General features: G+C 31.8%; 107 protein-coding genes and 2 riboswitches (1 of these 109 running past the window's edge). Of the genes, 98 read left to right on the top strand and 9 right to left on the bottom strand.

From position 1 onward, the window contains the following. From glmS (RR409_RS07250) to RR409_RS07175, 16 genes are all read left to right on the top strand, one after another. Positions 1-400, top strand: the 3' portion of a protein-coding gene (gene glmS, locus RR409_RS07250) for a methylaspartate mutase subunit S (protein ID WP_332557072.1). It extends 14 nt beyond the left edge of the window; the window shows 400 of its 414 coding nt (coding positions 15-414); the start codon falls outside the window, past its left edge; its stop codon occupies positions 398-400. Positions 401-420: 20 nt separating this feature from the next. Next, positions 421-1,836, top strand: a complete 1,416-nt coding sequence (gene glmL / locus RR409_RS07245; protein WP_332557071.1) for a methylaspartate mutase accessory protein GlmL — start codon at positions 421-423, stop codon at positions 1,834-1,836. Between the two features lies 1 nt (position 1,837). Then, positions 1,838-3,289 carry a methylaspartate mutase subunit E gene (locus RR409_RS07240; RefSeq protein WP_332557070.1) on the top strand — a complete coding sequence of 484 codons (1,452 nt, stop codon included), beginning with the start codon at positions 1,838-1,840 and terminating at the stop codon, positions 3,287-3,289. Between the two features lie 206 nt (positions 3,290-3,495). After that, positions 3,496-4,737: a methylaspartate ammonia-lyase gene (locus tag RR409_RS07235; RefSeq protein ID WP_332557069.1), complete on the top strand. Its 1,242-nt coding sequence runs from the start codon at positions 3,496-3,498 to the stop codon at positions 4,735-4,737. A gap of 276 nt (positions 4,738-5,013) precedes the next feature. Beyond that, complete coding sequence (locus tag RR409_RS07230) at positions 5,014-5,856, top strand: fumarate hydratase (protein WP_332557068.1); 843 nt, start codon at positions 5,014-5,016, stop codon at positions 5,854-5,856. 145 nt (positions 5,857-6,001) lie between these two features. After that, positions 6,002-6,559 (top strand): Fe-S-containing hydro-lyase, encoded by a 558-nt coding sequence (locus RR409_RS07225; RefSeq protein WP_332557067.1) that lies wholly within the window; start codon positions 6,002-6,004, stop codon positions 6,557-6,559. A gap of 144 nt (positions 6,560-6,703) precedes the next feature. Further along, on the top strand, positions 6,704-6,967 hold the full coding sequence (gene citD, locus RR409_RS07220) for a citrate lyase acyl carrier protein (protein WP_332557066.1): 264 nt from the start codon (positions 6,704-6,706) through the stop codon (positions 6,965-6,967). A 10-nt stretch (positions 6,968-6,977) separates the two neighbouring features. Beyond that, positions 6,978-7,850, top strand: coding sequence for an aldolase/citrate lyase family protein (locus tag RR409_RS07215; protein ID WP_332557065.1), 873 nt, complete (start codon positions 6,978-6,980; stop codon positions 7,848-7,850). A gap of 171 nt (positions 7,851-8,021) precedes the next feature. Then, positions 8,022-9,560 (top strand): citrate lyase subunit alpha, encoded by a 1,539-nt coding sequence (gene citF, locus RR409_RS07210; protein ID WP_332557064.1) that lies wholly within the window; start codon positions 8,022-8,024, stop codon positions 9,558-9,560. 281 nt (positions 9,561-9,841) lie between these two features. Continuing rightward, positions 9,842-10,885: a [citrate (pro-3S)-lyase] ligase gene (gene citC, locus RR409_RS07205; protein ID WP_332557063.1), complete on the top strand. Its 1,044-nt coding sequence runs from the start codon at positions 9,842-9,844 to the stop codon at positions 10,883-10,885. Between the two features lie 2 nt (positions 10,886-10,887). After that, complete coding sequence (gene citX, locus RR409_RS07200; RefSeq protein WP_332557062.1) at positions 10,888-11,550, top strand: citrate lyase holo-[acyl-carrier protein] synthase; 663 nt, start codon at positions 10,888-10,890, stop codon at positions 11,548-11,550. Between the two features lie 179 nt (positions 11,551-11,729). Next, positions 11,730-12,287, top strand: a complete 558-nt coding sequence (locus RR409_RS07195) for a sigma-70 family RNA polymerase sigma factor (RefSeq protein WP_332557061.1) — start codon at positions 11,730-11,732, stop codon at positions 12,285-12,287. 14 nt (positions 12,288-12,301) lie between these two features. After that, positions 12,302-13,273: a DUF4652 domain-containing protein gene (locus RR409_RS07190; RefSeq protein ID WP_332557060.1), complete on the top strand. Its 972-nt coding sequence runs from the start codon at positions 12,302-12,304 to the stop codon at positions 13,271-13,273. A 253-nt stretch (positions 13,274-13,526) separates the two neighbouring features. Then, a complete protein-coding gene (locus RR409_RS07185) occupies positions 13,527-14,807 on the top strand; it encodes a tetratricopeptide repeat protein (RefSeq protein WP_332557059.1) in 1,281 nt (426 codons plus the stop codon). 225 nt (positions 14,808-15,032) lie between these two features. Continuing rightward, the gene (gene trxA, locus RR409_RS07180; RefSeq protein WP_332557058.1) at positions 15,033-15,344 is read left to right on the top strand and encodes a thioredoxin; all 312 of its coding nucleotides are present in this window, start codon (positions 15,033-15,035) and stop codon (positions 15,342-15,344) included. 166 nt (positions 15,345-15,510) lie between these two features. Further along, positions 15,511-16,380: an NAD(P)/FAD-dependent oxidoreductase gene (locus tag RR409_RS07175; RefSeq protein WP_332557057.1), complete on the top strand. Its 870-nt coding sequence runs from the start codon at positions 15,511-15,513 to the stop codon at positions 16,378-16,380. A 163-nt stretch (positions 16,381-16,543) separates the two neighbouring features. Here RR409_RS07175 and RR409_RS07170 read toward each other — a convergent pair whose 3' ends face one another. Both RR409_RS07170 and RR409_RS07165 read right to left on the bottom strand, forming a co-directional pair. After that, entirely contained in the window at positions 16,544-16,672 is a 129-nt protein-coding gene (locus tag RR409_RS07170) for a hypothetical protein (protein ID WP_332557056.1), read from the bottom strand. 96 nt (positions 16,673-16,768) lie between these two features. Further along, positions 16,769-17,776: a hypothetical protein gene (locus RR409_RS07165; protein WP_332557055.1), complete on the bottom strand. Its 1,008-nt coding sequence runs from the start codon at positions 17,774-17,776 to the stop codon at positions 16,769-16,771. Positions 17,777-17,985: 209 nt separating this feature from the next. On the opposite strand from RR409_RS07165, the gene cdaA reads away from it, so the two are divergent. The 19 genes from cdaA to RR409_RS07070 all read left to right on the top strand — a co-directional run bounded on the left by cdaA (position 17,986) and on the right by RR409_RS07070 (position 38,866). Then, positions 17,986-18,834 (top strand): diadenylate cyclase CdaA, encoded by an 849-nt coding sequence (gene cdaA / locus RR409_RS07160; RefSeq protein ID WP_332557054.1) that lies wholly within the window; start codon positions 17,986-17,988, stop codon positions 18,832-18,834. Then, positions 18,804-20,045, top strand: a complete 1,242-nt coding sequence (locus RR409_RS07155) for a CdaR family protein (protein WP_332557053.1) — start codon at positions 18,804-18,806, stop codon at positions 20,043-20,045. The genes cdaA and RR409_RS07155 overlap by 31 nt, the downstream gene beginning before the upstream one ends. Then, positions 20,035-21,636, top strand: a complete 1,602-nt coding sequence (locus tag RR409_RS07150) for an NAD(P)/FAD-dependent oxidoreductase (protein WP_332557052.1) — start codon at positions 20,035-20,037, stop codon at positions 21,634-21,636. The genes RR409_RS07155 and RR409_RS07150 overlap by 11 nt, the downstream gene beginning before the upstream one ends. Before the next feature lie 788 nt (positions 21,637-22,424). Then, positions 22,425-23,513, top strand: coding sequence for a butyrate kinase (buk, locus tag RR409_RS07145; protein WP_332557051.1), 1,089 nt, complete (start codon positions 22,425-22,427; stop codon positions 23,511-23,513). Between the two features lie 202 nt (positions 23,514-23,715). After that, positions 23,716-24,621 carry a phosphate butyryltransferase gene (gene ptb / locus RR409_RS07140; protein ID WP_332557050.1) on the top strand — a complete coding sequence of 302 codons (906 nt, stop codon included), beginning with the start codon at positions 23,716-23,718 and terminating at the stop codon, positions 24,619-24,621. Positions 24,622-24,636: 15 nt separating this feature from the next. Next, positions 24,637-25,707 carry a butyrate kinase gene (buk, locus tag RR409_RS07135; RefSeq protein ID WP_332557049.1) on the top strand — a complete coding sequence of 357 codons (1,071 nt, stop codon included), beginning with the start codon at positions 24,637-24,639 and terminating at the stop codon, positions 25,705-25,707. 79 nt (positions 25,708-25,786) lie between these two features. Next, positions 25,787-26,461 (top strand): P-loop NTPase, encoded by a 675-nt coding sequence (locus tag RR409_RS07130; RefSeq protein WP_332557048.1) that lies wholly within the window; start codon positions 25,787-25,789, stop codon positions 26,459-26,461. Between the two features lie 151 nt (positions 26,462-26,612). Beyond that, on the top strand, positions 26,613-26,825 hold the full coding sequence (locus tag RR409_RS07125; protein WP_332557047.1) for a 4Fe-4S dicluster domain-containing protein: 213 nt from the start codon (positions 26,613-26,615) through the stop codon (positions 26,823-26,825). Positions 26,826-26,838: 13 nt separating this feature from the next. Continuing rightward, on the top strand, positions 26,839-27,909 hold the full coding sequence (locus tag RR409_RS07120; protein ID WP_332557046.1) for a 3-methyl-2-oxobutanoate dehydrogenase subunit VorB: 1,071 nt from the start codon (positions 26,839-26,841) through the stop codon (positions 27,907-27,909). Further along, on the top strand, positions 27,909-28,658 hold the full coding sequence (locus tag RR409_RS07115; protein WP_332557045.1) for a thiamine pyrophosphate-dependent enzyme: 750 nt from the start codon (positions 27,909-27,911) through the stop codon (positions 28,656-28,658). Before RR409_RS07120 ends, RR409_RS07115 begins: the two co-directional genes overlap by 1 nt. A 1-nt stretch (position 28,659) precedes the next feature. Continuing rightward, complete coding sequence (locus tag RR409_RS07110) at positions 28,660-29,190, top strand: 2-oxoacid:acceptor oxidoreductase family protein (RefSeq protein WP_332557044.1); 531 nt, start codon at positions 28,660-28,662, stop codon at positions 29,188-29,190. A gap of 189 nt (positions 29,191-29,379) precedes the next feature. Next, a complete protein-coding gene (locus RR409_RS07105; protein WP_332557043.1) occupies positions 29,380-29,661 on the top strand; it encodes a DUF1294 domain-containing protein in 282 nt (93 codons plus the stop codon). Between the two features lie 684 nt (positions 29,662-30,345). After that, positions 30,346-31,137, top strand: a complete 792-nt coding sequence (locus RR409_RS07100; RefSeq protein WP_332557042.1) for a polymer-forming cytoskeletal protein — start codon at positions 30,346-30,348, stop codon at positions 31,135-31,137. Between the two features lie 137 nt (positions 31,138-31,274). Further along, positions 31,275-31,898 carry a YhbD family protein gene (locus RR409_RS07095; RefSeq protein WP_332557041.1) on the top strand — a complete coding sequence of 208 codons (624 nt, stop codon included), beginning with the start codon at positions 31,275-31,277 and terminating at the stop codon, positions 31,896-31,898. 297 nt (positions 31,899-32,195) lie between these two features. Then, positions 32,196-33,527 carry an MFS transporter gene (locus RR409_RS07090; protein ID WP_332557040.1) on the top strand — a complete coding sequence of 444 codons (1,332 nt, stop codon included), beginning with the start codon at positions 32,196-32,198 and terminating at the stop codon, positions 33,525-33,527. A 100-nt stretch (positions 33,528-33,627) separates the two neighbouring features. Beyond that, complete coding sequence (locus RR409_RS07085; RefSeq protein ID WP_332557039.1) at positions 33,628-33,984, top strand: hypothetical protein; 357 nt, start codon at positions 33,628-33,630, stop codon at positions 33,982-33,984. Between the two features lie 161 nt (positions 33,985-34,145). Continuing rightward, on the top strand, positions 34,146-35,495 hold the full coding sequence (gene glmM / locus RR409_RS07080; RefSeq protein ID WP_332557038.1) for a phosphoglucosamine mutase: 1,350 nt from the start codon (positions 34,146-34,148) through the stop codon (positions 35,493-35,495). 737 nt (positions 35,496-36,232) lie between these two features. Then, the gene (glmS, locus tag RR409_RS07075; RefSeq protein ID WP_332557037.1) at positions 36,233-38,059 is read left to right on the top strand and encodes a glutamine--fructose-6-phosphate transaminase (isomerizing); all 1,827 of its coding nucleotides are present in this window, start codon (positions 36,233-36,235) and stop codon (positions 38,057-38,059) included. A gap of 183 nt (positions 38,060-38,242) precedes the next feature. Further along, positions 38,243-38,866, top strand: a complete 624-nt coding sequence (locus tag RR409_RS07070; RefSeq protein WP_332557036.1) for an HAD family hydrolase — start codon at positions 38,243-38,245, stop codon at positions 38,864-38,866. Positions 38,867-38,994: 128 nt separating this feature from the next. Here RR409_RS07070 and RR409_RS07065 read toward each other — a convergent pair whose 3' ends face one another. Continuing rightward, complete coding sequence (locus RR409_RS07065; protein ID WP_332557035.1) at positions 38,995-40,524, bottom strand: methyl-accepting chemotaxis protein; 1,530 nt, start codon at positions 40,522-40,524, stop codon at positions 38,995-38,997. A 339-nt stretch (positions 40,525-40,863) separates the two neighbouring features. Between RR409_RS07065 and RR409_RS07060 the strand changes: the two genes are divergently transcribed. The 4 genes from RR409_RS07060 (at position 40,864) to RR409_RS07045 (ending at position 46,958) form a co-directional block, all read left to right on the top strand. After that, a complete protein-coding gene (locus RR409_RS07060) occupies positions 40,864-42,009 on the top strand; it encodes a DUF5667 domain-containing protein (protein WP_332557034.1) in 1,146 nt (381 codons plus the stop codon). 852 nt (positions 42,010-42,861) lie between these two features. Continuing rightward, positions 42,862-44,076 (top strand): hypothetical protein, encoded by a 1,215-nt coding sequence (locus tag RR409_RS07055; protein ID WP_332557033.1) that lies wholly within the window; start codon positions 42,862-42,864, stop codon positions 44,074-44,076. 37 nt (positions 44,077-44,113) lie between these two features. Next, positions 44,114-45,550 (top strand): serine hydrolase, encoded by a 1,437-nt coding sequence (locus tag RR409_RS07050; protein ID WP_332557032.1) that lies wholly within the window; start codon positions 44,114-44,116, stop codon positions 45,548-45,550. A gap of 343 nt (positions 45,551-45,893) precedes the next feature. After that, a complete protein-coding gene (locus tag RR409_RS07045) occupies positions 45,894-46,958 on the top strand; it encodes a serine hydrolase domain-containing protein (RefSeq protein ID WP_332557031.1) in 1,065 nt (354 codons plus the stop codon). Positions 46,959-47,014: 56 nt separating this feature from the next. On the opposite strand, the gene RR409_RS07040 is transcribed toward RR409_RS07045, so the two are convergent. Continuing rightward, positions 47,015-47,587: a 5-formyltetrahydrofolate cyclo-ligase gene (locus RR409_RS07040; RefSeq protein WP_332557030.1), complete on the bottom strand. Its 573-nt coding sequence runs from the start codon at positions 47,585-47,587 to the stop codon at positions 47,015-47,017. 698 nt (positions 47,588-48,285) lie between these two features. Here RR409_RS07040 and RR409_RS07035 point away from each other — a divergent pair. The 5 genes from RR409_RS07035 to RR409_RS07015 all read left to right on the top strand — a co-directional run bounded on the left by RR409_RS07035 (position 48,286) and on the right by RR409_RS07015 (position 55,201). Then, positions 48,286-48,471 (top strand): helix-turn-helix domain-containing protein, encoded by a 186-nt coding sequence (locus RR409_RS07035; protein WP_332557029.1) that lies wholly within the window; start codon positions 48,286-48,288, stop codon positions 48,469-48,471. 160 nt (positions 48,472-48,631) lie between these two features. Then, complete coding sequence (locus RR409_RS07030; protein ID WP_332557028.1) at positions 48,632-50,302, top strand: ribonuclease J; 1,671 nt, start codon at positions 48,632-48,634, stop codon at positions 50,300-50,302. Positions 50,303-50,412: 110 nt separating this feature from the next. Beyond that, a riboswitch (Fluoride riboswitch) is annotated at positions 50,413-50,471 on the top strand. A gap of 83 nt (positions 50,472-50,554) precedes the next feature. Continuing rightward, positions 50,555-51,739 carry a cation:proton antiporter gene (locus RR409_RS07025; RefSeq protein ID WP_332557027.1) on the top strand — a complete coding sequence of 395 codons (1,185 nt, stop codon included), beginning with the start codon at positions 50,555-50,557 and terminating at the stop codon, positions 51,737-51,739. Between the two features lie 230 nt (positions 51,740-51,969). Further along, positions 51,970-52,536: a TetR/AcrR family transcriptional regulator gene (locus RR409_RS07020; protein ID WP_332557026.1), complete on the top strand. Its 567-nt coding sequence runs from the start codon at positions 51,970-51,972 to the stop codon at positions 52,534-52,536. Between the two features lie 220 nt (positions 52,537-52,756). Then, positions 52,757-55,201 (top strand): YhgE/Pip domain-containing protein, encoded by a 2,445-nt coding sequence (locus tag RR409_RS07015; RefSeq protein ID WP_332557025.1) that lies wholly within the window; start codon positions 52,757-52,759, stop codon positions 55,199-55,201. 108 nt (positions 55,202-55,309) lie between these two features. Here RR409_RS07015 and RR409_RS07010 read toward each other — a convergent pair whose 3' ends face one another. Next, the gene (locus RR409_RS07010) at positions 55,310-57,601 is read right to left on the bottom strand and encodes an MASE3 domain-containing protein (RefSeq protein WP_332557024.1); all 2,292 of its coding nucleotides are present in this window, start codon (positions 57,599-57,601) and stop codon (positions 55,310-55,312) included. Positions 57,602-57,813: 212 nt separating this feature from the next. After that, a riboswitch (cobalamin riboswitch) is annotated at positions 57,814-57,988 on the top strand. Positions 57,989-58,236: 248 nt separating this feature from the next. Between RR409_RS07010 and RR409_RS07005 the strand changes: the two genes are divergently transcribed. The 37 genes from RR409_RS07005 (at position 58,237) to RR409_RS06825 (ending at position 96,729) form a co-directional block, all read left to right on the top strand. Then, positions 58,237-59,742: a cobyric acid synthase gene (locus tag RR409_RS07005; protein ID WP_332557023.1), complete on the top strand. Its 1,506-nt coding sequence runs from the start codon at positions 58,237-58,239 to the stop codon at positions 59,740-59,742. A 39-nt stretch (positions 59,743-59,781) separates the two neighbouring features. Then, positions 59,782-60,744, top strand: coding sequence for an adenosylcobinamide-phosphate synthase CbiB (cbiB, locus tag RR409_RS07000; protein ID WP_332557022.1), 963 nt, complete (start codon positions 59,782-59,784; stop codon positions 60,742-60,744). 69 nt (positions 60,745-60,813) lie between these two features. Next, on the top strand, positions 60,814-62,055 hold the full coding sequence (locus RR409_RS06995; RefSeq protein WP_332557021.1) for a histidinol-phosphate transaminase: 1,242 nt from the start codon (positions 60,814-60,816) through the stop codon (positions 62,053-62,055). A gap of 23 nt (positions 62,056-62,078) precedes the next feature. After that, complete coding sequence (locus tag RR409_RS06990) at positions 62,079-62,738, top strand: NAD(P)-dependent oxidoreductase (protein WP_332557020.1); 660 nt, start codon at positions 62,079-62,081, stop codon at positions 62,736-62,738. Beyond that, on the top strand, positions 62,707-63,585 hold the full coding sequence (hemC, locus tag RR409_RS06985; RefSeq protein ID WP_332557019.1) for a hydroxymethylbilane synthase: 879 nt from the start codon (positions 62,707-62,709) through the stop codon (positions 63,583-63,585). Before RR409_RS06990 ends, hemC begins: the two co-directional genes overlap by 32 nt. A gap of 108 nt (positions 63,586-63,693) precedes the next feature. Next, entirely contained in the window at positions 63,694-65,163 is a 1,470-nt protein-coding gene (gene cobA, locus RR409_RS06980; protein ID WP_332557018.1) for a uroporphyrinogen-III C-methyltransferase, read from the top strand. Positions 65,164-65,354: 191 nt separating this feature from the next. Continuing rightward, positions 65,355-66,323 (top strand): porphobilinogen synthase, encoded by a 969-nt coding sequence (hemB, locus tag RR409_RS06975; protein ID WP_332557017.1) that lies wholly within the window; start codon positions 65,355-65,357, stop codon positions 66,321-66,323. Positions 66,324-66,334: 11 nt separating this feature from the next. Next, positions 66,335-67,789 (top strand): cobyrinate a,c-diamide synthase, encoded by a 1,455-nt coding sequence (locus tag RR409_RS06970; protein WP_332557016.1) that lies wholly within the window; start codon positions 66,335-66,337, stop codon positions 67,787-67,789. A 38-nt stretch (positions 67,790-67,827) separates the two neighbouring features. After that, entirely contained in the window at positions 67,828-68,454 is a 627-nt protein-coding gene (locus RR409_RS06965; RefSeq protein WP_332557015.1) for a precorrin-8X methylmutase, read from the top strand. Between the two features lie 24 nt (positions 68,455-68,478). Then, positions 68,479-69,624, top strand: a complete 1,146-nt coding sequence (cbiD, locus tag RR409_RS06960) for a cobalt-precorrin-5B (C(1))-methyltransferase CbiD (RefSeq protein ID WP_332557014.1) — start codon at positions 68,479-68,481, stop codon at positions 69,622-69,624. Between the two features lie 49 nt (positions 69,625-69,673). Beyond that, entirely contained in the window at positions 69,674-70,282 is a 609-nt protein-coding gene (gene cbiE, locus RR409_RS06955; RefSeq protein ID WP_332557013.1) for a precorrin-6y C5,15-methyltransferase (decarboxylating) subunit CbiE, read from the top strand. A gap of 4 nt (positions 70,283-70,286) precedes the next feature. Continuing rightward, entirely contained in the window at positions 70,287-70,853 is a 567-nt protein-coding gene (gene cbiT, locus RR409_RS06950) for a precorrin-6Y C5,15-methyltransferase (decarboxylating) subunit CbiT (protein ID WP_332557012.1), read from the top strand. Between the two features lie 207 nt (positions 70,854-71,060). Beyond that, entirely contained in the window at positions 71,061-71,744 is a 684-nt protein-coding gene (locus RR409_RS06945) for a cobalt-factor II C(20)-methyltransferase (RefSeq protein WP_332557011.1), read from the top strand. A 14-nt stretch (positions 71,745-71,758) separates the two neighbouring features. Continuing rightward, the gene (cobM, locus tag RR409_RS06940) at positions 71,759-72,538 is read left to right on the top strand and encodes a precorrin-4 C(11)-methyltransferase (RefSeq protein WP_332557010.1); all 780 of its coding nucleotides are present in this window, start codon (positions 71,759-71,761) and stop codon (positions 72,536-72,538) included. Beyond that, entirely contained in the window at positions 72,519-73,550 is a 1,032-nt protein-coding gene (gene cbiG / locus RR409_RS06935; protein WP_332557009.1) for a cobalt-precorrin 5A hydrolase, read from the top strand. The genes cobM and cbiG overlap by 20 nt, the downstream gene beginning before the upstream one ends. A 72-nt stretch (positions 73,551-73,622) precedes the next feature. After that, positions 73,623-74,339 (top strand): precorrin-3B C(17)-methyltransferase, encoded by a 717-nt coding sequence (cobJ, locus tag RR409_RS06930; protein WP_332557008.1) that lies wholly within the window; start codon positions 73,623-73,625, stop codon positions 74,337-74,339. Continuing rightward, on the top strand, positions 74,336-75,103 hold the full coding sequence (locus RR409_RS06925; RefSeq protein WP_332557007.1) for a cobalt-precorrin-6A reductase: 768 nt from the start codon (positions 74,336-74,338) through the stop codon (positions 75,101-75,103). The genes cobJ and RR409_RS06925 overlap by 4 nt, the downstream gene beginning before the upstream one ends. A gap of 226 nt (positions 75,104-75,329) precedes the next feature. Continuing rightward, positions 75,330-76,121, top strand: coding sequence for a sirohydrochlorin cobaltochelatase (locus tag RR409_RS06920; protein ID WP_332557006.1), 792 nt, complete (start codon positions 75,330-75,332; stop codon positions 76,119-76,121). Positions 76,122-76,148: 27 nt separating this feature from the next. Continuing rightward, on the top strand, positions 76,149-76,871 hold the full coding sequence (locus tag RR409_RS06915) for an energy-coupling factor ABC transporter permease (protein WP_332557005.1): 723 nt from the start codon (positions 76,149-76,151) through the stop codon (positions 76,869-76,871). Beyond that, the gene (locus tag RR409_RS06910; protein WP_332557004.1) at positions 76,868-77,161 is read left to right on the top strand and encodes an energy-coupling factor ABC transporter substrate-binding protein; all 294 of its coding nucleotides are present in this window, start codon (positions 76,868-76,870) and stop codon (positions 77,159-77,161) included. The genes RR409_RS06915 and RR409_RS06910 overlap by 4 nt, the downstream gene beginning before the upstream one ends. Further along, complete coding sequence (gene cbiQ, locus RR409_RS06905; protein WP_332557003.1) at positions 77,124-77,816, top strand: cobalt ECF transporter T component CbiQ; 693 nt, start codon at positions 77,124-77,126, stop codon at positions 77,814-77,816. The genes RR409_RS06910 and cbiQ overlap by 38 nt, the downstream gene beginning before the upstream one ends. 268 nt (positions 77,817-78,084) lie before the next feature. Then, positions 78,085-78,897: a zinc transporter ZupT gene (gene zupT / locus RR409_RS06900; protein WP_332557108.1), complete on the top strand. Its 813-nt coding sequence runs from the start codon at positions 78,085-78,087 to the stop codon at positions 78,895-78,897. Between the two features lie 350 nt (positions 78,898-79,247). After that, complete coding sequence (locus RR409_RS06895) at positions 79,248-79,556, top strand: PTS sugar transporter subunit IIB (RefSeq protein WP_332557002.1); 309 nt, start codon at positions 79,248-79,250, stop codon at positions 79,554-79,556. A 29-nt stretch (positions 79,557-79,585) separates the two neighbouring features. Continuing rightward, a complete protein-coding gene (locus RR409_RS06890; RefSeq protein ID WP_332557001.1) occupies positions 79,586-80,911 on the top strand; it encodes a PTS sugar transporter subunit IIC in 1,326 nt (441 codons plus the stop codon). Between the two features lie 257 nt (positions 80,912-81,168). Next, the gene (locus tag RR409_RS06885) at positions 81,169-82,464 is read left to right on the top strand and encodes a 6-phospho-beta-glucosidase (RefSeq protein ID WP_332557000.1); all 1,296 of its coding nucleotides are present in this window, start codon (positions 81,169-81,171) and stop codon (positions 82,462-82,464) included. 59 nt (positions 82,465-82,523) lie between these two features. Further along, entirely contained in the window at positions 82,524-82,850 is a 327-nt protein-coding gene (locus tag RR409_RS06880) for a PTS lactose/cellobiose transporter subunit IIA (RefSeq protein WP_332556999.1), read from the top strand. A gap of 148 nt (positions 82,851-82,998) precedes the next feature. Beyond that, positions 82,999-83,286: a hypothetical protein gene (locus tag RR409_RS06875; RefSeq protein ID WP_332556998.1), complete on the top strand. Its 288-nt coding sequence runs from the start codon at positions 82,999-83,001 to the stop codon at positions 83,284-83,286. A gap of 80 nt (positions 83,287-83,366) precedes the next feature. After that, positions 83,367-86,177: a sigma 54-interacting transcriptional regulator gene (locus RR409_RS06870; RefSeq protein WP_332556997.1), complete on the top strand. Its 2,811-nt coding sequence runs from the start codon at positions 83,367-83,369 to the stop codon at positions 86,175-86,177. 14 nt (positions 86,178-86,191) lie between these two features. Then, a complete protein-coding gene (locus RR409_RS06865) occupies positions 86,192-87,115 on the top strand; it encodes a BadF/BadG/BcrA/BcrD ATPase family protein (RefSeq protein ID WP_332556996.1) in 924 nt (307 codons plus the stop codon). 83 nt (positions 87,116-87,198) lie between these two features. Beyond that, a complete protein-coding gene (gene anmK, locus RR409_RS06860) occupies positions 87,199-88,359 on the top strand; it encodes an anhydro-N-acetylmuramic acid kinase AnmK (RefSeq protein WP_332556995.1) in 1,161 nt (386 codons plus the stop codon). A 1-nt stretch (position 88,360) separates the two neighbouring features. Then, positions 88,361-89,455, top strand: coding sequence for a MupG family TIM beta-alpha barrel fold protein (locus RR409_RS06855; protein ID WP_332556994.1), 1,095 nt, complete (start codon positions 88,361-88,363; stop codon positions 89,453-89,455). A gap of 111 nt (positions 89,456-89,566) precedes the next feature. Beyond that, positions 89,567-90,478 (top strand): N-acetylmuramic acid 6-phosphate etherase, encoded by a 912-nt coding sequence (gene murQ / locus RR409_RS06850; protein ID WP_332556993.1) that lies wholly within the window; start codon positions 89,567-89,569, stop codon positions 90,476-90,478. After that, complete coding sequence (nagA, locus tag RR409_RS06845; protein WP_332556992.1) at positions 90,475-91,614, top strand: N-acetylglucosamine-6-phosphate deacetylase; 1,140 nt, start codon at positions 90,475-90,477, stop codon at positions 91,612-91,614. The genes murQ and nagA overlap by 4 nt, the downstream gene beginning before the upstream one ends. 247 nt (positions 91,615-91,861) lie before the next feature. Then, the gene (gene nagB / locus RR409_RS06840) at positions 91,862-92,623 is read left to right on the top strand and encodes a glucosamine-6-phosphate deaminase (protein WP_332556991.1); all 762 of its coding nucleotides are present in this window, start codon (positions 91,862-91,864) and stop codon (positions 92,621-92,623) included. A 32-nt stretch (positions 92,624-92,655) separates the two neighbouring features. Then, positions 92,656-94,371, top strand: a complete 1,716-nt coding sequence (ptsP, locus tag RR409_RS06835; RefSeq protein ID WP_332557107.1) for a phosphoenolpyruvate--protein phosphotransferase — start codon at positions 92,656-92,658, stop codon at positions 94,369-94,371. Between the two features lie 160 nt (positions 94,372-94,531). After that, positions 94,532-94,792: an HPr family phosphocarrier protein gene (locus RR409_RS06830; RefSeq protein WP_332556990.1), complete on the top strand. Its 261-nt coding sequence runs from the start codon at positions 94,532-94,534 to the stop codon at positions 94,790-94,792. Positions 94,793-95,037: 245 nt separating this feature from the next. Then, complete coding sequence (locus tag RR409_RS06825) at positions 95,038-96,729, top strand: methyl-accepting chemotaxis protein (protein ID WP_332556989.1); 1,692 nt, start codon at positions 95,038-95,040, stop codon at positions 96,727-96,729. Between the two features lie 156 nt (positions 96,730-96,885). On the opposite strand, the gene RR409_RS06820 is transcribed toward RR409_RS06825, so the two are convergent. Continuing rightward, complete coding sequence (locus RR409_RS06820) at positions 96,886-97,152, bottom strand: late competence development ComFB family protein (RefSeq protein ID WP_332556988.1); 267 nt, start codon at positions 97,150-97,152, stop codon at positions 96,886-96,888. A 518-nt stretch (positions 97,153-97,670) separates the two neighbouring features. Between RR409_RS06820 and RR409_RS06815 the strand changes: the two genes are divergently transcribed. The 3 genes from RR409_RS06815 (at position 97,671) to RR409_RS06805 (ending at position 100,916) form a co-directional block, all read left to right on the top strand. Then, the gene (locus tag RR409_RS06815; RefSeq protein ID WP_332556987.1) at positions 97,671-99,359 is read left to right on the top strand and encodes a methyl-accepting chemotaxis protein; all 1,689 of its coding nucleotides are present in this window, start codon (positions 97,671-97,673) and stop codon (positions 99,357-99,359) included. A gap of 330 nt (positions 99,360-99,689) precedes the next feature. Beyond that, a complete protein-coding gene (locus tag RR409_RS06810) occupies positions 99,690-100,403 on the top strand; it encodes a superoxide dismutase (protein ID WP_332556986.1) in 714 nt (237 codons plus the stop codon). Positions 100,404-100,682: 279 nt separating this feature from the next. Beyond that, on the top strand, positions 100,683-100,916 hold the full coding sequence (locus tag RR409_RS06805; protein ID WP_332556985.1) for a glutaredoxin domain-containing protein: 234 nt from the start codon (positions 100,683-100,685) through the stop codon (positions 100,914-100,916). A 111-nt stretch (positions 100,917-101,027) separates the two neighbouring features. Here the strand turns inward: RR409_RS06805 and RR409_RS06800 are convergent, their stop codons facing one another. Both RR409_RS06800 and RR409_RS06795 read right to left on the bottom strand, forming a co-directional pair. After that, positions 101,028-101,285 (bottom strand): 4Fe-4S binding protein, encoded by a 258-nt coding sequence (locus tag RR409_RS06800; RefSeq protein ID WP_332556984.1) that lies wholly within the window; start codon positions 101,283-101,285, stop codon positions 101,028-101,030. 14 nt (positions 101,286-101,299) lie between these two features. Beyond that, the gene (locus tag RR409_RS06795; RefSeq protein WP_332556983.1) at positions 101,300-102,067 is read right to left on the bottom strand and encodes a SagB/ThcOx family dehydrogenase; all 768 of its coding nucleotides are present in this window, start codon (positions 102,065-102,067) and stop codon (positions 101,300-101,302) included. A gap of 301 nt (positions 102,068-102,368) precedes the next feature. Here RR409_RS06795 and RR409_RS06790 point away from each other — a divergent pair, with 301 nt between their 5' ends. Next, on the top strand, positions 102,369-102,503 hold the full coding sequence (locus tag RR409_RS06790) for a hypothetical protein (protein ID WP_332556982.1): 135 nt from the start codon (positions 102,369-102,371) through the stop codon (positions 102,501-102,503). A 7-nt stretch (positions 102,504-102,510) separates the two neighbouring features. Then, positions 102,511-102,894 (top strand): YkvA family protein, encoded by a 384-nt coding sequence (locus tag RR409_RS06785; RefSeq protein WP_332557106.1) that lies wholly within the window; start codon positions 102,511-102,513, stop codon positions 102,892-102,894. A 41-nt stretch (positions 102,895-102,935) separates the two neighbouring features. On the opposite strand, the gene RR409_RS06780 is transcribed toward RR409_RS06785, so the two are convergent. Continuing rightward, positions 102,936-105,017, bottom strand: coding sequence for a DUF3298 domain-containing protein (locus tag RR409_RS06780; protein ID WP_332556981.1), 2,082 nt, complete (start codon positions 105,015-105,017; stop codon positions 102,936-102,938). Positions 105,018-105,450: 433 nt separating this feature from the next. Between RR409_RS06780 and RR409_RS06775 the strand changes: the two genes are divergently transcribed. The 12 genes from RR409_RS06775 to RR409_RS06720 all read left to right on the top strand — a co-directional run bounded on the left by RR409_RS06775 (position 105,451) and on the right by RR409_RS06720 (position 115,099). Continuing rightward, the gene (locus tag RR409_RS06775; RefSeq protein WP_332556980.1) at positions 105,451-105,582 is read left to right on the top strand and encodes a hypothetical protein; all 132 of its coding nucleotides are present in this window, start codon (positions 105,451-105,453) and stop codon (positions 105,580-105,582) included. Positions 105,583-105,827: 245 nt separating this feature from the next. Then, positions 105,828-106,385 carry a GNAT family protein gene (locus tag RR409_RS06770; protein WP_332556979.1) on the top strand — a complete coding sequence of 186 codons (558 nt, stop codon included), beginning with the start codon at positions 105,828-105,830 and terminating at the stop codon, positions 106,383-106,385. A gap of 13 nt (positions 106,386-106,398) precedes the next feature. Continuing rightward, on the top strand, positions 106,399-106,890 hold the full coding sequence (locus tag RR409_RS06765) for a hypothetical protein (protein WP_332556978.1): 492 nt from the start codon (positions 106,399-106,401) through the stop codon (positions 106,888-106,890). 153 nt (positions 106,891-107,043) lie between these two features. Next, positions 107,044-107,790: a nickel pincer cofactor biosynthesis protein LarB gene (gene larB, locus RR409_RS06760; RefSeq protein ID WP_332556977.1), complete on the top strand. Its 747-nt coding sequence runs from the start codon at positions 107,044-107,046 to the stop codon at positions 107,788-107,790. 16 nt (positions 107,791-107,806) lie between these two features. Then, the gene (locus RR409_RS06755; protein WP_332556976.1) at positions 107,807-108,169 is read left to right on the top strand and encodes a metalloregulator ArsR/SmtB family transcription factor; all 363 of its coding nucleotides are present in this window, start codon (positions 107,807-107,809) and stop codon (positions 108,167-108,169) included. 47 nt (positions 108,170-108,216) lie between these two features. Continuing rightward, complete coding sequence (locus RR409_RS06750; protein ID WP_332556975.1) at positions 108,217-108,891, top strand: uracil-DNA glycosylase; 675 nt, start codon at positions 108,217-108,219, stop codon at positions 108,889-108,891. A gap of 717 nt (positions 108,892-109,608) precedes the next feature. After that, a complete protein-coding gene (locus RR409_RS06745) occupies positions 109,609-110,769 on the top strand; it encodes a peptidoglycan DD-metalloendopeptidase family protein (RefSeq protein ID WP_332556974.1) in 1,161 nt (386 codons plus the stop codon). 296 nt (positions 110,770-111,065) lie between these two features. Beyond that, positions 111,066-111,485 carry a DUF2680 domain-containing protein gene (locus RR409_RS06740; RefSeq protein WP_332556973.1) on the top strand — a complete coding sequence of 140 codons (420 nt, stop codon included), beginning with the start codon at positions 111,066-111,068 and terminating at the stop codon, positions 111,483-111,485. A gap of 75 nt (positions 111,486-111,560) precedes the next feature. Then, positions 111,561-111,794, top strand: coding sequence for an SHOCT domain-containing protein (locus tag RR409_RS06735; RefSeq protein ID WP_332556972.1), 234 nt, complete (start codon positions 111,561-111,563; stop codon positions 111,792-111,794). A gap of 195 nt (positions 111,795-111,989) precedes the next feature. Next, entirely contained in the window at positions 111,990-112,691 is a 702-nt protein-coding gene (locus RR409_RS06730; protein WP_332556971.1) for a response regulator transcription factor, read from the top strand. Next, the gene (locus RR409_RS06725) at positions 112,691-114,091 is read left to right on the top strand and encodes a HAMP domain-containing sensor histidine kinase (RefSeq protein ID WP_332556970.1); all 1,401 of its coding nucleotides are present in this window, start codon (positions 112,691-112,693) and stop codon (positions 114,089-114,091) included. The genes RR409_RS06730 and RR409_RS06725 overlap by 1 nt, the downstream gene beginning before the upstream one ends. 504 nt (positions 114,092-114,595) lie before the next feature. Beyond that, positions 114,596-115,099, top strand: coding sequence for a hypothetical protein (locus tag RR409_RS06720; RefSeq protein WP_332556969.1), 504 nt, complete (start codon positions 114,596-114,598; stop codon positions 115,097-115,099). Positions 115,100-115,343: the final 244 nt, after the last annotated feature.

Here is a 115,343-nt window from a genome sequence, read left to right as displayed (position 1 = left end):
TTTAGTTCTTGGAGTTATTGGTGCGGACTGTCATGCAGTTGGTAACAAAATACTAGACTATGCACTAACTGAAGCAGGATTTAATGTTATCAACATTGGAGTTTTATCTCCACAAGAAGACTTCATAAATGCGGCAGTTGAAACTAATGCAGATGCAATTATTGTTTCTTCACTATATGGACATGGAGAAATAGATTGCAGAGGACTTAGAGAAAAATGTGATGAGGCTGGATTAAAAGGGATAAAGCTATATGTTGGAGGAAATATTGTTGTAGGTAAACAAAATTGGCAAGATGTTAACTCTAGATTCACAGCAATGGGTTTTGATAGAGTTTACCCACCAGGAACTACTTTAGAAACAACAATCCATGATTTAAAAGAGGACTTTGATCTATTATAAAAACAACTGGAGTGATTTAGGTGAATGCTTATTTACTTTTAGACTTTGGTAGTACCTATACAAAACTTACGGCGGTAGATATAGATAATGAAGAAATAATAGCTACTGCAAAAGATATCACAACAATTGAAGAGGATATCATGATAGGTTTCAACAAAGCCTATGAAAACTTAGAAAAACAGTTAGCAGGAAAAGATGTAAACTTTGTTAAGAAGCTTGCTTGTTCTTCAGCAGCTGGTGGACTTAAAATGGTTGCTATTGGGCTCGTTCCTGAACTTACAGCAGAGGCTGCAAAGAGAGCGGCATTGGGTGCTGGGGCTAGGGTGTTAAAGGTTTACAGTTATGAACTTACTAAGGATGAAATAGAAGAAATTAAAAATTCAGATTTAGATATAATACTTTTAGCTGGGGGAACTAATGGGGGAAATAAACAATGTATTTTACATAATGCTAAAATGCTTGTAGACGGAAAGGTCAGACTTCCAATAGTTGTTGCAGGCAATAAAAGTGCCAATGATGAAATAAGAGAAATATTTAAAGAGGCAGGGTTTTACTTTAGTATAACTGAAAATGTAATGCCTCAATTGAACTCACTTAATGTTGAACCAGCTAGAGAAGAAATTAGAAAAGTATTTATGGAAAAAATCACTGATGCTAAAGGACTTTCCAATGCTGAAAGCTTTGTCAATGGAATACTTATGCCAACACCTGCAGCAGTATTAAAAGCTGCAAGAGTACTAGGCGAGGGTAGCGATGAGGAAGAAGGAATTGGAGATTTAGTCATAGTAGATATTGGTGGAGCTACTACAGATGTGCACTCTATAGCAATGGGAGAGCCAACAAAACCTGGAGTAAACATGAAAGGTCTAGAAGAACCTTTTGCGAAAAGAACTGTTGAAGGAGATCTTGGTATGAGATATTCAGCAGTGTCATTATGGGAAGCATCAGGTAGTAGAAAGCTTAGAGCTTACTTAAAGGATAAAGAGAGAAATATAAATTTAGAGGAAAAATGTAGATACAGAAATGAAAATATAAAGATGGTTCCTCAAAATGAAGATGATATTAAGTTTGATGAAGCTATGGCAAAAGTAGCAACAGAACTTTCTTTGGAAAGACATTGTGGAACAATAGAGAGTATATACACTCCTATGGGAGTGGTTTACAACCAAGTTGGAAAAGATCTAATGGAAATTAAGTACATGATTGGTACTGGTGGGGTACTTGTGCATAGTAAAAACCCTGGAGAGATTTTAAGTGCTGGTAACTTCAGCAAGGAAAATCCAGTATCTTTAAGACCACAACATCCAAAATACTTATTAGATAAAACATATATATTATCAGCAATGGGATTATTGGCACAAGATCATCCTGATAAAGCAGTAAGAATAATGAAAAAATATTTAGTAGAAGTGTGTAATCACCAGGAGGTAATTTAAAGTGGAACTTAAAAATAAAAAATGGTCTCAAGATGAGTTTTTCAAGGTAAGAGAAGAAGTTTTAGCACAATGGCCTACAGGTAAAGAAGTTAATTTAGAAGAAGCTATTGAATATAATAAAAATATTCCAGATCATAAGAACTTTGCAAAAAAGTTAGTAGCAGCTAAAGAAGCTGGAATAACACTAGCTCAACCAAGAGCTGGAGTTGCATTAATAGATAAGCATATAGAACTTTTAAACTATCTTCAAGATGAAGGTGGAGCTGACTTGCTTCCATCAACAATAGATAGTTATACAAGACAAAATAGATATGAAGAATGTGAAATTGGTATTCAAGAAAGTATGAAAGAAGGAAGATCACTTCTTAATGGATTCCCAGGAGTTAACCACGGAGTTAAAGGCTGTAGAGAAGTTTTCGAGGCTGTAAACTTACCATTAGAGTCAAGACACGGTACTCCAGATGGAAGATTACTTGCTGAGATTACACATGCATCAGGATGGACTTCAAATGAAGGTGGAGGAATTTCCTATAATATTCCTTATGCTAAGAGTGTTACATTAGAAAAAACAATACTTGATTGGCAGTACTGTGATAGATTAGTTGGATTCTACGAGGAACAAGGAATATCAATAAATAGAGAACCATTTGGACCATTAACTGGTACATTAGTTCCACCAAGTACTTCAAATGCAGTTGCTATTATTGAAGCACTACTTGCAGCAGAGCAAGGTGTTAAAAACATTACTGTAGGATACGGACAATGTGGTAACTTAATACAAGACGTAGCGGCAATAAGAGCATTAGAAGAGCAATGTGATGAATACTTAAAGGCAAATGGGCATATGAATGTTTATTTAACAACTGTATTCCATCAGTGGATGGGTGGATTCCCAGCTGATGAAGCTAAGGCTTTTGGGGTTATTTCGACTGGAGCAGCTGCAGCAGCTCTTGCAGGAGCTACTAAAGTTATAGTAAAAACTCCACATGAAGCAATTGGAATACCAACAAAAGAAGCAAATGCTCAAGGTATCAAAGATACTAAAATGACATTGAACTTATTACAAGGTCAAAAAATGCCGATGTCTGTAGAGTTAAAGCAAGAAATAGATATAATTAAAGCTGAAACAAAATGCATGATAGATAAAATGTATGAAATAGGAAATGGCGATTTAGCAATAGGTACTGTTAAAGGTTTTGCAATGGGAATCATCGATGTACCATTTGCACCAAGCAAATATAATGGTGGAAAAATGATGCCTGCTAGAGATAATAACGGTGCGGTTAGATACTTAAAATTTGGTAATGTTCCATTATCAAATGAACTAAAAGCTTATAACATGAGAAAACTAGAGGAAAGAGGTAAATTTGAAGGTCGTGAGGTAGGATTCCAAATGACTGTAGATGATATCTTTGCTGTAGGAAAAGGAAAGCTTGTAGGAAGACCTGAATAATAATAATTAAATAGCTATATCCGTGGTGCCAAGTTTAAGTTGATTATTAGTCTACCTTAACTTGAACTTGGTTCTAATGGATAAATAACTTATATGAAAAAAATTTAGGCATCTCAGGTAAAATAACAAGTGAAATATACTAGAATGCTGACTAGTTATTTATTGAAGATGTCCTATAAAAATTAAGAAAGTAAGGTGTATTAAAGATGAAAATAGTTGATGTGGTATGTTCAGCTGGAAGAACAGGATTTTACTTTGATGACCAAAGAGCTATAAAAAAAGGTGCAGGTCATGATGGATTTACATATGTAGGAGAACCAGTTACTGAAGGATTCAGCTCAGTAAGACAAGCAGGTGAGTCTATATCAGTAATGTTAATACTTGAAGATGGTCAAGTAGCTCATGGAGATTGTGCAGCAGTTCAGTACTCTGGAGCAGGTGGAAGAGACCCATTATTCCTTGCAGCAGATTTTATACCTGTTATAGAAAATGAAATAGCACCAAAACTAGTAGGAAGAGATTTAGAAAACTTTAAAGCATTAGCTGAAGAATTTGATAAAATGACAGTTAACGGAGAAAGACTTCACACAGCAATAAGATACGGAGTAACTCAAGCTATTCTTGATGCTGTTGCTAAAGCTAAGAAAGTAACTATGGCTGAAGTTGTTAAAGCAGAATATAACACAGGCGTAGAAATAAAGAGAATTCCTATATTCACTCAATCAGGTGATGATAGATACATCAATGCTGATAAAATGATTATAAAAGGTGCTGACGTAATGCCTCATGCACTAATTAACCATGTAGCAGACAAACTAGGTAACGATGGAGAAAAATTAAAAGAATATGTTAAATGGCTAAGTGATAGAGTACTAAAATTAAGAACAAGTGAAGATTATAATCCAGTGTTCCACATAGATGTTTATGGAACAATTGGAGTTGCCTTTAATTATGATATAAAAGCAATGGCTGATTATATTCAAACTTTAGAGGAAGCTGCTAAGCCTTTCAAATTAAGAATTGAAGGACCAATGGATGTTGAGCACAGAGAAAGACAAATGGAAGCCTTAAGAGACTTAAGAGTGGAATTTGAAAGCAGAAATATAAATGTAGAGCTTGTAGCAGATGAATGGTGCAACACATATGAAGATGTTGTTTTATTCGCTGACAATAAAGCTGGACATATGCTTCAAATAAAAACTCCAGACTTAGGTGGAGTAAATAATATAATAGAAGCAATATTATATTGTAAAGAAAAAGGAATAGGCGCTTACTGTGGTGGAACATGTAATGAAACAAATAGATCAGCAGAAATTTGCACTAACATTGCTATGGCTTGCGGAGCAGATCAATGCTTAGCAAAACCAGGAATGGGTGTAGATGAAGGTTACATGATCGTTAATAACGAAATGAATAGAGTAGTTGCATTAGTTAACAGAAGAAAATAATACACCTATGGTGAAATTAAAAGGCGGTTTATTTAAACTGCCTTTTTTAATATGAAGTATCTTAAAAATAACTATTCAATATGTTAGTCTATTTTGTGTTATATTGCTTGAAAAGTTATATGATAGTACAATTTCATAAGTTTTCTAATTCAGATGGTGAACCATATTGAAATCCTATGTAATTAGTAGTATTTTTAATATTAGTACAGCTAATCATATGAATAGTATAGTCTAAAAATAGGTTAAATATAATAAAACCCCTAGGGAGGAATTATAATGAGAGAAATTCAAGTAGAAAAAGTAACTGAAGTGGTAAGACAGCTATGTATTGATTCAAATTATTATTTAGGTGACGATATAAAAAATAAATTAATTGAAGCTAGAGAAAAAGAAGATTGGAATATTGCAAAAGGTATACTAGATCAAATAATAGAAAATGCAAACATAGCAAAAAATGAAGATATGCCAATGTGCCAAGATACTGGAGTAACCTGTGTGTTTTTAGAAATAGGCCAAGATGTTCATTTCACAGGTGGAAGTATTGAGGAAGCAATAAATGAAGGAATAAGAAGAGGATATAATGAAGGGTTCTTAAGAAAATCTGTAGTTAAAGACCCATTAGATAGAATAAACACTAAGGATAATACACCAGGAATGATATATTATGATATAGTTCCAGGTGATAAGGTGAAAATAACTGTAGCACCAAAGGGATTTGGATCAGAAAATATGAGCCAATCAAAGATGCTTAAACCATCAGATGGACTTCAAGGGGTAAAAGACTTTGTTTTAAAGGTTGTTAAAGAAGCAGGTCCTAACCCATGCCCACCAATCATTGTAGGAATAGGAATTGGTGGTACATTTGATAAAGCTGCTACAATAGCTAAAAAGTCTTTAATCAGACCACTTGAAGTAAGAAACTCAAATCCTTTTTATGCGAATCTTGAAGAGGAATTACTAAATGAAATAAACAATTTGGGAATAGGACCACAGGGGTTTGGTGGAAGAACAACTGCCCTTGCAGTAAATATTGAAACCTTCCCAACACATATAGCAGGATTACCAGTGGCAGTAAATATAAACTGTCATGCTACAAGACACGCAGAAGCTGTGCTTTAAGATTATTTAAGTGTACAAATTACTTTATATAATATAGAAACAATAATAGTATTTAATAAGATAATATTTGAGAAGTTTAAGGTTCCTTTAACAAATAAAAACAAAGTCAAATTCTTGATTATTTAATTAAGGGGGTATTAGCAAAATGGAAAAAAGAATAACTACACCACTTACAGCAGAAAAAGTTAAAGATTTAAAAGCTGGAGATAGTGTGCTTTTAAGTGGTACTATATATACTGCAAGAGATGCAGCTCACAAAAGATTGGTGGAACTTTTAGAAAAGGGTGAGGAGTTACCTATAGATGTTACGGATTCAGTAATTTATTACGTAGGACCAACACCAACAAAGCCAGGAATGACTTTTGGTTCAGCAGGTCCAACTACTAGCTATAGAATGGATGCGTACACTCCTCAACTATTAGAAAAAGGCCTAAAGGGAATGGTTGGAAAAGGATTAAGATCACAGGCTGTTATAGAATCAATGAAAGAAAACACAGCTGTTTACTTTGCAGCCATAGGTGGAGCTGCAGCGTTAATTGGAAAGTGTGTTAAAGGTTCAGAATTAGTAGCTTATGAAGATCTAGGATCTGAGGCAATTAGAAGATTACAGGTGGAAGATTTACCACTAGTTGTAGTTATAGATAATGAAGGAAATAATCTTTATGAAATGGGAAAAGAGTCATACTTAAGCAGTAAAAAGTAATATCCTATTAGGATAAAGATGAAATCATTACAAACACCCATATGTGTTAGTATAAAAAGGTGCTAACACATATGAGATGTTGCAACATTGAAGATGTAAATGATTAAATCAATAATAAAAGAGAAGTAATACTGAGGTGATAATATGGAAATCAACAAGATTTCAAAAGCAGGAACAGTGGAATCAAATGACATATATATTGTTATGATGCCAAATACAGAAGGCGGAATAGACCTTGACCTTGAAAGTATTGTTATGAAGCAATTTGGCGATGACATAAGAAAGGTAATTCTCGGCACATTAGAAAATTTAGGAGTAAAAGATGCTATTATAAAGGCGCAAGATAAAGGCGCTCTTGATTATACAATAAAGGCAAGAGTAGAAACTGCTGTAAAGAGAGCACAGTAGGAGGGTTAAAATGAAAAAATTAAGAAGAACAATGCTTTTTATGCCAGGTAATAATCCAGGTATGCTTCAAAATGCAGGTATTTTGGGTGCAGATTCTATAATTCTAGACTTAGAGGATGCTGTAAGTCTTACAGAAAAGGATAGTGCTAGAATATTAGTTAGAGAAGCAATAAAAAATGTAGATTATAGTGGTGTGGAAGTCACAGTTAGGATAAATCCATTAACTACAGAGTTTGCTCGTGAAGATATAGATGTTATAGGAAGAATAAAACCAGATGCATTAATGGTCCCTAAGGCAACTGAGGAAGAACTTATAGAAGTTCATTCTATCCTTGACAAAATAGAGGAAGAAGAAGGTTTTGAAAAAGGCTCTATAAAACTTATACCATTAGTGGAAAGTGCTTATGGAGTTGAAAATGTATATAACATTATTAAAGCGTCTAATAGGGTTACGGCAATACTTTTAGGCGGAGAAGACTTAACTTCTGATTTAGGAATTAAAAGAACTAAAGAAGGAGATGAAATCTTCTATGCTAGAAATAAAATGGCTGTGGCATGTAGAGCTATGAAGGTTGATTCCATTGATACTCCATTTACAGATACGAATGATTTTGAGGGATTAGAAAAAGATACAAGAAAAGCTAAATCTCTTGGGATGACAGGGAAGGCTTCAATAAACCCAAGACAAATAGATACAATTCATTCAGTATATGCACCTACAAAGGAAGAAATAAGACATGCAGAAAGAGTTTTAGATGCTATGGAAGAAGCAGAAAGAGAAGGTAAAGGTGTATTTTCTCTGGATGGTAAGATGGTAGATGCTCCAATCATTAATAGAGCGAAAACTACAATAGAACTTGCTAAAGTTCTTGGGCTTATCTAATAAAACCTTAATTCAATAAGTTATGTGTAGTTCATAATTTTTGAAAAAAGTTTAATAGATGAACCATATTGAATTGAACCTTGGTAGGAGTTAAATTTCCTTACAAAACTTTTAAGTAAAATTAACCTATAAATTATTTTATTAGGTAGAAGGCAAATTTGAGGTGATAATATGAAAAATTTATTAGGAAGAGAGCTTCCTGATTATATAGAAGGCTACGGACAAATAAAGCCCTTTGAAGGAGCTTTTAAAAATGTTGAAAACCAGGGAAAAAAGGCAGTAAAGGTTAATGCGGTAATACCAGCACAGCAAAAGTTATATAACTCTCTTGAAGAAACTTTAGACAAGTTACAGCTTAAGGATGGAATAACAATTTCCTTCCATCATCACTTAAGAAATGGAGACCATGTGCTTAATATGGTGGTAGAAGCAATAGCGAAAAGAGGAGTTAAGGATTTAACTATAGCTATGAGTTCCATATTCCCTATACATTCACCCCTTGTTCAACATATTGAAAATGGAATAGTGACAAAAATAGTTACTAATTATATGTCAGGACCGGTAGCAAAGGCAGTATCAATGGGAAGATTAAAATATCCTGCAATAATGCACACTCATGGGGGAAGGGCAAGAGCTATAGAAAGTGGCGATTTACACATCGATATAGCATTTATTGCAGCGCCAACCTCTGATGAATATGGAAATATAAGTGGACTTTTTGGAAAGTCCGCATGTGGAGCACTAGGTTATGCTGTACCAGATGCAGAATTTGCAGATACAGTAGTAGCAATAACTGATAATTTAGTGCCTTATCCAAATTGTCCTATAGAGATAAATCAAACTTATGTGGATTATGTAGTTAAAGTTGATTCCATAGGAGATCCTCAAGGAATTGTATCAGGAACAACACAGATAACAAAGGACCCAATAGGTCTTAAAATTGCAAAAATGGCTACAGACGTTATGATGGCATCAGGACTTGTAAAAGAGGGAATGTCCTTCCAAACTGGAGCAGGTGGTATATCTTTAGCTGTTGCATCAGAGCTTAGAGAGATAATGAAAAAACAAGGTATAGTTGGAAGTTTTGCATCAGGTGGAATTACTGGATATCTTGTTGATATGTTTAGAGAAGGATTGTTTAGGAACTTGTTTGATGTTCAATGTTTTGATTTAAAAGCTGTGGAATCCTATGCATCATCGCATAAACATATGAGAATGTCAGCTTCAATGTATGGAAATCCACACAATAAGGGAGCCTTAGTTAATAACTTAGACATAGTTATCTTGGGTGCAACTGAAATTGACACAAATTTTAATGTAAATGTAACTACTGCCTCTGATGGAACAATAATGGGAGGCTCTGGTGGACATAGTGATACTGCAGCAGGAGCTAAATTAAGTATTATTGTAACTAAGCTTACAAAAGCAAGGCTTCCAATAATAAAAGATAAGGTTACTACAGTTACTACTCCAGGTGAAAGCATAGATGTTATAGTAACTGAAAGAGGAATAGCTGTTAACCCAAGAAGACAAGATTTAATAGAGCAGTTGAAAGCTAAAAATCTTCCAGTTATGACTATAGAAGAACTTAAAGCTGTAGCAGAAAAAATCACTGGAACTCCAAAAGCCATCGAACTATCAGATGAAATTGTAGCAGTTGTGGAGTATAGGGACGGAACTGTAATTGATGTAATTAAAAAGCCGATATAACATTAAAAATATATATAACAAAAAAGTAGCGGGATTATTACCCTGCTACTTTTTTGTTATATATATTCTAGTAATGAAAATAAATTAAGCAATCATAAAATCTAAATTGCAAAGGTGTAAACTTTATTGGAACATATAAACATAATTAAATAGTTCATTTTATGGGTAATTATAGTGTAAGTAGAACTACTATAACTTTTATTCTTATATGGTATAATATTACTGAGAATAAGTGTTTTCATATTCACTTAATATATCGTAAGGCTGTTAGGAGAATTTATATGTATAACTTAAGCTTAGAAAAGGTTAATTTAAAAAATGAAAAGAATGTAGATGAAGTGAAGAACTTTTTAAAGGAGTTTAATTTAGATTTAGATAGTGATGTTGACTACACTGTAGTACTAAGATCTGAAGATAAAATTAAGGCTACCTGTTCTAAGGCAAAATCTGTTTTTAAATGTTTTGCAATATGCAAAGATTTAAGAGGAGAAGGGGTTACAGCAACATTAATTAACGCACTTAATGATAAACTTTTTGAACAAGGAATTTATCATAGTTTTATTTTCACAAAGCCAGAAAATATTGAATTCTTTCAAGGGGTTAATTATAAAATAGTTGCTACAAGCGAAAAAGTAGCCTTGTTAGAAAATGGAGTTTACAACATAAATAGTTACTTAGATAAATTGGGAGATCAGTATTATATTTTAGATAAAAAAAAGCGAGGGGCAATTGTTGTAAATTGCAATCCCTTAACTCTAGGACATCTTTATTTAATAGAAGAGGCCTCAAGGAATTGTGAGGAGTTACTGGTTTTTGTGGTAGAAGAAAATAAATCCTTATTTCCTTTTGAAATAAGATTTAATTTAGTAAAGGAAGGCACTAAATATCTAAAAAATGTAAAGGTGATCAAAGGTGGAGAGTATATTATTTCATCAGCTACCTTCCCATCTTACTTTTTAAGAAAAAAGGATGACATTTTAGAAGCATATACTTCTTTAGATGCAACTATCTTTGGAAAATATTTTGGAAATAAATTTAATATTAAAAAGAGATTTGTAGGAAATGAACCATACTGCGAAGTTACTAATTCATATAACAAGGCATTAAAAACGGTGCTTCCAGGATATAATATTGAAGTTTGTGAAATAGAGAGGAAAGAAGAACAAGGACTTCCAATTAGTGCTTCAAGGGTAAGAGAATATCTTAAGGAGAATAAAATTGAGGAAGTAAAAAAAATAGTTCCGAAAGTTACCTATGACTTTTTACTTACAGAAGAAGGGCAGGTTATTAGGGAGAAGATTAAAAGTAGCAACTCTCCTCATTAATTATGGATAAGAATAAAATACATACATTTAATGAATCTTATAAAATTAAGAAGTTTAATGGAGTAAAAAAAATTAAGTTCAACAATATAAGTGAAATAAGAGGGTTAATAGTTAATAACATTGATAAGCCATTCTTAAAAAATCAGGATAATGATGAAACAAATTTATTTGTAAAACTGCTAGAAGCAAGAGAAGAAAGGGTAGAAGTTATAAATAAATTAAATCACAAATTTGGGAAAACAATTGTATGTCTTAGAGTAAATTATCCAGGATTGCGTAAGAATAATAGAAAAACTATAATAATTGTAAAGGAATTAGAAAAAAACCTTCAAGGTAGTTTTAAAAATTCACTACTATACAATTTTTATAAAGTAACCTACGAAGGTCCTATTGTTCTATTCGTAGTTAATGAACCTTCGCAGAAGGTAAAAAAGGATACTATCAATATAGAACAAAATCATCCACTAGGACGATTGGTTGATATAGATGTGTATAACGAAAGTGGAGAAGGAATTAGTAGAACAGAGCTTAACCTTCCAAATAGAAAGTGTTTCTTGTGTGAGAAGGAAGCTCATATTTGTGTGAGAAGTAAGGCACATCAAGTAGAGGAAATAAAAAAATATATAAATAAAACATTACAAGAATTTATGAGAAAAGAAAAGTAGATATAAACTTACTATTGATATATCTTTTTAATAAAAGTATGTCAATGATAGCTGTACACTTTTTAGAATAACTATTATTTTATTAATATTTATAAGAATGGGATTCAATATTTATTTAGAATAATAATAAACTTTATAAGGTTTAGAACGTATTAATTATATAAAGAGGGGTATCGACAATGGTGGGAAATAAAAGCGAAATATTGCTAGAAGACATTAGGATAGTTAATAGCATATTAGGCGGCAATGCTGAGGACTTTAATGCCATAGTAAGTAAATATGAATTAATGGTATTAAGATTCGTATATAATATGATAAAACAAAAAGAAGCAGCCGAAGATATTACTCAAGAAGTATTTATAACAATTTATAACAAACTATACATGTATGATAAAAAACATAGTTTTTCCAATTGGATATTACAAATTTCTAAGAATAAATGCATTGATTATATAAGAAAGTATAAAAAAGTTTATGAAAGTAATATAGATGATGCTTATGATATTTCTTCAAAGGAAATGTTGCCACAGGATGTAGCAGAATATAATGAAGTGAAAAAAAATATCGAAGAATACATTAAAACTCTGGAAGATGTGGATAAGCAAGTGTTAATTTTAAGATATTCTGAAAATTTAACTTTTACAGATATCGCAGAAATTCTAGGTCTTACAGAATCTACTGCAAAAAGAAAGTATTATAAAATTAGAGAAAACTTTAGGAATCAATACAAAGATTAAAGGGGTGATAAAAGATGATGAATTGTGATCAATGTAAGAATAGAATGATTGAATATATCGAAGGCAGCTTATCTGAAAGCTTAGATAATGAAATGGAACAGCATATTTCACAGTGCGAAAGCTGTAAGGAATGTTACGAAAAAGAAATTATGGTGGATAAAGCTTTTAGTGATGTGTTTGAAATAGAAGGTATTAAATTTAACAGTACTAAAAGTGCAATAATGAACTCCATTGATAAGGATAAATATAAAAAGCAAGGTAGTAAGCTTATGAAAGAAAAAGGTAGTTATAAAAAGACCGTTGCTATAGCAGCAGTGTTTTTCTTCATAGGAGTCCTAACTCCAGTGGCATTTAGATATTTTGGTGGTAGTAGTAGCAATAAGACTACTGCAATGGAAGCACAAGATTCAGCAGGAGGTTTTGCTAAAAAGGAAGCTCAAATGGAAATCAGTACTGAAAAGGCTGGTGCAAATAGCACTTTACAAGCGCCAACTCAAGGGTTTGGAAGAGAACTAGTAGATAATTATGAAGTTTTAAATGTACCCGTTGATACTAAGTTAGAACTTAATTCTACTTGGCAAATATCCGAGGGGTTTGAAGCAACTATAGAAGGTAAAGGTAAAAATGTCCAAGAAGAAGGCATTGGAACCATTTATGTCAAGAATAAAGAAAGTAATACTATGAATAAGTTTGATATTAAAAATGATAATACTCAAAGATCACCACTAGCTATTAGTTGGTATGATGATAATAACCTTATCGTTGTAAATGGGTTAGGTTATGGTACCTTAATAAATGGGGAAGAAGCTCAATTAATAAATGTAGTAAGTGGTGAGGAACATCTTATTTATAGGGTGCAAAGTCCAAAAGAAAGAATTAAATCAGTAGTAAGAGAAGGAAATCAATTAGTGTTTACAAAGGCAATGTATGATGAAACTATGAATAGCTACAAAGAGCAAGTAGATACAGAAGCCATTACAGAATAAGTATAATCAACTTATTTGAAATGTTAAAATTTAAGGCTACTATAAATGACATATAAAAAAATTAAGTTGATTAAAGAAAATTAAATTAATTTGCATTCAATAGTTTTTAAAGCGAGAGACTTTCTATAGGTATAATAGAAGGTCTCTTTTAATTAAGAGTTATATTAAAACTTGGTGTACTTTATATCTTTTATGCAGAAACTTTGATATATTTAAAAGGTAAAAATTAAAATTCTTATGATATGGTGGTTATATGGAAAAAACAAAGAAGTATTATGCAAAAGCAATGGATTATTATTGCGAGGGAAATATTGAAAAAGCTTTAGAATACTGTGAAAAAAGCTTAGGTATTAAAAAAGATTATTCTCCAGCTTTAAATTTAAAAGGTCTGATTCATTATGTGAAAGGAAATTTAGAACAAGCCCAAATGGATTGGCGAATTAATTATAAATTAAATAATGATGAAATTTCTAAAAAATATTTAGACGATAGTAAAAAGGATAAAGAAACATTAGAACTTTTTGCCCAAGGGTTAAATTATTATAAGGAAATTAAAATTCATCAAGCTCTAGAATGCTTTAAACAATGTGAAAAGTCTCATTTTAATGTGATAAATTTATGGAATTACATGGCATATTGTTATATGAAACTTGGTAAATATGAAAATTGTAAGTATTATATACAAGAGGTATTAAAGTTAGATAAAAGCAATAAACTTGCATTAGGTACAAAAAAATCCCTAATGGATATTGGAATGGCAAAAAGAGAAGTTAATCTAAGGAATATTTATAAGATAGTTCCTATTGCTTTATTATTAGTGTTTTTCATGGTTGTTTATTTTAATAAAGATATGATAAAATCATTAAATGTATTAGATAAATTTTCCAATGTGGGATTTTCATTAAATAATAAAAATAAAGATAGTAATGATGTTGAATTAAATAATAGTGAGAAAGAAAACTCTCCTAAAGCTGAAGAAAAACCTATAAAGGATAATGATGAAAGCAAAATTGAAGATATAATTTTTGACTTCGAAGCTGTAAAGGAAGATTTAGATAATAAAAATTACGAAAAGCTAATAGAATATCTAGAAGTTTATAATAAGGATAATCTTTCATTGAATGAAAAAGCTCTATTAGGAAAAATAGAAGAGGAAATTAAAAATCAAGGTGTTAAATATTTTTATGATAATGCTATGAGTTACATAAAGAGTGATGATTTTTCACAAGGATTGAATTATTTAAATAAAATCTACAAATATAGTGGTGAAAGTTATTTGAGAGAACACATTACATATATCATGGGATTTGCTTATGAAAAAAAGTTTGATGTAGAAAATGCAAATAAATATTATGAGATTTATGTAAATGAATTTAGTGATGGAAGTTATGTTGATGTATCACTATATAATTTAGCTATATTAAATGAAAATATTGATTTAGAAAAATCCAAGAAATATGCCCTTATTTTATCGAGAGATTACTCTGATTCTCAATACAACAACTCTAAAATTAGCAGTATTATGAAAAGGTAGCATATATTAAGTTAATTCTAAAGTATTTTAGTTTTTCTTTTGGAGAGAATAAAATTAAGGATTATATAAATATTCTTATTAGTTACTGAACAATTAGTATTAAGAAATTAATAACTAATACTTTAAACAAAATATTAAAATAATAACAACTTAACCCCTATATAGTTAAACACATTTTTTAGTGCTTGATTATATTTCATATAAATTTTTATTGGAGGGATAGAGATGATAGAACTAAGAGATATTAACTTTAAAAGTGAAATTCCTAATTTTTCTAAACCAGTAGTAGTAGATTTCTGGGCACCATGGTGTGGACCATGTAAGATGGTAGCGCCAATAGTAGAGGAACTTTCTAATGAAATGGAAGAAATTATATTTGCAAAATTAAATGTAGATGATAATCCACTCATTGCTCAAGAGTATAGAGTATCAAGTATACCAACTTTAATGGTATTTAAAAATGGTAACCCAATTGAAACTATTGTAGGATTTAAACCTAAAGAGCAATTAAAAGCAGTATTACAAAAATACGTATAATATCCACCACCACTTAATGCACAATAAAATTTAAGTGGTGGCTTATTTATATAACTTGAAATTTACTGTGGAAAAGTTACTAATGGTTATTTATATTTGTAAAACCAACTATAAATAATTGGAGTGAATAAGATTATAGTTATTTACATTGAGGGTAGGTGATAAAATGGAAGAAAGATATGATGTAGCAATTATAGGAACAGGACCAGCAGGGCTAGAAGCCGCAATTAACTGTAAAATAAGAAATAAGAGTGTAATTATATTTGGTAGTAATGAGTTAAGTACTAAATTATCAAAAGCACCAAAAATTGATAATTACTTAGGATTTCATGGTATCAGCGGAAAAGATTTAAAGAAGATGTTTTTAAGCCATATTCATAGCATGGATATTTCCATTACTGAGGAAAGAATTAATGCAGTTTATGCTATGGGGGATTACTATGCTCTTATGGTTAATGAAAAAATCTATGAAGCCAAAACCTTGATATTAGCTACAGGTATTGAATATACAAAACCTTACAAAGGTGAGGAAGAATTTTTAGGAAGAGGTGTAGGTTACTGTGCTACTTGTGATGCACCGCTTTATAAAGGAAAAGATGTTGTAATTATTGCTCAAAGTGAAAGCGCCGAGGAAGAGGCCAATTATGTAAAGGAAATTTGTAATAAGCTTTATTATATCCCTTTATATAATGGAAACTATGATTTAAATAAGGATATAGAAATTATTAAGGGTAATCCACAAGAAATTAGGAATCAAGGCGATAAAAGAGAGGTTGTGCTTTCAAAGGAAACCTTAGTTGCTGATGGTGTATTCATATTAAGAGAAACAATTTCTCCTAAACAGTTGGTAGCTGGTTTAGAAGTTGAAGAAGGTCACATAAAGGTGAATAGAGATATGGCTACTAATCTAAAAGGATGTTTTGCCGCAGGTGATTGTATAGGAAAACCATATCAATATATAAAAGCTGCAGGAGAAGGTTTAGTTGCTGCTTTAAGTGCAGTTTCTTACATTGATAATATAGGCAAAAATAAATAGAGTTTCCTTATAATTAAAAGCTAAGATAAGGAGTAAACTCATGCCCGATTTGTTTTATAAAATTAATCACTAAAAAAATATTAACATTTTTAATTAAGAAGAGCGTACTTTGTACGCTCTTTTATTTTTCTATATAATTAAGAAAATTTTAATGCAAAGTATTTTAATGCTTAGGCATATAATTATTTACTTGAAGGCATCCTGAATCAAATCTATTTAGAGTATCACTTTCAAGGGATGGAATAGTAATGAAACCAACAATAAGCAACACACCAATTAGCATTTTACTCATAAAACTCATCTCCTCTTTCACTTCATATGGTAACCAATACCTTTAAAATAATACATAAAATTATCTTTTTAAGAAGTGAAATTAGAAGAGGGTATTTTAGTGGAGTTTATCTTTCTTAAATTTTCCATATTCTTTTAAAAAATCTTTGTGGTTAACTTCTACTTCACTAAATAGTTTTTTTGAATTAACATAAAGAGAATCTAAAAAATCTTCCTTTGCAGTACCTTTATTATTATGGACACTCTCAGTTGCTATGGAGTACTTAATATTTTGAAGATAGTTTTCATAGTTTGATATTGTGGCATTAAACATATCATATATTGGAGACGCCTCATTTGGAACTATCATGTCATTTAGCGAAGTAATAACATTATCAATGGTCAATATAGTTTTATCTATATTTGAAATAACTAGCTCATAACTGAGTTCATTTTTCCTAGCTCTCAAAGCATCAGGATAATAATCTGTCTTAGTATTTGTAAAAAGTAAATTAAGCTCGTCAAGCCTTGAGATGAAGTTGCTATATTGATCTACTTTAATTTCTGCTTCTTTTCTTAAGTTGCTAGAAGTTAAGCAGTAATTTATTGTATTCTCAATAGTAAGAGATAACTGTCTTCCAATAGAAAAATCAATCTTTTTTAATGAAAGTAAACTATAGTAATTGTTAGTTGTTTCCTCATAGCTTTTTAAATCTTTAGCAGCTTTCTCTATATCTTTACCAGTTGGATTATTAAGCATAGCTTCTATTTGCTGAAGAATTAAGATATTGCTTTCAATGCCCTTAAGTAAATTGTTATAATTGCTATCATTATCCACGGGAGGATTACTGATTAAATCATTTCTTATAGCGTTCAAGTCTGAGTTGATATTAGTTAATTTTTTTTGAGCTTTATTTTTATCTATTGAATCAGAGGTGGTGAAATCTTTACATTCATCGTTTGTGTCTTGAATCTTAGAAATGGAATTAACCAGATATCTATCATATCCTTTATATCCAGTTTTACTAAAAAAACTATAACTTAATAAAAATAAACCTATTCCCACCGCAAAAAAAGCTAAATACTTTGCAGCAATTTGAAGCTTTTGTAAATTTTCTTTTTCCATGTATACTTTTCCCCCTTTATAATCTAAAGTATATAGTTGTATTTATTTTTTTTATAAGTAAAAAACTTAATTTCTTAATTCTTTATATTATAAATATTAGAGAAATATTCATATTAATTAATTTAGTACGAATATAATTATTAGAATGTATTATAAATAACATTATTAGTGTATAATTATATTAGATATGAGTAAGAGGTGATAGCTGCATGAATGGGCTTAATATAGTACTTAATAGCTTAAAAGGTTTTAGTCTTAATGCACTAGTTGATATTTTAGTGGTATCATATATTTTTTATAAGGGATATAGTTTGATAAAAGAAACTAGAGCAGAACAGTTATTAAAGGGAATTATTTTAATATTTCTCTTAATACCAATAAGCGACTTTTTCAATTTGAATATGCTTCTGTGGATTTTGGAAAAAACTATTACAATCAGTGTAATTTCCATTATAATCATATTCCAACCAGAGATACGAAAGGCATTAGAACATATTGGTAGAACTTCCTTTATGGATAAAATTATTTATGAAGATGAAGAAGTAATGCAGGGTGTAATAAATGAGATTGCGGATGCTGTTGAAGTTCTTTCAGAAGAGAAAACAGGAGCATTAATTGTGATTGAGCAAAAAACTGGACTTAGTGACATAATTAACACTGGGACAAAAATTGATGCGGAAGTGTCCTCGGCACTCTTGCAAAATATATTTGTGGTTAACACGCCACTTCATGATGGAGCCACAATTATAAGAAATGACCGTATTATAGCAGCAGGGTGTTTCTTGCCCTTGACTAATAATGATAAGCTCAATAAACAATTGGGCACTAGGCATAGAGCAGGTATTGGAGTTACTGAAATTACTGATTCTTTAACCATAATTGTTTCGGAGGAAACAGGAGTTATATCCTTAGCAGTAAACGGAAGGTTATTAAGGAACTATGATAAGGAAAAACTAAAAACCATATTGGTAAGAATTATGAAAAGTAGGCAAACCAAGAAAATTTCCTTAAAAGAGAGGGTTAGGGCATGGATAATCAAAAAAGACAAGATATCTTAATAAAAGTCTGCTGTGTTATAGCATCCTTAGCATTATGGGTATATATCCGTACCAGTGAAAACCCTGTTATAAACCAAACTATTAGATATGTGCCTATAACAGTTGTCAATGAAGAGGTTCTTTCGGAAACTGGCCTAACTCTAGTACCAAATCAAGAATTTACAGTTAGTTTAACAATAAAGGGACCAAGTTCAGTAATTGATAACATAGATAAAAATAAGGATTTTAACCTAGAAGCAGATTTAGGTAAATATGCATTAAAATCCGGAGAAAACTGGATTCCCGTAGAAATAAAACAGGCACCAAGTAATGTAACGATTTTAAATCAAGAGGGAGTTTCAACAAAGGTTAACCTAGACTCCTTAGTTTCTAAAGATGTAAGTGTTATTCCTAATATGGTTGGAACCACTGCAGAAGGATTTCATGCCGAGAACCCAACAATTTCATCACAAATTGTAGTAGTTTCAGGTGGGAAAACTTATATAGATAAGGTAGCTAACATAGTAGCGAATATAGATATAACTAATGCTAATGTGGACATAAATAAAACTATACAGTTAAAGGCAGTGGATGCAGAGGGTAAAGAAGTTCAAAATGTAAAGGTTTCTCCAGAATATGCTCAGGTTAATGTTTCTATAAAAAAGGGTAAAGAAGTAGATATTGAAGCAGTAACTACTGGAGGTACAACAACTGGAGCATCTGTAGAATCTATAGAAATAATACCAAGAAAAATAGAAGTGATAGGAAACAATGATATTATAGATCAATTAAATTCAATTTCTACTGAACCTATCGATTTGAGTAAAGTCAGTGGAGATACAACTATAGAAGTTAAACTAAAATTACCACAAGGAGTAACACTTGTTAAACCAGATACCGTTGTAAAAGTGAAGCTTACATTAAAAAAACCTTCCCAAAAGACTTTTAAAATTACAATTAAAACTAAAAATTCAGGAACTGATTTAGCCGCAACCTTAGATAAGACTACAGTTGATGTAGTGCTATCAGCTATGGAAACGGAGTTAAACAAAATTACTGAGACTACTTTGGTTGCTACAGTAGATTTGAATGGCTTAAGTGAAGGTGATCATAATGTTCCATTGGTGATTTCAGGCATACCAGGTAATGTACAAAAGGTATCACAATCTGTTACAGAAGTTAAAGTTTCAATAAAGAAAACTGCGGAGGTAATCAACGATAATGTCAATTAAAGTAAATAATATAGTACTAGATATAGAAGAAGATATAGAAGAGTTAAAGGCAAAGGTTGAAAAGAAGTTAAATATTAAACAAGGGCAAATAAAAAATTTTAAAATAGTTAAAGAGTCTATTGATGCTAGGAAGAAAAATGCAATAAAGATGAACTATTCCGTAGAAGTAGTTTGTGAAAATGAAGGAAAGATAGTATCAAAGGTCAACGATAAGGATGTAAAAATTCAAGAGAAAACTTATAATGCTGAGTTTCAATTTGGAACTAAAAAAATGAACGAGAGACCAATAATTGTGGGTATGGGGCCAGCAGGATTGTTTGCTGGCCTTCTTATGGCTCAAAAGGGATATAAGCCTTTAATTATTGAAAGAGGAGAAGATGTTGATGCAAGAACCGAGAGCATCAATAAATTTTGGAATAGCAGAGAATTAAACGTTGATTCAAATGTGCAATTTGGAGAAGGTGGAGCAGGGACTTTCTCAGATGGTAAATTAACTACAAGAATTAAGGACAATAGATGTGATTATGTGTTAGATGAATTTATAAATGCCGGAGCTCCAGAGGAAATTGCATATATAGGAAAACCACATATTGGCACAGACATACTTAAAGTAGTAGTTAAAAACATTAGAGAAACCATTAAAAGCCTTGGCGGAGAAGTAAGGTTTTCAAGCAAGCTTGAGGATATTATTATTAAGGATAATAAGTTAAAAGAAATTGTGGTTAATGGAGAAAAAATACCTTGTGAAAATTTAATATTATCCATAGGTCATAGTGCTAGGGATACCTATGAAATGTTATTTAAACGTGGAATATTTATGTCACCTAAACCTTTTGCTATTGGTGCAAGAATAGAGCATCTTCAAAACCTTATAGATGAAAATCAATATGGCAGATATGCAACGCATCCAAAACTTAGAGCTGCAGATTATAGATTAAGCTATACCAGTACAAAGTTAGATAGATCTATTTACAGCTTTTGCATGTGTCCAGGTGGTCACGTGGTAGCAGCTGCCTCTGAAGAAAAAACAGTAGTAGTAAATGGAATGAGTTACTATAAAAGAGATGGGGAAAATGCTAACTCAGCTATAGTGGTTTCTGTAGGACCAAAGGATTTCCCTTCTGATCATCCACTAGCGGGAATAGAGTTTCAAAGACATTATGAAAGTCTTGCTTATAAAGTTGGTGGAGAAAATTACAATGCTCCAGCACAATTAGTAGGAGACTTTTTAAAAGATAAAAAATCTACTAAATTTGGAAGCGTAAAGCCTACTTATTCTCCAGACATAACTTTTGGTAATCTGAAACAATGTTTACCAGCTTATGTAATAGAAGCGTTAAAAGAAGCTTTACCTGTATTTGATAATAAGATTAAAGGTTATGCTGATAATAATGCAATACTTACAGGAATAGAAACAAGAACTTCTGCACCTGTAAGAATTGATAGAAATGAAAATCTTCAAAGTATATCAGTTAATGGACTTTATCCTTGTGGTGAAGGTGCAGGATATGCTGGGGGAATAGTATCAGCCGCTGTTGACGGGTTAAAGGTTGCAGAAACTATAATGAAGGAATTTACAGCGCCTAAATAAATCCCATAGATTTTAGATTGCATAAAGTAAGTGTTAGTTATTAGAATAATAGTATCTAGATAATATGAAATACAATGTTTTCAAAAGGCTTTAATAAATTATAAGCAAAATTTAAATATGAAAAGTTTAAAAAGGGATATAGAAAAACCCTATTACGTAAATTATATTAAATATAGAACCTATCTTTATGTGAAGAGGTATGAAAATTAGATTTATTAATTTAATTTCATGCCTTTTTCTGTTGAATATTGTTGACCTTTGCAAAAAAGTTCTAAGAAATTTCATTGAAATATTATTAGGACACTAAAGTTATCTTAAAATAATAGGAAATATTTCTTTAATATACGAATAAATGCCTATAAGTTAAAAATAAAACGTATTTAATTTTTAACTTATTTATAATATCCTTGATATTGATAATGATTATTTGTTAAAATGTACTTGGGGAAAGCTTTAAGCTTATTTTAAGATTAGTAATGTATTATTAGCAGAGAATTTTAGTAGAAAGATTTCTAAGTCTATATTCAATGTTAACGTATTCATAACTTGAAAGTGCATTGGGCATTTAAAAAAATAACTAGTCAGTATGATAATGAATTTAGCCATATCTTATGTCAGAGACATGATGAGTCAGCAGACCTTATTTATAGCATAATTATCAATAGAACCTGTTTGTGCATACAAGTTTACTTGTGCTCATAGGTAAACTTATACTCATAAAACATCTGTGGCATCCTTGACTTGTTATTTAATTTCAGATACCTAATCAAATTTATGGGGGTTTTAAAATGGGGAAAAAAAATTATATATTAGCAATTAATCCAGGTTCTACATCTACAAAGATAGCAATTTATCAGGAAGAAACATGTATCGTAGATAAAAACTTATCTCATAGTGCTGAAGAAGTAAAAAAATATGAACATATATACGATCAAAAAGATATGAGATCAGAAGTGATACTTAACTGGTTAGAAGAAAATAATATAGAACTACAGGATTTAGTAGCAGTAGTTGGTAGAGGTGGACTTTTAAGACCAATGCCAGGCGGTACATATAATGTTAGTGAAAAGATGATAGAAGATCTTAAGGAAGGCTATCAAGGTCAGCATGCTTCAAACTTAGGTGGAATCATAGCTCATGAAATTGCTAAGAAAGCTAAATTGCCTGCATACATAGTTGACCCTGTGGCAGTAGATGAAATTGAAGATGTATCAAGAATATCTGGAATTCCAGATATTACTAGACGCTCGTTAGTTCATGCTTTAAATGTTAAGGCAGTAACTCGAAGAGTTTGTCAAAGAAAAGGCTTAGATCTTAACAATAGTAGCTTTGTAGTAGCTCATATTGGAGGGGGGATTACTGTATCTCCAGTGAAAAATGGAAGGCTATTAGACTGTAATAATGCTAATGAAGATGGTCCATTTTCACCAGAAAGAACTGGAGGGTTACCTGTAGGAGATTTAGTAAAACTTGCTTTCAGTGGGAAATACACCTTGACAGAACTTAAGAATAAGATAACAAGACAAGGCGGACTTGTAGCATACCTAGGCACTAATGATGGTAGAATTGTAGATAAAAGAATAGAAGAAGGGGACAAGGAAGCAGAACTAATATTCAAGGCTATGGCATATCAACTTGCAAAGGAAATTGGAGCAATGGCTACAACTCTTTGTGGGAAGGTAGATGCTATTATCCTAACTGGAGGGCTTGCACACAATAAAAGATTAACAGCATGGATAAGTGAATATGTGAGCTTTATAGCACCAGTGGAACTAGTTCCTGGTGAAGATGAGATGATTGCTCTTGCCCAAGGTGCACTAAGAGTGGTTCAAGGATTAGAAAATGCTAAAGTTTACGAAAATGAAGTTAAAATCTAACTATATTTTGTAAGGTTAAATTTTCACTATATATTTTTATTAGGTACACTTATACATATGAAAGAATATGATGGATAGGTTTAAAGATATTAAGTGGGAGTTATATTATATAAAAAACTTTGGTAGAAGTTAGCTCTACTTTGAAGTTGTAACACAAAAATAACCTTTTAATTATTTAACATAAGTTAAGGGAGGTCTCAAAATGATTAGAACATTTGATGAAGTAATACAAAAAGTAAAATCTCAAAAAATGAAAACTGTTGCAGTAGCAGTAGCTCAAGATGAGCCAGTATTAGAAGCTGTAAGAGATGCAAAGGCTAATGGAATAGCAAATGCAATACTTGTAGGAGATAAAGAAGAAATAGTTAAAATAGCAAACAATATTAAAATGAATATTGATGAGTTTGAAATTATTGATGTTAAAGATATCAATGCTGCGGCATTAGAAGCAGTGAAACTTGTATCCAGCGGAAGAGCTGATATGATGATGAAAGGACTTGTAGATACTGCAACCTTCCTAAGAGCTGTTTTAAATAAAGAAGTAGGATTAAGAACTGGAAAGCAAATGTCTCATATAGCGGTATTTGAGGTGCCAGGTTATGATAGATTATTATTTATAACTGATGCTGCTTTTAATATGTATCCAGAATTAAAGGAAAAAGTTGATATAATCAAAAATGCGGTACAAGTAGCTCATGCTCTAGACATAGAAATGCCAAAGGTTGCACCTATTTGTGCAGTTGAGGTGGTTAACCCAGCAATGCCAGCAACCTTAGATGCAGCAAATCTTTCTAAAATGAGTGAAAGAGGCCAAATAAAAGGTTGTATTATCGATGGACCATTAGCTCTTGATAATGCACTTTCTGAAGAAGCAGCTCATCATAAGAAAATATCAGGGCCAGTGGCTGGAAAAGCTGATATTTTACTAATGGCTAACATTGAAGCAGGTAATGCAATGTATAAATGCTTAACATATACAACAAACTCTAATAGTGGTGGATTACTTGCAGGAGCAGCTGCACCAGTTATAGTAACTTCAAGAGCAGACTCTCCAGAAACAAAAATGAATTCTATTGCACTAGCTGCACTTGTTGCAGAAGCAAAATAATAGGGGGAACATAAGATGGCTTATAGATTATTAATGTTGAATCCAGGTTCAACTTCTACAAAAATTGGTGTTTATGAAGATGAAAAAGAAATATTAATTGAGACTTTAAGACACTCAGCTGAAGAAATTGGTCAATATGCAACTATAGTTGATCAAATTGACTTTAGAAAGAATGTTATTTTAGATGTGTTAAAAGATAAGAATTTTGACATAACAACATTAAGTGCAGTAGTAGGTAGAGGTGGACTCTTAAAACCTATCGAAGGCGGTACTTATGCTGTTAATGATGCTATGCTTGAAGATTTAAGAGTGGGTGTATTAGGACAACACGCTTCAAATATAGGTGGAATAATAGCAAATGAAATAGCAAAAGGATTAGATATTCCAGCATATATTGTTGACCCAGTAGTAGTAGATGAATTAGACGAGATAGCAAGAGTATCAGGTATGCCAGAAATCGAAAGAGTTAGTATATTCCATGCATTAAATCAAAAAGCAGTTGCTAAGAGATATGCAAAGGAAGTTAAGAATGATTATAGTGAATTAAATCTAATAGTTGCTCACCTAGGTGGTGGAATATCTGTTGGAGCTCATAAAGCAGGTAGAGTTGTAGATGTTAACAATGCATTAGATGGAGAAGGTCCATTCTCACCTGAAAGAAGTGGTGGACTTCCAGTTGGAGATTTAGTTAAACTTTGCTTCAGTGGAAAATATAGTGAAGGTGAAATCAAAAAAATGATTACAGGTAAAGGCGGAATAGTTGCATACCTTGGAACAAATGATGCTAAAGCTGTAGATGATAGAGCTGCTGCTGGAGATAAAGAAGCTAAATTAATCTTCGAGGCAATGGGATATCAAGTAGCTAAAGAAATAGGTAAAGCTGCAGCAGTTTTAAGTGGTAAGGTTGATGCAATCATTCTTACTGGTGGAATTGCTTACTCTAAGAATCTTGTAAGCTACATCAAAGAAAGAGTTGAATTCATTTCTCAAGTTGTAGTTTACCCAGGAGAAGATGAAATCTTAGCTCTTGCAGAAGGTGGTTTAAGAGTATTAAGAGGAGAAGAAACTGCTAAAGAATATAAATAAGGCATCCATAGTAAAATAACAAATGAAAAACCTTCATTTGTTATTTTACAAGATGACTAACTAAAAAAGGGTGATATAAATGAGTAGAATTAGGGTTTTTACAGGACATTTCGGAAGTGGTAAAACAGAAATTGCAATAAATTATGCTATAAGCCTAGCAAAGCAAGGAAAGAAAGTAGCAATTGTTGATTTAGACATAGTAAACCCTTATTTCTGCGTTAGAGATCTTAGAAACATGTTAGGAGAATATGGCATTCGTGTGATTTCTTCTAATCCTGATTTTGTAAATGCAGAACTTATGGTAGTTCCAGCAGAAGTAATTGCTGTGTTTAATGATAAGAGCTATGATGTAGTATTTGATGTTGGCGGAGATGGTGCAGGGTCAATAGCCCTTGGACAATACAATAGATTCTTTAAAGAAGAACCATATGACATGTATTTTGTTGTAAACCAAAATAGACCATTTACATCCAATGATAAAGATACAAAAGAGTTTATTCATGAAATAGAAAAAGCATCAAGACTTAAAGCAACACATTTAATTTCAAACACAAATTTATCCTATGAAACAACTTCAGAACACATAATAAAAGGTGATGAAGTAGTTTCAAAGCTTTCCAAAGAACTAAACTTGCCACATGCTTATACAGTTTGCACTGTGGATAAAGTGGAAGAAGTAAAAGAAAAAGTTCATGGAGAAATATTCCCTATAGAAATTTTCATGCTACCACCATGGAGAAAATGGGAAGAGTAGCATTGCAAACTAATGGAATAGTTGCAATTGTTAAATATTTATGACTAGTTTGACACTGAAGGTGTCAACTAGTAAAATAAAGTTGTACGAGCATATACTAGCTTTATAGGTTAACATAAAAATCGCTTCATAGTTTAAGGAGGTAGAAGTTATGTCAAGAGTATTCTTTAGAGAAGAAAGATGTAAAGGTTGCGGTCACTGTATCGTTGTATGCCCTAAAAAAATAATTAGCTTTTCTGAAAAGTTAAATGTAAAGGGTTACCATCCAGCAACAGTAACTGAAGAGAAAATGTCTGAATGTATCGGCTGTGCTTCCTGTGGCAAAATGTGCCCAGATCTTGTAATCACAGTTGAAAAATCATAAGGAGGTTGTACCCATGTCAGAAAAAGTATTAATGAAGGGTAATGAAGCTATTGGTGAGGCTGCCATTAAAGCTGGCTGTCAGTGCTTCTTTGGATATCCAATAACACCACAAACAGAAATTTCAGCATATCTTTCAAGACAAATGCCAAAAATCGGAAGAGTATTTCTTCAAGCTGAAAGTGAAGTTGCAGCTATAAACATGGTTTATGGAGCAGCAGGAACAGGAGTAAGATGTATGACATCTTCAAGTTCTCCAGGAATAAGCTTAAAAGCAGAAGGTATATCTTATATAGCGGGTGCTGAGCTACCTTGTGTAATCGTAAACATAGTTAGAGGAGGCCCGGGATTAGGCGGAATTCAACCTGCACAATCAGATTACTTCCAAGCAACTAAAGGGGGAGCTCATGGTGATTTTAACATGCCTGTTTATGCACCAGCTTCAATACAAGAAATGGTTGACTTAGTTCAAGATGGTTTTGATGTAGCTGATATGTACAGAACTCCTGTTATGATCATGGGAGATGGTATGCTTGGACAAATGATGGAGCCAGTAGAGTTTAAAGAAAGAGCACCTAAAGCTCTTCCAGAAAAAACTTGGGCTGCAAATGGTTTAAGAGGAAGAAAACAGCACAACGTTGTTAACTCTTTATATCTTGCACCAGAAGGATTAGAAAAGCACAATGAGCATCTTCAAGAAAAATATAAAGCTATAAAAGAAAATGAAGTTAAATATGAATTATATAATTGTGATAGAGAAAATGATTTAGTTATGGTAGCTTACGGAACAACATCAAGAATTTGCAAAAATGTTGTTAAGTTAGCTGAAAAAGAAGGTATAAAGCTTGGACTTATAAGACCAATAACATTATGGCCATACCCAGCTGAAGCTTTCGAGAAAACAATAAACAATACTAAGCTTGGATACCTTTCAGTGGAGTTAAGCTGTGGACAAATGGTTGAAGATGTAAGACTTTCTGTTGAAGGAAGAAAACCTGTTCACTTCTTTGGAAGATCTGGTGGAATGGTTCCAAACCCATCTGAGATTTTAGAAAATGTTAAGAAAATTGTAGGAGGTGCTAGATAATGGCTATAGTTTTTGAACCAACTAAAGCAATGTTAGACGTACCTACCCATTACTGCCCAGGATGTACTCATGGAACAATCCACAGATTAGTGGGAGAAGTATTAGAAGAATTAGGAGTTTTAGATAAAGCAATTGGAGTTGCACCAGTTGGATGTTCAGTTTTAGCATATGACTATTTTGCTTGTGACATGTTCCAAGCAGCACACGGAAGAGCGCCAGCAGTAGCAACAGGAATAAAAAGATCAAACCCAGATGCAGTAGTATTCACATACCAAGGAGATGGAGACCTCGCTGCTATAGGAACAGCTGAAATAGTTCATGCTGCAACTAGAGGAGAAAATATGGTTACAATCTTCGTAAACAACTGTATTTACGGAATGACTGGTGGACAAATGGCTCCAACAACACTTCCAGGACAAGTTACAGAAACTTCACCATATGGAAGAGATGTAAAAACACAAGGACATCCAATAAGAGTGTCTGAAATGATAGCTACATTAGATGGAGCTTGCTATGTTGAAAGAGTTTCATCTGACAGTGTTCCTAATGTTGCAAAAACTAAGAAAGCTATAAAGAAAGCTTTCCAAAATGCAATAGATGGAAAAGGTTTCTCTTTAATTGAAGTACTATCAATATGCCCAACAAACTGGGGATTATCACCAAATGAGTCAATGAAATGGTTAAGAGATAACATGATGCCATTCTACACTCTAGGTGTTAAAAAAGATACTACTGAGGAGGTAAAGTAATATGGCATCACAAGAAATAATCTTTGCAGGATTCGGTGGACAAGGAATATTATCCATGGGAAAATTCTTAGCTTATGCTGGAATGGATGCTAATATGAACGTTTCCTGGTTACCATCTTACGGCCCAGAAATGCGTGGAGGAACTGCTAACTGTTCAGTTATACTTACTGATGATCAAGTAGGATCTCCAATAGTAACTATGCCAACATCTGTTGTAGTTATGAATAGACCATCTCTTGATAAGTTTGAAAAAGACTTAGTTAAAGGTGGATTATTGATAATCGATAGCGACCTAGTTGATAGAGAGCCAGTGAGAGAAGATGTTGAAATAATAAAAATACCAGCTCAAACTGAAGCAGCTAATCTAGGAAGCAAGCAAATAGCAAACATGGTTCTTTTGGGAGCATTAGTTGCTAAAACAAACATAGTTTCTATGGATGTTTTACTTCAATCTCTAAGAGATCATGGAAAAGAAAAATTCTTTGAGGTTAACAGAAAAGCCCTAGAAGTAGGAGCTTCATACGTTAAATAGATTTTAAAATAACCCCTCATTTTTGAGGGGTTTAATTTTTTTATAACAGAATTGCAAAAATTTCAAGCGCTAAAGTAGTGCAGAGGTAAGTATAAGAATTCAAATAAACATTAAAAATTAAGTCTTTATACAATAATAGTAATATATTATGATAAGATTAAATAACAATACTATTAAGGGTGGGTGAAAATGGATAAATTTTATGAGATATTAATCTATACTGGATTATTTGTGAATACTTTAGGATTTATTTTAATGTATGTGGATAAAAAAAGGGCTATAAAACATAAATGGAGAATTAGTGAAAATACCCTAATGATAGTTGCCTTTCTTCTTGGGAGCTTAGGAGTATATCTTGGAATGACTGTATTTAGGCATAAGACAAAACATTTAAAATTTAAAGTGTTCGTGCCGGTATTTTTGATAATACATATTTGTTTAATAATTTATTTAAGTTCAATTGTATTTTAATAAATACCAGTTGTATTATGATTAGATGAAAGTTATAAGTGTTATTGTTTAATCTAAAGATAAGAATTTTCTTGTCTTTTTTTTATTGAAGAATAATTCTCAAGCTTAAGTAACATAGTAATTTATAATGGCTATGAAATGTATAAGTGAAATATGAAAATAAATTAATATAGTGAACATTATTAATATTGATATTAATTTAATTTATTTAATTAATAATATTAATTAAGGTAGTTAAGTTTTATATTCACAAACTCAAAAGGATGTAATATAATTATATTAATGGATAAAACCAGATTTAGGAAAGTTGGTATATGGTGCAATTCCAAGGTTTAACAAAAGCTTTTAATTATATTTTGGTTGAGAGGGTCTCATCCTCTTTTAGTGAATTCTCTATTTGAAGAGTAGATTTTAGTGAAGTTAAACATTCTTATAGAAGGTATTGTAGAAAAGTATCTTGTTTATAAGTTCACTTAAGAGAATTAAATTTATATTTATTAGATTAACTGCTATGAATGAAAAGTTTTTAATATGCAGGATAATAAATAAAAGAAAAATAATAATATATATTTACAACGTAACAATGTTATGTTACACTGGTATCATAGTAGTAAAACAATGTTACGTTAAAGTGTAAAATATTTAAAGTAATCTATATAAACATTATATAAATGGAGGGTTATCATGATAAATAACGAGCAAGTTGGTTCATTAAGGATTTCTGGAAGTGGAAGTGTAAATGGTGGTAAATACGACGAGGTATCAATAAGTGGAAGTGGCAAAGTTTTTGGAGACTTGGAGTGCAACACCTTCAAAATAAGTGGTAGTGGGAAAGTAGAGGGAAATATAACTACAAATGATTTTAAGATTAGTGGAAGTGGAACTATTGCTGGATCATTAAACTGTACAGAAGGAAAAATTAGTGGAAGCGGTAAGATAACTTCAGATGTGAAAGCAGATAATTTTAAAATCAGTGGTAGTGGAAAAATTGAAGGAGATTTTAGAGGAAGAGATTTTGGGATATCAGGATCAGGAACTATATTAGGCGGAATTTATGGTGAGAACATTAGGGTATCAGGATCAGCTACAGTGGAGAAAAATATGGAAGGTGAACTGGTAGAAATAAGTGGAAGTTTCAGAGTGGGTGGAATGATTAACGCAGATGAGGTGTATATCCATGTTGGTGGAGACAGCTCAGTTGAGGAAATTGGATCAACGAAAGTTATTGTAAGCGAAAGGCCTATTAACAATAATGGTTTATTGGGATGGCTTACAAAGACCTTTGGAAATAATTATGGATACCTAAAAGTAAAATCTATTGAAGCAGATGAAATTAAATTAGAAAATACCATAGCAGAAGTAGTGAGAGGAGAAAACATTACTATTGGAAATGGCTGTAGAATTAAAGTGGTAGAGTATTCAGGAGAGTTGAAAGTAGAAGATAATGCTGTAATAGAGGAAACAAGAAAGATATAAAATAAATTCAATATAAAACATTGTTATGTTATAAGTTTATCTTTCATAACTAACCTTAATTATACAATGTTTTTAAGTTAAAAATTAATAAACATGATAAATTACATTTAATTTATCACAAGGAGACGTTGCTAGCTATGGATGAAGAATTAATCTCAAAAAAAGATATATTAAGTGTCACTGGAATATCTTATGGACAGCTTTATAGATGGAAAAGAAAAAATTTAATTCCTGAAGAGTGGTTCATTAAAAAATCAAGCTTTACAGGCCAGGAAACATATTTTCCTAAAGATAAAATATTAGATAGGATTAATAAAATTATTTCTTTAAAGGATGATATGCCACTAGATGACCTTGCCAATATGTTTTCTACAAAAATTGATGTGGAAAATGTTAGCGAAGAAGTCCTTATAAGCAATAAAGCAATATCAAGTGAGGCTTTAGATATATATAAAAATTTATATGGTGAGCAGAAGATTTATAGTTTTAAAGCAATACTGTCTATGAGTATTCTTGACAATACCCTAATTAAGGGGGATATAACCATAGATGAAGGAAAGTTAATGGTTGATACTATAATGGATAATTATGAAACTCTTCAAGGAAATCACGGAACAATTATTTTAGCAAGAAAGCTTGGAGTTTCAATGTGTGTTGGCGTAACTAATGAAAGTGAAATCATTATTGATAAGAATGCTAGAATTGTAGTGAAAATTTCTTTAGCAAAATTTATTGAAAAATTAAAGCTTAAGGTTGTGTAAGTAAGTTTCAATAAAAATCATGGAACTTAAATCTCATAAATAAAGAATTAATAGAAATGAAGTAATTCATTCGATAAACAGCATTTTCGAGACTTAAACTCTGCAATTTTCTATAAGTGGTATTAGCTCATCACAGGACGCAGATTGCTGGGACTTTAATAACAGCATTTAAATAACAAAACAAAAGTGGGCTAGAAAATGAGAAATTATAATCATGGGGCATAAAAATATAAATAAAAAGAATAACTTTAAGATAAGTGAATATAAGATTATGTAATTAATAATTTGGGGTGTAGCATGATAGAAAGAGAAAATGATGAAAAAAAATTACAAAAAGAAGCTCAAGGAAATAATATAGAAAATAGTGATTTAAATAAATCAGAGAGATTGTGGAATAAAAACTTTTTCTTACTTTGGCAGGGGCAATTAGTGTCTGTTCTTGGAAATATTGTGTATTCAATTGCCTTAGGCTTTTGGATATTAGATCTAACTGGTTCAACTGCATTAATGGGGAGTTTGATGGCAACATCAATGGTTCCTAACCTTATTTTAACACCTTTTGCTGGGGTACTAGTAGATAAATGGGACAGGAAATGGGTAATTGTAATAACGGATTTTATCAGGGGGGTATTTAATACTCTTATAGGGGTAGCTGCCCTACTCAATTTCATTGAAATATGGATGGTGTTTGGTACAGCTCTTATAAATGGCTTATGTGCAGCTTTCTTTAATCCTGCAATAAGTTCTGTACAACCAGATATAGTACCTAAATCTAAATTACTTAAGGCAAACTCAATTTCCACTATGTCAAGTACAAGTATGCAGATGATAGGAAATGCTATAGGGGGAGGATTATATATTGTCTTTGGAGCAGCCTATATGTTCTTGTTTAATGGGATATCTTTTCTATTTTCAGCATTTACAGAGATATTTATAGTTGTGCCACCAATTGAAAAGAGTGATAAAAAAGTTACCTTTCTAGAAGATTTTAAAGAAGGTTTTAAGTTTACTTGGAATTTCAAAGCTTTAAGAAGAATTACCCTAACAGCATGTTTTATAAATTTTGTTGCTAATGGTGCTTTCTTGTTAGTTTTACCGTACTTTAAATCTATGGAGTTTTTGGGGCCAACAAAATATGGATATGCAATTGCTCTAGAATCTTTAGGGATGGTTGCGGGAAGTTTACTATTATCTGTAGTTACTATACCTTGTAGGAAGAAATTCAATGTATTTATTATTGGTTCCATATTACTTTGCATTTGCCCTATATTGTTCTTATTCTCTAATAATTTTTACATTATTACAGGACTGTTTTTCTTACAGGGGTTAGGAAATGCCATAATTAATACTTTATTATCTGCAACCATGCAGATGATTGTGCCAAGAGAGATGAGAGGAAAGGTTTTTGCATTATTTCAATCCTTGGTTATGGGTTTATCTCCACTTGGAACCTTACTAGGAGGAATTCTAGGAGAAGTATTACCTTTAAAAATCGTTATGGGTGGAGGATTTATAATACTTCTAATTGAAATGATTGGTTTCTGTATGCTTAAAGGCTGCAAAGAAGTTATAAATTATGATAGTGAGAATTCTTCGGTAGAACAACTAATGGCCAATGCATCTATATAAGTCATCTTTGATTTGTTATTGTATTTCAGATACCTAATAGTAATTAATAGAATAATTACCTCATATAATAGAATATAGCACTTTAAAATGGAGGATTCTATTGAAGGAGGAATTAAATAATATATTATCTTCACTAAAAAATGGGAAGATATCTATTGATAAGGCCAATACTATGATTGACAATTTATATAAACCAGTAAAAGGTAGAATGTTATATATAATATTAAATGAGGATGCAAATAAGGAACCAACTAAATTAACAATGCCATTAAAATTTGTGTCCATGATAATTAGGAACTTCGGAAAAATTCCAAATTTAAATATTAAGGGATTAGAGGAATTAGATTCAGAAAAACTCGCAAAGTTGATCTTAATGGCTATTGAACAAAATGCTATAGGCGAGTTGGTAGAACTAAAAAACTCTGAAAATCAGAGTGTTAAAATTTCAATATTGTAGTACAAAACCCGTTCCCACGGGTTTTTTTTATGCAGAAACCCATGAGATTACCAGGTTTTTTATTATTGTGATAATTATCACTTTATATTATAATTAAATTTGTATGAATAATGATAGTAACATAGTTTATATATTGATAAATATGGAAAAGAGGGAATTACATGAGTAGAATATTTGGTACTGATGGTGTTAGAGGAATAGCAAACACAGAGTTAACAGTACAACTTGCATATAGCTTAGGAAGAGCAGGGGCACATGTGCTAACAGAAGGAACACACAGACCTAAGATACTAGTAGGTATGGATACAAGAATTTCAGGAGATATGTTAGAAGCAGCATTAGTTTCTGGAATATTATCAGTGGGAGCAGAAGCAGTGTGTGTTGGCGTAGTTCCAACTCCAGCAGTAGCTTATCTCACAAGAAAATATGGTGCAGATGCAGGTGTAGTTATTTCTGCTTCTCATAATCCAGTAGAATACAATGGAATAAAGTTCTTTAATAAAGATGGATTTAAATTAAGTGATGAATTAGAAGATACAATTCAAGAAGTGATAGAAAGCAATTTTCAAGGTGTACCAACTCCTACAGGAGAAATGGTAGGAAGAAAGTTAGTTGTGGATACTGCTATAGAAGATTATGTAGCCTTTGCAAAATCAACTATTGATGGAGACTTAACTGGACTAAGAATAGCTATAGACTGCGCCAATGGAGCAGCATATAAAACTTCTGAAATAGCGCTAAAGGAACTTGGAGCTGAAGTGTTTGTTATTCATAACAATCCAGATGGAATAAATATAAATAGAAACTGTGGATCTACTCATCCAGAAGATTTAATGAAGTTTGTAGTAGAAAACAAATGTGATTTAGGACTTGCTTTTGATGGAGATGCAGATAGATGTCTTGCTGTTGATGAAAAGGGTAACCTTATCAATGGTGATTTTATGATATGCATTGCTGCTAAGCATTTAAAGGAAATTGGAAAGTTAAATCAGGATATGGTTGTGGTAACTGTCATGAGTAATCTTGGTCTTGATATTGCATTAAAAGAAGAAAATATTAAAACTATCAAAACAAAAGTTGGAGATAGATATGTTCTTGAAGAAATGCAAAAAGGTAACTATAGCATAGGTGGAGAACAATCAGGGCATGTAATATTCTTAGATTTTAACACTACAGGAGATGGTCTTGTTTCAGGGTTACAACTTGCTACAGTAATAAAAAAATCAGGAAAGTCCTTAGGTGAACTTGCAGCTATGATGACAGAACTTCCACAAGTTCTTGTTAATGCTAAAGTTCCAAATGATAAGAAGGATATTCATGTTAAGGATGAAGAAATAGCAGCTGAGATTAGAAAAATGGAAGAGAAGTTAGCTGGATGTGGAAGAGTATTAATCAGACCATCAGGAACTGAGCCACTAGTTAGAGTTATGCTAGAAGGAAAAGTTCAAAGTGAACTTGATGAAATGGCAACATCTCTTGCTAAATTAATAGAAGAAAAAGCTAATAAATAATAAAAATGATAGTATGGAGCCATATTGCTTCTTACTATCATTTTTTTATTTATTGAAAGGTTAAGTGTTTTATCTTCTAAAAATAGAAATTGAAATTTTGTTTTGTTGTTAAACGAAACTGACGTTATTTTTATAAAAATTTCAAAAAAATTACAAGTATCCTTTTATTCTAGAAAATAACATTGACCATTTAGCTTATTCAGAATATAATAAACTGAGGTTAAATTTCATAATTTAAATAAGTTTAACTAAGCGCCAGGACTTATTGTGTATTGTTTTATTAGCAAAGTAGGATAAATATTTTACTTTACTATTATTAAATAAGCCACATAAGTTGACGAGGATGGGGAGTATCGAATCTTCGGCGGGTGCCCCACGGTATCGCACTACCGTTAACGATTGATAAAAGCAGGAAGTGATTTCTGTGACAAAACGATCTGGTGTCAAAACCTTTATTATGTATGAATATAATTCATACCTGGATAAGTTAAGGATTTAACTAATTTTGAGTTAGTATTTTTTGCTATGCTTAATTTTAACCCTAATTTCTTAGTGTGCATTTCCTATTTTTATTTAGGCATAAATAGGTATGTTACTGAAGAGGTTAAAATAAATCATTAAGTTGATTATGTAAAATATCTTCATTGTTTATAAGATATTGGCATTAGGGAAATGCTATACAAAATGTGATTCTTCTTATTCATAAACAAAATTAAATTTTGAAAGGAAGATTTTTTATGTGCGGAATTGTAGGTTATTTTGGAAAGAGAGAAGCTTCATCACTTCTTATTGAGGGATTAAGCAAATTAGAGTACAGAGGGTATGACTCTGCTGGTGTGGCTATTTTAAATGAAGGACATTTAGAGGTTGTTAAGTGTAAAGGCAGACTTGCCAACTTAGAATCAAAGCTTAACCAGTGTCCTGTAGTAGGAAATATCGGTATAGGGCATACAAGATGGGCAACACATGGTGCACCATCAGATGTGAATTCACATCCCCATACAAATGCTAAAGGAACAGTAAGTGTTGTTCACAATGGAATTATTGAAAATTATATTTCTTTAAGAGAATGGTTGATTTCAAAAGGATATGAATTTATTTCTGAAACAGATACAGAAGTAATTCCAAATCTTGTAGATTACTATTATGAGGGAGACCTTTTAAAAGCTGTAATCAAAGCAACTGAAAAAATGGAAGGTAGTTATGCAATTGGGGTTGTTACAACTCACGAAGCTGACAAATTAGTTGCGGTTAGACATGAGAGCCCACTAGTAGTTGGTCTTGGAAAAGACGAAAGCTTCGTTGCTTCAGATATTCCAGCAGTGTTAAATCAAACAAGAGATGTTTATCTTTTAGAAGATAAAGAGTTTGTTGTATTAACAAAAGATGGGGTTAAACTATATAACAATTTAGAAGAAGAAATAAATAAAGATATATTCCATGTAACTTGGGATGCTGATGCTGCTGAAAAGGGTGGATATGAGCATTTCATGATTAAAGAAATTCATGAACAACCAAAAGCAATAAAAGATACAATGACATCAAGAATTATGTTGGGTCAACCAATAAAACTTGATGATATTCATATAACACAAGAACAAATAAAGAATTTAAATAAAATTTATATAGTTGCATGCGGAACAGCTTATCATGCAGGAGTTGTAGGTAAGTACGTTATAGAGAAGCTTGCAAGAATACCAGTAGAAATAGATATAGCTTCAGAGTTTAAATATAGAGATCCAATCATTGATGAAAACACATTAATGATAGTTATAAGCCAATCTGGAGAAACTGCAGACACTATGTCAGCTTTAAGACTTGCAAAATCAAAAGGTGCTAGAGTAATTGCTGTAACAAATGTTGTAGGAAGCTCAGCATCAAGAGAAGCACATGATGTATTATACACTTGGGCAGGTCCAGAAATCGCAGTTGCATCAACAAAAGCTTATGTAACTCAGCTTATAGCAATGTATATTATTGCTCTATTCTTTGCTCAGCACAAAGAAACTCTAACAAATGAAGAGATTGAAAATATAAAAACAGAAATGTTAAAGCTTCCAGAAAAAGCTGAGGAAGTTTTAAAATATAAAGAAACACTACAAAAGTTCACTACAAAAACTTCTAAGCATAAAGACATGTTCTTCTTAGGAAGAGGACTTGACTATGCAGTGGCGATGGAAGGATCTTTAAAGCTTAAAGAGATATCTTATATTCACTCAGAAGCATATGCTGCTGGAGAACTTAAACATGGTCCAATAGCATTAATAGAAGATGGTACCATTGTAATAACAATGGCAACTCAAGAAAGCTTATATGACAAGATGGTAAGCAATATAAAAGAGGTTTCAGCAAGAGGAGCTAAGGTATATGCCTTTGCACAAGAAGGCCACACTGAGATAGAAAAATCAGTGAACTCAGTATCTTATATTCCAAAAGTAATGGACTTATTAGCGCCAGTAATTGCAGTAATTCCACTACAATTATTCTCTTACTATATGGCAATTGAAAAAGGCTGCGATGTAGATAAACCAAGAAATCTTGCAAAATCAGTAACTGTTGAATAATTAAAAAAGTTTTTTAACTTTTTTAATTAGCATAATAGATAAAAATTTAAATAAGTTCAATGAATGCCGCACTTCGACGATGCTATTAAGTATAAGAAGTGCGGTTTATTTTGTATAAAGTAGATTTATAATATATATGATAAATAACATAAATAGTATAGGGGAATAAAAGGAGATAGGTGCATGAATATAGATTCAATTATTTTTGATTTAGATGGAACTCTATGGGATTCAACTGAGGTGATATTAAAAGCTTGGAATAAGGTAATATCAGATAAAGGAGAATTAAGAGATCCAATAACAATTAAAGAATTGCAAGGAACCATGGGGCTTTTAATCAAGGATATTGGTGCAAGATTACTTCCAAACTTGGATGAAGGAACTCAAGAAAAGGTTATGGAACTTTGTTGTAAGGTAGAAAAGGAATTATTACTTAAAGAAGGGGGAGTTCTTTATCCTAAACTAGAAGACACCCTAAGGGAATTATCACAAAAGTATTCTCTATTTATAGTAAGTAATTGTCAGTGTGGATATATAGAAACTTTTTTAGAATATCATAACATGGAAAAATACTTTAAGGATATTGAATGTGCAGGAAGTACTGGTTTAGTTAAGGGAGAAAATATTAAAAAAGTTATAGAGAGAAATAACCTTAAAAATCCAGTTTACGTAGGGGATACCCAGGGAGACTTTGATGGTGCAAGATTAGCAAAGATACCTTTTGTTTATGCAAGCTATGGCTTTGGAAAAGTAACAGAATATGATTATATTATTGAGGAAATATCAGATTTATTAAAAGTCTTCTAAAGTTAACTTAGTCGAGACTTGTATATCTAAGAAATATATGATAATTTTTGTACTTTGTAAATTCTGCTCAATAAAGCTAAAAGTAGTTAAATTTAAAGTTTAACTACTTTTTAATTGCTTTTAATAATTTATTCTTTTGAAATTACAAAAAGTTCATTAGCTATTCTATCAACTTCATTCACTGAAGCTACTACAGTTTGTACTGAAGCAACCTGTTCTTCTACGGAAGAGGCAATTTCATGCATTTGTATAGTTCCTTCCTTAGAAAGTCTATCTATATTTTCCATGATTGTTACAATTGTATTTGAATATTCGTTAATTCTCTTATTAGAATTAGTAATATTATTTAATTTATAGTAAGCTTCTTCATTTATTTCAGCCGTTTCTTTAAACATAGCTCCTGATCTTTTAACCATATGTAAGCCTTTGTCCACTTTATTAATATTACTTTCTGTAGCTTCAATTGCTTTATTTGTATCACTTAATACTTGATCAATAAGCATAGAAATATTCTTCGCTGCTTCAGAGGACTTATCTGCAAGTGTCCGTACTTCCTCCGCAACTACGGCAAAACCTCGCCCCATTTCCCCTGCTCTTGCTGCTTCTATAGCTGCGTTAAGTGCAAGAAGATTTGTTTGACTTGAAATAGAACTAATTACTTGAGATATTTCACTTACTTCAGCAGACCTTTCTCCTAACCTTTTAATTAGTATCCTATTCTCTTCAAACTCTTTTTGAATATTTTTCATTTCTTCCACTGTATTTTCAATTTCTTTTAAGCTGCTAGAAGAGGATTTTATTGCCCTATTTCCTGCTTCATTAACCTTGCTAGTTTCCTCTCCAATATCTTTTAAATCTTTAGAAATATTATTTATAGTTATAGATGCGTTTTCTATATAGGTAATGGTATCTTCAAAGGTTTTAGATGTTTTCCCAGCATTTTCTGCAATTAGCTCATTTGAGTAGCTAGTTTCAGTAGCCATGTGTTTTAAACTGTTAGCCGAGTCATTTAAAGTAGTAGAAACCTCTTTAATTTTATTTAAAATCTTAGTAATCTTATTAAGTAGCTTGGATTGTTCTTCCGCACCTATTAGGCCCAACATAATTTTTCTAGACCTATCAACAATCTTCAAAGTAACAAATACAATTGCTGCGAAGTTCAATAAGTTTGATATTGAAGAAATTATCCATGCTTTTAATACAGTTCTCCCACTAAAAAAACCATCTGCAATCATATCAGCTTGAACATAATAATCCACAGTTAAATAAGACAACATTGAAATAAAAAATGTAAGTTTAACAAGTTTCTTATCAAAATACATTGCGGATAAAATTATGGGAAAAGATAGTACAACGTAAGCATTCCATTTAAAGGGTCTAAATATAGAGGCTATCCCTAAGGTACAGGTAATTATAGCAAAATACTTAAACCAGGGCTTATCGTAATATCCAAATTTACTTACAAAGTAACATAATAAAAATATTATAAATGCAAAAGCTAATGGGAATTTTGCAGTGTCAAATGGGATTGGAAATATTCTAAAATAGATTAATGAAAATACAATGGGAATAATGATTACAGCTGTAATACAGAGAATAAATGCAACTTGTTTATTTACTTCATATTCATTCTTTATTAAATACTCTTTTTTTTCCATGATAATAGCTGCTTTTAAGCAGTTTCCCCCCTTTTTTTATCCTTATTCATATTAATTATACTATATTTTTCAATAATATACATTAATTTACTAAAAAATACATATTTTTCAATGTCATTATCATAATTTAAGCTAATATTTATTTATTACCCTACCAAGTAAATAACATATTTACATTATTTAGAATGTTTTATCATAAATAATGCAATGATAGTTGTAATTGATAAATAAAAGTAATATTCAGATTGATAAAATAACTTTATCTGCCCACCCCAGTTGGGAGTAAGAAAGAAACGTATTACTAATATATAATTTAAAACTTACTAGGGGGGATAATTAATGAAAAAGAACATTATAGCATTATTATTAGCAACTTATTTAACAGGAATAGGTGGTACGGCGTATGCAAGTGATAATGCTACTACAGATGCAAACCAGATAACAAATGAAACCGCAGCAGAAACTGAAACTAACACAGTAGTAGATGAAGTGAAAATTACTGAAACTGATGCAGTAGTAAGCGAAGAGGAAATAAAGGATTCAGCAGGTGTGCTACCTAACTCATCTTTTTATAATTTAGAGCTTGCTATAGAGAAGCTCCAAATTGCAATTACTAAAAGTGAAGAAAAGCTGGCGGCACTTAAGGCTCAATTAGCTACGGAAAGAGTTGCAGAAGCAGCTGTTATGGCAAATGAAGGCGAAGAAGAACTTGCTAGTGAAGCAACTTCTAATTACATGGAAATGTTAGCTTCAGCTGCAGAGCATATAAACAATGCTATTGAAGCAAAGGATGAGGCTGTACAAACTCTTGAATCTCTTAATGAGGCCTACATAAAAAGCGAGGAAATATTAAAGACTATCCTTGAAAAAGCTCCAGAAGAGTCTAAATTAGCTATTGAAAATGCATTAAATGAGCAGGATAAGGCAATTACAGCTGTTAATGTTTTTTATGCGGCAAAGACAGCTTTCTTTGATGCAAAAGAGCAGTTTGAGTTAGCAAAGAAAGATCTTGAAGAGGCAAAGAAAAATGGAGACCCAGAGGCGATTATATTAGCAGAAGAAAAGGTGAAGAGCGCTGAGGCTTTAAAGGATGAACTTGAGGAATTAAAGGACTTTGCTGATTCAGCAAAAGAGGAAGTAAAGAAGCTTGTTAAGCAAGCAGAAAAAAGAATTAAGTTGGGTATGAAGCAGGTTGAAAAGGCAAATCACAAGATAGAAAAGGTAGAAGAGAAAGCTTCTGTGGAAGAAAATAAGATAGAGGAAGCGGAAAAGAAAGTAGAAGAAAAAGCTAAGGAAGAACCTAAAAAGGATGAAGAAAAGGCTAGAGAAGAAGTAAAGAAATCTAAAGAAGAAGTGAAGAAGGCAGAGGAAAAATCTAGAGAAGAGGCTAAAAAGGCAGAAGAAAAGCTAAGAGAAGCTAATAAGAAAGCTGATGAAAAAGCAAAAGAGGAAGCCAAAAAAGCAGAAGAACAAAATAGAGACTAGCATAAATCTCAATGTATTATAAAAAGAGAATGCCCTGAGAAAAGGCAATTAATATAAAGTTAAATATACGTTGTTAAATGTATAAAAGAGCTATCTGAATCTAGAACCGCTTTCTAGGTTCAGATAGCTCAGAAGTGTAAATAGGGTTGATTTACATAAATCTATTTTAATTAATAGATCTGTTGACTTTCAAAGTTGAAGTGAAGATATGATTTTATATTCACGGTAAATAATTAGTAAAAGCTTAATAAAAAACCTCCTTGTGGATGGAAGTGACAATCACCATCTGTAAGGGGGTTTTATGATGTTATCTGACGATAAAAGGAATATAGAAGTATTTGTAAATTAATTGACTTTTATTACTTTAATGGATATAATTTACATATAACACATAGGGGGTACTATAAAATGATGATTACTACTTGCTAATTAATTTCAAAATTGAAATTTAATATTTAAAGAAGTTTTAAACGGCCTAATAAATTGGGTTTATTTGTTGTGCTTCTTTCAAGATTTGCAAGTAGACACTGTCAAACTTATAGAACTAAAATTAAAATCCTTTGTTTTACATTTAGCTTACTAGTATAAATTCATAATACACTTATGTATCTTAGTAATGTGAATTTCTCAATATTGGAATAAGTATGGAGATTTTCCAATTACTGTTATAGAACTCATTGAATTTATTTAGTGTATGTTTATTTTGTTATGTAAAATATTGTAGATATTTTTAGACTGTAATAAGGCTTTGCTTTATTACAGTCTTTTTAGTTTAGGAAAGAAGTAAATATATCATTTAATTAGGGCGGATAACAGCGAAACAATGAAAGATATAAGTAAGGGGGCTAATATATGAAAAATGTAGTAAACAATGAATTAATGGAAGTGCTAAATATAGTTCAAGAGGGTTATATACAAAGAGATTTGAAGGAAATTGATAACTTCATGGGTAAATTATTTGATAAAGATGAAAATGTAATTGTAGTTGGTACAAGTAATGGTGAATGGTGTCTAGGTTATGAGGAAGTTAAAGAAATATTTTTAGGGGATTGGGAGTATTGGGGAGATTTAAGAATTAACACTGATGAAGCCACCATAATTCCACTAGGAAACACAGCTTTAATATACACTACAGCTACTATCAAGTATTCTTTTGCAAGCAACAATGATACTTATGCACGTTATTTAGGATATATTAAAGAATATTTTGATGGAGTTTCTGATACTAGTAAAATGCCTAATAAAGTTAAGTTAACTGAAATCAATTGGAAGCTGTGCCATTTATTAAATAAGTGGGATGGTGAGAAAAGAGATTATTTATGGGATTTACGAATTTCTTTTATCCTCGTGAAAAAGGAATCGAGATGGATTATAAGGCAAATACAATTTTCACTCCCAGTAGTGGGATATTTACCTGATGTACGACTCGAGAATACTGGATATGAAATAGAAAGTTTTAAGGAAGAAGAAATGAAAATCAAGGAGTATTCTATTAACAATGCAGTAGAATACAGAGATGAAATATCAAAAATTCTACAAAATTTTAATAAGGAGTATTTGTGTCCAGATAAGGAAATACACATAGTTGCTAATAAGTATTTCACTGATGCCAATCCATTAATTGTTAACACAGACAAAACTGTTTGTAGTAATGAAGAAGAAATCAAGAAATTAATAAAAAACCATAGAGCATGTTACGATGAGATGATATTAGAACATGAAAATTGTTTAATTAATTCCAATGATGATGTGGTTTGGGTAGTTACCCATGGCATTATGAAGAAAGAAATTTCAGAAAAGGATGCCTTTGAAAATACAGTAGATATAATCAACAATATATTTGAAAGTGATTTAAATGATAAGGATAAGCTTTTTAATATAAGAAGAAGAATTGCTGACACTTTCAAAGAAAATGCTAGAGGTGAAGAATATGTTTGGCCATTTAGGCTTGAAGGAGTACTTATTCGAGAAAATGGGAATTGGGTATTTAAATATCTTCAATTTTCTCTTCCTTTCAATTATATCCTTGAAGGAAAAACTGAAGCAGCTTCTAGGATAGAACAGTAGAATTTTAATATAGAAAGAAATGTAAGGGGAGAAACAAATGAATATAAATAATAAAATAATAGAAAACTTGGATAAAGTTATTAAGGAATTTATGGACAATGAACCAATACCAGGGTTAACAGTAGGGGTAGTTTATAATAAGGAAGTTATTTATACAAAGGGTTTTGGAGTAAAAAATGTTGAAACAAGAGAATCAGTTACAGAAAATTCTCTTTTTCATATGGCCTCAGTGTCAAAAACTTTTGTGGCTACAGGGATAATGCAATTAGTTCAGCAAGGAAAGATTAATTTAGATTCACGTTTGGTGGAATACTTACCGTATTTTCAGCTTAACGATGAGAGATACAAAAAAATTACCATTAGACAATTGCTAAATCATATTTCAGGGATGCCAGATGTAGAAGATTATGAATGGAATAACCCTCAATATGATGAAGGTGCACTAGAAAGATATATTAGAAGTATAAAAGTTGAAACCTTAATGTGGGAACCAGGAGAAAAATTTGCTTATAGTAATATTGCTTTTGAAATATTAGGGGATGTTATTGCAAAGGTTTCAGGGGTATCCTTTGAGGAGTATATGAAGAAGAATATATTAGATATTCTAGATATGAAGGAAAGTAACTTTTATAAGCCATTACTTTCAAAAGAGTTACTTACAACTCCTCATATTCTAGGAATTGAAGGTGGATATGGTCCAAAGGTAAGTGAAGTTTTCCCATATAACCGCTTCCATGGACCAAGTTCTACCCTTTGTTCAAATGTAGTAGAGATGTGCAATTATGCTATTGCAAATTTGAACCATGGGACATTAGGTAATAAGCAGATATTAGAATCAGATAGTTACTTAGAACTTTGGACAGCGCAAGGAAATACAGGATGGGAGGGCTATGCCACAGAAATAGGACTTTCCTGGTTTCTAGGTGGATATAAAGGAAATAAGGTTAGAAGTCACAGTGGTGGGGACACAGGGTATGCAAGCAATTTGATGCTTTTTCCAGAAATCAATGCAGCATTAGTTGTAATGACAAATGCAGATTTTATTTCTCTCAATAACTTATGCTCTGCAATTATGGATATTATCATAGGAGTTGAACCAGAGAAGTTTAAGAAATCTCTTGCACGACATATTGCTAGGACACTGATTTCTAGCGGTTATGATGCTGCTTTAGAAAGTTATAGCTTTATGAAAGAAAAGGATAAGGAAAGCTATATAGCCATTGAGAGAGAGTTTAATTCTACTGCATATGGTTTTTTATGCGAGAAAGCAATAGAAAAAGCAATAGAGATTTTAAAAATAGGACTCCTTGAATTTCCAAAAGCATCAAATCTATATGATAGTTTAGGTGAAATGTATCTAATTAATGAAAACAAGAAGTTAGCCTTAGAAAACTATAAAAAATCAATAGAATTAGATCCAAACAATACAAGAGGGAAGAAGATTGTGGAGGAATTAGAAGGTGAACTAAAGTAAATTTACTAATTATTTAATTTGGAGAGTGTTAATGTGGAGTAAAATTATAATAAAAGTTTCACCATAAAAACCATAGGGAAGCAAGTTTATTCAAGCACTTAGATACAGTTTATAATAAGTGATTTTTACATTGTTTTTTATAGACGTAATATAGGGTAACACTCTGAAACCCGCATAGATACTATATATTCTTATATTGTTTAAAATATAAGAATAAAAGAATAAATATTTTTATATTCTTAAAAAGTTATATTTTAGTGGAGAAATAGCTTGGGAATTGAATCTGAAAGATAAACGAAATCTTAATTTAGCAAATATGTAAGGTTATTGGGGGATATATGTAATGAATATTCAAGAACAGATAGAAGAGATTGTTGAAAGTTATGCAGTGCATAAGGATTTCTCAGGAGCAATATTAGTGAAAAAGGAAGATATTACGTTGTTTAATGGGGCTTATGGTTATGCGCATAAGGGATGGAAAATAAAAAACACAGTATCCACAAGATTTGATACTGCATCTATCACAAAATTATTTACTGTAGTCGGCATACTTCTATTAATTGAAAAAGGACTTTTGAATTTTCAAGATAAAGTTTTAGAAATTTTAGGGATAGAGGATACTACAATTTCAAAGGAAGTTAATATTTATCATTTATTAACTCATACTTCAGGAATTGGAGATGATGCTGATGAGGAAGCAGGAGAGAATTATGAAGATATATGGAAGGTTAAGCCAAACTACTCTATAAGAGAAACTATTGATTTTTTGCCTCAATTTATTCATAAGGAGCCTAACTTTGAGCCAGGAAAAGGATGCAGATATAATAATGTTGCATTTGTTTTGCTGGGACTAGTTATTGAAAAGCTTACAGGACAGAAATATCGTCAGTACATTAAAGAGCAAGTTTTTGAAAAAATAGGAATGGTGAACTCAGACTTTTATAGTATGGATGATATCAATGAAAATGTAGCAGAAGGTTATAGTGCACTTTGCAATGATAAGGATGAAGTTATAGGGTTGAGGAAGAATATATACTCTTATCCACCAGTAGGATCCCCAGATGGAGGAGCTCATACAACTGTAGGTGATTTAGATTTGTTTATCCGTAAACTTTATAAAGGAAGTGTTTTATCAAAGGAACTCACAATGGACTTGTTTTCACCAAAGGAGCTTTATAGAGAGTACGAAAAAGCCACTGTTAAGATGGGATATGGTTTTGAATTTATTTTCAGAAGTGGGGATGATGAAATACTGCTAGTAACAAAGGATGGAGTGAATGCGGGAGTTGCGTGTAAGTTTAATTATTATCCTTCATTTGATACAACAGTTGTAATTCTTGCTAATCAGGACTGTAATGTTTGGGCATTGGCAAGGGAGATTCAAGAATTATTAGTAGGTAAGTTATAGTTATATTATAAAAATCCTTTCAGAGCTGCATTTCTGAAAGGATTTTTTATAATGTTTTAAAATATTATAAAGTCTTTATTAGTAATAATGCCATCGATTTTTATGTCAAATTCATCTGTAGGGACTTTTTCGTATAATTGAAAGTCGTAAGCTATAGCTATCTTTGGTACGGCATTGTTTAGCTTAGCAAGAAACTTATCATAGAAACCTGCACCATAGCCAACTCTTCCCCCTTCCATATCAAATGCAACTCCAGGCATTAAGATGAAATCAATGTCATCGGGAGAAGCTTTTGTGCACCCGTCTATTGGTTCTAAAATTCCAAAGTATCCTTCTTTTAAATCCTCAAAGCCTTTAATGATATGTGTTTCCATACCTTGCTTTTTTGATGGCACTTTTGGTACGCAAATAGTTTTGCCATCTTTTAAGGCTTGCTCTATAAATTTATGAGTATCAACTTCATCTCTGAAAGAAACAAAGGTAAAAATAACAGAGGAATTTTTGTAATAATCACTGTTAATTAGTTTATCTAAAATTATGTTATCCCACTGGTTTTTAGTATCAATAGCGAGTTGTGATCTAAGGGCTAAAACTTCTTCTCTATATTCCTTTTTAGAAAGAGACACCATGAATATCACTCCTTAATAATTAGTTCGCGTTTATTTAAAAATAGATTTGTTACCTTATATACCATTATATATAAAGAATTGATGAAGTTAAAGAGTAATGGTACTCATATAAAGTACACCATTAGGATATATAGTGATATTTTTTTCTCTAATATAGGAGTTTAGGAATACTGCTAGGAATTATATTTTAAAGAGGGATCTTTTGTAATTTTAGGTGATTCCCTATAAATGGATTTGGAATGAAATTTTAGGACATACTAATAAATAATTATATGAGATTATTTGTAGCTTAACACAATTAAATAAAATAAAACATAATTACTTATAATTAAGTATAATTAATTATAGTGTAATTGAATTAAATAAGCACAGGTTAAAATAAATATATTTTATAAAACCCTATTATAATTTAACATATTCATATATAATAGAATATATAATGGACAGTATTAAGCAAAAATTCATATGAGTAAAAGATGTTTGTTATTACAAAATTGACTTTTTAAGGAATAAATAACCTTTAGGTTTTTTGTTTGAATTTTTGCAAGTTAATATATCTTGAAAATTTACTTTATGAAAATAATAGTTATGAAATAGATGAGATAAAGGGAAAATCCTATTTATAGCATTTAGTATTTAAAAATCCTTGGTAAAATTAAATGTAGTTAATAGGTTGGATAGAAGAGGAGCAAAAGGTAATGAATGATAATGAAATTATGACAGTTAGCGAAGTTGCAGAGTATTTTAAAATAAGCGAAGTTACCACTTATAAATTAGTACAAGAGGGGAAAATTCCAGCTTTTAAAATTGGCAGGCACTGGAGAGTAAAGAAAAGTGATTTATCAGAATTTATTGAGAAGTTAAAGCGCGGAGAAAGAATATAAAATTAATAACTTTTAATTATTATAATATAGAAAATCTAGGAGCTATTCCTTTATTAAATAGAGTTAATGACGAGTTTTATTCACACAAGTAAAAAACAAATAGAAAGAAGAGATATAAACATAAAACAAAAGAAATTTATAGAAATTAGGAGGACATATATTGAAAAGCAAGGTTAAAAATAAGATTAAAATTATTCCATTAGGCGGGTTAGGGGAAATTGGTAAGAATATTACAGTAATAGAGTATAAAGAAGAAATTATTGTAATAGATTGCGGGATTTCTTTTCCAGGAGCAGATATGTATGGTGTGGACTTAGTTATTCCTGATGCAACCTATTTGGTGGAAAATAAGGACAAAGTAAAGGGGTTTTTCTTGACCCACGGACATGAAGATCACATAGGGGCATTACCTTATATATTAAAACAAATTAATGTGCCAGTGTATGGAACGTGCTTAACTTTAGGACTAGTTAAGAATAAATTAGAAGAGCACAATATCCTTACAGATTGCGAACTTAATGTTGTTAAACCAGGAAGCGTTATTAAGGTTGGAGATATAAGCGTAGAATTTATAAGAAATAGTCACAGTATAGCAGATTCTTGTTCATTAGCTATACATACCCCTATTGGAAGAATTGTACACACTGGAGATTTTAAAATAGATTACACACCAATTGATGGTGAAATCATGGACTTAGAGCGCTTTGCAAGACTTGGAAAACAAGGAGTTTTATTACTTCTTGCGGATAGTACTAATGTAGAGCGTCCTGGATATACATTATCAGAAAAGGTGATTGGAGAATCTTTAAATAGAATCTTCGATAAGGCAAGTGGAAGAGTAATTGTAGCAACTTTTGCAACGAATATTCATAGATTACAAGAAATCGCAAATTCAGCTATTTCACATGGAAGAAAGATTGCTTTCAGTGGAAGAAGTATGGAGAGAATATCTAAAGTTGCAATGGAGCTTGGATATTTGCATATTCCAGAAGGTGCTATTATTGAAATCGACCAAATTCACAAGTACCCAAGTGAGAAAATTACAGTAATGACTACTGGTAGCCAAGGTGAGCCTATGTCTGCACTAACAAGAATTGCGGCAGGTACACATAGAAGTATTCAAATAACAAAAGGAGATTTAGTAATTATATCCGCATCTCCTATACCAGGAAATGAAAAGTGTATATCAAATGTTATAAATGAATTGTTTAAAAGAGGCGCAGAAGTTATATATGATGCTTTAGAAGAAGTTCACGTTTCAGGCCATGCATGCCAAGAGGAGTTAAAGTTAATTCATACTCTAGTGAAGCCTAAGTATTTTATGCCAGTTCATGGAGAATACAGACACTTAATACAACATGGAATGCTAGCTGAAAGATTAGGAATGGATAAAGCAAATATCTTTATTGGAGAAACTGGGCAAGTATTAGAAATAAACAGCAAAGAAGCAAGAGTGGCAGGAAAAGTTCAAACAGGTTCAATAATGGTAGATGGTCTTGGAGTTGGAGATGTTGGAAATATAGTACTTAGAGATAGAAGATTATTATCTCAAGATGGTATTCTAACTGTGGTTGTTACCATAGAAAAAGCTTCTTATAGCATTGCTGCAGGTCCTGATATTATAACAAGAGGATTCGTTTATGTGAAGGAATCTGATGGTCTTATTTATGAAGCAAGGGATATTGTAAGAAGTGAAGTAGAGAAGTGCTTAGATAATAAGACTATAAATTGGATAGCTATGAAAACATCTATAAGAAATTCTTTAGGTCAGTTTTTATATGCTAAAACAAAAAGACGTCCAATAATTATGCCAATAATTATGGAAGTTTAAGAGCTTAAATGAGTATAGGTAAATAAGAAGTAACTAATTTCAAATTATATAGCTTATACAATGTGAAGTGCTATAGACAACTTCCAGAAAGTTTAGTAAAATTAATTTATAAAGTTAAAGGTGATGGAGTTCACCTGAACCGCATTATGCTAATGACTCCTACAGGCAGTACCATAGGTATACCTGTAGGATTTTTTTGCGTTTAATTACGGGTTAGAAAACATTATGTTTTTATAAGAAAGGAAAAATATTATGGCAACTAGTTTAGGAATTATAGTTATACTTGGCCTATTAGCAAATGTACTTTTTACGAAGATAAAGCTACCAGGACTTTTAGGAATGCTTATTTTAGGAGTGTTTTTAGGACCATATGGTTTTAATTTGTTACAACCAGAAGTTTTAAGTGCCTCAGGAGATTTTAGAAAAATAGCTCTAATAATTATTTTATTAAGAGCAGGTATTGGAATTAGTAGGGAAGATTTAAATAAGGTAGGAAAAACTGCAATTAAGATGAGTTGCATTCCGGGATTAATTGAAGGATTCTTTATTGCCTTTGCAGCTATGAAATTTTTGGGATTCACTTTTATACAAGGCGGAATACTAGGGTTTATCATTGCGGCGGTATCGCCAGCAGTAGTAGTTCCTGCCATGCTTAGTTTTATGGAAAGAAAGCTCGGAACCAATAAGGGTATACCAACCTTGATTTTAGCAGGAGCATCTATAGATGATGTATTTGCTATCACTATATTTAGTACTTTTTTAGGACTATATAGTGGAAATCATGTTAACATAGGAATAAAATTATTAGGAATTCCAGTTTCAATTCTTCTAGGAATTGGAGCAGGAGCTATTATAGGGTTTATTATGGTAAGAGTATTTAAAAAATATCATATTAGAGATACAAAGAAAGTACTGCTTATTATAGGAGCATCAGTTTTATTAACGGCCCTAGAAACTTTATTAAAAAGTAAGATTGAAATTGCAGGGCTTTTAGGAGTTATGACTATTGGATTTATAATTCTTGAAAAGATGCCTCATGTAGGAAAAAGACTTTCTTTAAAGCTTAATAAGATATGGATTTTTGCAGAAATATTGCTTTTTGTATTAGTTGGAGCGGAGGTAAATGTAGGAGTAGCACTTAATGCAGGGGCTATGGGAATTGTGGTTATCTTAATTGGAGTTGTTGGAAGAAGTCTAGGAGTTTTGATTTCTATGATGGGAACAAATTTAAACTGGAAAGAAAGAGTGTTCTGTGTTATTGCTTATATACCTAAGGCTACTGTTCAAGCAGCTATAGGAGCAGTGCCATTATCTTTAGGAGTGGCATCAGGAGAAGTTATTTTAGCTATAGCAGTTCTATCAATTTTAATTACATCACCATTAGGAGCAATTGCTATAAATGCTTCTTCAACAAGATTGCTACAGATGGGAGAATAAACAACATCTTATTGATTATTAAAAAAAATTATACTAAGTAGTATAATAAGCAAAACTATGTTATTATAATCTAAGATTTAGGAAAGATAAACTAAGGCATAATATTTTATGAATAACATTTTATCTTCTAAGGATTAGAATCCTATTTTAAATCTATTTGAGTTATGATTAATTTTTAACATATGATCTAAAGCATTTGAACTGCTTTATTAAGTTTGGGGTGATTAAAAATGAATAAAACAAAAACAGCTATATTTGAAGCTGCAATAAAGTCTTTTTCTAGCCATGGTTATAATGGTACTACCATGGATCAAGTGGCTGAGGTTGCAGGAGTAGCAAAGGGAACACTATATTACCATTTTAAAAGTAAGGAAGAAATCTTTAACTTTATAATTGAAGAAGGACTTGGGGTAATGGTGGAAGAATTAAAAGAACATATTAAGACTGTGGTAAATCCTTTAGAAAAACTTAGAGTAATATGTAAAGCTCAGCTTTTTATATTGTATAGAAATAAGGACTTTTTCAAAGTACTCATGAGCCAGTTATGGGGTCAGGAGATTAGACAAGTAGAGTTAAGAAATAAATTAGGCTTTTTTATAGAGGAAATTAAGGATTTCTTTGAAGAGGCTATGGAACTTGGAGTTGTAAGAAAAGGTAATGCATCCTTTATGTCCTATGCCTTCTTTGGAACTCTATGCTCTGCAGCGGTTTATGAGGTTATAAATATAGATAGTATTGATTTAGATAACGTAGTGGAAGAATTAATCGAATACAGCTTAAGAGGCTTAAAAGCATAGTGAAGGGACTGATCATATAGCATATTTATGCATTATGAGGCAGCCCTTTTTATTTTTTTATTTATCCAGGATTATAAAGTATCGGATATGCTTTGTTTAGGTTAAATCAGTGACTAATGAACTTTCTTATAAGGTTTTAAAAACAATATTGACTTTAAACTTAAAAAGGAGTATAACTAAACTGACCAGTCAGTACAAAAATATAAATGAGGTGAGGAATATGAAATTTGCAAAGATTGCCTGGAAAGATATTTCTAGTATCTTTAAAAACAGGTTCATCAGAGTCTCAGTTGTAGCAATAATAATTGTACCATTGCTTTATAGCTTGCTTTATTTAGCTGCTTTCTGGGATCCTTATGCAAGACTTCAAGAGCTACCTGTAGCCTTTGTAAATCTTGATAAAGGAGGAACTAAAGATGGAGAAGCAGTAAACTATGGAGAAGATATATTAGAAAACCTAAAGGATAATAAAGAGGTGCAATGGCATTTTGTTAAACTTGAGGAAGGAAAAAGTGGACTTGAAAGTGATGGATATTATTCCATGTTTGTAATCCCCGAAGATTTTTCTAGAAAGATTATCAGTGCTAAAGATGGAAAGCCACAACAACCTTCTATTGTTTATTCAGCTAATGAGAAGAAAAATTTTCTCGCAGCACAGATAGGGGGAAGAGTTGAGGATAAACTGAAAGCTGAGATAGTACAAAATGTTAGCGAAGAATATACTAAAGTTACTTTCGATAATTTATACCAATTAAAAGATGGCATGAGAAAAGCGGCAGATGGAAGTAAGGAACTTTCAGATGGAATAAGCACTTTAAATAATAAGGTTCCAGAGATGGCAGATGGAGTGAATCAACTTTATGATGGTTCTACTAAATTGTCAGAGGGGCTTGGGAAGTTAAATAGTAACTCTTCCCAGATGGAAGAGGGAGTAGGTAAGTTATATAGTGGTTCTTCACAGCTTAAGGATGGAATTAATTCATTAAATGAAAACACTCCATCAATGGTTGCAGGAATAAATATCCTTTATGATGGAACTAATAAATTATCAGAGGGATTAAACACTACAGCGGTGGATTCTAATGGAAAACCTTTAGGTCTCACATATGGATTAAAAGGTTTATTACAAGGAATTAAACAAGTAAAGGATAGTGTAGGTGACCTAGGGTATTCTTTACAAAGTTTAAATAACGATGTAAATGTAGGAAGTCCTAATTCTCCTAGCTTAGTTCAAGGAGTAAGTAGCATAAATAAGGGAGTGTCAGGCATTTCTGCGGCACTTAGTGCTTTTAACAACACAGTAAATAATGGTGCAGTGCCATCATCTAATGGGATGTCAACAGATCAGGTTATTGGCGCTTTAACTAAACAGTATAATTCAGCAACAGATGATACTGTAAGAGTACAGGTACTAGCACAAATGGTAGGGGTTTTAAACTCAGCAGTAAATGTGGATAAAGGAGCAACAGAACCGTCACTAAAAACTGCAATGGGTGCTTTAAATAATAGTGTTAATGTAGATTCAGAGGGCAAGCCAAGCTTGAAAACAGCTATTGAAGGGTTAAATGCTGCAGTAAACAATGGCTATAGTGGAAAGCCTAGCTTAATATCTGGAATGGACACATTAGTTTCAGGAACTGATAATTTAGCTAATGGAGCTGGCGAAATAGGTGAAGGAGCATCACAGTTAAAAGGTGGCTTAGAACAGTTGAAAGGAAAAATGCCACAATTAACTGAGGGAACTAATAGTCTTGCTTCTGGTGCAACAGCACTAAATGGTGGATTATCTGAGTTAAAAGTTAAGATGCCAGAACTAGTTTCAGGAGTTAATCAGTTATCAGCGGGCTCAAAGGCATTAAATGTAGGCTTAGGAGAATTAAATAACAAAATACCAGAGCTAAAGGATGGTAGTGAAAAGTTAAGAGATGGTTCTATAGAATTATCAGAAAAGTTAAATGAAGGTGCAGATGAATTAGATAAAAACCTCGTAAACAGTAGCGAGGACATGGCTAAGTTTGTAAGTGAGCCTATTGTCATGAAGGATGATGCGGTGAATGCGGTTAAGGATTATGGTACTGGCTTTACATCTTATTTTATCCCATTATCATTATGGGTGGGAGCTATTATGATGTTTTTTGTAATTTCTTCTAAGGTTGGGGATAGCATGGATGCGGGACCAATTGCTACTGTGCTTGGTAAATATTTATCCTATGGATTTATAGGAACTTTACAAGCTGTGCTTGTGAGTATAGCAGTTTTGGCTCTTGGATTAAAACCACAAAACTTATTGTTATATTTCTTATTTAATATATTGATGTCATTATCTTTTATAGCAATAATACAATGTTTGATTTTCAGCTTAGGTGATGCGGGAAGACTGCTTGCTATAGTTTTATTGATTCTTCAATTAACTTCTTGTGCAGGAACTTTCCCATTAGAACTAGTTCCACAGTTCTTTAAGGTTATAAATCCTTATATGCCATTTACTTACTGCGTATCAGCATTAAGAGAAATAATATCTGGAAATAATTTAAGCTTAATTGGACATGATATATTAATTTTATCGGTAATCTTAGTTGTATTCCTTGGAATTTCTATGTTATTAAAAGAAAGAGGAGAACTATTACAGCTTAGAATGGAAGAGAGAAAAGAAGTAGAAGCATAATATAAAATATTTATAAAGTAAAAGAAGACATGAGTAATCATGACTTCTTTTTTTACTAGGATTTGGATTAATATGAGGTAACTATATAATTAATTTTAAGGTATCTTTCTAATCATCCAGCTCTTCATCAGCAATACAAGGGAGAGTAATTGTAAATGTAGTTCCTTCTCCAAGGATACTTTCTACATCAATTCTTCCTTTATGATCCTTAATAATTTGATAACATACATTTAATCCTAAGCCTGTACCAGTTTTCTTGGTTGTATAGAACATAGTTCCAATTTTCTCAAGTTGTTCCTTTGACATTCCTGTACCGTTATCAGTTATTTTTATATACATTTCATTAGTACCTTCAGAGTATCCCGTTTCTATTTTAAGCTTGCGATTATCAGTCTCATTCATGGCATCCACAGCATTTTTACAAATATTTAATACAACTTGCTTAATTTGAACTTCATCACAAAGTATGTATCTTTCTTCCTTGGAAATATCTAGAGTAACATCTACGCCTTTAGTTAAGGAAGTATTCTCAATAGTATTTGAAACAGTTTCAAATAAATCAAGCATAGATATTTCCTCAAGCAACACCTCTCTAGGCTTGGACAAAAATAGAAACTCGCTTATTATTCTATTCACTTCATCAACATCTTTATTAATTTTATTTGCGTAATCCTTTATTTTTTTATCACATACATTTACTTCAATTAATTGACAACGGCCTTTTATTGTGGTGAGGAAATTTCTTGTTTCGTGTACTATCCCCGCACCCATCTGTCCTAATAGAGCTAATTTTTCTTGTTGCTGGATAGCTAATTGATGTCTTTTTATTTCTGTTACATCAGTATCAACACTAATTCCGCCTATTATTTCACCATCAATATTTTTTATAGGTGCTGAATAGACAATTAAATCTACTTTATTTCCTTTAATGGTCCTTAGGGAAGCTTCACATTCATCATAATGTTTTTCTCCTGACAAGATTTTATTAGGGTTTTCTTTTTTTTCAAACAATAATAGATCATTTAGCTTGTCTATATCCATGCCCAAGAGTTCTGATTTATCTATCTCAAAAATTCTTTCCGCAGCTTTGTTACAAAGAACCACTTTTTTATTTCTATCTATCATAATGATTGCATTATTCACAGCATTTAATATGGTTTCAGTTTGAAGATGAAGATTTTTAATTTCTTGTTCTTCTTTTGCACACTTTAGCAAAGACAGAACCCCATTATTAATTCTATTGTTTTTTATTGATAGTTTCTTATATTCTCCATTTCCTACTCTATAAGTTCGAATAATATTCATGGCATTTTTATCTCCTGATAGAACCCTATCAGAAAGGAGGCTTTCATCATCTTCAAGTCTAGGAAATTTCGCAAGAAACTCTCCTGTTGTAATACCTATTGCATCATTTCTATCACATACAAATATTTCTTCAAACTTTTTATTTAAATAGTTTATCTTACTATTTTCATCATACATGAACACACCTAAAGGTAGAGCGTCGAGAACATCATTTAAGGTCTCAGACAGGTTAGTTACTTCCAAATTTGCTTTTGTTACTTTCTCGTAGGCCACTTCTAATTGCTTATGTTTAGCTTCCAGACTATCATAGGAATAAACGATGGCGCTTATAAAAACACCCTTATACATCAGATAGTAAGATACTATTTTAAAAATATGTACTATAAGCCAAATTAGATCCATTGAGTCCCCAAGTGCTAAAAAAAGTATTTCAGATGATATAAGTATTAATAAAGATAGAAATATATAAGAATAATCTAACTCACTTTTAATTTGAATTTTACTTTTTATCCTTATCAAAGAAGTGATTGCCAAAGCAATAATTACAATCTCCATGGTTATCCTGAAATAATTTGAAACCACAGTAGATGTAATTAGCTTGGTAAAACTGCCATTAATATGTGATATATATACCACTATTAATGATATAGTTATTACAAATAACAATTTTATAAATTTATTAATTTTAATTCTAATGTTTAAAGTAGATAAAAATATCACCAATACTTGCATAAACCTTCCTAATATCCAAAAGAACCAGGATAAATTAATATATGTTGGTCTTAATCCATATAGATTCAAAAAATAGTAGGTATGAAGCACATCAAGAATACCTACTAATAAGAATCCAAAACCTAGCATGCGAACACTTAAAGAGTAACGAGAATAATTATGCCATGCTATGGAAAACATACCCAACGCAAAAAAAGTACAAAACCCTTCTAATATAGTATGATATAAAACTAAATTTTCTTCCCAATTGCCTTTTGTTACAAAAATAAGTATTACCGCTGATATTAATAATAATAGATACCTTTTTGAAAGCCTGCCAATCAGACCTTCAGAAGTTTTTTTGTTTTTTACTGTCATTTCCATTTTTTAGTCCTCCTTTAATACTTTAAATATGGACTAAATATAACATTACTTTACAGAATATTCTATATTATTACAAATTATTACTATAGTTTACTAGGTATTATTACTTAACAAATATTCTTATATAATATTTGTTTTACAAAATATTGGGGGTGTCACTAGATTTTAAGTTGTTGACTTAACCTCTATTTAAAGTTATAATTACCATGAAAAACTAAATAGGACATTTAGGTGCTTTTAAATAAGTGAAAAGGGAATGTGGTTAAATTCCACAGCAGCCCCCGCTACTGTAAATGAGGACGAACCTTAATAAACCACTCGCAAGGGGAAGGTAAGGTGTAGGAAGATTCATAAGCCAGGAGACCTGCCTGAATTTTGGAATAAGCTTTCGGAGGGAAAGAACTATTGTTATTTAAAAGTATAATTTTTTATATTTGTAATAGTAGGTGAACCTTTGGGTTCACCTTTTTCGTTTTATTAAATAATACACAAGTTCATTTTTCTCTGGGCTTTTGATTGGGTATTTAAGTATCATCAAAGGTTACTGTAAAGAAGAAAAATCGTGAATGTACAAAGTAGGACAATTACTCTTCTGAAAGTTAGTTGAAAATAATATGTAAAGTGAGGTTATTGTTATGGCTAAAATCATGGTGCAAGGTACTGCTTCCTCTGTAGGAAAAAGTATTTTAGTTACTGCTCTTTGTAGAATTTTTAAACAGGATGGCTACTCGGTTTGCCCTTATAAATCTCAAAATATGTCCCTTAACTCATACATAACACTAGATGGTAAGGAAATGGGGAGAGCTCAGGTTCTTCAAGCTTATGCTGCAGGACTTGAACCACAGGTGTTTATGAATCCCATTCTTCTTAAACCTACTACGGACAAGAAGTGTCAGATTGTTTTTAATGGAGAAATCTATGGTAATAGTGATGCAAAACAATATCATAACCTAAAAGTTCAATTTAAGGATGAACTAAAAAAACAGTTTCAGGAAATTGAAAATAATTTTGATATTATAGTAATGGAAGGGGCAGGAAGCCCTGCAGAAATAAATTTAAGAGAAAATGACATTGTAAATATGGGGATGGCTGAACTTGTAGATGCGCCGGTTGTTCTTGTGGGAGATATTGATAAGGGGGGAGTATTTGCTTCGTTGGTTGGAACCTTAATGCTTATAAGTGATGATGAAAGAGAAAGAGTAAAAGGAACCATTATAAATAAGTTTAGAGGAGATATAGCCCTTTTAGAGCCAGGTCTTGAAATGCTTGAGGATATTTCAAAAAAGGAATGTCTTGGGGTAGTTCCGCATTTTACCTTAGCCTTGGAAGATGAAGATGGGGCTGTCGATCTTAATAAAGAAATTACAGATAAAATTGATATTGCAGTGATTAAGCTACCACACATATCAAATTTTACTGACTTTGATGCATTAAGCTGTGAGGAAGATGTATCTCTAAGATACATAACTAATGTAAAAGAGTTTAAAAATCCAGATTTACTAATAATACCTGGAACTAAAAACACCTTGGGAGACTTAGAAGCATTAAAGACTTCAGGGCTTTATGAAAGAATTCTAGAGCATAGTAAACATGGAGAAATTCTAGGTATTTGCGGTGGATACCAAATGCTAGGGAAAACCTTAGAAGATCCACTAGGAATAGAGACAGACTTAAAAGTTATGGAAGGTTTAGGACTTTTAGATGTTACAACGGTTTTCGAAGAGAAAAAGGTAACTACAAGGGTGGAAGCTAAGGTATGCAATGAAGAGTTAAATTGTATAAATAATGATAAGGCAATACCTCTTTATGGCTATGAAATCCACCTGGGAAAAACCACAATAGGAGAACATTCTAAGCCATTGTTTATTATTAATAAAAAGAATAATGAAACTGTAGAATACACTGATGGAGCTGTGAATGAAGCTGGAAATGTAATGGGTACTTATATTCATGGAGTTTTTGATGGAGTTAATTTCAGAGAGTTTATTGTAAATAAACTTAGAGATAAAAAAGGTATAGAACCTAAAAAATCAGTGGTGTATGAAAGTTTAAGAGATAAAGAGTTAGATAAACTGGCTGATATTGTTAGAAATTCATTAGATATGAATAAGATATATGAAATAATGAATCTTAAAAAATAGAAATGCATTGAAATAACTTAAATCTATAAGGAGGATAGTATGTTTAACTTTGATATTAAACTAAATATAATTTATGTTGTTATAGCTGCTATTATAGATTTTGTTTTAGGAGACCCTAACTGGCTTCCACATCCAATTATTTATATTGGAAAGTTAATAAGCAAGTTAGAGAGTTTCTTTAGAAATAGATTCAATTCAAATAAAGCACTTAAAATTTCTGGAGGCTTAATTGTAGTAATAGTTGCAATGTTAACTTACTTAATTCCTTATATTATTCTCTTTATTGCTAAGGTTAACATTTATGTTTTCCATGGCATTAATGTATTGATGATTTGGACAACTATTGCAGCAAAATCCTTATATAGTGCAGGGGCAGATGTATATAAGCCACTCATTGCTGGAGATATTGAAGAAGCTAGGCTTAAGTTGTCTTATATTGTGGGAAGAGACACAAAGGACCTAAATGAACATGAAATTATAAGGGCTACAGTGGAAACTGTTAGTGAGAATACTTCCGATGGAATAATTGCACCTTTGCTTTTTGCAATAGTTGGTGGAGCACCCTTGGCTATGCTGTATAAAGGAATTAATACCATGGATTCTATGCTAGGATATATGAATGAAAAGTTTAAATATATAGGGTTTTTCCCAGCGAAAACAGACGATGTATTTAATTTTATCCCTGCAAGAATCACAGGAATGTTAATGTGTTTAGGAGCACCTTTCCTTGGAGGAAATATATTTAAAACCTTTAAGATTATGATAAGAGATAGAAAAAATCATAAGAGTCCTAATTGTGCTTATCCTGAAGCAGCCACTGCTGGAGCATTAAAGGTTCAGCTTGGTGGAACAAATAGATATTTTGGTGAAGTAATGTACAAACCAACTATAGGTGATAATGTGGTGGAGTTAAAAGCAACTCATATTTTTGAAACAGGAAAATTAATGTACATAAGTGAAATTTTATTATTAGTTTTTGCTGCGTTATATATTTTAATATGAGGATATAAGTAAATTACATGAGAAAATTCATGAGTGAGTATCTAACAGGGGAAGTAAGGATGTGAAAGTGTGAAACATGGCGGAGATGTGTATAGCCACGGCATATTAGAGGGGAAGAAAATACTAGATTATAGTTCAAACATTAATCCATTACCAATTTCAAAAGAATTTTCTTCAAGAATTAAAGAAGCTTTAGAAATGGTGATTTTATATCCTGATGTAAAATACAGGACTTTAAAGGATGATATAATACAATACCTTAAAAAAAGTGAAAGCTATTTTCTAAAGTTTGAGGATGAAAGTGAAAATTCAACTGAGCTTTCTGAGGGAAAGTATATACAGGGAAGTTTCTTAGATGAAGAGTATAGTGCACCAAAAATGACTTTAGAAAAGCTTAAACCTACTTCTGAAGTTAGAGAATTAAAGGTAACTAGTGACTATCTAAAGGGGATTACTAGAGAAAATATTCTTGTAGGAAATGGAGCATCAGAGATTTTAGACTTAATAATAAGTAGTTTAAAATCCATAACAATTGTGGTTCCGTCCTTTGTGGAATATGAGGATTTCAGCAAGAAATATAAGGTTAGCATTAACTATTCATATCTTAATCAAGGTATGGAATATGATTACGAGGATATACTTTTAAAGTTAGAAAATACTGAAGCACTTATCATAGGAAATCCTAATAACCCCAATGGATGTATTATTGATGCAGATAAATTTATGCGCATATTAGATATGTGTGAAAAGCTAAATAAATTGGTTATTATAGATGAAGCTTTTATTGAATTTGTACTAGATTATGATAAGAGCATTATCCAATATATAGATAAATACAAATGTATTGTAATTGTAAGGGCAATTACTAAGTTCTTTGGTATGCCAGGAATCAGATTTGGATATGGTATTACTAGGAATGAAAAACTAATGCATTATTTCAGCAATACCCAAAATCCTTGGTCAGTGAATTGCTTTGCAGAGCTTGCAGTTAAATATGCTCTTAAGGATGCGGTGTTCATTGATAAATCAAAAGCTTGGATAAACACTGAGCGGAAGTATATGTACAATATGCTAAGTAATATTAGTTTTATTGAAAAAGTGTACATAAGTTACGGAAATTACTTCCTCTGTAAGTTAAAATATATAAGTAGTGGCAAACTTTATGATCACATGCTTAATCATGGAATACTAATAAGAAATTGCGATAATTATGTAGGGCTAGATGATTCATATGTAAGGCTTGCTATTAAAGACAGAAGTTCTAATGAAGTATTACTTAAAACATTAGAGGTTATAGCAGAAAATATATAATTTTATTGTACTGGAGAAGTGTTATGGAAATAGAAAATAAAGTTGAAGATTTCACCTTTCTTTCCATTAATTCTAAGAAGGTAAAAGTATTAGTCATAGGTGGTGGAAAAGCAGCCTTGATTAAGGCTAAATCCTTTCTAAGAAAGGGATTTGTGGTACATTGCATTGCACCAAATTTTAATGAAGAGTTTTTACAATTGAACTGTGAAACTTTGAAACTTATAGTAGAAGAGTTTAAAGATGAAATTGTTAGAAATTATCATATAGTGGTGATTTGTACTAATAAAGAAGAATTAAATAGGCGTATTAGGGTGCTATGTGATAAGGAATGTAAGGTTTATATTGATGCTACTATGCCAGAAGAGTCTATGGCAACCCTATGTGCAATGACCTCAACAAAGGAAGTAAGTGTTGGAGTACGGATTAAAGGCAAGAATCCAAAGACTTCTCAATTTTTAGCAAATAAGGTAAAACAGTATCTAACGCAATATGATGATTATGTTTTCTTTGCAACCCATGTTAGAAATAATATTGGTGACTTTCATAAAAAGTCAGAGGTTTTAGAGTTTATATCGTCTGAAGACTTTCTATTTTTCTTTGAGAAGCATTATGGAGAAGAAATATTAAATTTATTTTATGGAGGTTTTGATTTTGAACTTAAAATTAGCTACGAGAAAAAGTAAGCTTGCCTTGGTACAAACAGAGTATGTTATGAAGCTTATTGAGAAGACTCATAATATTGTGTGTGAAAAGGTTTTGACAGACACTTTAGGGGATCAAAGATTAGATGTAACCCTTGATAAAATCGGTGGCAAGGGTCTTTTTATAAAGGAATTAGAAAAAGCAATATTAGAAGGTCATGCTGATGCGGGAGTTCATAGCATGAAGGATGTACCCTATGAAATGCCAGAGGGTTTTGAAATTGCAGCAATGCCTGTAAGAGAAGATGTAAGAGACGCTTTTGTTTCCATGAATGGAGTACATTTTAAGGATTTAAAGCCAGGAGCCAAAGTAGGAACTAGCAGTAAAAGAAGAGCAGCTCAACTTCAAGTTCTTAGACCAGATGTTGAAATAGTTCCTGTTAGAGGAAATGTTCAAACTAGGATTGCCAAGATAGAAAGTGAAAACTTAGATGGTATTATCCTAGCTGCCGCTGGACTAAAAAGACTTGATATGGAATGTATTATTACAGACTACTTTGAACCAAATGAAATGATTCCAGCTATTGGACAGGGAGCTCTTGGAATTGAAATTCATGAGAATTGTAGAAATAGTGAAGTTTTCAAATCTTTAGATAATCCAGTGGTGAGAATTTGTGTGGAAGCGGAAAGAAGTTTTATGAGGGAGCTTGAAGGAGGCTGCAGTAGTACTATTGGAGCTTATGCAACCCTACATGGAGACATGTTGAATTTAGTAGGAATTTATGAAGTAGATGGTGATCTTGTTAGGGACAATGTAAGTGGCAATAAAGAAAATTATATAAGCTTAGGTAAAGAACTTGCAGAAAAGATACTTAGCAAAAAACTATAGATAATTATAGTAAAGCGATACCTAATGTTTTGAAATATCATATATGCACTTAATCAAGGCTAGGAAAATCATATTATTTAGTAATTTGATTTTATTAAGGAGAAAAACATGAGTAAAGTATATTTAATTGGTGGGGGTCCTGGTAGTGAGGAACTTATCACCTTAAGAGCAATAAAGGCATTAAAAAAGTGTACAGCAATAATGTATGATAGGCTTTCAGGAGAAGGAATTCTTAAATATGTAAATAGTGATGCAAGTATTTACTATTGTGGTAAGGAGCCAGGAAGTCATTATAAAACTCAGGATGAAATAAATGAAATGCTAATCACTCTTTCTAAAGAAGGACATACAGTAGGAAGAATAAAGGGTGGAGATCCTTATATTTTTGGCCGTGGTGGAGAAGAGGCCTTAGCACTTCTAAAGGAAAATATAGATTTTGAAGTTATTCCAGGGATAACATCTCCAATTTCAGTTTTAAACTATGCAGGAATTCCTGTGACTCATAGAAAAATAGCACAAAGCTTTCATGTTTTCACTGGGAAAAGTGTAGATAAACTTAATTTAGACTTTTCAGTAATCGCGAAGCTTAAAGGAACCTTGATTTTTATGATGAGTTTTGAAAACTTAGAAAGAATAACCTCAGAGTTAATAAACAATGGAATGGATGAAAATACTCCAGCTGCTGTGGTAATGAGAGGAACAACTTCTAAGCAAAAGAAAGCTATAGGAAATATAAAAAATATAGGAACTTTAGCACTGGAAAAGGGCTTATCTAACCCATCTATTATTGTGGTTGGGGAAGTTGTTAATTTTCATGATAAGTTAAATTGGTTTGAAAAGAAACCACTATATGGAAGAAATATTTGCGTAACTAGAACTAAAGAACAAAGTGAAGAAATAAGTGAAAAATTAAAAGACTTAGGTGCTGAAGTCACTGAAATAAATTCAATTAAGATTAAGGAAACTAAGTCAAAGCTAACACCATTTCTACATAAATTAAAGGATTATCAATATATAGTTATGTCCAGTGTTAATGCGGCAAATATTTTCTTTGATGCTTTAATGGAAAACAATATAGATGTAAGAAGCATTACAGCAAAGTTTGTAACTATTGGACCAGCTAGTGATAAAGCCGTAAGAAGTAGGGGAATTATACCACATTTAACTGCTAATGAATTTGTAAGCGAAAAGTTATTTGAAGCAATGGAACCTATTTTAAACCAGGGTGATAAAATTTTATTGCCACGTTCTAAAAGTGGGAGACCATTTATGGTGGAAGCCCTAACTAAGGCTAGCTGTGAAGTAGATGACTGTCACATATATGAAACAGTACTCGGAGAAAATAACAACTTAGCACAGTTTAAGGAAGCCGACACAGTGATTTTCACAAGTCCTAGTACAGTGAAAAATATGATAACTCTTGTGGGACTTGAAGCCATAAAGGAAAAGAAAGTTATATCTATTGGTCCTATAACATCTAAAGAATTAGATAACAATAACATAACCTATGAGCAATGTAATGAGAGTAGTAATGAAGGTATTGTAAGAAATCTTTTAGAACATAGAAACTTACTATAAGACTTTTAAAGATCTTTAACAACATTTTAAAAGTTTCAAGCTTCATACCAATCACTTAAATAAAATCAATAGCATTATTATAGAGTTCAAGAATTTAAATAGAGAAGTATCTGTGTTAAAAATCCTTTGACACAGAAAGTGAAATAAATTTATATAAACACCTGCAAAGGGTGATTTTAGGAGGAAATAACATGTACAAAAGACATAGAAGATTAAGAGAAAATGCAGCTATAAGAAGTTTGGTAAGAGAAACAATTTTAAATCCAAATGATTTCATATTACCAATTTTTGTTGTAGAAGGAGAAAATATAAAGAAAGAAATACCTTCACTTAAAGGACAATACCATTGGTCAATAGATAGATTACATGAAATAGTAGCCGAAGTTAAGGAAGCTAAGGTTAAAGGAATTATGGTTTTTGGACTTCCTGACCACAAGGATGAAGTTGGTACATCTGCTTTTGAAGAAATGGGAATAGTTCAAAGAGCTGTTGCTAAAATAAAAGAATTAGATAGAGAAATGTTTCTAGTTACAGATGTTTGTATGTGTCAATATACAAGCCATGGTCACTGCGGTATTATAGTTGATGAAAAAGTACATAATGATGAAAGTTTAAAATATATTGCACAAGTAGCATTGTCCCATGCTAAAGCTGGTGCTGATATGGTAGCTCCTTCTGATATGATGGATGGAAGAGTAAAAGCTATAAGAGATATATTAGATGAAAATGGTTTTGAACATATATCTATTATGAGCTATAGCGCAAAATATAGCTCTGCAATGTATGGTCCTTTTAGAGCAGCAGCAGATTCAGCTCCTCAATTTGGTGATAGAAAAACTTATCAAATGGACCCAGCAAATTCTAAAGAGGCTCTTAGAGAAATAGAAGCCGATATAGAAGAGGGTGCAGATATAGTAATGGTTAAACCAGCTATATTCTACTTAGACATTATTAGAGCAGCTAGAGATAAATATAATATGCCAATTGCAGCTTACAATGTAAGTGGAGAATATGCAATGCTTAAAATAGCAGCTGAAAATGGTCTTATAGATGAAAAGAATGCAACCCTTGAAATGCTTACCTCAATAAAAAGAGCTGGAGCAGATATTATTCTTACTTACTTTGCCATAGATGCATGTAAGTGGATTAAAGAGATGTAAGGAAAAACAATATGAAAAGTATTGTAATTTCTTCTAACAGCAGTGGTGGTGGAAAAACCACCACTACCGTTGGACTTATGCGAGCACTTATGAAAATGAATTATGATGTTCAGGGATATAAGGTAGGACCAGATTATATAGATACAGCTTTTCATAGTTTTATAACTAAGAAACCTTCACGAAACTTAGATTTATTTTTAATAGGCGAAGAAGGAGTTATGGAAGTTTACTCAAGAGGGACTGGAGACTTAGGTGTTATTGAAGGAGTTATGGGACTTTATGATGGAAAAGGCATTAACTCAAAATATTCAACAGCCCATGTGGCAAAGGTTTTAGATTTGCCAGTGGTATTAGTACTAAGTCCAAAGGCACAAAGTGCTACTTTAGGAGCGGAAATCCAAGGGTTACTAAATTATTGTGATGAGTTTGTGAAAGACGTAAACATTAAAGGTATAATCTTAAATAATATTTCACCAAGTTATTACAACCTTTTAAAGTTAGTCATCGAGAACTGCACTAGCCTAAAAGTTTATGGATATATACCAAAAGACGAGAGATTGTCGCTGGAATCAAGACATTTAGGACTTGTACAAGCAGGAGAAATAGGTGATTTAGAAAATAAGATAGAGATTTGTAGTGAATATATTTTAAAAAATGTAGACGTAAAATCACTTCTAGAAGATTTTAAAGAGAACCATGTTATAGATAAGTACAAGGAGCAAATAATCCCTAATGAGAAGCATTTAAAACCTATAGCTTTTTCAGAAGAGAGAGCCACTATAGGGGATAAAAAAGGTAAGTTTAACATGAAAAACCATAATCTTAGAATTGGAGTTGCAAAGGATGTGGCCTTCAGCTTTTATTATAGGGAAAACTTAGAGTTGCTTTCAGAAATTGGAGAGGTAGTATATTTTAGTCCATTATTAGATGAAAAGCTTCCAGAAGATTTGGAATTTTTATACATTGGTGGCGGATATCCAGAGGTGTTTGTTAAGGAATTAAGCCAGAATAAATCTATGCTTTCATCTATTAAGGAAGCTCTAGAACAGGGATTGCCTTGCTATGCAGAATGTGGGGGACTTATGTACCTTACAGAGGGAATAGCTCCCATGAATGAAGAGATGATATATGAAACTGTAGGCTTTTTTAAAGGATATTCTTACCTAACTAAAATGTTACAGAATTTTGGTTATGCTGAAATTCTAATAGATAAAGAAAACTCATTAGTAACACAAGGCAATAAAATTAATTGTCATGAATTCCATAAATCAAAGGTAAACCTAGAAGAAACTCCAGTGTATAAAGTTGAAAAGACTACTTACAACAATGAGGTTAAACAGTGGAGTTGTGGATATGTGAAGAACAACACTTTAGCAGGTTATGGACACGTTCATTTCTTCAACAATATGGAGTTCTTTAGAGAAATGATTAATAAAGTCCTTCAGTACAAAGAGAAAAAGAGTTAGTTGTTTAGCCATTAAATAAAATGTAAGGATTGATGAATATGGATTATATTAAGAACCCAATGGAAATAGAAAAAAGAAGCTTTGAGATAATTGGTAGTGAAATGAATCCACATAATTTTACTGAGGAAGAGCTTTTAATTGTAAAAAGAACTATTCATACTACAGGAGATTTTGATTATCAGAACATAGTACATATTGATAAACAAGCTATTGAAAGTGGAAAAGCATTACTTAAAAGTGGAATAACAATTTATACTGACACAAATATGGCTCTTTCTGGCATTAATAAAATGGCATTAAAAAAACTAGGTTGTGAGGTTAAGTGTTATGTTGCAAATGAGGAAGTAGCAAAAATTGCAAAGGAGAGAGGAATAACTCGATCTATGGCTGGAGTAGAAAAAGCTGTAGAAGAAGGTGTTGAATTCTTTGTATTTGGAAATGCCCCCACTGCAATATTTAAACTGTTGGATCTAATAAATGAAGGAAAAGCTAATCCTAAATTTGTAGTTGGTGCTCCTGTTGGATTTGTTGGAGCCAAGGAAAGTAAGGAAGAACTATTAAAATATAATATCCCTAATATAACAATAAGAGGACGAAAAGGCGGAAGCAACGTAGCAGCAGCCATTGTTAACGCTATTATGTACATGTTAATTGAAAGAGATTAGGAAAAATAAAGTTGGTGATTAATAATGCTTGATTTATATGTTGAAGCAAATGGAAAAAAACTAAGATGTGGCTTTACTACTGGTTCTTCAGCTACTGCCACTGCAAAGGCTGCAACAATGATGCTTTATAGCAATATCTTAAAAAAGAAAATCACAGACAAGTACAATGGAGAAGAAGTATACCAAGTAGAAGAAAATAAATATGTAATTAAGAATATTACCTTCAATACTCCTAAAAATATAGTGCTAACAATTCCTATAATCAATGTGGTGTTTGGAGAGAATTTCGTAGAGTGCTCAGTGATTAAAGATGGTGGAGATGATCCAGATAACACTCATGGCATTGAGATTGTTGCCAGGGCAACTGCTACAAAGGAAGGGTACACCTTAAAAGGTGGAAAGGGTGTAGGCATAGTTTGTGGAGAGGGGCTTTATGTTAAGAAGGGAGAACCTGCCATAAACCCTGTGCCAAGAGCAATGATAGAAAAGGAAGTTAGAGAAGTACTTCCTAAGGACTATGGAGTTGAAATTACTATTATAGTACCGAAGGGTGAAGAAGTTGCTAAAAAGACTTTTAATCCAAGGCTAAATATTCTAGGTGGGATATCTATTTTAGGTACGACAGGAATTGTAATGCCTATGTCTGAGGAATCCTTAACTGAGTCTATTAAATTAGAAATTAGTCAAAAGATTGCTAGTGGTTACAATGAACTTACACTACTCTTTGGAAACATGGGAGAAAACATGGCAAAAGAGTTGGAGCTAAAAGAGGAAAATATGGTGATAATATCAAACTATGTTGGCTTTGCTCTTGATACTCTTGTAGCTAGAAATATTAAAAAAATAACCCTTGTAGGGCATATAGGTAAGGTTTGTAAAATAGCTAGTGGAGCTTTTAATACCCATAGTAGAGTTTGTGATGTAAGACTTGAAACCTTAGCTTTAGAACTTGCGCTTCTTGGATATCCTAGTGAGTTAGTAAGAAGAATATATAATGAAAAAACCACAGAAGGAGCAGTTAATCTTCTTGGTGAAGGATATGAGGAGCTATACAAATCTATAGGAGAAAAGGTAAAGCACCGTATGGAGCAATATTCTTATGAGAGTATAGATGTAGATGTGATAATGTACTCTATGAAAAGGGGCGTACTTTACGATTCAAGAAATTGAAGAGATGGGGCCACCATATCAGGATAAAATCATAAAGTGAGGTGATTTCATGGTATATATTGTAGGACTTGGACCAGGACATAGAGATTATATACTTCCTGCGGCTATAAAGATTATGGAAGAAAGTGATGTAATCTTAGGATTTAAGAGAGCCTTAGAAACCTTGGATTTCATAGACAACAAGAAGGAAGTTAGGAATTCCTTACAAGATATATTAAAATACATAAAAGAAAATCAACATAAAACTATAGCCCTTGTAGCTTCAGGAGATCCTAACTTTTATGGAATCACCGATTATATAAATAGAAATTATCAAGAGGATATTGAGGTTATACCTGGTATTAGTTCTTACCAATATTTAATGGGTAAGCTAAATAAAAGCTGGCAACAGGCCTATTTATCCAGTGTTCATGGAAGAGAAGAAGCTTTTATAACTAAGGTAAAGGAATATGAAAAATCTATTTGGCTTACTGATAAAGAAAGAAACCCAAAAGTACTTTGTACGTTATTAGTAGTAAGCAATATAAATTGTGAGGTAGCCATAGGAGAGAATCTTTCTTATGAAGATGAGAAAATAAGTGTTGGACACCCAAAAGACCTTATGAACAATGAATATAGTAACCTGTCAGTGGTTTTTATAAATAAAAAAACGGAGTGATATCATGAAGTTTATAAAAGATGAAGAGTTTATTAGGGGTAATTGCCCTATGACCAAGGAAGAAATTAGAATCCTCACTGTTGCAAAATTAGAGCTAGAAAATGATTTTAACATCCTTGATGTAGGAGCAGGTACTGGTAGTGTATCTATTCAAATAGCTAAGTGTTGTCCCAAAGGACAAGTTACAGCAATTGAAATGGACAGTGAAGCACTAGAAACAATTAAAATTAACAAAGAGAAATTTAAGGCAGGCAATCTTCGAATAGTTGAAGGGGAAGCCTTAAAGGTTTTAGATAATATAAAAGGTGAGTTTGATGGAATATTCATCGGTGGAAGTGGCGGAAATATAGAAACTATAATTAGCGAGTATGGAAAGAAATTAAAAATAGGAAGAAAAATGCTGCTGAATTTCATCACTATTAATAACCTTTATAAAGCTATGAACACGCTAAAAGAGTTAAATTATTTAGTGGAATGTATAGAGGTGGGAGTATCCAAAACAGTTGGTAGTAGCTATATGCTTAAGGCTCAAAACCCTATTTTTATAATCACAGCAACAAAGGTTAAATAACTTTAGGTAACTGAAATAAAATAACAAGTGAAAGATAGGACGAACAGCTTGTCTCTATAAGAATACTTGTGAAGGCAGGGGAACAGGTTTTATTGATAGTTGTGATTTTAATGGGTTTCACGGGAGCAAGTATGCCGAAAAACAGACTAACATATGAAATAGTTATGAGATGAAGATGTCAAAAAATAATAGTTGGAGGAAAGAAAAATGAGTAATTTGGGAACATTATACGGAGTTGGAGTTGGTCCAGGTGGAGAAGAACTACTTACTCTTAAAGCTATAAAAGTAATAGAAAATAGTGATGTAATCATAGCGCCAAGCGCTATGGCTGGTGGACAAAGTATTGCTTATGATACAGCAAAGAATTTTATTAAGCCACATCAAGAGGTTATAATAAGTCACTTTCCAATGGGAAAGCCAGACAAAGAAGAGAAGGTTTATGATGCCTTTAAAACTATTGAAGGCTATTTAAAAGCAGGTAAAAATGTGGCTTTCTTAACTATAGGTGACCCTTTTGTTTATAGTACATATATTTACCTTTTAAAATACATAAAAGAAAAAAATTACACTACAGAAACCGTACCTGGAATTACATCTTTCTGCGCTAGTGCAAGTCTTGCAGGAGAAATTCTTGTAATTGGTGACGAGCCACTTTTAATTGTACCTGGAAGTCAGATAGAGAGAGTAAAAGATGAAAAATATATAGTAGTAATGAAATTCTACAATCAAGAAGAAAAAGTATTAAATTATCTAGATAAGGCAGGCTTTACATACTTTGCTGTAAAAAGAGCTTATAGAGAAGGCCAAGCAATTTTCCATACTAGAGAGGAAATATTAAATAACAAAGATTATATGACATTAATTATTGCTCATAGAAATAGTGAAATGTAGAAAGAGGTAAAACAATGGAAATTGGAAAAGTTTATTTTATCGGAGCGGGCCCAGGGGATCCAGATTTAATAACCGTAAAGGGAAGAAAGTTTCTTGAGGAAGCAGAAGTAATTATTTATGCTGGTTCTCTAGTGAGCAAAGAACATTTTAAATGTTGTAGGGAAGATGTAAAACTTTATAATTCAGCATCAATGACACTTAAAGAAGTTATTGATGCCGTAGTAGAAGCTAAAAATAACAATAAAAAAATTGTAAGATTACACACAGGTGATCCTTCAATATATGGCGCCATAAAGGAACAAATGGATGAACTAGATAAACTAGACATTAAGTATGAGGTAGTTCCAGGGGTAAGCTCCTTCACCGCTGCAGCAGCTTCAATAAACAGAGAATTCACCCTTCCAAGTGTATCTCAAACTGTGATTTTAACTAGAATGGAAGGAAGAACTCCTGTACCTGAAAAGGAAGATTTAGAGAGATTAGCATCAATTGGAGCATCCATGGCACTTTTTTTATCTGTAGGAATGATTGAAAAAGTTGTAGAGAAGTTGAGACGAGGTTATGGAAGAAATGTTCCAGTGGCAGTAATTCAAAGAGCTACCTGGGAAGATGAAAGAGTAGTTATAGGAACTTTAGACGATATTGCTGAAAAAGTAAAGGAAGCAGATATAACAAAACAAGCTCAAATATTAGTTGGTGATTTTATAGATTGTGAGTATGAGCAGAGTTTACTGTACCATGAGAACTTTACACACATGTTTAGAAAGGGTAAAGATGAAAATAGCAGTAATTAATGTTACAACTCTAGGAAGTAACATGGTGAATAGCCTTACAGTAGGTCTATGGCAACACTTTCAGGCTTTAGAGTTAAATATATTTAATAGTAAAGATAAAGAGTTTAATTTTAAACAATGCTGTAAAGATTCCTTTGAAAATAATGATGCAGTTATATTTATAAGCTCTACAGGTATTGCAGTAAGAGGAATAGCACCTCATATAGTAAATAAAAAAAATGACCCAGCAGTGGTGGTGATTGATAGTTCTTGTAAATATGCAATTTCTTTATTAAGTGGTCATCTTGGAGGAGCAAATAAGCTTACCAATATAATTAGTGGAATATTAGATTGTGAAGCTATTATAACTACTGCTACTGATAACTTAGGGATAACAGCACCAGATATGATTGCTGTGGATAATAATCTTCACATTGATAATATGACTATGGCGAAGGAAATTGCTACCCTTTTAGTGGAAGGTAAAACAGTAGGGTTTTTAGATGAAGAAGAGTTGATACCTTGCCCAAGTGGATATTTAAATTTAGAAATAGATTTAAAAGAGAGCTATGATAACCTGCAAGGTATTGTTGTAGTGACTTCCAGTGGTGAATCAACTGTAGAAAAAGCTTTTAATGGTATTCCAGTATTAAAGCTTATAAGAAAGAATGTTATCTTAGGGATTGGTTGTAAGAAGAACTTTCCAAGTGATGATATGCTTTCTTCAGTTAGGAAGTCCCTTGAGGAAAAGAATATTCATGAAAAGGCAGTAGATTATGTAGCTACGGTTTCTATCAAAAAGAATGAAACTGCAATTTTGGCTTTGTGTGAAGCTTTAGGAGTAGAACTTAAAATATTTAGTCCAGAGGAAATAAAGCTCGTAGAACACAAATATGCTACTAGCGAGTTTGTAAGAAAAACTATTGGAGTAGGGGCAGTTTGTGAACCTGTCATTGAGCTATCTAAGGGAGAAATTTTATATCCGAAAGAAAGCTTTAATGGAATGACACTTGCTATTGGTAGAACACTTTAAAATTACAGTTGGAAATAGTTATGGAATATAGAAAATAAATTTTAAATTAGGATTTAAAGAAAGGAACAAGTTATGGGAAAACTTTATGTAGTTGGAATTGGCCCAGGAGGTCAAGAGCATATGACTTTAAGAGCTATAGAAGCTATTAAGGACAGTAATATTATCGTTGGTTATAATAAATATATTGCTTATATAGAACATTTAATAGAAGGTAAAGAAGTAGTATCTACAGGAATGAAGGGGGAAGAGCAACGTTGTAGACAAGCGTTAGAGCTTTCTAAAGATAATAATGTAGCTATTATCAGTACTGGAGAAGCTGGAATATATGGCATGGCAGGGTTAATTCTTGAAATGGCAAAAGATGAAGAAGTTGAAGTAGTACCAGGAGTTACTGCATCTTCAGCAGCAGCATCAGTTCTAGGAGCTCCACTTATGCATGATAATTGCAATATAAGCCTTAGTGATCTTTTAACCCCTTACGAATTGATAAAAAAACGTGTAACAATGGCAGCGGATGGAGATTTTGTAATTTCTCTTTATAATCCTAAAAGTGTTGGCAGACCGCACTATTTGATGGAATGCATTAATATTATTAAGGAATATAGAAAAGGTAACACACCTGTTTCTGTAGTTAAAAATGCACTAAGACAGGGACAAGAAATACATAACTACACCCTAGAGAATTTTGATGATTCAGTAGTGGATATGATGTCAATTGTTATTATAGGAAATAGTAGCAGTTACTATAAGGATGGCAAATTTTTAACTCCTAGGGGCTATAAGCTGTGATTGGTTTAATATTAGGAACTAGTGAGGGAAAGCTAATATTAAATATGTTAAACAAATATACAGATAACATTTTAGTGTCAACCTCCAGTACCTATGGAGGAAGTCTACTAAAGGAATATAAGTATAGGTATATCAATGAGAAGCCATTATTAAAGGAAGAACTTAAAAGTCTTCTACAAGAAAAACAGGTTAAGGTTCTTATTGATGGCTCTCATCCTTATGCAAAAGAAATAACAAAGAATGCAATGGAAGTTTGTGCAGATCTTAATATCAAATATATAAGATACGAAAGACCTTCTGTTATTGATAAGTTCTTAAACAATGAAAACTTATATTATATAGAAGATTATGTTGAGCTTCCTAAGGTTGTTAATTTTAATGGAAACATATTAAACACTACTGGCAGTAGAAATATCGGAATCATAAGAATGCTAAATTTGCACAATAGAATTATACATAGAATTCTACCCACCTCAGAGGTTTTGAAGCAATGTGAAGAATTAGGAGTTCCCGTAGAAGATATCATAGCAATGAAAGGTCCATTTTCTAAAGAGTTAAATAAGGCTTTTATACAAGATTATGATATCCAGGGAATTTTGCTTAAGGATAGTGGCATTGAAGGTGGAACCCTAGAAAAGATTCAAGCCGCCATAGAATGTAATATTAAAATTATTGTAGTTGGAAGAAAAAAGGTTAATTATCCTATTATATTTAATGACCTAAATTCTTTAGAAGATTATATAAGATTAAATGGAATTATATAAGTTGCAGTAACCTTATTCATTATAACATTGTAAAAGTAACTTATATTAAATTCAATGTAAGATAAGAGGCTAAAAACTGTAGGATATATTACATGTTGATAAAAGAATGAAATTAATTATTTAGATATTTGTGAGTGTAAGAAGCAAAACCCAATGCCCTTGTTAAGAGAGTGGGGGCGGTAAGTAGAAGCTTCCACCAATATCTTTACATAAAAAGGAGAAGCTTATGAAGAAAAAAGCAATATTAGTAGTGAGTTTTGGCACTTCATACCATGAAGCCTTAGAGAATGCTATAGCAGCCACTGAGAATACAATTAAAGAAGGTTTTATGGATTTTGAAGTGAGAAGAGCGTTCACATCAAGTATTATAATAAAAAAGTTGAAAACTAGAGATAATTACTCCGTTGATAATGTAGAGGAGGCACTTATTAGATTACATAATGATGGATATGAAGAAGTTTATGTGCAACCCTTACATATTATCTTTGGAGAAGAATATGACAAAATTAAAGCTATAGTAAACAGTATTAGAGAATTGAATTACTTCAAAGTATTGGAACTTTCAACGCCACTACTTTACAAGAATCAAGATTACATTAATGCCTTTGAGGCACTTAAAAATGAAATTGGACATTATGATTCAAAGGAAGGAATAGTGTTAATGGCTCATGGAACTAAACATCCAGCAAATGCTTGCTATTTTCAGCTTCAAACAGTAGCTCAGAATATGGGTTTAAGCAATGTTCATGTGGCTACCGTTGAGGGATATCCAACCATTGAAGAAATAATTCCTATATTAAAGAGTAAAAATTATACCTCTTTAAATCTATTGCCATTTATGCTTGTATGTGGAGATCATGCAAGAAATGACATGGCTTCAGAAGAAGAGGATTCTTGGAAATCCATTTTAGAAGGAGAAGGGTTTAAGGTTAACTGTATTCTTAAGGGAATAGGAGAAATCAAAAGCTTTCAAAATCTATATGTTAAATTGTTAAATCAAGTTATTGAAAACAATTAATTTAAGGTTTCTAAAGGAGGATTTTAAATGAAGAAATTATTTTTGTACTATGTTACGGTTATTTTATTTTTTCTTCCTGCAAATGCCTATGCCATGCATATTGCAGAAGGGTTTTTACCAGTAAAATATAGTATCTTTTATTTCTTGCTATGCATTCCTTTTATTTATAAAGGCATAAAGGATATAAAGAGAAGTACAATTAAGAATAAGGATATAAAAATGTTATTAGGTTTAGTGGCTGCCTTCTGTTTTGTACTTTCTGCTTTAAAACTACCATCAATAACAGGAAGCTCATCACACCCAACGGGTACAGGATTTGGAACAATTCTTTTTGGACCCTTTGTAATGTCAGTAATCTCAATGATTGTACTTATATTTCAGGCAATATTTTTAGCTCATGGAGGAATTACAACTTTAGGCGCAAATACCTTTTCCATGGGGATTGTTGGACCTGTAGTTTCTTTTTTAGTATACAACTTATATAAAAACAAAAATAAAAAAGTATCAATTTTTTTAGCTGCCATGTTAGGGGATTTAGCAACTTATACTGTAACTGCTTTGCAGCTTGCATTGGCTTTTCCATCAACAAATGGTGGGATAATCACATCTCTATTAAAGTTCTTAAGTATATTTTCATTAACTCAAATACCATTAGCCATTATAGAAGGCATAATAACGGTAGTAATCTTTGATTTTATAGAAAAACATGCAGCAGCAGAAATGAGAGCATTGGAGGATATTAAGCAATGAAGAATAAGAATTTAGTATTAATTTTCATATGTGTAGCCATTGTGGGGATAAGCTTAATATTTGGTGCAGGTAAGGATTTTGGCGGTGCAGATAGTAAAGCTGAAGAAGAAATTAATGTAATAAATTCTGAATACGAGCCTTGGTTTGAAAGTATATGGGAACCACCTTCAGGAGAAACTGAAAGTTTGTTGTTTTCATTGCAGGCTGCAGCAGGCGCAGGGTTTATAGGATACTATATCGGAAGGAAAAAAAGTGTTCAGAATAATAGCAATGTACGCCAAGGCCAATAAGTTTGCTTATATAAATCCCTTAGAAAAAATCACTTTATGTATTTGCTGTATTATAATAAATGGGTTCTCAAACAACATTTTAGTACCATTAATTAATTTAATAGTCTTTATTATATTACATATGTTAGCAAGAAATCCTGTGAAGTATGTTATGAAGTTAATTATTGGTATAGCTACATTTTCCCTTATATCTTCCATTACTTTTATCTTTGATTATGGAATAAGTTATTCAGCGATTTTAATAACTAAAACACTATCTTCAGCCTTATGCTTATTATTCTTAAGCTTTACAACGCCCTTAAATCATATTTTATATTACATAAATAAAGTAAAATTCCTAGAGGACATTTGTGACATTATTAAAAGCACAGAAAGATTTATAATATCTATAGAAGATGAATCTGTGATAATTTTTAATGCAATTAGAGCAAGGGGTGGCTTTGAGACAAAAATTGATGTAGTGAAAAATACAGGGAAACTTGCAGGGTTACTTTTTGTGAATACTCTTAGAAAGTGGACCGAAGTAAAAGAAGCTATTAATAGTAGATGTTATAATGGACATATGGCATACATAAAAGGTGATTATAGATTCAGTAACTATAGATTTGCAGGTATACTTATTTATATAACAATGATTTTTAGTATCCTATATTAAGTAAATTTTAATATAGGATATTTTTTATTTCAGCGATAATTTATTTTTTCAAAGAAACCCATAATTGGTGTGTATAATAAATTCTTAGAATTTATATAAAAAAATCTAGCTGAACATAATTTATCTTGGTTAAAATACTTATTGGAAATAGAGAGAACAAAATAACCATGGGTTTATATAATAAAAAATATAGTGCAACTAATACAGGATATGTTGTATAATTATTATGAAAGAATGATTATCAATGGAGGTAACAGTTTTTATGGATATGAACTCAATTTTACTTGCCTTCGGGTTAACTTTATTTGCGGGGTTATCTACTGGAATAGGTAGTGCACTAGCATTTTTTACTAAGAGAACAAACACAAAATTTTTGTCTATATCCCTAGGTTTTTCTGGTGGGGTAATGATATATGTTTCATTTGTTGAGATATTTGCAAAGGCAAAGGATGCCTTAATACCAGCTCTAGGACTAAAGGGTGGCATGTGGGCTACTGTTTTAGGGTTCTTTGGAGGAATGCTATTAATTGCATTAATAGATAAATTAGTACCAAGTTTTGAGAATCCACACTCAATGCAACAGGTTGAAGATATTGATGATGCTGAGGAAGGAAGGAATGACCATAGACAAGGTTTGATGAGAATGGGAATGATGTCAGCTTTGGCTATAGCAATTCACAATTTCCCAGAAGGACTTGCAACCTTTACTGCAGCTATAAAGGATCCTAGTATTGGACTTCCAATTGCAGTTGCAGTGGCAATTCATAACATACCTGAGGGGATAGCAGTGTCAGTTCCAATTTACTATGCTACTGGAGATAGGAAAAAAGCATTTTTCTATTCATTTATTTCAGGACTTTCTGAGCCAGTAGGAGCAATAGTAGGTTTTGCACTTTTATCAAGATTCTTTAATGATGTAACATTTGGAATACTCTTTGCTATGGTAGCTGGAATTATGGTTTATATATCTTTAGATGAGCTTCTTCCTGCTTCAGAAAAATATGGAGAACATCACTTATCCATTTATGGACTTATAGCTGGAATGGTAGTTATGGCAGTGAGTTTACTATTATTTATATGATGTAAGGATAAAATTAAAAGTTAATATGATAGATCTAAGGATACTTCATTTTGAGGTATCTTTTTGACTTTTAAGAGGTATCCTAGGTAAACTATTGATTTTTAATGATAAAATATTAGTGTATGTATTAAAAAAAGTCTCGGAAGAATTAACCTAAAATTATGAATAGGTATAGTTTTAAATTAGTCTTTTATTACAGGAAGTAAATCTAGTGTATCAAAAAAGATGTAGTGTATCATCAATAATGAAAGTTGATACACAAGTATGTAAACCTTTAAATTAAAGGCGTTACGGAGTTGGCATGGTTTTTGCTCTATATAAGTGAAAAGGGAATTAAAGGAGGTGTTGATATGAAGGTTCTTATGGTGTGTTCAGGGGGAATGTCTAGTGCAATTGTAGTTAAGGCTATAAAACAAGAGGCAGATAAGCAAGGGTTTCAACTAGAAATTAAAGCTGTAGGTACACAAGAATTTGAAGAAGAACTTAAGACAACAGCATATGATCTTGCTATAGTTGCTCCACAAGTTAAACATAGATTTAATGTGTTTAAGGAGCAAGCAGAAAATTCGAATGTTCCAATCGAACTTATTGTACCTATGGGATATACACCAATAGGTGCACCAAAAGTTCTACAACAAATTAAAAAGTATGCAAAGTAATTTTAAAGCAAAAAAGGGGGACTATTGTTATGGAAAGATTCTTAAAGTGGGTTGAAGAAAAATTCATGCCACCAATGGCTAGACTTGCTGAACAAAGACATCTTAGGGCAATCAGAGACGGTATTATATCAACATTATCTCTTATTATCGTAGGTAGCTTCTTCTTAATAATTGCATCACCGCCAGTTAAATCTTGGGCAGATGCAGTGGCACCTTATGCAGGTAAGATACTTATACCTTTTAGAATGACTATGGGACTTATGTCGCTGTATGCTGCTTATGGAATGGGATATAGCTTGTCTAAGTCATATAAACTAGATGGAGTCACAGGGGGAGTTCTTTCTCTTGCAGCATTTTTATTAATGACTACTCCACTAAATGTGGATGCAGTACTTAAAGAGGCAGCAAAGGCTGGAGTACAAGGAGCTAACACCATGGGATGGGTACTTCCTATGGGAACACTTGGTGGAGCAGGAATGTTTGCTGCAATTCTTGCAATGATTTTTGCGGTAGAAGTTTTAAGACTTTTAAAGAAATACAATATAACTATTAAAATGCCAGAACAAGTTCCAGAATCAGTTGCTAGATCCTTTGAAGCGTTGATTCCAGCAGCAGTAATAATAGTTGTTGTATGGTTTGTAAGAGTATGGTTAAATTTCGATATTCAAAAATTCCTAATGGATATTTTTGCTCCAGTTAAAGGGGTTGCAGGTAACAGTATCTGGGGAGTTATAGTTCCAGTATTCTTTATTACACTTCTTTGGGCATCTGGTATTCATGGAGTTTCAATTATAGGTTCTATTTTAAGACCAGTATGGTTAGTACTTCTTGAAGAAAATGCGACTGCATTATCAGCAGGTCAAGCAATGCCTAACATTTTACCAGAGCAATTCTTCCAATGGTTTATTTGGATAGGAGGCTCAGGTGCAACTTTAAGTTTATGTTTACTAATGGTATTTTCAAAATCTGAATACTTAAAGAGGGTGGGAAGATTCTCAATTATCCCTGGAATATTCAATATTAATGAACCAATTATCTTTGGTGCACCATTAGTAATGAATCCACTTCTCGCTATACCATTTATTGTTGGACCAATAGTAACAGGAATAATATCTTATATTGCAGTTGCTGCAGGAATTGTAGGAAAGTTTGCTATTAATGCACCTTGGACATTACCAGCACCAATAGGAGCATACTTTGCAACAAATGGAAACTTCCCAGCAGTAATATTGGTTTTTGTGAACATTGCAATAACAACAGTAATCTATTATCCATTCTTTAAAGTATACGAGAAGAAGATGATTGCTGAAGAACATCAAAATGCTGAATTAGAAACAAGTACAACAACAATGTAGTTTAAAATAAAGAGTTATATAAGAAGTAGGCATATTAAATATAGTTAATATTTATCATAAACTCAAAATAGCTTAGTCACAGTTCTACCACATCTTGAAAGGAGAAGCTTTCATCCTTACTAGGTAGGGGTACTTTGCTAATAAGTAAACTTTTATGGAAGTTAAATCTTCATTAAAAGTTGTTGGACATAACTCATTAAAGAGATGTAGGAATTGGGCTAAGCTATTTATTTAAAATAAGAAGGGGGAAGAGCTAAGTGAAAGGATTGAAGGTTGTAATCATCGGAGGTGGAAGTAGCTATACTCCTGAAATAATTGAAGGATTTATAAAGAGAAATAGTGAACTACCAGTAGAAGAAATTCATTTAGTGGATATAAAAGCTGGAGAAGAAAAGCTTAATATAGTTGGAAACCTTGCTAGGAGAATGGTTGAAAAGGCAGAACTTAAAATAAAAATAGAACTTACTCTAGATAGACAAAATGCCCTTAAAGAAGCAGATTTTGTAGTTACCCAGTTTAGAGTTGGAGGTCTTGAAGCAAGAGCTAAGGATGAAAGATTTCCATTAAAGTATGATGTTTTAGGGCAAGAAACTACAGGCCCAGGGGGCTTTGCAAAGGCACTAAGAACTATACCAGTCATTCTTGAGATTTGTAGTGAGATAGAAAAATATTGCCCAAATGCTTGGTTAATTAATTTCACAAACCCATCTGGGGTTGTTACAGAAGCAGTTTTAAAGCACAGTAAAGTAAAGTGTATTGGTTTATGTAACGTACCAATTCATATGACTATGAATATAGCAAAGATTCTTCAGGTGGATCCTAAAGATATATTTATAGATTTTGTGGGGCTAAATCATCTTCTGTGGGGGAAGAAAGTTTGGTGTAGAGATAAAGATGTAACTAAGGAAGTTATTGAGGCCTTTCTAGATGGTGCTAGTCTAACAATGAAAAATATTTCAGATTTAAAATGGGATGGAGATTTTTTAAGAGCACTGAACATGGTTCCTTGCCCTTATCACAGATATTACTACATGACAGATAGGCTACTTAAGGAAGAAAAAGAAGCAATAGAAAATGGGACAGGTACAAGAGCAGAGCAGGTTAAGCAGGTTGAAAGAGCATTATTTGAAAAGTATAATGATGCAAATCTAAATGTTAAACCAAAAGAACTTGAAAAAAGAGGTGGAGCTTATTATTCAGAGGCTGCGGTTTCACTCATAAGTGCCATTTATAATAACAAGAAAGAAGTTCATGTAGTTAATACATTAAATAAGGGGTCAATTAGTGAACTTCCATATGATAGTGTAATTGAAGCAAACTGTTTGATTGATAGCAGAGGCGCAACACCCCTAAGTTTTAACGAAAAACTTTCACCAGAAATAAGTGGCTTAATTCAAGGAGTTAAAAGTTATGAAATTCTTGCTGTGGAAGCAGCAGTTAAAGGAGACAAAAACAAAGCTTTAATGGCACTAGTAGCACATCCCCTGGTACCTTCAGTTGAGATAGCTAAAAGTCTTTTAAAGGATTTGTTAAATATAAATAGGGATTATTAACCGCAATTTAGGTCTATAGAGTAAATAGAATTGACTTAAAAATAAAAGGAGGAATTTTTATGGAGAACGAAATTTTTGAAATAATATCTCATGGTGGAAATGCAAGAGCATTTGCTTTTGATGCTATAAAGGCTGCAGAAAATGGAAATATAGCAGAGGCAGAAGAGTTACTTTCAAAGGCTGAAGAAGAGCTTGATATTGCTCACAAAACTCAAACAAAACTTATACAAGCAGAGGTAAATGGCGAAGGTCTTCAAATGAACTTATTAATGGTTCATGCACAGGATCATCTTATGACAGCAATATCAGAAAAAAGTTTAATAGAACATATGGTTAGATTATATAAGGTTATTGAGAAAAATAATAAGACATCTGAAGCAAAATAACAAGTCAAAGATGCCACGGATGTTTTGCATCAGCCAAGGAAATAGGTTCTGTTGACGCAGTATGTTTCAAAATAGACTAGCATACTGACTAGCTATTTTTGAAGATGCCTAAAGAAAAATAAAAATATAAAGTAAAGAGGTAATTGATATGTGGAGTAAACTTTTATACATTTTAGTACTAATGATAGTAGTTTTAGCATCAGTAAGGTTCACTAAGCAGATGATGAAAAAATACAAATTGAATAGATGGATTATAGGTTTTTCAGCTCCTTTTGTATTAATAATACCAGCTTTATTATTTGATAATATTAACCCAGCAGTTTGGAACTTCCTTTCCATAATATTCTCTGTTATGTGTATAATGTTTTTTGAAATTTCTAGAACTATGCTAGAAAAAGGTCAGTATAAGGGCATTGTTAAGTATAATAAAAAGTAATAATAATAGTATAATATGATAAAAGGCATATTTTAAAAAATAATGAATCAGTATTCTTGTGAATTCTTAAGGAGGATTAGATGGATGGATTTTTTGCAGACAAAACATCTGCAGAATCTATATTCTTCACTGACACAAAACATACTTTAAATTTAAGACCATTATTTTTCTTTCTATGCCTAAGAGAAGTAGAACAAGGTGGTATAAACATGAAATACTTAGAGGTATACAATGCTATAAGAGATTTATGTATAAAGCAGAGGGAAGAGCAAGGGGAAGTAAGTGGCTTTACCGCTGAAGAAGTTGCCAAGTTACTTAATATGAAAAGGCCAAATGTGGTTAGAGAATTTGGCAGGCTTACAAAGGAAGGCCTCCTTGAAAAAAAAGATGGAAGACCAGTATATTACTATGCAAAAGAAGAGTCACAAAAAGAAGATAGTGGAAGTGTAAACGAAAGAAGTTTAAATATTGAACACTCTATATTTGACTCTGTGGTGGGGAAGGAATCAAGTCTTAAACAGCAAATATCCCTTGCCAAGGCAGCAATAGTTTATCCTCCAAGAGGTCTTCATTCATTAATAGTTGGTGAAACTGGAGTTGGAAAGTCTTATTTTGCCAAGATTATGTTTAAATATGCATTACAAGTTAATGTGGTAAAGGATAGTAATGGATTTGCAGTTTTTAACTGTGCTGATTATGCTAATACACCTCAATTATTAGTATCTCAAATATTTGGAGTGAAAAAGGGCGCTTTTACAGGGGCAGTGGAAGATAGAGAAGGGATAATTGAAAAAGCTAGAAATGGTATATTGTTCCTTGATGAGGTTCATAGACTTCCACCTGAAGGACAGGAGATGCTTTTTACTCTCATCGATGAAGGGAAATATTCACCTTTAGGAAGTACAAAGGAAATTGCTATTGAGGTAATGATAATATGTGCCACAACTGAGAATATAAATTCTTCACTACTTAGAACTTTTACGAGAAGAATTCCTGTAACTATATCCTTACCGCCACTAAGGGAAAGGACCGTAGAAGATAGACTAAAACTTATACAAAGTTTTTTCGAAGAAGAGTCAAAAAGAGTAGGAAAGAAAATTGAAGTAGATGGTGATGCTATAACGGCACTAATTAACTACGATTGTTTTAATAATATTGGAGAATTAAAAAGCGATATACAAATAGCTTGTGCTAAAGCTTTTTTAAAAACTATGTTTTCGCATACAAAAATTAAGATAAACTTAGAGGACTTTTCTGATAAGGTGAAAGCAGGCCTTCTGAAGGCAAATAAGATTACACCAAGAAGTTATAAATTAAAAATAGATAATAAAGAAGAGGTAATGCTAGAAGACATTGGAGATAAATATAACCTCTCCACAAATATTTATGAATTTATAGAATCTAGAAGTGAATACCTTAAATCCTATGGATTAGAAAAAGAGGAGGTAAAGCAAAAGGTATCTAATGAGGTGGAAAAGTTTATTAATAAATATCTAGCTAGTATTAAAGATACCCATGTATTAAATGAAATAAAGTGCATAGTAAATGGGAGTTTATATGATTTTTTAAGTAATTTTATATATGTGGCAGAGTATAGATTGAAAAGAAAAATAAATAAAAATATCTTCATGGGATTACTTATTCACATTGACACCTTTTTAAGTAGGGCAAGGGCAAATAGGATAATAGAAAACCCTAAAATTGATGAGGTAAGAAAAAAGTATCCAGAAGAATTTAAGTTAGCAATGGTACTTGCAGACAAGCTTGAGGATAAATATAAGGTTGCAGTGCCTATGGATGAAATTGGATTTATAACAATGTTTTTTGCAGCAGATGGAAATGGTGATCAAGGTAAGGTTACGGTGATTGTAGCGATGCATGGTAACAGTACTGCCACATCTATGGCAGAGGTTGTAAACCAGCTACTAAATACAAACCATGCAATTGGCTTTGATATGCCACTGACTATGAAACCAGAAACTGCACTACAAAACATTGAAAATATTATAAAAGAAAGAAACGAAGGTTTAGGGGCATTACTTCTTGTGGATATGGGTTCCCTTAAATTCTTTGATAAGATAATAAAAAATAATACAGGTATTGAAGTTAAAACTGTGGATATGGTAACTACAGTAATGGTAATTGAGGCCGTAAGAAAGGCTATTATGAACCAACCCTTAGATGAAATTGTAAAATCCTTAGGTGGTTACAATAAATACTTAGGAAATAATCTAGATGAAAATGTTAAGAGTAAAAAACAGGTGATTATAACAGCTTGTTTTACAGGTGAAGGAACAGCTCAAAAGCTTAAAGATATTATCTATAAGAAATTTAATGAAGAGAGATATGAAGTTATAAACCTTGGCATTAAAGATAGGGACGAGTTTAAGAAGGCTGTTGAGAATATTCAAAAAGAAACTAACGTTTTGGCTATAGTCAGTCCATTTAACATAAAAATTGAGGGTATAGATTATATTCCTATGGATAAGTTCTTTAAGGAATTCTTAGATGAAGATTTTGATAGTTATATAAGTGATGAAGGTTTATTAGAAAATATGAAAACTATCTATAGGGAATATCTTGACCTTCATGAGGCTGAATATATAGTTAGCACCTTTATAGAGCTAATCTCTACAATCAAATATACCTTTGATATTCACTTAGATAGTGAAAAACTAAATGGATTATTAATGCACTTTGGTTCTTTGATACAAAAGCTTTTAGGGAGAGAAGACACCTATAAGTGTAGAAACTTAGAGGTTATTTTATCAAGGCATAGTGATCTTTTTAATTATCTAAAAGGTGGACTTAAAGAGTTAGAAAATGAAATTAATGTTAGTTTTTCTCATGAGGATATAGGAAATATCATTGAAATATTAATTAATCTATAAGGTTGGTGAGTTAAGTGAAGTATATTATAGGTGTTGATGGTGGTGGAACAAAAACAGAAGCTATTGCATACAGTTTGGAAGGAAAAGAGTTATGCATTGCAAGAACTGGATTTGGAAATGTGCTTATAAATGAAGAAGAGGCTATGGGAAATATTATTAGTGCTATAGATCAATGTATTGCAAAAATTCATCAGTGCTTAGAGCACTCCAAATGCGAAATCATATATTTAGGACTTGCGGGATCGGAAAGTGGTGAAAGCAGTTCATTCATTACAAGGATTTTAAGTGATAAGTATAAGGTGAAAGTTAAAGTAGTAAATGATGCTGTGATAGCTCTTGCGGCTCTTTTAAAAGGAGAGGACGGAATATTAACTATCTCAGGAACAGGATCTATAAGTTATGGAATTAGACATGGAAAAACTAAAAGTGCTGGAGGCTGGGGTCATTTGCTAGGTGATGAAGGTAGTGGATACTTCATTGCTATTGAAGCATTAAAAACATTAGCCTTGGAAGAAGATTTAGATATGGAACCAAGTAATCTTTCTAAGGTGATAATGAGGAAAATTGGTATAACTCATAGAGAAGATATAAAGAACTTTGTTTATTCTTCTACTAAGGGAGAGATTGCAGTCCTTGTTCCAGTGATAGTTAACACTGCAGAGAGTGGAGAAGCATCAGCGATAGAAATACTTAGGAAAAGTGGACAGGATCTAGCTGAAACAACCTTAAGGGTATATAGAAGTCTTAATTTTCAAGGTTCTGTAACAGTGGGGATAAAAGGAAGTATTTTAACTAAGATAGATATTGTTAGAAGTGAATTTGAGAGGGTTCTTACAGATAATATAAAGGATGTAACAATAGTAGATGAAGACCCGTCCTCAGCTTTAGGAGCATATTTTTTAGCTTTAAAAGAATTGAGAATTAACGGGATAGTATAGATGATGCAAAATATATCTTCGATTTAAGGTAGCTTTGATTCCTTATAGAATGTAAGGGATAAAGATGAAGGAGATTGAAAGTTATGGAAAAGTATGCTATTGGACTAATGTCAGGAACCTCATTAGATGGGATTGATGGGGCACTAGTGAAAATAGAAGGAGCAGGAATAAATACTAAAGTGGAACTCCTTCATTTCATTAATGAAACATTACCAGAGGAGATTAAGGAAGAAATTAAAAACTGCTGCTCTACTGATAAATCAAATGTTGAAGCTATTTGTAGCTTAAATTTCAGGATTGGATATTTACTTAGTGATACTGTAAAAAAGCTTTGTAGAGAGGCTAACTTTCCCTATGACAAGTTAGATTTTATCGGTTCCCATGGACAAACTATCTTTCATATTCCAAGAGAGTATGGCAAGTATATAAAATCAACTTTGCAAATAGGAGAACCTGCAATCATAGCTTATGAAACAGGAGTCACTGTGGTTTCAAATTTCAGAACCATGGATATAGCATCTGGAGGGCAAGGAGCGCCCCTTGTACCTTATACTGAATACCTTTTATATAGAAGTGACAAAAATAGATTATTGCAAAACATTGGTGGTATAGGAAATGTTACAGTGATTCCAGCCAATTGTGACATAGATGATATTTTTGCCTTTGATACAGGACCAGGAAATATGATTATTGATGAAGTTGTGAAAACCCTTAAGCAATTACCTTATGATAAGAATGGGGAGTTTGCAAAGAGGGGAAGTATCAAGGAAGGGCTTTTAAAAGAGCTTTTAGATTTGCCATATATTAACCTGGAGCCACCTAAAACTACAGGAAGAGAACTCTTTGGAAAACAATTTGTAGATGAAGTTTTAAGAAAGTGGAATGCAGAAAAAGACGAGGATATTATAGCCACAGTAACTGCGTTCACAGCTTATTCAATTGCTGAAAATTATAAAAGATTTATTTTTCCTTATCACCACATAGATGAAATCATTGTAGGTGGTGGTGGAAGTTATAATACCACACTTATAAATATGCTAAACACATTGCTTCCAGATTGTAAGGTTCTTATACAAGAGGATTTGGGATATTCCTCAGATGCAAAGGAAGCAATTGCCTTTGCAGTATTAGCAAATGAAACTTTAAATGGATTTGAAGGAAATGTCATTGGTGCCACTGGAGCAAAAGAAAGAGTAATACTTGGAAATATAACACCAGGAAAGAAATATTTTAGGAGGGAATAGCATGAGGGGATTAGGCATTTCAATATACCCAGAAAAAGCAAGTATAGAAGAGAATATAGATTATTTGAACCTTGCTCATAAGTACGGTTTTACAAGAGTTTTTACGTGTTTATTATCTGTTGACGGGGATAAAGAAAAGATAGTTAGGGACTTTAATGAAATTATAAATGAAGCAAATAGTTTAGGAATGGAAGTTATAGCAGATGTTAGTCCTAGAGTTTTTGGAGAGCTGGGGATAAGTTATAAAGATCTATCCTTCTTTAATGATTTAAAGGCTTATGGCATAAGACTTGATATGGGATTTAGTGGATTAGAAGAATCTATAATGACTTTTAATCCTTATGGTTTAAAAATAGAAATAAATATGAGTAATGGAACAAAGTATCTAGAAAATATAATGAGTCATAAACCAAATACTGAAAACTTACTCGGTTGCCATAACTTTTATCCTCATAGATATTCAGGATTAAGTTATGATCATTTCATAAAATGCAGCAAACAGTTTAAGGACTTTGGTATAAGAACTGCAGCTTTCATATCATCAAAGCATGCAAATTTTGGGCCTTGGCCAGTGAATGAAGGACTTTGCACAGTAGAGCTCCACAGAGATCTTTCAATAACTGCACAAGCAAAACATTTATTTGCAACTAATTTAATTGATTATGTGATAATTGCAAACTGCTTTGCTTCAGAGGAAGAACTTAGAGAGTTAGGAAGATTAAATCGTGACATGATTACTTTTCAAGTTGAACTTGTGGAGAATATCCCTGAAATAGAAAGAAAAATTGTTCTTGAAGAGTTTCATTTTAATAGAGGGGATGTTTCAGAGTATATGATAAGATCAACTCAAAGTAGGGTGAAATACAAAGGTCATGAATTTGTTTCTTTTAACTGTCCAGATATAAAAAGAGGGGACTTACTTGTTGATACATCTTTATATGGACATTATGCTGGAGAACTACAAGTGGCATTAAAGGATATGAAGAATTCAGGAAAAACCAATGTAGTGGGAAAAATAAATAGTGATGAACTATTCCTATTAGATTTTATAGAACCTTGGGAAAAATTTGGCTTTGTACAAATAAGTTCAATATAATTTTGTGAATATGTGAGAATCTTACTACAAAAGGCACGTTGTATAGATGTAAATTTAATTCTAAAAATAATTAACGAAATTAATTGTTCATTTCTTAAGGGGTTGATATATTTGAAAGTACAAGATTTAGAAAAGCTTTCAACAGAGGGTAGAAATATAAATACACTAAACATAGATAGAGTAAGTACTCTAGACATGATTTCTTTAATAAATGAAGAAGATAAGAAAGTTGCCATAGCTGTTGAGAAAGAAAAAGAGCAAATTGCTAAAGCCGTGGATATGATAGCAGAAAGAATGCTGCTAGGGGGAAGGCTTATATACGTAGGAGCGGGGACTAGTGGCAGACTAGGAATACTAGATGCCTCAGAATGTCCCCCAACCTATGGAGTAAGTTTTGACCTTGTACAGGGAATTATTGCAGGAGGAAATACTGCTATTTTTAAAGCAGTTGAAGGTGCAGAGGATAGCATAAGTCTTGGTAGGGAAGATGTTATGAAAATAAATCTTTCAAACAAGGATATTATCTGTGGAATAGCTGCTTCAGGAAGAACTCCATATGTTATTGGAGCAATGAAATATGGCAGAGCAATCGGAGCAGGGGTATTGGCTGTAACAATGAATAAGGAAAGTGAAATGGCTGATTATGCAGATGTTTTAATATCTATAGAAGTTGGTCCAGAGGTTATCATGGGATCTACGAGAATGAAAGCAGGCACAGCCCAAAAGATGGTGCTGAATATGCTTTCTACAGGTGCCATGATAAAACTGGGAAAAGTATATGGAAATTTAATGGTGGATGTGCAGCCTTCAAATGAAAAATTAAGAGTTAGAGCAAGGAGAATTGTAAATCTTGCCACAGGGGCAGCAGATGAAATGATTACCAACATCTTAGAAGAAACGGGATATAATGTGAAGCTTAGTATTTTTATGATAGAAACAGGTCTTTCCTTAGTAGACGCTAAGAAATTATTAGAAATGCATAGAGGATATATAGTTAAAGCTATAGAGGATGTGAATATATGAAAGCAATAGTTAATGGCAAAATCATAACTGAAGCTACTGTACTTTTAAATAGTGTTATTTTGTTTGATGATAAAATTGTAGATATTGTTACCGAGGATGAAATAATTAACTATAAGGATTTAGAAATTATTGATGCTAAAGGGCAATATGTTTCTCCGGGGTTCATTGACATACATATCCACGGCTCTGGTGGTTGCGATACTATGGATGGAAATATGGAAGCCCTTAAGGTAATAAGCAGAACCATAGCTAAAAATGGAGTAACTGGATTTTTACCTACAACTATGACCATGAGCAAGGAGCGCATCTATGGAGCTTTTCAGATTATAAGAGCTGCAATGAATTCTACCATGGAGGGTGCAGAGGTACTAGGTTGCCATATGGAAGGCCCTTTTATTAATGAGAAATATAAAGGGGCTCAAAATCCTGAGCATATTATAGAACCTAGCTTTGATTTTATTAAAGATTATTTAGATATAATAAAAATCATAACTATTGCCCCTGAAAAAGATGAAGATCATAAGTTTATTACAAAGATGAATGAATACAGTGAAATCGTAATTTCCATGGGTCATACCAATGCTACCTATGAAGAAGCTATGAAAAGTATCGAAATGGGCATATCCCATGCAACTCACCTTTTTAATGCAATGACTCCATTAAGTCATAGAGCACCAGGAGTTGTTGGAGCAGTGCTAAAAAGTAATATAACTTGTGAAATTATAGCAGATACAATTCATGTACATCCTGGAGTATTTGATGTCTTAAATACAATAAAAGGGAAAGACAAAATGGTACTTATTACTGATGCAATGAGGGCAGGATGTATGAAAGAAGGCAACTATGACCTCGGAGGACAGGAAGTTATAGTTAAAGATAATTCTGCTAGGTTAAGAAGTGGAGCTTTAGCAGGTAGTGTTCTCACCTTAAATAAAGCAGTTAAAAATATGTATGAGCATAGTACTTTAGAAATATATGAAGCAGTAAAGATGGCATCCTTGAATCCTGCAAAAGTAATTGGAGTTGACACACATAAGGGAAGCCTAGCCATTGGAAAACATAGCGATATTATAATTTTCGATGAAGAATTTAATGTTTCCAAAACAATTATTGGAGGTAAGGAGTTAGACTCGTAATGGAAAATAAAAATTAAGTTTAATTAGCTTAAATGAATTAAGTTCTTTGGAACTTATAAGTAATCATTACTTACGCAAGTAAAGATACTAAGCAAAGTGGCTAAGGATATTTTGTGTTAGGTGCAAAATATGTTTTGATCATAGTAAGGTTATCAGAGAATTTTTAAAGAAAATATATATAAAACACATTATCAGGCCAGTTTATTATTTTATAAAATATGCCTAAAGAAAGCAGGTGAAGTAAAGGATGAGAATTATAGTAGTCGCAAATTATATTGAAATGAGTAAAAAAGCAGCGGACATTGTTGCTAGTCAAATAATATTGAAACCTGAAAGTGTGGTTGGATTGGCAACTGGTGGCACTCCTATAGGATTTTATAAAGAACTTATTAAAATATATAAGGAGGGGAAATTTAGTTTTCAGGATGTAAAAACCTTCAATCTTGATGAGTACTATGGTTTAGATAAGAATAATCCTCAAAGCTATCATTATTATATGATGGATAATCTATTTAAACATATTGATATAAATATAAGAAATATAAATATACCAAGTGGAACAGCAAAGGATATTGAAGTGGAATGCAGAAGCTATGAAGCTAAGATAAAAAATGCTGGAGGCATTAATATTCAAGTATTAGGTATAGGCACCAATGGACATATAGGATTTAATGAGCCTGATATAAAATTTGAGGCTAGAACCCATTTGGTAAATCTTGATGAAGAAACTATAGAAGCAAACTCTAGGTTTTTTAACTCAATAGAAGAAGTGCCAAAGAGTGCTATTAGTATGGGGATTAAAACCATAATGCATGCTAAAAAAATTGTTCTTCTTGCATCAGGAAGTGAAAAGGCTAAGGTTGTTGAAAGAATGATAAATGGCCACATAACTCCAGATTTGCCAGCATCAATTCTTCAGCTTCATCCAGATGTAACGTTGATTTTAGATAAAGAAGCAGCTATGGAAATATTGGAAGAGGATATTAATGAGAAGTATAACTTAAATTAATTTATAGTACCCATAGTTTATTAGGAGGTGCAATTTTGATTAAGGGAATTGGCGCATCAAATGGGGTGTGCATAGGAAAAGCCTTTGTAATAAATAATTTCATACCTAAAGTGGAAAAGTTAGAAATTGAGAATAAAGCTTTAGAGTTAGAAAGGTTTAAAGCCGCTGTTGCAATAGCTGAATTGCAATTGGAAAATATAAGAGAAGTTGCAAGTAAAACCATTGGAGATGAAGAAGCAGAAATATTTGAAGCTCATCTTTTAATTCTTCAGGATCCAGAATTTATTGGAGCTACAGAGATGAAGATAAATTCAGAGGGAGTAAATTCAGAGTATGCACTTCAAGGAACCATAGACATGTTTATTTCAATATTTGAAGGCATGGATAATGAATATATGATGGAAAGAGCAGGCGATGTAAGGGATGTTGGCGGTAGGATAATGAATATTCTTTTAGGGATTAAAAACACATCCATAGCAGAAATTCATGAAGACTGCATAATAGTAATAAAAGATCTTACTCCTTCAGAAACAGCTCAAATAAATAAAGAAAAGGTGTTAGGATTTATTACAGGAGTTGGTGGAAGAACTTCTCATTCTGCAATAATGGCAAGAACTTTAGACATACCTGCAGTGGTTGGTATAGGAGCTCCAATTGACATCATTAAAGATGGAGATATGCTCATTATTAATGGAGATAGTGGAGAAATAATTGTAAATCCAGAAGAAGAAATCATTGAAAAATACAAAAAAATTCAAGCAGAGAATTTAGAACAAAAAAAACAACTTCTCATCTTAAAAGATGCAGAGACAATAACCCTGGATGGAAGGAAAGTAGAACTTGCAGGCAATATTGGAAATCCCCAAAATGCAAAAGATGTCATAAGAAATGGTGGCGAAGGAGTAGGGCTTTTCAGGACTGAATTCCTTTATATGGATAGTGACAAGGTTCCCACTGAAGAGGAGCAGTTTAATGCCTACAAAGAAGCCTTAGAAAATATGGAGGGGAAGCCCGTTATAATAAGAACCTTAGATATTGGTGGGGATAAAAAATTATCGTACCTTCCATTAGAAGAAGAAATGAATCCATTTTTGGGTTATAGAGCTTTGAGATTATGCCTTAATGAGAAGGAAATATTCAACACTCAGCTAAGAGCACTTTTAAGAGCATCTGTGATTGGAAACTTGAAGATAATGTTTCCTATGGTTTCAAGTGTCCAAGAAATCAGAGCTGCTAAGGCAGTTTTAGAGAGTGTGAAAAAAGATCTAAAAAAAGAAAACATTGTTTATAGTGAAAATATTGAGATAGGAATCATGATAGAAATACCTTCAGCAGCAGTGATCTCAGATTTACTTGCCAAGGAAGTTGACTTCTTTAGCATTGGTACTAATGATCTTATACAATACACTATAGCTGTAGATAGAATGAATGAGAAGGTATCATATCTGTATGATCCACTACATCCTGCAGTATTAAGGCTTATCAAACTAGTTATTGATAATGCACATAGTGCAGGGAAGTGGGTAGGAATGTGTGGAGAGTTGGCTGGAGATTTGAGAGTGATACCAATATTAATTGGTATGGGGTTAGATGAGTTTAGTATGAATGCACCGTCATTACTTAAAGCTAGAAAGCTTATTAGGAATATTAATTTTGAAGCATCAAAAAAAGTAGCAGACCATGTACTTAATATAGCAACTTCAGAAGAGATTTTAGAATATCTTAATAGTGTAGATGTGGGCATCTAGGTTAATAAGATAAAAAGCAAGAGCATTAAGTATTTAAATTAAACCTAGGAAGAGACTTTCAATAATAAAATTATAGCTTTTAAGATTTATAAACATTATAAAAATCATTAGTAATAGTGATTGCAACATAAATTTAAAATGACAAAATGGGGGGTACATTATGTTTGAAAGAAATGTTATAGTAAGGAATAAAATTGGGTTACATGCTAGACCAGCTGCAAAGGTTGTGGCTGAAGGTAATAAATATAAAAGTCTTATGACTATAAAAAAAGGTGACAAAGTGGTTAATATGAAAAGTATCTTAGGAGTACTTAGTATTGCTGCTATGTGTGGAGATGAAATAATAGTTCAAGCTCAGGGTGAAGATGAAGTAGAAGCAGTAGAAGCGGTGGTAAGAGTAATAGAAGCTATAGAAGAGTAAAAGACTTGGTAAATTACAAACCAAAGGTAGTAAGAGAAAATATTCTTACTACCTTTTTCTATGAAAAAATATAAATTTCAAATGAAACATACCAATAGTATCATTGATGTTTATTAAAGTTCTTATAAGTATTTTACAAAAAATTTGGAATAATGTAGAAAATTGTTAAAAAATAAACTATAATAATACAGTATATGGAGATTAGGGTCATTGGGTAAGACAAAAATAAAAGGGGAGAATTAGAAATGAAAAGTTTGGGAAACAAAATGCTTAAGATCATTGCAACAATATCATTTTTATCATTGAGTATATTGGTATTAGTGAATTTTATTGTTTTTAATATATTGTTTACAAAAATTCAAAATGAACTTAAGAATACTGTAGTTACTGCAACAAATTCGATAAATGGGGACAAACTCCGTGAGGTGATGAACAAAAAATCAATGGACAGTTATGAATATAAAGAAGTACAAAATGAAATGATTAAATGGAAAAATGATAAGAGTATAAATTACTTCTATACATTAGGAAAAAAGGATGAAAACACTGGATACTATTTAGTTGACTCATCTTTAATAGATCCTGAAGAAGTTGGTTCAGAGTATCCTTTAGAAGAAGAAATGAAAGAGGCCTTCGATGGGGAAGCAACTTATACAAGAAAGCCATATAAGGATGACCTAGGTACCTTTATATCTGCATATATACCGATAAAAGATTCAACGGGTAAAGTAATTGCCATCGCAGGAATAGATAAGGATGTAGCGTATTTTGTGGCAATCAGAGAAACAATTTTAATGAGTATAATAGTAGCTGCTGTGATTATAATGATTTTATCAATTTTATCAACTTTGGTATTTTCAAGAAAAGTATCATCTAATGTAGGAGAAATAAAGGAAGCATTAAATAAAATGGCTCAGGGTGATTTAAATATAACTCTAAGTATACAAAGTAAGGATGAATTTGAAGAGATAGCTAAAGCAATAAACGAATTTTCAACTAAATGTGGTGATACAATTAGAGTTATTAAGGATACTTCATCTAAGTTAGTTGAAGACTCAGAAAGTCTTTCAGCTGTTTCTGAAGAAATGGCAGCTTCTAGTGAAATGGTTTCGTCATCAGTAGAAGATGTTACTAATAGCTCTTCTTACCAAGCTGAAGAAGTGCTAAGTATGGATAATAATTTAAAAGGCTTTGGGATAAAAATTAATGAGGCCGTTAATGCTGTAAATGGAATTAATTCAAGAGTACAAAATGTAAATTCAAAAGCTATAATAAGTAGTGAAGATTTATCAGTTTTAGATAAATCAATAAAAGATATTTCAGGAGCTTTTAATGTGGTAAGTGACAAAATTAATGAACTTAGTATGAATCTATCACAGGTTAATGAAATTACTGGTCTAATAAACTCCATTGCTGAACAAACTAACTTGCTTGCTCTTAATGCAGCCATAGAAGCAGCACGTGCAGGAGATGCGGGAAGAGGTTTCTCGGTGGTAGCTGAAGAAATTAGAAAACTTGCGGAACAATCTAAGGAATCTTCAGAAGGAATCAATAAATTAATTGGAAGAATCTCTAAAGATAATTTAGAAGTCATGAATACATCTAAGAATATGAGTTGTAAACTAGATAATCAAATTCAAATAATAAATAATTCAATGACGTCTTTTATAGATATTATAGATAATATTGAAGAAGTTTCTGAAATGATTACAAAGGTAAATTCAAATATTAATTCTTTAAATCATGAAAAGGATAAGATATTGCAAGGGGTAGAAAATGTAACAAAAGGTGCTCAGGAAGTATCAGCTTATACTGAAGAGATACTAGCTTCTTCACAAGAACTTAGTTCATCTACGCAGGAAGTGGCGGCATCTTCTCAAGAATTGCGCAAGAAAGCTGAGGATATGATTGAGGCAGTAAACCATTTTAATGTTTAACAATAGTTTAAAAAGGTAGTAAGAAAAAACTTTCTTACTACCTTTCTCTATGAAAAAATATAAATTTTTAATGAGATCATTGTTATTAATTAATATAAACAAGGTAATTATTAAAATAGCATTTATAGATATCTTAATAATTACCTTACGTAATGACTAATGATTGTGTTTTGGATTTTTAGAAACTTTATCAATAGCATTGATTAGTTCTTTTAACACATCAGCACTAAATTGAATTTCCATTTCATTGACTTTTGCATAGAGATTACCCTGTTCTGTAACTACATATAATGGCTTTAGGTGATTTAGAGCTATTGCTCTTATATCATCTAAGCATTTCTCACAATTGCATACATGTTTATAATCTTGAAGTAGTTTAGGTAGTAGATGCTCCACTGCAATTTCCATATAATTTTTAACCATATAAACCTTCACCCCTAATTTTAAGTACTTTTAGTTTCGTTACAATTTTTATGAAATTAACATTGTATGTAAAAATAATGGTACATTAAAGCTGTTTTAGGCATTTTTGATAAAAATGCATTAAATCTTGATTTTGATATATTTATAAAAATTTGATTTTAAGATAGTGAGAAATGCTAATTTTTCAGTAATTACCTCGTATAAGTTAAGGTTAATGTTTAGAATCTACAATTAATTATAACTTTTAATATGATGTAAAGATATGAAAATTATTGTTAATTTATAAATAACTTGTATAATACATTTTATGTAAACTGCTATAACTATAATACTAAATACTAAATTAAGTAGATATCTTGTCATTACCACTTAATCATATAATATTTTAAAAATTCAATGTAAAAATATAAAAAATTATATTATTAAATCCAAATATGTAGAAATTTGTTAAAAAATAAATTATAATGATACAGGACATATAAGGTGTCGACATGAAAGGTATAAGAGGAGGGCTATAAGTGAAGAGTTTGGGAAACAAAATGCTTAAGATTATTGGAACAATTTCTTTTTTATCATTGAGTGTATTAGTAGTAATAAATTTTATTGTTTTTAATTTATTGTTTACAAAAATTCAAAATGAAGTTAAGGATACAATTGTTGAAGCTAGGGATTCTATAAATGTGGACAAGCTTGGGAAGGTTTTAGACAATGAATCCATGGATAGTGAGGAATATAAAGAAGTACAAAATGGTATGTTAGTTTATAAAAGTGATAAGAATTTAAATTACTTTTATACATTAACTAAAGAAGAAGATAAAACATACTTCCTTGTAGATGGAAACATAACAGAAGCTAGTGAATTAGGGGAAGAATACATATATTCAAAAGAAATAGAAAGTGCATTTGAAGGAGAAGTAACATATACAAAGGAGCCTGTGACGGATGACTATGGAACATTTATTTCAGCTTATGCACCTATTAAAGATTCAGCAGGCAAGGTAATTGCAATTGCAGCTGTGGATAAAGATGTAGCTTATTTTGTAACTATCAGACAAACAATTTTAATGAGTGTAATAGTTGCTGCGGTGTTTATTTTAATTTTATCTATTTTATCTACTTTGGTATTTTCAAGAAGAGTATCAGCGAATGTAGGAAAAATAAATGAAGCTTTGAATAAAATGGCTGATGGTGATTTGAATATAGAATTAAATATACATAGTAAAGATGAATTTGAAAGCATAGCTAAAGCAATTAATAAATTTTCAACTACCTGTAGCAATACGATTAAGGTTATTAAAGGAACTTCAACCAAATTAGTTGAAGACTCAGAAAGTCTTTCAGCAGTTTCTGAAGAAATGGCAGCTTCAAGTGAAATGGTTTCATCCTCTGTAGAAGATGTTACTAATAGTTCTTCTTCCCAAGCTGAAGAAGTTTTAAATATGGATAACAGTTTAAAAATCTTTGGAGTTAAGATTGATGAAGCTGTTAATGATGTTAATGGAATTAATTCAAAAGTACAAAACATAAATTCAAAGGCAATGATGAGTAATGAGGATTTATCAGTTTTAGATAAATCAATAAAAGATATTTCAGGAGCTTTTAATGTGGTAAGTGATAAAATTCATGGGTTAAGCATGAATCTATCTCAAGTTAACGAAATCACTAGCTTAATAAACTCTATTGCAGAACAAACAAACTTACTTGCTCTTAATGCTGCTATAGAAGCAGCTCGTGCAGGAGAAGCTGGTAGAGGTTTTTCAGTAGTAGCTGAAGAAATCAGAAAGCTTGCAGAACAATCTAAGGAATCCTCAGAAGGAATTAATAAATTAATAGGTAGAATTTCTAAGGATAATTCTGAGGTAATGAATACCTCAAAGGATATGAGTAATAAACTAGATAATCAAATCCAAATAATAAATAATTCAATGACTTCCTTTAAGGATATAATAGATAATATTGAAGATGTCTCCGAAGTGATTACAAAGGTAAATTCAAATATTAACTCCTTAAATGATGAAAAGGATAAAATATTAAAAGGTGTAGAAAATGTAACTAATGGTGCGCAGGAAGTATCAGCTTATACAGAAGAAATACTAGCATCTTCCCAAGAGCTTAGCTCCTCTACTCAGGAAGTGGCAGCATCAGCCCAAGATTTGCGTAAAAAAGCTGAAGATATGATTGAGGCAGTAAATCATTTTAATGTTTAATAATATTTTTCAAAGAACAAGTCTTCTATAGTTTTTAATTGAGGAATAAATTTCTTAACTAGAAGCAGTTGAAAAGATTTTGCTATTCATTAAGCAGTTAAATTTATAAAAATAAAAAGTACTATATTTTCAAGTAGATGAAAGTATAGTACTTTTATTTTTGAATTTTTCTATAGTGTTGTTCCTGAATAAATTGTCTCTTCTTAAGGAATAACTAAAAATGAATGTAGGTAGTTGTAAATTATTTTAAATAAAGTTAGTTAAATTTATATGTAAATTAAATTGCTCAGTTTCTACCTATAATTAAAGAGTAAAAGAGGAGGAAGTATAATGAAGAATCATAAGATTAAAGTATTTTTAACAGTACTTGTAATAGCTCTAACGATTATAATTGGCTATAGCGGCTCTTATGCAAAAGCTGGAGATCATAATAGCAGCAGATATCCATTTCAATTACCGCAACTGCCTTATAGCTATGATGCATTAGAACCATATATAGATACAGAGACTATGACTATTCATCATCAAAAACATCATAAGGCTTACGTAGATAATTTGAATAAAGCATTAAGTAATTATCCAGATTTACAGGGTAAAACTCTTGAAGAATTATTAATGAATTTAAATACACTACCAAGAGACATAAGAGAGCAAGTAAGAAATAACGGTGGAGGTCATTACAATCATAGCTTCTTTTGGACTATCATGGATAAAGGTAAAGGAGGAGAACCTAAAGGAAAATTAAAAGATGATATCATAAAATCCTTTGGATCCTTTGATAATTTCAAAAAGGAATTTAAGGATGAAGCAACAAAGAGATTTGGAAGCGGTTGGGCATGGCTTGTTAAAGGTAAGGATGGTAAATTAAGCATTACTAGTACTGCAAATCAAGATAGTACAATAATGGTTGGCATAACTCCAATTTTAGGTATTGATGTGTGGGAACATGCATATTATTTAAAATATAAAAATGAAAGAGGTAGTTATATTGATGCCTGGTGGAATGTTGTTAACTGGGATGAAATAGAGAAAAATTATAAATAGTAAATTCTAAGGATATTATAATACAAAGGCTTTTTAAAATTTCTCTTATTTTCATTAGGAGAAGATGTTTTAAAAAGCTTTTTTATTGTAACCAAATTATCATATATATAATAGTATGTAATATATCGTAAAAACGTGATATAGTAATAGTGAGCTATCCACTGTGAAGTAGTATGGGCTACAATGATATCCATATGGGGTATTTATACGAGGATTAAATAAAGTAAAGTACCCTACATGAAAATAAACTTTTAACTAAATTATGCGGAGGTAATATAAATGAATGTTACGGTTTATTCCACAAGATCATGCCCATGGTGCACAAGAGTAAAAGACTATTTAAAGGTGAATGATATCAACTTTAAAGAAATAAACGTAGCTGAAGACCGTGCTGGAGCTATGGAAATGATTAGAAAATCAGGTCAAATGGGGGTTCCAGTACTAGATTTGAATGGAATTATAGTAGTTGGATTTGATAAAGAAAAAATAGATAATGTTTTAAATCTTTACTAATATATGGATTTAAAATACTAATACTAATAAATATATAAAAAACTAGCAAATTAGTGAACTGCACCCTGTCTACTTCACAGGGTACAGTTCAGCTTTTTTATATATTATAGATTAGTTATCGTTGCCCCTAAAAAGCTTCATAGCGATGCCAGCCACCGGGTTAACCTTTTTAAGTTCTACCGCTTTATGAAGACAAAGACATTCAATACAAACATCATAGTTGATTTCCTTAGTGCCTGTATTAATCGCATCCACAGGACAACTTTCTAAACACATATTACATTGTTTACAGTTTTTTAAGTTTACTTTTGGTCTTGCCTCTAGATAATCTATAACTTTAATCACTGCATATAAGCTAACTAAATTCATTGATGTAATTTGCTTTATTTATTAGTTTTTTTACCTACAGCTGCAAGATAAATTGTAAATTCATTTTCACCATCTAGTTTTAATATGTTATCTACCATGGTTTGGTCGTAGATTCCAATAGCACAAGTACCTGCATCTATTGACTCGCTAGCTAGGTAAAGATTTTGACAGATGTGACCTACATCTATAAGAATCTTCTTGTGAGCTGTTACATCAAATTTCCACTCTGATCTATAAGGAATAGTGCTCCAAGCAAAAACCACAGAAGCTTTAGAAGCAAATCTTGGAACAAAGGGTTGTTCTAAAGTTAAATCATTTATTGTATCCATTATATTTTCAATTTCATAGACAAAAAGTAATTTATGCTCCATTGGTAAGTACCTATAGATTCCTTGTGTTAGCCCTTCAACGTTGATTATGAATAAATAAGTCTCAAAGGAATGAGTAGCTCCACTACATGGAACAGTTCTTAAGGTGAAAGTATTATTGTTTGAAACCTTAGTTATTCCTTGAGTTGCCCATAAAAGATATGAAAGCTCCTCTAAGGATAAAGGGTGATTTTCATATAATCGCACACTTCTTCTTTCTTTTATACACTGAAAAATATCATTATTTGTTAAAGTGTCTTTTCTTACTTCAGGTAGGTCTATGATAGTTGAAGTTTTGTCATAGTCTTTTACAAGAGGGGGTTGGGAAATCCCAAGAGCTCTATCAGCCTTATGATTTTTCATTGGGGTAAAATCCGTTTTCAAAAACTCTCTATTAGCTTTAAATCTATCCATTATTAATGCCTCCATCTTTGGTACATAGTTTATTATAAGTAGCTGCTGAAGACATATTCAATAACTAATTAAGTAGGAGTATTACTCTAAAATTATTAGTTATTAAATATTGTTTACTCCAATTTACTATTATATAAAATATAAAGGAAAAAGTCAGTAACATAAATCACAATATACTAATATAACAATGAAGAATGTGTTAAGATTTTTGATAATTTGAAGTATGTACAAATGTAATAAGTGTGAAAGTATTGAAATGATATTATGAATAGAGGTAATATAATTTTAGGGTATAGTAAAAATGCACATATATTTTGGACATATGGTAACATGGGCAGTTAAGAATGGTTACAATCTTGCTCCTCTAGAGGTTAAGATGGACTACTCTGCTTCAATAAATGGAACGGTGCATAAATTATTTTTAAGGATTGTGTAGATGAATGATGAATTATATTAAAAATATTATTGAGTTTGGAAAGAAAAAATCAAAAGAACTTAAAAAGGAAGTAGGGGCATTGTACTTAGCTTATAAGAGAAAAGATGTACCCTGGTATGCAAAAGCCTTTGCATTAATTGTGGTAGGATACGCTATGAGTCCTATAGACTTAATTCCAGATTTTATTCCAATTCTTGGTTACCTAGATGATTTAATTCTTATACCACTTGGAATATCCGTTGCGTTAAAACTTATTCCTAAAGAAATAATGAATGAATGTAGGGCTGAGGCAGAAAGAGTATTTGGAAGTAAGAAGTTGAATAATTGGATTGCTGGCGTAGTAGTAGTGTCCATTTGGATGATTATAATACTATTAATAATTTTCAAATAAAAAATAAAGGCAAGAGTTAAACTTAACTCTTGCCAATTATTTTAAACTTGAGAATTATGATTTACAATGTTTGAAACTTGAGTAAAGACACTTAAAAGGTCAACTAAATCATCATAAGAAATTGGAATTCTAAATAATCCATAGGAAGATGGAGTATATTCATGTGGTTGATAGAAAAGTACTATTCCCTTAGGAGTTAAATAGAACTGTTGACTATCAGTTACGCCTTCATAATCGCTTATAAAAGGAACTCCATTTTCATTACATTTCTCTATAGCGATATCACTTAAAACATCTTTATAATTTGTATTTGGATTAAATAAATCTTCAAATTCATACTTCTCACCAGTATTACAATCGAAGGTTAATGAACTAAAAATGGTATCCTCTTTACTATCGGGTAATTGAATATGAATTGAGAATACTATACAAATCAATCCATTTTCTTTTAAAGGAACCTGATAAGAAACATCTACTGCCTCAATTTCCTTTTGTTCTGGAACTATAACCTGATTATTTAATAAAGATGTAACCTCACTGATGATTATATCATTAATATTGCTTTGAACCTCTTCATTTTCTAAGCCTGTAACAATTGGATAATCAACCTTAAATTCAGTTGGTGCTATAGTTTGAGTTTGTAAATTAGCAGCTACGTCAGTTGCTGGAGTACCATTAGTTGCACCATTCATATCTGGCAAAGTGGTTCCATTTAAATCTGTCATATCTAATATATCTACATCCTCAGCAATATTCACAGTAGTGCCCATATCAGCAAGATCCTGCATATTAGCTAAGTTGCCCATGGTGTTTACATTGTCATTGAGAGTCATAGGGATAGGTTGACTAAAATCAGGCATAGTTGTTACATCAGGTAAAGTACTTTTACCTAAGTCATCTTTTCGGTCCATACATGATCTTCCAAAACATTGGAAAAATTCTATATTTTGCAAACTAACTCCAAAGTATGACCAACTCCTACCAGTCCATCTAAAACCAGAAGCAGTTCTGCTATCTACGTCAAGGAGCCAAGCCCAGAAGGATTGACCATTTTTAAGCCAAATATACACAAATTGATATAGACATGGGCGGATAGAACCAGGGGACACAGCAAAAGTCTGTGGACCGCTGGAAAAAGATTGGCTTTGAGTTGAACTAGGTTTCTTAGGAGTTCCAGATGGAGGAGCTCCTGGAGGGCCACCTATGCCCCTAGTATTAGCAGTATCTCTTCCAAAACATTGAAAGAAAGCGATTCTTCTTAAATCAACTCCGAAATAAGTCCAACTTCGTCCAGTCCACCTAAAACCTGAAGCTGATCTTCTATCTACTCTTAGAAGCCAAGCCCAGAAGGATTGACCGTTTGTAAGCCAGATATATACAAATTGATGTAAGCATGGGCGAATAGAACCAGGGGATACAGCAAGAGTCTGCGGACCACCTGAAAAAGATTGGGTTTGAGAAGAACTAGGTTTCGTTGGAGTTCCTGATGGTGGAGCTCCTGGAGGGCCACCTTGGCCACCGCCTGGACCGCTACTAGGGCCACCAGAAGGTGGGCCAAATGGTGGGCCAAAGCCTCTATCTTTACTATTACCGATAGTATTTCTACCATAACATTCAAAGTAGTCAATTCTTCTTAAATCAACACCAAAGTAAACCCACCTTCTACCATTCCATCTAAAGCCAGAAGCTGTTCTTCTATCTACATTGGTAAGCCATGCCCAGAAGGAACGACCATTTCTTAACCAAATATAAACAAATTGATATCTGCAAGGTCTTATAGAGCCAGGTGATACAGCAAGGACCTGTGGTCCACCAAACTGTCCTTGACTTTGGAAAGAAGCGCCAGACTTGCTAGGAGTCATTGAAGGTGGTGGGCCAGGAGGTCCGCCTCCAGGCCCACCTCCTGGTCCACCAGGAAAACCACCAGAGCCGCCTTGAGGTCCAAATAATAATTGAGTTAATGGATTATTTTGAAATGGTGGTAAGTAACGTTCATCAGATTCAGTATTATCAATGTCAAAGTTATCAGCATCTTCATTAAAACTGTAAGTATTTAAAGGTACATAAGATACTTCATCATCTGTTTCTATAAGGTAATTAGAATTAGCATTACGAACAAACATTATAATTATACTCCTTAGTATTACTACAATATTATAATATACACTTCCGTTCATAATGTGCTTTTATATAGCTATATATGTAATAAATTCTCAGGAATTTATACGTTACATAAAATAATTTAAAAAAATATTGTAAAAAAGTAAATTATTATGATTTAGTTAATACATTTACAGGTTACAAGTATTGAAATTATAAGAAAAAATGAAAATATTAATTTTATAATAGTGGCTTAATTAAACTATTGTGAAATATTGGAAACATAAAATTACTTATGAAAAAATAATTATCCAAAGCCACGAAATATTACAAGGGCTATTAATTGAGTTTCGGGACAAACTATAAATACACAAATAAATAAAAAAATTAAAAAGTACTGGCTATCATATCTCTAATAATTTGGTTAATAGAAACTAAATAAAGGAGGAATAACTTATGAAAAATATTAATGTAGCTAGACATAGGGCAATAAGTCCACAAACAAAACAACAATTAACAAAATTTAAACAAGAAATATCAGAAGATTTTGCTTGGCGAAATAAAAAGGAAGATAAATATCGAAAATAAATTAATTTTGAAAGTATTTAGTTACTAAAACTATAATAAGTTGTGAAATTAATTTTCTTTTAATATTCTAAAACTACCAACGTAATTGGTAGTTTTTTCTTTGAGATTTATAGTAAAATAAAATTATAGAAATTAAGATATTATTAAATGTGACAATTTATATAAAGGGTGAATTTTTTATTTTCCCACTTATAATACGTACTTTTATCTTATATCTAATAATTAGATGAAATAGGGGGATAAATATGATTTGCGGAAAGAAAGTAATCATAAGACAATTGGAATTAGGAGATGAAGCATATCTTTATAGATGGTGGAATGATGAAAACCTTATGGCTCATGCAGGCCTTGCTTTTGGAACATTGCAAAGTAAGGAAAGTATTAGATTGAATATTTTGAAGGAAATAGAAAGTTCAGCACTGTTTCCAGAGAAAAAAAGATTTATAATTTGTAAAAAAGAAGATATGACTCCTATAGGAGAAATGAACTACATTAGTTGGGATATAAGAAATCAAAAGTGTATGTTAGGAATTAAAATATGTGAAATACCTGAGCAAGGTAAGGGGTATGGGGAGGATGCACTTATTCATTTTATAGATTTTCTATTTAAGTTTTTAAATTTAAATAAGATAGAATTGGATACAATGGTAGATAATAAAAGATCTAGAAGCATCTATAAGAAGTTGGGCTTTAAGGAAATAGGGATTATTAGACAAGGGTATTTTGATAGTAGAAATGGAAAGTTTCAAGATGTAATGTACATGGATTTATTAAAATGTGATTGGAGAAGGAAAGAAGAGTAAAGGGGGAGAGGGTTTGAATAAAAGAAGGATACTTGTGTTAGCAATAATTTTTATGGTGGCAACGACTTTTATATATTATTCTAAGCCTACAAAAGTCACAGTAGAGCTCGAAGGAATAAGATTCAATAAAAATATAGAAAATAAAATAGACAATACTGCTATAAAGTTTGAGGGATATATCTATAAAAAAATCTCAAAACCTAATACTTTTAGAGGTCATATATACATTGATGGAAAAAAATATCCTCATGCCAGTATAGATTTATTAAAGGATTCCTATTCAGATTTATTGTATTGGGAAGGTGATGAAAACTCACCTGTGGATGGAATATTTTTAAGTCTTGGGCAAATATTTATAGATGAAAATTTTAGCAGATTTGAATTAAGGGTTAGTAATGAGTATGGAATAAGCACTGATGAAACTATAAGTGCACCTGCTAGTAATATGAACGAGGCTGAAGAAGTTTTACAGGAAATTAAATATAAAATAATGAGTAAGTATTAGTAACTCTTCTTATATTAGAACAAATAAACTTAACTAACTAATAAATCTGTATATGTATGAACAGCATACATTTTTAAGTTTTATCAATTGAAATAAATAGTAAATTTCATAGTGAAAAGATTTTCTAAACACATTAATAGAAGGAGAAACAATATGGATAAAGATTCTTTAGAGCAGCTTTTACAATTAGTTAAAGATGAAAAAATAAACATTGAGGAAGCTGTGTCAAAACTTACAGATCTACCATATAAAGATATGGGGTTTGCTAACATAGATAACCACAGAGAGCTAAGAGTAGGATATCCAGAGGTTATTTATTGTGGGGGAAAAACAGTAGAACAGGTAAAACATATTTTTGAATTTATGGCTACAAAAAACTGCAATATATTGGGCACAAGAGCTACAGAAGAAATGTATCAAGAGGTAAAGAAGATTTGTGAAGATGCTGAATATAATACGCTAGGAAGAACTATTACAGTAAAAAGAAAAGAAATGCAAACCACAGATAGCTATATTGCTATAGTAGCAGCAGGGACTTCGGATTTGCCGGTGGTAGAAGAGGCTTATGAAACAGCTAAAATTTTTGGCAATAAAGTTGAAAAAATTGTGGATGTAGGAGTGGCAGGTATACATAGACTTTTCAATAGATTGGAATTAATTAGAGGAGCAAAGGTTATTATAGTTGTTGCAGGTATGGAAGGGGCTCTTGCCAGTGTTATGGGAGGTTTGGTAGACAAACCAATCATAGGAGTTCCAACTAGCATCGGATATGGCACAAATTTTGGAGGAGTTTCTGCTCTTTTATGTATGCTAAATAGTTGCTCAAGCGGACTTAGTGTAGTTAATATTGATAACGGTTTTGGAGCTGCTTATCAAGCTAGTATGATAAATAAATTATAGGAGATGAACACCATCTATGGACTTAGTTGAAGTTCTAAAGATTTTAGGAGATGAAAATAGAATAAGAATTTTAAATATATTAAAAGAGGATGCTATTTGTGTATATGAAATTGAAAGTATTCTAGGGCTAAATCAATCCAATGTATCCAGGCACCTAACAAGGCTTACTTCCTGTAAGCTTATAAAAAGTTATAAAAAAGCACAATATGTGTATTATAGAATAAATGAAGAGATTCTTGAAAAACATAAGTTTATTAGAAATATATTAGATGAAGAGGTCTTAAACATAGATAAATGTATAAAAGATACTGAGACTCTTTTAGAATACAAGAATAAGAATTTAACTTGTGAGGACTTTGCAAATAATGCTGTAAAATGAGGCAAAAATAATTACATATATTACATATAAAGAAAGGAATTAAGAAAATGGTTACCTTTAATAATAAATGGGATGAACTTTTGCAAGAAGAATTTCAACAGGAATATTATTTAAAGTTAAGGCAATTTTTAGTTGAAGAATATAATACTAAAACTATCTATCCAGATAAAAATGACATATTTAATGCATTGAAATTAACGAGTTACCAGGATGTAAAAGTTGTTATCATTGGTCAAGATCCTTATCATGGGCCTAATCAAGCTCATGGGCTTTCCTTTTCTGTGCAACCTAATGTACAGGTACCACCATCACTTTTAAATATGTATAAGGAACTTAAAAATGATCTTGGGTGTTTTATTCCTAATAATGGGTACTTAGTGCCTTGGGCAGACCAAGGAGTATTGCTACTAAATGCAGTACTCACAGTAAGAGCTGGTGAAGCAAATTCTCATAGGAAAAAGGGTTGGGAAAAGTTCACAGATAAAGTAATAGCTTTATTAAATGAAAGGCCTGAACCAATTGTGTTTTTACTATGGGGTAATAATGCCAAAGAAAAAGGGGAGTTAGTAACAAACAAACAACATTTTATTCTGACCTCAGTACATCCAAGTCCTCTTTCTGCAAATAGAGGGTTCTTTGGGTGTAAGCATTTTTCTAAGACTAATGAAATATTAAAGTCCTTAGGGCAAGAAGAAATAAATTGGCAAATAGAAAATTTATAATTTAATTTTACAAAGGCATGGGTATTTAATTATACCCATGTCTTTTATAGTTTAAGGGCATTAAAAAATAACAATTCAAAGATAGCAACTCAAAGGTGTGATTAGTATCTTGAACTCACAAGCTTTCTTATGAGCATAAGACTTCTTATGAACATAAGATTTTAAGGCTCATTATGAGCATAGAACCTCTTATGCCAACAGGTAAGCTTTTTAAGGCAGAAAATAGAATCTTATGAAGTGTACTATCATTAGATTTCACTGATACAGAATGAAAGCAGATAGCTAAGTGTAATTTTAGTAATTTATGCCAAAATCCTTTTTTTACATAAAGTTCATCTCAGCTACATAGTTAAGTGATAACATATTGAAAGATAGTCACTTAGAAAATTAATACATATTCAAGGAAGTTTTAAGCTTAAAGTTGCATTTAAAGCGGTTTTAGAAGAATAGAAGTTTTATTTTCAGTAGTAGTTAAGCAAATTCAATGGAAATCTAGCCAGTATTTTCGACACATGTAATAAAATAAGCCAATTCACCATTATACACATTGAAGAATAAACAAATTTTGACAGCAAATGGAATAAATTTTAATAAAACCTTGTAATACTATGTAAAAATTAGTTATAATATTAACATGTGGATTAAAGTTACATATCCTAGAAAAGAAATAACTTAAATATAAGCTTATTTAGGACAAGCTTTATATAAGGAGGAACTATGAATAAAACAGTAAAAGTAATAATAGCTGCAATATTATGTAGCAATTTAATAACTGTATCAGTTATGGCTGATGATTTAGGAAGCAAAAAGGAAGAATCAAGTCAATTAAAACAAGAGATATCTAATAGTAAGGATAAAATGAAAGAGTTGGAAAATACTAAAAATGATATTCTTAAAGAGTTAGAAGCGATAAATAATAATATTACTACTTTAGATGAAGAAGTGGATAATTTAAATTTTAAAATTGCCAAAGCAACTGGCACTATAGTTGAGCTTGAAGAAAAGTCAGAAAAGTTAAGACTAGACTTGGAAAAAAATAAAGAGATAATGGACAAGCGACTTAGAGCTTTGTACATGAGCCAAGGTCAAGGATATGTTGAAGTATTATTTGAGGCAAAAGGTATATCTGATTTCATTGAAAAGTTAGAAGTTATTGGAACCCTTGTTAAGTATGATAAAGGTGTAATTAATGAGTTCAAGAAAAATCAAGATGAATTAGTTAATACATTAAACACTGTAGAAATAGAGAAAAAGGGTCTTGAAAGTAATAGAGCAATAGTTCAAGCTAAAGTAGATGAACTGAATAGTAAAAAGAGTGAAAAAGATATCTTAATGGCTAAGGCACAAGAGGATATTGCTACACAAGAAAAAGTTATAGCACAACAAGAAGATGAATTTCAGCAAATAGCTTCTATAATTAGCCAGATGGAAAAAGACCAGAGACCTTCAAGAGGTAATTCTGGAGGTGGACAAGTATCTAATGGAAACCTTTATTCCATTACAGGTGGAACTAGATATTCAATTACTTCAGGTTACGGATGGAGATCAAGTCCGATAAAAGGTGGACAAGAATTTCATCCAGCTATTGATATCGGAGCACCAAATGGCTCAGGAGTTTATTCTTTAATGGGCGGTACTGTGGCTTATGCAGGGTGGATGAATGGATATGGTAATGTAGTAGTTGTAAACCATGGTGATATTAGCACTTTATATGCTCATAATTCAAAGCTTTTAGTTAGTGTAGGTCAACAAGTTGAAGGTGGAGAAAAGATTTCATTAGTAGGATCAACAGGATGGTCAACTGGACCTCATATACATTTTGAAGTTAGAGATTCAAGTGGTCAAAAGATGGATCCAACAGATTACTATATATATTAAAATGTAGTTTAGCTTTTTTAAAGATTAAACACAATAAATTTAACTGCAAATAAAGCTATTATAAAAGCTTAATCCTTAGTTTTTATAATAGAAAAAAGTACTATCAAAATTAAATTAGTTTTGATAGTGCTTTTGTTTTAAGCGGATTTTTTTATTGTATTGTTTATCTGAGAATATATTTTAAAGTTAATTAAATATTTATCTTTATGAATCCATTCATAATTGCTCCATGATTTATTTCTATAATTTAAACATAGACAGAGAGAAAATAAAAGATATTTCTAGGAGGAATAAATATGAATAGAAAAGTTATAGTATCAACAATATTAGCAGCTGTTTTAGTTACATTTTCAGGAATTGCATATGCTGCAGAGCAAAACAATACTACACCAGAATGGTTTAAATCCATGATTGAATGGAGAAAAGACCAAGTTAATGAACAAGTTGAAAATGGTAATCTAACAAATGAGCAGGGAAAACAATGGAATGAAAAGATAGACGCTATGGAAGAATACCATAAAGAAAATGGATTCGGACCTGGTGCATGTGGGAATAGCATAAGTGAAGATGGATCTACACAAGGATTTGGTCCGGGAATGATGAGAAATTTTAAAGATAATAGTAATCTTCCTTCAGGAATGATGGAAAATTTTAAAAGTAACGATGATTTGGGATCAGGAATGATGGGTAATTTTAACGGATTATCAGAACAGTAGAATCATTAAATTAAATTGTAATACAGAAAAATTGATTTAATAAATAACACAGACTAAATTAAAGGAGGTAAATATATGTTTGGATGCGGAATAGGTGCAGGATTTACTGGTGGATGGTCAGCATGGATGATTATACCTATGATATTTAGATTGTTAGTAATTGTAGGGGTAATATATTTTGGAATAAAACTAGTTAAAAGTCATATTAAGAGTAATAACCACGCTGTTAAAATATTAGATGAAAAATATGCTATGGGAGAAATTACTGAAGAAGAATATTTAAAAAGAAAAAATATAATGGGCAAATAAAAAATAATGTATTTAGATAGCTAGGGACTAGTCTCTGGCTATTTTGATATAATAATAAACATATGAATCAAAAGAAATAGCCCTATTAATTTTTAAAATATGATAAGTTATGAATCCCATGAAAATAATAGTCTTTGGAATCAAAAGTTAATTAGTAAGCTATAATAAATCCTGTTTAAGAATTGGAGGATATCCATGAAGGAAAGATTTAAAATATTAGTTGTAGATGATGAGGAAAGAATAATAGAGGTTGTAAAGGCTTATTTAGAAAAGGAAGATTATGAAGTAATAACTGCTACAAATGGTAAAGAAGCTCTTGAATTATTTAAAGAAGATACAGTTCATTTAGTTGTATTAGATCTTATGATTCCGAAAATATCTGGAGAACAAGTTTGTTCAAAGATAAGAGAAGTTTCCCATGTACCCATTATTATGCTTACAGCAAAAGTGGAAGAAGAAGATAAACTAGAAGGGCTTGCTATTGGAGCTGATGACTATCTAACAAAGCCCTTTAGTGCAAGAGAACTTGTAGGAAGGGTAAAAGCTCTACTTAGAAGGGCATATAGGGAAGAAAGTCCACTTGCAGAACATTTAATCTTCAATGACGGGGATTTAGAAGTTGATATAAGAAAAATGAAAGTACTAAAAAGGGGAATTGAGGTTATTTTAACACCTTATGAGTTTAAGGTGTTGGTATCACTTTTAACTAATCCGGGGCAGGTTTTTTCAAGAGAACAGCTGGTTGAAAGAGCCTTTGGTTATGATTATGAAGGGTTTGATAGAACTATAGACACCTATATAAAGAACATAAGACAAAGGATTGAAGATAATCCCAAAAGTCCAAATTATATTACTACCATATATGGGGTAGGATATAGATTTGGGGGGAAAGACTAATGAAGATTTCTTTAAAAAGGAAACTCACCTTAGGATTTTTAATTGCAGTTATTGGTTCTATAATAATTGCCAGCACTATATCTAATCATATGATAGGTAAGAGATTTAATGAATACTTAGTCCAAGAACATAAGGAGAAAATAAATGAAGTTATAGTGGCAATTGAAGATATGTATTCGGTGGAGAATGGTTTTGAAGGGATAGAATATGATGAAATCAGAAGGTATGCTGTATTAAATGAATTGTATATAGAAATAGAAAATATGAATGAAAAAGTGGTATATACATCTGGAGATGCCCATCTTCAACATAAAAATATGATGGAGTCCATGATGGGAAGAGGAATGGGCAATATGATGGGAAATATGAATAATTTAAGCTTAGGAGATTACAAGGAAGAAAAACAATTGTTAAAGAAGGATTCTGTTACTTTTGGAAAGGTCACCATCGGTTATTTTGGTACTTCTTACTTAAGTACTGCAGCAATAACCTTTAGAATGACACTAAATCAATCTTTTATTATAGCCATGTTCATAACTCTCTTCTTAGGTCTTGTAGTGAGTTGGTTTTTATCTAGACAAATATCAAAACCCTTAGTAAAAATAAAAGAAGTGGCTAATAGCATGAGACATGGAAACTTAGAAGTAAGATCTAATATAAGGACTAACACCACGGAAATTCAAGAATTATCAAATTCCATCAATTATCTAGCAGAAGCTCTTCAGCAGCAAGAAACTCTTCGCAAAAGACTGACCTCAGATATAGCACATGAAATAAGAACCCCTCTTACTACCTTGAGAACCCACGTGGAGGCACTTATAGATGGAGTATGGGAGCCAACTAAAGATAGGTTGCAGGTTTTCTATGAGGAACTAGAACGGTTGACAAAGTTAGTAGAAAATTTAAGGAATCTTTCTAATTTAGAGAAATCTGAAACAATAATAAATAAAACAAACTTAAATCTAACAAATGAAATAACAAAGATTGTGGAAACTTTTGTTCCATTATATGAAAAGAGTGGATTTAAAATACTTACAAATTTGCAAATGGATGTGTATGGGGTTATGGATAAAGATAAATTAAAGCAAGTTCTGCATAATCTTCTTTCTAATGCTCATAGGTATTTGAATGAGGGTGGTATAGTGACTGTTTCGCTATCAACTATGAAAAATAAGACAATTATAAAAGTTGAAGATAATGGGGAAGGTATCCCTAGGGAGGATATACCTCATATATTCGAAAGATTTTATAGAAGTGACGTATCGAGAAATAAAACTACAGGGGGCACAGGTCTTGGGCTAACAATAACAAAAACTTTAGTTGAGGCTCATGGCGGAAACATAGGAGTAGAAAGTGAAGTAGGAATTGGAACTAGATTTATAATAGAAATCCCAACATAAAGATTTTAAGTTTATTAAAGACCTGACATTAAGTTGTCAGGTCTTTAATGTTTATTCATTTTTTGAAAATAATATCAACTGGTTGATTTTCACCTTAGTAGATGTTTTCTATTAATGCTTATAACTTTTCTTATATTAAATATCTTATATCTTTATATGTTCTACACATTTTAATACTAAAATAATCACAGTTAGTGAATGTTTTAGAGGGGTTAGAAATGGGTAAGTTCCAAAACGCTAAGGTGATTATAGATACATAAAATAAAAGAATATTGATTAGAATGTGTCCCTGGATTTATTATTTAAAATTTACCTAAACTACTTATTAAAAGGGACTCTAAAGTGATGAAAATTTGGACAAGTATAGTAAAACTTGTATGAAGATATAAAAAACTATATATGCAACATACTTTATTTATAGACGTTTTTAAAATCTATAATGATAATATATAAAATTACTAATGCAAAAAATCTTAAAGTCAATAACTTTGGAGGAAAAAATTCATGATTAAAAAACTGATCTACAAGTACCTGGTATACATTATTTATTTCTTAGGAATTGGTATGACCTCAAGTGGGATTGTATTAATGCCCTTTAACTCTGTAAGGTATTCAATAATATTAAGTATTGGACTTGGCTTGTTTATAACTGGATCGGTATTTAATGAGGTAGTAATTGATAATAGGCATTTATCCAAAATCGAAAGTATAAAGCTTGTTGTTGTTTCCTTAACTCTTGCTATAGGAATAGGAATGATAAGCGGTGGAATATCACATTTTAAAGAAAGTCCTAATTATGTAGCACTGTTGATTCCATTAGGAATAGTGATTTCTTTTATTAGTTTTACAATAAAGAGTAATGTTAAATTGAGTAAAGAAGCTTTTATTACATTAATTGTAGCTGTTGTGGCATTTGCAGTAGTAATTAATATAGGGTTGTCTATGATGGCAAGTGGAATGATGGTAGATATGGCACCAGGGGGAGATATCTTTAAAGGTGGACACTAATTTTAATAAAAGTCTTAGGCTAAAGATTTTATCTGTATGATATCCTTTGTAATTAAAGAAGAGCATGAGTAATAAAGTTTCATGAAAGTGTTGGGCTAAAAGTAAGTTATAAAAGCAAAGAAGTATTAAAATATTAAAAACATATAAATAAAACAAAATAATTAATAACTTAAAAAATAGGAGGAATTAAAAATGAAGAAAAGAAATATATTTATGAGTGCTGTTTTAGCGTTAACTTTAGCAA

The sequence above is a fragment of the Clostridium sp. genome, from assembly GCF_036642255.1.
Taxonomy (GTDB): Bacteria; Bacillota; Clostridia; order Clostridiales; family Clostridiaceae; genus Clostridium_J.
This window is presented reverse-complemented; position numbering and strand designations above follow the sequence as displayed.

Excerpts from the sequence above, each read along its gene's own strand:
- hemB (WP_332557017.1), top strand. The coding sequence starts at position 65,355 with ATGTACAAAAGACATAGAAGATTAAGAGAAAATGCAGCTATAAGAAGT.
- RR409_RS06810 (WP_332556986.1), top strand. The coding sequence starts at position 99,690 with ATGAAGAATCATAAGATTAAAGTATTTTTAACAGTACTTGTAATAGCT.
- anmK (WP_332556995.1), top strand. The coding sequence starts at position 87,199 with ATGGAAAAGTATGCTATTGGACTAATGTCAGGAACCTCATTAGATGGG.
- glmS (WP_332557037.1), top strand. The coding sequence starts at position 36,233 with ATGTGCGGAATTGTAGGTTATTTTGGAAAGAGAGAAGCTTCATCACTT.
- RR409_RS06800 (WP_332556984.1), bottom strand. The coding sequence starts at position 101,285 with ATGAATTTAGTTAGCTTATATGCAGTGATTAAAGTTATAGATTATCTA.
- RR409_RS07035 (WP_332557029.1), top strand. The coding sequence starts at position 48,286 with ATGAATGATAATGAAATTATGACAGTTAGCGAAGTTGCAGAGTATTTT.
- RR409_RS06755 (WP_332556976.1), top strand. The coding sequence starts at position 107,807 with ATGGACTTAGTTGAAGTTCTAAAGATTTTAGGAGATGAAAATAGAATA.
- cdaA (WP_332557054.1), top strand. The coding sequence starts at position 17,986 with ATGAATGGGCTTAATATAGTACTTAATAGCTTAAAAGGTTTTAGTCTT.
- RR409_RS06970 (WP_332557016.1), top strand. The coding sequence starts at position 66,335 with ATGAAAAGTATTGTAATTTCTTCTAACAGCAGTGGTGGTGGAAAAACC.
- citD (WP_332557066.1), top strand. The coding sequence starts at position 6,704 with ATGGAAATCAACAAGATTTCAAAAGCAGGAACAGTGGAATCAAATGAC.
- RR409_RS06790 (WP_332556982.1), top strand. The coding sequence starts at position 102,369 with ATGCACATATATTTTGGACATATGGTAACATGGGCAGTTAAGAATGGT.
- RR409_RS07055 (WP_332557033.1), top strand. The coding sequence starts at position 42,862 with ATGAAAAATGTAGTAAACAATGAATTAATGGAAGTGCTAAATATAGTT.
- RR409_RS07040 (WP_332557030.1), bottom strand. The coding sequence starts at position 47,587 with ATGGTGTCTCTTTCTAAAAAGGAATATAGAGAAGAAGTTTTAGCCCTT.
- RR409_RS06915 (WP_332557005.1), top strand. The coding sequence starts at position 76,149 with ATGAAGAAATTATTTTTGTACTATGTTACGGTTATTTTATTTTTTCTT.
- RR409_RS07230 (WP_332557068.1), top strand. The coding sequence starts at position 5,014 with ATGAGAGAAATTCAAGTAGAAAAAGTAACTGAAGTGGTAAGACAGCTA.
- citF (WP_332557064.1), top strand. The coding sequence starts at position 8,022 with ATGAAAAATTTATTAGGAAGAGAGCTTCCTGATTATATAGAAGGCTAC.
- RR409_RS06780 (WP_332556981.1), bottom strand. The coding sequence starts at position 105,017 with ATGTTTGTTCGTAATGCTAATTCTAATTACCTTATAGAAACAGATGAT.
- RR409_RS07235 (WP_332557069.1), top strand. The coding sequence starts at position 3,496 with ATGAAAATAGTTGATGTGGTATGTTCAGCTGGAAGAACAGGATTTTAC.
- cbiE (WP_332557013.1), top strand. The coding sequence starts at position 69,674 with ATGGTATATATTGTAGGACTTGGACCAGGACATAGAGATTATATACTT.
- glmM (WP_332557038.1), top strand. The coding sequence starts at position 34,146 with ATGAGTAGAATATTTGGTACTGATGGTGTTAGAGGAATAGCAAACACA.
- RR409_RS07015 (WP_332557025.1), top strand. The coding sequence starts at position 52,757 with ATGAAATTTGCAAAGATTGCCTGGAAAGATATTTCTAGTATCTTTAAA.
- RR409_RS07090 (WP_332557040.1), top strand. The coding sequence starts at position 32,196 with ATGATAGAAAGAGAAAATGATGAAAAAAAATTACAAAAAGAAGCTCAA.
- RR409_RS07060 (WP_332557034.1), top strand. The coding sequence starts at position 40,864 with ATGAAAAAGAACATTATAGCATTATTATTAGCAACTTATTTAACAGGA.
- buk (WP_332557051.1), top strand. The coding sequence starts at position 22,425 with ATGGGGAAAAAAAATTATATATTAGCAATTAATCCAGGTTCTACATCT.
- RR409_RS07010 (WP_332557024.1), bottom strand. The coding sequence starts at position 57,601 with ATGGAAATGACAGTAAAAAACAAAAAAACTTCTGAAGGTCTGATTGGC.
- RR409_RS07175 (WP_332557057.1), top strand. The coding sequence starts at position 15,511 with ATGGAAGAAAGATATGATGTAGCAATTATAGGAACAGGACCAGCAGGG.
- RR409_RS06775 (WP_332556980.1), top strand. The coding sequence starts at position 105,451 with ATGAAAAATATTAATGTAGCTAGACATAGGGCAATAAGTCCACAAACA.
- RR409_RS06990 (WP_332557020.1), top strand. The coding sequence starts at position 62,079 with ATGGAAATAGAAAATAAAGTTGAAGATTTCACCTTTCTTTCCATTAAT.
- RR409_RS06820 (WP_332556988.1), bottom strand. The coding sequence starts at position 97,152 with ATGGTTAAAAATTATATGGAAATTGCAGTGGAGCATCTACTACCTAAA.
- RR409_RS06750 (WP_332556975.1), top strand. The coding sequence starts at position 108,217 with ATGGTTACCTTTAATAATAAATGGGATGAACTTTTGCAAGAAGAATTT.
- RR409_RS06895 (WP_332557002.1), top strand. The coding sequence starts at position 79,248 with ATGAAGGTTCTTATGGTGTGTTCAGGGGGAATGTCTAGTGCAATTGTA.
- RR409_RS06920 (WP_332557006.1), top strand. The coding sequence starts at position 75,330 with ATGAAGAAAAAAGCAATATTAGTAGTGAGTTTTGGCACTTCATACCAT.
- RR409_RS06825 (WP_332556989.1), top strand. The coding sequence starts at position 95,038 with ATGAAAAGTTTGGGAAACAAAATGCTTAAGATCATTGCAACAATATCA.
- RR409_RS06965 (WP_332557015.1), top strand. The coding sequence starts at position 67,828 with ATGGATTATATTAAGAACCCAATGGAAATAGAAAAAAGAAGCTTTGAG.
- RR409_RS07070 (WP_332557036.1), top strand. The coding sequence starts at position 38,243 with ATGAATATAGATTCAATTATTTTTGATTTAGATGGAACTCTATGGGAT.
- RR409_RS07150 (WP_332557052.1), top strand. The coding sequence starts at position 20,035 with ATGTCAATTAAAGTAAATAATATAGTACTAGATATAGAAGAAGATATA.
- RR409_RS07215 (WP_332557065.1), top strand. The coding sequence starts at position 6,978 with ATGAAAAAATTAAGAAGAACAATGCTTTTTATGCCAGGTAATAATCCA.
- RR409_RS07065 (WP_332557035.1), bottom strand. The coding sequence starts at position 40,524 with ATGGAAAAAAAAGAGTATTTAATAAAGAATGAATATGAAGTAAATAAA.
- cobM (WP_332557010.1), top strand. The coding sequence starts at position 71,759 with ATGGAAATTGGAAAAGTTTATTTTATCGGAGCGGGCCCAGGGGATCCA.
- RR409_RS06745 (WP_332556974.1), top strand. The coding sequence starts at position 109,609 with ATGAATAAAACAGTAAAAGTAATAATAGCTGCAATATTATGTAGCAAT.
- RR409_RS06855 (WP_332556994.1), top strand. The coding sequence starts at position 88,361 with ATGAGGGGATTAGGCATTTCAATATACCCAGAAAAAGCAAGTATAGAA.
- RR409_RS06830 (WP_332556990.1), top strand. The coding sequence starts at position 94,532 with ATGTTTGAAAGAAATGTTATAGTAAGGAATAAAATTGGGTTACATGCT.
- RR409_RS07130 (WP_332557048.1), top strand. The coding sequence starts at position 25,787 with ATGAGTAGAATTAGGGTTTTTACAGGACATTTCGGAAGTGGTAAAACA.
- RR409_RS07115 (WP_332557045.1), top strand. The coding sequence starts at position 27,909 with ATGGCTATAGTTTTTGAACCAACTAAAGCAATGTTAGACGTACCTACC.
- larB (WP_332556977.1), top strand. The coding sequence starts at position 107,044 with ATGGATAAAGATTCTTTAGAGCAGCTTTTACAATTAGTTAAAGATGAA.
- RR409_RS07110 (WP_332557044.1), top strand. The coding sequence starts at position 28,660 with ATGGCATCACAAGAAATAATCTTTGCAGGATTCGGTGGACAAGGAATA.
- RR409_RS07095 (WP_332557041.1), top strand. The coding sequence starts at position 31,275 with ATGGATGAAGAATTAATCTCAAAAAAAGATATATTAAGTGTCACTGGA.
- cbiT (WP_332557012.1), top strand. The coding sequence starts at position 70,287 with ATGAAGTTTATAAAAGATGAAGAGTTTATTAGGGGTAATTGCCCTATG.
- trxA (WP_332557058.1), top strand. The coding sequence starts at position 15,033 with ATGATAGAACTAAGAGATATTAACTTTAAAAGTGAAATTCCTAATTTT.
- ptb (WP_332557050.1), top strand. The coding sequence starts at position 23,716 with ATGATTAGAACATTTGATGAAGTAATACAAAAAGTAAAATCTCAAAAA.
- RR409_RS06730 (WP_332556971.1), top strand. The coding sequence starts at position 111,990 with ATGAAGGAAAGATTTAAAATATTAGTTGTAGATGATGAGGAAAGAATA.
- RR409_RS07165 (WP_332557055.1), bottom strand. The coding sequence starts at position 17,776 with ATGGAAAAAGAAAATTTACAAAAGCTTCAAATTGCTGCAAAGTATTTA.
- RR409_RS07185 (WP_332557059.1), top strand. The coding sequence starts at position 13,527 with ATGGAAAAAACAAAGAAGTATTATGCAAAAGCAATGGATTATTATTGC.
- citC (WP_332557063.1), top strand. The coding sequence starts at position 9,842 with ATGTATAACTTAAGCTTAGAAAAGGTTAATTTAAAAAATGAAAAGAAT.
- RR409_RS07045 (WP_332557031.1), top strand. The coding sequence starts at position 45,894 with ATGAATATTCAAGAACAGATAGAAGAGATTGTTGAAAGTTATGCAGTG.
- RR409_RS06770 (WP_332556979.1), top strand. The coding sequence starts at position 105,828 with ATGATTTGCGGAAAGAAAGTAATCATAAGACAATTGGAATTAGGAGAT.
- cbiG (WP_332557009.1), top strand. The coding sequence starts at position 72,519 with ATGAAAATAGCAGTAATTAATGTTACAACTCTAGGAAGTAACATGGTG.
- RR409_RS06725 (WP_332556970.1), top strand. The coding sequence starts at position 112,691 with ATGAAGATTTCTTTAAAAAGGAAACTCACCTTAGGATTTTTAATTGCA.
- nagA (WP_332556992.1), top strand. The coding sequence starts at position 90,475 with ATGAAAGCAATAGTTAATGGCAAAATCATAACTGAAGCTACTGTACTT.
- RR409_RS06720 (WP_332556969.1), top strand. The coding sequence starts at position 114,596 with ATGATTAAAAAACTGATCTACAAGTACCTGGTATACATTATTTATTTC.
- RR409_RS07120 (WP_332557046.1), top strand. The coding sequence starts at position 26,839 with ATGTCAGAAAAAGTATTAATGAAGGGTAATGAAGCTATTGGTGAGGCT.
- RR409_RS07125 (WP_332557047.1), top strand. The coding sequence starts at position 26,613 with ATGTCAAGAGTATTCTTTAGAGAAGAAAGATGTAAAGGTTGCGGTCAC.
- RR409_RS07100 (WP_332557042.1), top strand. The coding sequence starts at position 30,346 with ATGATAAATAACGAGCAAGTTGGTTCATTAAGGATTTCTGGAAGTGGA.
- RR409_RS06805 (WP_332556985.1), top strand. The coding sequence starts at position 100,683 with ATGAATGTTACGGTTTATTCCACAAGATCATGCCCATGGTGCACAAGA.
- RR409_RS07195 (WP_332557061.1), top strand. The coding sequence starts at position 11,730 with ATGGTGGGAAATAAAAGCGAAATATTGCTAGAAGACATTAGGATAGTT.
- RR409_RS07005 (WP_332557023.1), top strand. The coding sequence starts at position 58,237 with ATGGCTAAAATCATGGTGCAAGGTACTGCTTCCTCTGTAGGAAAAAGT.
- RR409_RS07170 (WP_332557056.1), bottom strand. The coding sequence starts at position 16,672 with ATGAGTAAAATGCTAATTGGTGTGTTGCTTATTGTTGGTTTCATTACT.
- RR409_RS06735 (WP_332556972.1), top strand. The coding sequence starts at position 111,561 with ATGTTTGGATGCGGAATAGGTGCAGGATTTACTGGTGGATGGTCAGCA.
- RR409_RS06890 (WP_332557001.1), top strand. The coding sequence starts at position 79,586 with ATGGAAAGATTCTTAAAGTGGGTTGAAGAAAAATTCATGCCACCAATG.
- RR409_RS07105 (WP_332557043.1), top strand. The coding sequence starts at position 29,380 with ATGGATAAATTTTATGAGATATTAATCTATACTGGATTATTTGTGAAT.
- RR409_RS06880 (WP_332556999.1), top strand. The coding sequence starts at position 82,524 with ATGGAGAACGAAATTTTTGAAATAATATCTCATGGTGGAAATGCAAGA.
- RR409_RS06740 (WP_332556973.1), top strand. The coding sequence starts at position 111,066 with ATGAATAGAAAAGTTATAGTATCAACAATATTAGCAGCTGTTTTAGTT.
- cobJ (WP_332557008.1), top strand. The coding sequence starts at position 73,623 with ATGGGAAAACTTTATGTAGTTGGAATTGGCCCAGGAGGTCAAGAGCAT.
- nagB (WP_332556991.1), top strand. The coding sequence starts at position 91,862 with ATGAGAATTATAGTAGTCGCAAATTATATTGAAATGAGTAAAAAAGCA.
- RR409_RS07020 (WP_332557026.1), top strand. The coding sequence starts at position 51,970 with ATGAATAAAACAAAAACAGCTATATTTGAAGCTGCAATAAAGTCTTTT.
- RR409_RS07155 (WP_332557053.1), top strand. The coding sequence starts at position 18,804 with ATGGATAATCAAAAAAGACAAGATATCTTAATAAAAGTCTGCTGTGTT.
- cbiD (WP_332557014.1), top strand. The coding sequence starts at position 68,479 with ATGCTTGATTTATATGTTGAAGCAAATGGAAAAAAACTAAGATGTGGC.
- RR409_RS06910 (WP_332557004.1), top strand. The coding sequence starts at position 76,868 with ATGAAGAATAAGAATTTAGTATTAATTTTCATATGTGTAGCCATTGTG.
- RR409_RS06945 (WP_332557011.1), top strand. The coding sequence starts at position 71,061 with ATGAGTAATTTGGGAACATTATACGGAGTTGGAGTTGGTCCAGGTGGA.
- cbiB (WP_332557022.1), top strand. The coding sequence starts at position 59,782 with ATGTTTAACTTTGATATTAAACTAAATATAATTTATGTTGTTATAGCT.
- RR409_RS07025 (WP_332557027.1), top strand. The coding sequence starts at position 50,555 with ATGGCAACTAGTTTAGGAATTATAGTTATACTTGGCCTATTAGCAAAT.
- cobA (WP_332557018.1), top strand. The coding sequence starts at position 63,694 with ATGAGTAAAGTATATTTAATTGGTGGGGGTCCTGGTAGTGAGGAACTT.
- citX (WP_332557062.1), top strand. The coding sequence starts at position 10,888 with ATGGATAAGAATAAAATACATACATTTAATGAATCTTATAAAATTAAG.
- RR409_RS06875 (WP_332556998.1), top strand. The coding sequence starts at position 82,999 with ATGTGGAGTAAACTTTTATACATTTTAGTACTAATGATAGTAGTTTTA.
- buk (WP_332557049.1), top strand. The coding sequence starts at position 24,637 with ATGGCTTATAGATTATTAATGTTGAATCCAGGTTCAACTTCTACAAAA.
- RR409_RS06795 (WP_332556983.1), bottom strand. The coding sequence starts at position 102,067 with ATGGATAGATTTAAAGCTAATAGAGAGTTTTTGAAAACGGATTTTACC.
- RR409_RS07050 (WP_332557032.1), top strand. The coding sequence starts at position 44,114 with ATGAATATAAATAATAAAATAATAGAAAACTTGGATAAAGTTATTAAG.
- RR409_RS07190 (WP_332557060.1), top strand. The coding sequence starts at position 12,302 with ATGATGAATTGTGATCAATGTAAGAATAGAATGATTGAATATATCGAA.
- zupT (WP_332557108.1), top strand. The coding sequence starts at position 78,085 with ATGAACTCAATTTTACTTGCCTTCGGGTTAACTTTATTTGCGGGGTTA.
- RR409_RS07225 (WP_332557067.1), top strand. The coding sequence starts at position 6,002 with ATGGAAAAAAGAATAACTACACCACTTACAGCAGAAAAAGTTAAAGAT.
- RR409_RS06870 (WP_332556997.1), top strand. The coding sequence starts at position 83,367 with ATGGATGGATTTTTTGCAGACAAAACATCTGCAGAATCTATATTCTTC.
- RR409_RS06785 (WP_332557106.1), top strand. The coding sequence starts at position 102,511 with ATGAATTATATTAAAAATATTATTGAGTTTGGAAAGAAAAAATCAAAA.